This is a genomic window from Mycobacterium sp. SMC-4, from assembly GCF_050205565.1.
In the GTDB taxonomy this organism is placed as follows: Bacteria; Actinomycetota; Actinomycetes; order Mycobacteriales; family Mycobacteriaceae; genus Mycobacterium.
In genome coordinates this window covers 519,045-630,363 of the sequence record NZ_JBNMQU010000001.1, presented here as the reverse complement: position 1 = coordinate 630,363, position 111,319 = coordinate 519,045, and the positions used below count along the sequence as shown (strand labels likewise).

Genomic DNA, 111,319 nt, shown 5'->3' with positions numbered 1-111,319 from the left:
TGCTCGTCAGCCACGACCCGGCACTCATCGCGACCCTCGCCGACGACTCCGTCGCCTTGCCGCGACCATTAGGGTTGAGACCGTGACTCACTATGACGTCGTCGTTCTCGGAGCCGGCCCCGGCGGATATGTCGCAGCCATTCGCGCCGCCCAACTCGGGCTGAACACCGCCATCGTCGAACCCAAGTACTGGGGCGGCGTCTGCCTGAACGTCGGATGCATCCCGTCCAAGGCGCTGCTGCGCAACGCCGAACTCGCCCACATCTTCACCAAACAGGCCAAGACGTTCGGCATCACCGGTGAGGCCAGCTTCGATTACGGCGCCGCGTTCGACCGCAGCCGCAAGGTCGCCGACGGGCGCGTGGCCGGTGTGCACTTCCTGATGAAGAAGAACAAGATCACCGAGATCCACGGGTACGGAAAGTTCACCGGGCCCAACAGCATCGAGGTCGACCTGAACGAAGGCGAGACCGAAACCGTCGAGTTCGACAACGCGATCATCGCGACCGGCGCGAGCACCCGGCTGGTGCCCGGCACGTCACTGAGCGAGAACGTCGTCACCTACGAGAACCAGATCCTGTCGCGTGAGCTGCCCGGCTCGATCATCATCGCCGGCGCCGGTGCCATCGGCATGGAGTTCGCCTACATCATGAAGAACTACGGCGTCGACGTCACGATCGTCGAGTTCCTGCCGCGCGCCCTGCCCAACGAGGACGCCGAGGTCTCCAAGGAGATCGAGAAGCAGTACAAGAAGCTCGGCGTGAAGATCCTGACCGGCACCAAGGTCGAGAAAATCGACGACTCGGGCGGCGAGGTCACCGTCACGGTGTCGAAGGACGGCAAGACCGACGAACTCAAGGCCGACAAGGTGCTGCAGGCCATCGGCTTCGCACCCAACGTCGAAGGTTTCGGCCTGGACAAGGCCGGCGTCGAGCTGACCGAACGCAAGGGCATCGCCGTCGACGACTACATGCGCACCAACGTGGGCCACATCTACGCGATCGGCGACGTCACCGGCAAACTGCAGTTGGCGCACGTGGCCGAAGCCATGGGCGTGGTGGCAGCCGAGACGATCGCCGGCGCCGAGACCCTGGCCCTCGGTGACTACCGGATGATGCCGCGGGCCACGTTCTGCCAGCCGCAGGTCGCCAGCTTCGGTCTGACCGAGGAGCAGGCCAAGGAAGAGGGCTACGACGTCAAAGTCGCCAAGTTCCCGTTCACGGCCAACGGCAAGGCGCACGGCCTGGCCGAGCCCACCGGGTTCGTCAAGCTGATCGCCGACGCCAAATACGGCGAGCTGATCGGCGGGCACCTGATCGGGCCCGACGTGTCCGAGTTGCTGCCGGAGCTGACGCTGGCCCAGAAGTGGGACCTGACCGCAAACGAGCTGGCCCGCAACGTACACACCCACCCGACCCTGTCCGAGGCGCTGCAAGAGTGCTTCCACGGCCTGGTCGGCCACATGATCAACTTCTAGTTGAGAGCCGTCTGGGTCGCCGGTCTCGGCGGGTTGCTGGTCGGCCACATCCTGTGGCTGGCCGCGATCTCCGTGGCCATCGAGACATCGAACGTGTCCACCTGGGTGTTGGTGGTCGCGGCCCTCTCCGTGCTCGTCGGGGTGGCAGCCGGGTTTGCCGGGCGCGCCGCCTGGCAGCGGCACCGGCCCAACTCGCGGGTATGGACGGCGTTCTGGTGGTTGCTGCCAGTGTCGCCGGTGCTGTTGTCGCTGACGGTTCTGGGCGTGACTTATCTGTAGCTGTCCGCGGCCGGGCAACGTGGCGTCGGTGTTTGCTTGACGGTGTTGCCCACTGCTCCCAGAATGAGCCGGTGGGGGAGAGGGCTGTCGGACATCTACTGCTTCAGTGGTGGCGTCAGCGTGACGACTACCAATGGCGTATCGAATTCCTTCGCAGCCGCGGACTCCTGTCGGTCCTGCGCTATCTGATCGCCGGCATCGGCGCGACGATGGGTGCGCTGTCGGTGCTCAACATCTTCCTCACCCCGGGCTTCAAAGGCCCGCTGGCCCAGATCGGCTGGGCCGTGGTGGCCGCCGGCTCGCTGGCCTGGGCCGCCCGCTGGGCGTTCCTGCCGTGGCCCACCCCCAGAGCATCGGCCGTGATGGTGGTGTTCGTCGACATCCTGATGACGTTGTCGGCGCTGCTGTTCGGCGATCCCGTGCTGGCCATGTCAGGCATCCCGATACTGCTGTGCGCAGGCGGCTACGTGGTGTTCTTCCACGGTCCGAGACTGCATCTGGCCCATATCGTCTGGTGCACAGCGTCGGTCGTCGGCATCGCGGTGTGGCTGGCGTCGTCCACACCCGAGCACGGCCTGCAGGTCGCGCTCACCCGTGCCGTCATCGCGCTGCTGGTCACCGTCTGCATCCTGCCCGCGCTGCAGTTCGGCTTCTGGTTGCTGCAGGACAGTTCGATGCAGTCGCTGACCGATCCGTTGACCGAGCTGACCAACCGGCGCGGCCTGGCGCTGTCGGTGAAACGGCTCAACGCCGGCGCGCTCGCCCACACGGATCTGTGTGCGCTGGTGATCGACATCGACGGGTTCAAGGCGGTCAACGACACGCACGGGCACGCAATCGGTGACGACGTGCTGATCCGGACGGCACGGCGGATCCGCGCGGCTGTGCACGACGACGCCGTGGTGGTGCGGTGGGGCGGCGAGGAGTTCCTCGTGGTCGAGCGCATGTTGGCATCGCGCGCCGAGGCGCTCGCGGAGCGGATCTGTCGAGCCGTCTCGGCGGCGGCCGGCGATCCGCGCGTCACGGTGAGCATCGGATTGGCCTGTGCCCGTGCCGACGCCGATCTCGACGACGTCATCGCCGCCGCGGACTCCGCGATGTACGAGGCGAAGGCACGCGGCGGGGACTGCGTCGTCGTCGCGAGCGCGGTGCGTTAGCCCTGCTGCCGCTGCTTTCCGGTCCCGCTCGGACGCTGTAGGTACGGCGCCAGGAAAGCGAGCACGTCGTCGGCCTTCGCGAACCCGCCCAGGTGGCTCTCGTCGGGCATCAGCAGCAGATCGACATCGGGCAGATGTTCGGCCGCGGCCTGCGCGTCGGCCAGCGAGATGATCGAGTCGGCGTCACCGTGCCACCACCGGACCGGCACCCCGACTTCGGCCAGGCGGAAACCCCAGTCGCGGCCGAACAACCGCGCGTCGTCGAGCAGCGCCTGGAAGCCGCCGTGGGCCACCCGGACGATGTCGTCGATGAACATCGCCTCGATCTCGGGATTGGCGAACACCTTCTTGTCGCCGTCGGGCATCGCGGCCGCCAGGCCGGAGTAGGCCAGGTGGGCCAGCGGGATCACCGGGGTCAGCATCGCGGCGGTCACCGCGGCGAAGGGCCGGCGCAAGGCCGACGTCACCGCGGACATGCGACGGGCCAGCGCGATCGCGCCGCTGCACGTGGCGTCCGGCCCCACCGACGGGGTCACCCCGCCCAGGACGGCGGCGGCGACGACGCGGTCCCGCAGCGCGGGCATCGCCGCGCACGCCAGCGCGTACGGCCCGCCGCCGGACAATCCGACGACGGCGAGCTTGTCGGCGCCGAGCAGGTCGGCCACGTGCGCCATGTCGGTCGCCCAGTCACCGATCTGCGCGTACCGGTGTCGGTCGCTCAATCCGGCGCCGGCCCGCTCGACCAGCACGACACGCAACCCGAGCGCTTCGGCGGCGCGCCGCCCGACGATCGGCAGCTGGCGGCGCCCACCCGGTGTGCCGTGGAACCACAGCACGACCTGCCCGTTCGGGTCGCCGAACTCGGCGTAGCCGAGACGCCGGCCGTCGGGCAGGAAGAAGCAACCCTCGGCGCGCGGAGGTTCGGAACGGGGGACGCCCGGCGGGTGACGCCACGGATTCGCGGGAAGCATGCTCGGATCGTAGCCGTGACGTGGGTCACCCCGGACCGCTACGTCACGTCTGTGTCACCTCCACGCCACGCGGGCGTCCCGGGGCGGTCAGTCCGGGAAGTCCAGCGGAACGCCGAGTGTGGTGATGGTCGCCGCCAGACCGTCGTATTGCGCTGCCAGTAAACAGAATTCGATCAGCTGCGTAGTGCTGAGGTGCTTCGAGAGCGTTTGCCACGTCTCGGCGGACACGCCGCGGGTCACGACGAACTCGTCGGTCGCGGTGATCAGTGCCCGTTCCCGGTCGGACAGGCCGTCGGAGTCCGGTCCCGCGAAGATGCGGGCCTGTGTCTCGGCGTCCAGGCCGCGGCTGCGCGCCAACCGTCGATGCTGCTGCAGCTCGTACTCGCACCCGCGCAGATGGCCCACCCGCAGGATCACCGTCTCGGCGTCGCGGCGCGACAGCTTGCCGGCGTAGAGCAGGTAGCCCGACAGCGGCAGCCACGCCCAGAACAACAACCGGTGCCGACCCAGCACGTTGAACAGGCTGAACCGCGGCGCGCGGATGCCGCGGGCGCCGAGCTTGGCGGCCACCCAGTTGATCGGTCCGAGTTCTTTGAACCCGCCGGGTGTGATGCGCGCGGGCTGAGTCATGAGGGCCTCACCAGGTAGGGCGACACCGTCGAGCGGTGTTCGTCGATGTCGAGTGCGCGACCGAGCGCCGGAAACGCGCGCTGTGGGCAGTTGTCCCGTTCGCAGACGCGGCAGCCCGCGCCGATCGGAGTGGCCCGCACATTGGAGTCACTTCGCAGGTCCAGGCCTTCCGAATACACGAGCCGGTGCGCGTGCCGCAGTTCGCAGCCGACGCCGATCGCGAACGTCTTACCCGGCTGACCATAGCGCGCGGCGCGGCGCTCCACGGTGCGCGCCACCCACATGTAGCTGCGGCCGTCGGGCATCTCGGCGATCTGCACCAGGATCTTTCCGGGGTTGCCGAACGTTTCGTAGACGTTCCACAGCGGGCACGTCCCACCGCTCGAGGAGAAGTGAAAGCCGGTGGCGGACTGGCGTTTCGACATGTTCCCGGCCCGGTCGACCCGCACGAACGAGAACGGCACCCCGCGCATGGAAGGCCGCTGCAACGTCGACAGGCGGTGGCAGATGGTCTCGTAGCTGGCCGAGTAGTACGCCGAGAGACGTTCGATGTCGTAGCGGAATCTCTCGGCCACCTCGTGGAACTGCGCGTACGGCAGCACCGTCGCCGCCGCGAAGTAGTTGGCCAGACCCATCCGCGCCAACTTGCGGGATTCCTCGCTGGTGAACTTGCCGTCCTCGACGAGCTTGTCGATGAGGTCGCCGTACTCCAGTTGCGCCAGCTCGGCGGCCATCCGGAACACGCGCTGGCCCGGGGCCAGCTGCGCGTTGAGATGCAATGTCTTCGACTCGGTGTCGTAGCGGTGCAGCACGCTGTCGCCCAGGTCGTGGCGTCGGATCGACACCCCGTGCACGAAGCGCAGCCGGTCGGACAGGTCGCCGGCCAGCTCGCCGCGCTGGATGCGCATGCCCGAGGTCAATTCCTCGGCGGCCGTGTCCAACTCGTGCAGGTAGTTCTGGCGCTCGTAGAAGTAGTCGCGGACTTCCTCGTGCGGCATCGTGATCGAGCCTGAGCCCGAACCGCTTCCGCTGTTGAAGCGGCCCTCGGTGGCGGCGGCCAACTGGGTGGTGGTCAACTGGTAGCGGCGATGCAGGTTGACCATCGCACGCGCCAGCGTCGGATGCGCTGCGACCATCTCGGCCACCTCGGCGGGGTCGACGTCGATGCCGAGGTCCCGGTCGAGCAGCACCTCGCGCAACTCGGCGATCAGCCGGGTGTCGTCCTGCGACGCGAAGAACGTGGCGTCGACGCCGAATACCTCGGTGATGCGCAGCAACACCGCCACGGTCAGCGGGCGGACGTCGTGCTCGATCTGGTTGAGGTAGCTCGGTGAGATCTCGAGCATCTGGGCCAACGCCGCCTGACTGAACCCCCGCTCACTGCGCAATTGACGCAGGCGCGCACCGACGAACGTCTTGGCCACCAAGCCACAATAGCTGCGCTGCGAAGAACAAATTCGCAAAGTTGGGAAGCCTGGTTGTTGTGGCAGTATCGGATTTCGTGAGCTTGGCCAAAACACTGATGCCGGTGCCCGACCCGCACCCCGACGTCTTCGACGTGCAGTGGCCGCTGCGGGTCGCCGACGTGGACAGGGAAGGCCGGCTCAAGTTCGACGCCGCGACCCGGCACATCCAGGACATCGGCACTGATCAGCTGCGTGAGATGGGCTACGAGGAGACCCATCCGCTGTGGATCGTGCGCCGCACGATGATCGACATGATCGAGCCCATCATGTTCAAGGACATCCTGAGGCTGCGCCGCTGGTGTTCGGGCACGTCGAACCGGTGGTGCGAGATGCGGGTGCGCATAGATGGACGCAAGGGCGGCCTGGTCGAATCCGAGGCGTTCTGGATCAACATCAACCGCGAGACGCAGGGACCCGCGCGCATCTCCGACGACTTCATCGAAGGGCTGCGTCGCACCACCAGTGAGGGCCGGCTGCGCTGGAGGCCGTACCTGAAGGCGGGCGCCCGCGAGGACGCCGAGCACATCCGCGACTTCCCGGTCCGCGTCAGCGACATCGACATCTTCGACCACATGAACAACTCGGTGTACTGGAGCGTGGTGGAGGACTACCTGCAGTCCCGTCCCGACCTGATGGGGGCGCCGCTGCGCGTGACCATCGAGCACGACCTGCCGGTGGCCCTCGGCGACAAACTGGAGATCCTCCGGCACGTCCATCCGGCCGGTTCGACCGATCAGTTCGGCCCGGAACTGACCGACCGCAGTGTTACAACGCTCACATATGTCGTCGGTGAGGAGACGAAAGCGGTCGCGGCGATCTTCCCTCTCTGACACCCCGGGTTTAACAGTACGGGCGTACTGACCTGCAAAGATTCGCTACCAATCGGTAACTTCTGAACCGGTTCAGGTTCTTGCTGCTTCGCAAAATTTGCAAACCTGTGATTGTCGTTGGCGAAAGTTCACAAGCGAAAGTGGTGGACCTGCGGTTATGGCATGAGGCATCCTCGATTCAGCACCCCCAGCCTTCGGGCTGGAGCCTTAACAAAGCTGCGGCTTCGCACGCCGCCGCAATTTGCAACACGAAGGAGCAGCCCAATGTCGACCGTTGGCACGCCGAAGAGCCCGGAACAGATCCAGCACGATTGGGACCACAATCCCCGCTGGAAGGGCGTCACCCGCACCTACACCCCGGCCGACGTCGTCGCGCTGCAGGGCACCGTCGTCGAGGAGCACACCCTGGCTCGCCGCGGCGCCGAGGTGCTGTGGGATCAGCTCCACGACATGGACTTCGTCAACGCCCTGGGCGCCCTGACCGGCAACATGGCCGTGCAGCAGGTCCGTGCCGGGCTGAAGGCCATCTACCTGTCCGGTTGGCAGGTCGCCGGTGATGCGAACCTGTCCGGCCACACCTACCCGGACCAGAGCCTCTACCCGGCCAACTCGGTGCCCCAGGTGGTGCGCCGCATCAACAACGCGCTGCTGCGCGCCGACGAGATCGCCAAGGTCGAAGGCGACCGCTCGGTGGAGAACTGGCTGGCCCCGATCGTGGCCGACGGTGAGGCCGGCTTCGGTGGCGCGCTGAACGTCTACGAGCTGCAGAAGGCGATGATCGCCGCCGGTGTCGCCGGGTCGCACTGGGAGGACCAGCTGGCCTCGGAGAAGAAGTGCGGCCACCTCGGTGGCAAGGTGCTGATCCCGACCCAGCAGCACATCCGCACCCTGACCTCGGCCCGCCTCGCCGCCGACGTGGCCGACGTGCCGACCGTCGTCATCGCCCGCACCGACGCCGAGGCCGCCACGCTGATCACCTCCGACGTCGACGAGCGTGACCGTCCGTTCATCACCGGTGAGCGCACCGCCGAGGGCTTCTACCGGGTCAAGAACGGCCTGGAGCCGTGCATCGCCCGCGCCAAGGCCTACGCACCGTTCGCCGACCTGATCTGGATGGAGACCGGCACGCCGGACCTCGAGCTCGCCAAGAAGTTCGCCGAGGGCGTCAAGAGCGAGTTCCCGGACCAGATGCTGGCCTACAACTGCTCGCCGTCGTTCAACTGGAAGAAGCACCTCGACGACGCGACGATCGCGAAGTTCCAGAAGGAGCTCGGCGCGATGGGCTTCAAGTTCCAGTTCATCACGCTGGCCGGCTTCCACGCGCTCAACTACTCGATGTTCGACCTGGCCCACGGCTACGCCCGCAACCAGATGAGCGCCTACGTCGAGCTGCAGGAGCGCGAGTTCGCCGCCGAGGAGCGCGGCTACACCGCCACGCGCCACCAGCGCGAGGTCGGCGCCGGCTACTTCGACCGCATCGCCACCACCGTGGACCCGACCTCGTCGACGACTGCGCTGAGCGGTTCCACCGAAGAGGGCCAGTTCCACTGAGCTTGCGAAGAGGAACCATCGGCGTGAGCCACTAAACCCTGCCGAGCAGACGCAAACTCGCACGATCGGACTCCCGAGAGTGCGAGTTTGTGTCTGTTCGCGTCTTTAGGAGAAAGTGTCAGCGTGAGCATCGAACGGGTGGGTATCGAGCGGGTCGGCATTGTCGGCGCCGGACAGATGGGCAGCGGCATCGCAGAAGTCTGCGCCAAATCCGGCGCGAACGTCGTCGTCTACGAACCCAGCGAGGCGCTGGTCAACGCGGGTCGCGACCGCATCACCGCGTCGCTGGAGCGGGCCACCAGCAAGGGCAAACTCTCCGAGGCCGACCGCGACGCCGCGCTGGGCCGGCTGACGTTCACCACCACGATGTCCGATCTCGCCGACCGGCAACTCGTCATCGAGGCGATCATCGAGGACGAGGCCGTCAAGGCCAAGGTGTTCGCCGAGCTCGACGCCACCGTCACCGACCCGGACGCCGTGCTCGCCTCGAACACATCGAGCATCCCGATCATGAAAATCGCTGCGGCGACCAAGAACCCCAGCCGTGTGCTGGGACTTCACTTCTTCAACCCGGTACCCGTGCTGCCGCTGGTCGAGCTGATCAACACCCTGGTGACCTCCGATGAGGCGATCGCGCGCGTCGAGCAGTTCGCCGGCGAGGTGCTGGGCAAGAAGGTGGTGCGCTGCGGCGACCGCTCCGGTTTCATCGTCAACGCGCTGCTGGTGCCCTATCTGCTCGCGGCGATCCGGATGGCCGAGGCCGGCGTGGCCAGTGTCGAGGACATCGACACCGCGGTGGTCGCCGGGTTGTCGCATCCCATGGGCCCGCTGCGGCTCTCGGATCTCATCGGGCTGGACACCATGAAGCTGATCGCCGACTCGATGTACGACGAGTACCGCGACCCGAACTACGCGCCCCCGCCCCTGCTGCAGCGCATGGTGGAGGCCGGTCAGCTCGGCAAGAAGACCGGCAAGGGCTTCTACACCTACTGAACTGCCGGCGGCCCACGGGAACTCGGCCGCCCCCCGCGGCACCCGCAAATCCGGATGCCGTCGCACGGCGTGCACCGCCATCCCTTCGAAAGTGCGCCGCGTGCGCACGCGACTTCGCGAAACGCCCGGCTACAACGCCGTTGTCGCGGTGTGCGAGCAATAGTCTGAGCGGCGGGTCGCGTGGCACGAGGGGGACGTTGTGGCGAAGGCACGATGGCGTGGGCTGATCACCGTCGTCTGGATGGTGGCGGCGATGGTCACCGCGGTCGGGTTGGCCGGACCCGCAGGAGCGCAACCGCAGACGGTCCGGGTCGCGGTAGAACCCGTGGCCCCGTTCGTGCTCGAGCGCGACGGCGTGTGGACCGGTTTCACCGTGGAGGTCTGGGACGCCATCGCGGATCGGCAGGGCTGGACAACCGAGTGGATCGAGGTGCCGTCGCTGGCCGACGAGCTGGCCGCCCTCGCGGCCGGGCAGGCCGATGTGGCGGCCGGGGGGATCTCGGTGACCGCCGAGCGGCGAGAGGATTTCGACTTCTCCCAACCCATTCTGGACGCGGGCATGCAGATCCTCGTGCCGGTTCTGGACCCGGTGCCGTCCTCGCCGGGACTTCGGGAATTCCTTCAGCTGGTGTTCTCCGGGACCATGGTCGCGTGGCTGGGTGCGGCCCTTGTCATCACGATCCTGCCGGCGCATCTGCTCTGGCTGATCGAGCGCAGGCACGCGGAGCCGGCGGTCTCGCGGGCGTACTTTCCCGGCATCATCCAGGCATTCGGTTGGGGTCTCGGCGGACTCGCGGCCGCGGGGGACACCTCGCCCCGGCACTGGATCGCCCGGGCGATGAGCCTCGCGTGGGCATTTGTCGGCATCATCTTCGTGGCGTTCTACACCGCCAATCTGACCGCGGCACTGACCGTCGAGAAGCTCGACGCACAGATCAAAGGTCCCGGCGACCTGTACGGCAAATCGGTGTGCACCGTCGAGCAGACCACGTCGTCGACGTATCTGAACCGCCTCGGCGTGGAACCGGTGTTGCGGCCGGCGGTGGACGATTGTTACGACGGGTTACGCGAGGACCAGTTCGATGCGGTGGTCTTCGACGCCCCGGTTCTGCGGCACTACGTGGCGCACGCCGGAAACGGTGTCGCCGGCGTGACGGGTCCGGTGTTCCACGAGGAGGACTACGCGTTCGCGTTGCCGCTCGGCAGTCCGCTGCGCGGCCCGATCGACCAGGCGCTGCTGGAGATTCGCGAAGACGGTACTTACGACCTGATCAAGGAGAAGTGGTTCGGTGACGATCAGGACTCCGAGGTCGGCGATGCCAAGTGAGCCGAGAAGCTAGGCCGAGGCCAACCGCTTCTTCTCCGCCTCGACGTCGAAATTCGGAGCAGGCCAGGACAGGTTGAGCCGCTTGAGCTCCTCGATCAGCAGCTCGGTGATGGCCAACCGGCTGTACCACTTCCGGTTGCACGGCACGATGTGCCAGGGCGCGTAATCGGTGGACGTACGGTCCAGCATCACCTGGTAGGCGTCTTGGTAGGCAGGCCATTTCAACCGTTCGTCGATATCACCCGGGTTGTACTTCCAGTATTTGTCCGGGCGTTCCAGCCGCTCCGCCAGGCGGCGCTTCTGCTCGTCGAGCGAGACGAACATCGCCACCTTCACCAATGTTGTTCCGGCATCGACGAGTTCACGTTCGAAAGCATTGATCTCGTCGTACCGGGGCTCCCACACATCGGGCGGCACCAGGTTGTGCACCCGCACGATCAACACGTCTTCGTAGTGTGAGCGGTCGAAGACGCCGATCTGCCCGGCGGTCGGCAGCGCCTTGCGGATGCGCCACAGATAGTGGTGTGAAAGTTCTTCGGGCGTGGGCTTTCCGAAGCTGCGGTAGTGGATGCCCTGTGGATTCGCCGCGCCCATCACGTGTTTGACGATGCCGCCCTTGCCGGCGGTGTCCATGCCCTGCAGGACGAGCAGCACCGAGCGCATGTCGCCGGCACGGCTGTTGGCGTAGAGCTTCTCCTGCAGCTCGGCGAGCCGGATGTTGCGTTCGGCCTGCAGGGTCGGCGCGTCGGTCTTCTTGCCGACGAAGCCGGGCGTGGCGTCGGCGTCGATGTCGGCAACCTTGTCGCCGGGGCGGAACTTCAGCTCGGTGTGCGGCTGGTGAGTCCACAGGGACGGCAGGTCGGGAGCGTCGCTCATCCGTCCAGTGAAGCAGGCAGGATCGGCGACGGATGCGGGCTCTGCCGAAACCGCTCCAGCGATCCGTTGACTTCCACGATCCCGCACAGCGCGCTCCACGACAGCATCGTCAGGTAGTCGATCAGCTCGTCGGCGCTCATCCGGGGATGCGACATCCAGGAGTGCGTGGCCAGTTGCACGCCGCCGACGATGTGGTAGGCCCACGGCTCGACGCCGCCGGTGTCCATGCCCACCGCCACCATGCGTCGACGCAGCATCACGGCGAGCATCCGCGCGATGATCTGTTCGGAGTCGGCGACGGCCTTGCTCTTGCTGGCCGAGTTGTTGGCCATGACGAACCGGTACGGCTCGGGCTCGGCGGCGACGGTTTCGACGTACACGCGGATGATTTCGCGGGTGAGTTCGTAGCCGTCGAGGTTCGACGACAGTGCCCCGGCCATGTTGGGGATCAGGGTGGTCTGCGCGAACCGCATCATCACCGCGGTGGTGAGGTCGTTCTTGTCGACGAAGTAGCGGTACAACACTGTCTTCGAGACACCGATCTCGGCGGCGATCTCGTCCATGCTGACGTTGCTGCCGAGGTGGCGGATGGCCTCGAGGGTGCCGTCCACCAACTCGTTTCGACGCTCGACTTTGTGCCGGTGCCAGCGTCGCTTGCGCCCGTCCGTCTTGACCGCCACTGGCGGCGGTGATGTTTGTGCCACGTCGCGCTGATCCGTTCCGTTGTCCGTGTCGATAATACGGTGACGCGCGGTCTGCGGGCTTGCTGGGACGAGACACCCCGGTCGAGTAGCGGATGATGGTTACGTGGCACACCGACTCCCCGCCGCAGGCCCCGCCCGACCGAGCTTCGCCGAAGCGCTGACCGGTGCCGATTCGGCGGGCGACGCCGAGCGGCGCCGATCGCTGCGTCGGATGAAGCTGGTCGCGCTGAGCTTCCTGCTCGGCGCGACCGTCATCTTCCTGCTCTGTAGCTGGGCGCAGTCCCGCGGCGCGGATCCCTGGGTCGGCTATGTGCGGGCGGCCGCCGAGGCCGGAATGGTTGGGGCGTTGGCCGACTGGTTCGCCGTCACGGCGTTGTTCAAGCATCCGCTCGGCATCCCGATCCCGCACACGGCGATCATCAAACGCAAGAAAGACCAGCTCGGGGAGGGTCTGGGCACGTTCGTGCGGGAGAACTTCCTGTCGCCGGCCAATGTGGAGACCAAGCTGCGCGACGCCGAAGTCGCCGGTCGGGTGGGCAAGTGGCTGGCCGACCCGGCACACGCCGAACGCGTCGCGGCGGAGACGGCGACGGTACTGCGGGTGCTGGTGGAGATGCTGCGCGACGAGGACGTCCAGCAGGTGCTCGACCGCATGATCGTCAAACGGATCGCCGAACCGCAGTGGGGTCCACCGATCGGCCGGGTGCTGTCGACGTTGCTCGCGGAGGGCCGTCAGGAGGCGCTGCTGCAGCTGCTGGCCGACCGCGCGTTCCAGTGGTCGCTGGACGCCGACGAGATCATCGAGCGCGTGATCGAGCGGGATTCCCCGACGTGGTCGCCGCGCTGGGTCGACCACCTCGTCGGCGACCGCATCCACCGGGAACTGATGGACTTCACCGACAAGGTGCGCCGCAACCCCGACCACGAGTTGCGGCGCTCGGCGACGCGGTTCCTGTTCGACTTCGCCGACGATCTGCAGAACGATGCCGCGACCATCCAGAAGGCCGAGAACATCAAAGAGCAGATCATGGGCCGCGACGAGGTGACCCGGGCCGCGGAGACCGCGTGGACTGCGGCCAAGCGCATCATCCTCGAGTCGGTCGACGACCCGTCGTCGACGCTGCGGGCCCGCATCGCCGACACCGTGGTGCGCCTGGGGGAGTCGCTGTGCGACGACGCCGATCTGCGGGACAAGGTCGACAACTGGATCGTGCGCGCCGCGCAGCATCTGGTCGGTCAGTACGGGGTGGAGATCACCGCGATCATCACCGAGACCATCGAACGGTGGGATGCCGAGGAGGCCAGCCGGCGCATCGAGTTGCACGTCGGCCGCGACCTGCAGTTCATCCGGATCAATGGCACGGTGGTCGGCTCGCTGGCCGGCCTGATGATCTACACCATCGCCCAGTTAGCCTTCTGACCTGCGCTAACTAGTGCTTGCAAAAGTTAGCACCCGGGCGTACCGTGGCGGGTGTCGGTAACCGGCTACCCATCGCGGAAGGAGGCGACTCGTGGCGCAGGACGAAAAAATTGCCGCTGTCGTGTCCAACGCTGCGCAGGACATCGGGTCTTTCATCCGGAGCCAGCGCGAGGCTGCGCAGGTCTCTGTGCGGCAACTGGCCGAGAAGGCCGGCGTCAGCAATCCCTACCTCAGCCAGATCGAGCGCGGTCTGCGCAAGCCCTCGGCGGACGTGCTCAACCAGATCGCCAAAGCGCTGCGGGTCTCCGCGGAAGTGCTCTACATCCAGGCGGGGATTCTCGAGCCGGCCGAGACGAACGAGGTTCGGGACGCCATCGTGACCGACACGGCGATCAATGAGCGGCAGAAGCAGGTGTTGCTCGACATCTACGCCTCGTTCTGTGCGCAGAACGAGGCGGCCCTTGACGCAGCAGGGGCCTCGGACAGTGTCAGCGAACCAGACGAGGAGCCGACCACTGAAGACAAGAGCCCACTAGCACTGACCCAATCAATGGCGATTGACCCCACAAACGTGAATTGAAAGGAAAGACCATGGCTGACGACAAGAACCAGTTCGACATCGATGACCTGAAGGCTCCGCTGCTGGCCGCCGTGGGTGCCGCGGACCTGGCCCTGGAGCGCGTCAACGAGATCGTGGCCACGCTGCGTGAGCGCGCCGGTGAGGCCCGCTCCGACGCCGAGACCCGCGTCGAGGAGAGCCGCGCCCGCCTGAACCGCCTGCAGGAGCTGCCGGGCCAGTACGCCGACCTGCGCGGCCGGCTGAGCTCCGAGGAGCTGCGGAAGTTTGCCGAAACCTACGCCGACGCCGCCCAGACGACCTACACCAAGCTGATCGAGCGTGGCGAGGCCGCTCTGGAGCGCCTGCGCAGCCAGCCGGCGCTCGAAGGAGCCGCCAGCCGGGTCGAGGAGTACACCGATCAGGCCGTCGAGCTCACCCAGGAAGCGCTGGGCAATGTCGCCTCGCAGACCCGCGCGGTCGGTGAGCGCGCCGCCAAGCTGGTCGGGGTGGAGCTGCCCAAGCGTGCCGAGGAAGCCGCCGCGCCGGTGAAGAAGGCTGCTGAGAAGGCTCCCGCCGAGAAGGCTCCGGCCAAGAAGGCCCCCGCGAAGAAGGCTCCGGCCAAGGCCGCCAAGGTGCCGGCCAAGAAGGCCCCCGCCAAGAAGGCGCCGGCCAAGAAGGTCACCCAGAAGTAACTCGGTCACCCGGTAGGGGTGGTCGACCGGGGGGCGTAACCCGCATAGGCTGTCGAGCGTGCAGCTCCAAGGCCTCGTGGGTTACGTCCTCTCCGCGTTACAGATCGCCGTGTTGGTGATGGCGGTCTATTCGTTCGTCCACGCCGCGATGCAACGGCCTGACGCCTATCCGGCGGCCGACAAGCTGACCAAGCCCGTGTGGCTGGTGATCCTCGGTGTCGGTGTGCTGCTGGCTCTGGTTCTGGGCATCATGGGTGTCGCGATCGCCGCGGTGGCCGCCGGCGTCTATCTGGTCGACGTGCGCCCGAGACTGCTCGAGGTGCAAGGGAAGTCACGGTAGTGCGGCGTCGGATCACTGCCGTCGTCGTGGCGGCATGCGCGATGCCGTTGGTGACGGCGCCGATCGCCGCCGCCACTCCGGTCGGGTCACCGCCGCCCTACGTCGACCACGTCGAGTGGGCCAAGTGGGGCGACCTGTCGAGCCTGCGGGTCTATCCGACGCCGGCCGGCCGCGACACCTCCGGCCGGCCGGGCACCACCGCCGCCAGCGAGCAGGCGTGGACCGAGGTCCTGGCGTTGTCGCCGGACGCCGCGATTCCGGGCATGAAGGAACAGTTCCTGTGCCACTGGAAGTTCGCCGAGATCTTCGAGCCGGGCAAGACCAGCTGGAACCTGGAACCGTGGCGCCCCGAGGTGGCCCCGGATCAGATGGTGGCCACCGGCTGCAACCCGGGCGGCACCGAAGAACCCTTCTGATGGGGTCCTACACCCGCGCCGACGTCGCGGCGCGCGTCGATCACACGCTGCTCAAACCCGAAGCGACAGAAGCCGATATCGAAGCGCTGGTCGCCGAGGCGGCCGATCTGGACACCTACGCCGTCTGCGTGTCGCCGACCTTGGTCGCCACCGCCGCGCAGGCCCGCCAGGGCGGGCAGGTGGTGGCCGCGGTCGTCGGTTTCCCGTCAGGCAAACACGTTTCGGCGATCAAGGCGCACGAGGCGCAGCTGGCCGCAGCGGACGGCGCCACCGAGATCGACATGGTCATCGACGTGGGTGCGGCGCTGGCCGGCGCGTTCGACCGGGTGCGCGACGACATCGCCGCAGTCCGCGACGCTGTGCCGAAGGCGGTGCTGAAGGTCATCGTCGAATCAGCGGCGTTGATGAACCTCGGTGACGATCAGACGCTGCTTGACGCGTGCCACGCCGCCGAGGACGCCGGTGCCGATTTCGTGAAGACCTCCACGGGTTTTCACCCCGGCGGCGGCGCCTCGGTGCGTGCCGTGGAGCTGATGGCCGGCGCGGTGGGCACGCGGCTGGGGATCAAGGCCAGCGGCGGCATCCGCACCGCGGCCGCCGCCGCAGCGATGCTCGACGCCGGCGCCACCCGGCTCGGGTTGTCCGGTACCCGGGCGGTTTTGGACGGTTTCGACCGCTAGAGCGTCACAGTCCGCTGAAGCACGGATCTTCCTGCTGCTTCGGGATCGAGGCGTTGTGCGACGAGAACTGGCTGACCACACCGGAATCGGTGACCTCGACCGAGTCGGCCTTGATGTCCATCGGATAGTTCTGCGTCAACTCTGCGGTGAACGCGTCGAGGGCGGGCTGCACGATCTCGCGGGGCAGCGTGAACCCCAGCCCGGTGACCTGCTGCACCTGCAGGTTCAGTCCACCGTCGACGACCTGCGGACGCGTCGTGATGCTGCCCAGCGCCCCTTCGAGCTCGATGGTGCCGTCAGCGGGGTTGGTGGTGACGTTGTTGACGAAGCTGCCGACGAGCGGGACCGCGCCCTGGATCGTCTGCTTGATGCCTTCGGCGCTCCACGTGATGTGCGCGAGCATCGACCCGATCGAACCGCTGGAGTCGGCGCTGTCCTCCAGGCGGACGTCGTTGATGTCCAGCTCGACCTTCATGCCCTTCGCGTCGCGGATCTGGTTGCCGGCCGTCTGGATGCGGATGTTGGTGTAGTGCCCGGAGACGTGCTGCACCACGAACGGCGGCAGCACCCCGAACGATGCCTCGGCGTCGTCCTGCACCACGCACTCGACGACCCCGGCGACCACCGAGTTGGCCCGGTTGCGCGCGTAGAGCTCGGTGGCGAGCACACCCGCGAACACCAGCGCGACGACGATCACCACCACCAGCACGACCGACATCGGATCGGACAGCATCTTCTTCAGTTTCGCCGGCAGCGATGCTTCCGCGGGGTCGGCCGGTGCGCCCGGACCGGGGCCCTGCGGCGCGTTCGGGGGGAAGGGTGGCTGCGATGGGCCGGCTTGCTGAGGTGGACGAGCCCAGGGATCGGTCACGCCCGCGATTCTGCCCTACCCGCATGAGCGAACGCTGAGCGGTTCTGCAAGACCGCGACCGTCTCGCGGGCTTTGCGGGCGGCGTCGAGGTCCACGTCGGTGACCAGCAGCTGCGGGTCGGGTCCCGCGGCGACCAACACTTCACCCAGCGCCGAGGCCACCAGGCTGCCGCCGACGCCGGTCGGTCCGAGCTTGGCGATCTCATCCCCGGGATAGGCCTGCCCGACGGCGGCGACCACGCTGTTGGTGTCGATCGCGCGGGCCCGGGCCAGCAGCGTCCACTGCTCGAGTTTGCCGGGGCCGGTGCCCCACGATGCGTGCGCGGTGATCACCTCGGCGCCACGCTCGGCGAGCTCGACGTAGAGCTCGGGGAACCGGATGTCGTAGCACAGGGTCAGCCCGACGCTCACGCCGCCGACGGTGATGACGACCGGCTCGGTGCCGGGGGCGACGGTCTTGGACTCGGTGAAGCCGAACGCGTCGTACAGGTGGATCTTGTCGTAGCGGGCCTCGACGCCGGCTCCGGTGGCGATCAGCGTGTTGGTGACGCGGGTGCCGTCGTCGGCCGGGGTGAACATCCCGGCGACGACGACGATGCCCGCGCGGTCGGCGATCGCGCGGGCCTGGGAGGCCCACGGCCCGTCGAACGGCTCGGCGACCGGGGCCAGCGGCACCCCGAACCGGCACATGGTGGCCTCGGGGAACAGCACCAGGGACGCGCCGGCGTCGACGGCCTGCCGCGTGTAGTCCTCGACCAGCGCGAGGTTGGCGTCCGGGTCGGTGGTGCTGCGGATCTGAGCCAGGGCGATGCGCATGTCCCCCAGGGTAGTGAGTGCCGGTCAACCGATCGGCGCGACGGAAGACCACGGCACCGTGAGGACCCCGTCGCGGATGCTGCGCCGCGGCGTGGTCAATGGAACGCCCTGGGCGGCAAGGATTTCGGTCATGGCCCGCCAGCGGGCGCGCGGCCCGAAGACGCCGTGGCCGGCCGCGGCGGCCCAGGCATGGTCGGCGGCGCGCAGCAGCGCATGGATCGGCTGACCGTCGACGTTGTGGTGGATCAAGACCTTCGGCAGGCGTTCGGCCAGGTCGGAGGGACGCTCGATGGCGAAGGGGTCGCAGGCCAGCGTCAGGCTCAGCGCCCCGGTGGCATCCAGCAGCACCCAGCAGCAACGGCGGCCCAGTTCGTCGCAGGTGCCGTCGACGATCAGCCCGCCGGGGGACAGCCCACTCTGCAACCTCGCCCACGCGTCGGGCACCGCCTCGACCGGGTACTGGCGCAGCACGTTGAACGCGCGCACCAGCACCGGACGCCGCCCGGCCAGTTCGAACCCGCCGAGCGCGAATTCGACGCCGGGCACCGCCGCGGATTGGGCGGCGCGGACACGCTCGGGGTCGATCTCCAGCCCCAGGACACGGACGTCGTTGCGGACCTCGCGCAGGCGGGCGGCGAGCTCGAGCGTGGTGACCGGTTTGGCGCCGTAGCCCAGATCGACCACCAGCGGGTCGTCGGCGGACTGCAGCGCGGTGCGCACCTGGGCGGAGTGCACCAACCAGCGGTCACTGCGCCGCAGCCGGTTGTGACCGGTGGTGCCCCGGGTGATCGCCCCGAGCGGTCGCGCAGGTGGCATGGGTCGGATCTCAGCCGTTCTCGGCGATCCAGCCCGTGGTGAAGCGTTGCTCGGCGATCAGCAACTCGACCAGTTGGTTACCGATGAAGTTCTCGATCTTGCCGCCCACCAGCGGGACGCGGACCTCGACGGTCGCTTTCAGGTCCATCCGCGCCCGGCTCCCGGAGTCCGCGGACACCAGCAGCGCGTTCCCGCTCAGGCTCGCCGGGGCACCGGGGATCGCGCCGGTGACCACCGCGCTGGCCTGCCCGTCGACGAGCGGGCTCCAGGTTTCCTCGCGCACCAGCCTGAGGTCGCCGCGATGGAACTGGGTGACCACGGCCGGCAGTCGGTCGGCGCGCAGGATCTGCGTCGTCTTGACGCGGATGCCGCCGTCCGGCTCGACGGTCATCTCGTCGAGGCGGACGTCGTCGGCGCCGGAGTCCTCGAGACGCACGAGCCAGTACTGCTCGTTGCTGAAGGCGCGATGAACCTGTTCGACGGTGCCCCCGTATTCGGCGGCCAAGTCGAATGAACGCGGCATGGCAAACCACGCTACCGTTAGCGGCCGTGGTCAGTTCGACGCCAGGCGGCGTGGCGGTCGCCGAGGGAGTGCCCCTGGCGCCGCTGACGACGCTGCGCGTGGGGCCGGTCGCCGCCCGCCTGATCACGTGCACCACCACCGAACAGGTGATCGACGCGGTGACCGCCGCCGGACCCGATGCGCTCGTGCTCGCCGGGGGCTCCAACGTCGTGCTCAGCGACGACCTCGCCGATCTGACCGTCATCCACGTGGCCAACCGGACCGTCGTCGTCGACGGTGACCGGGTGCGCGCGCAGGCCGGCGCGGTGTGGGACGACGTCGTCGCCGCATCCCTGGAGCACGGACTGGGCGGACTGGAATGTCTTTCCGGAATTCCCGGTTCGGCGGGGGCGACACCGGTGCAGAACGTCGGGGCCTACGGCGCGGAGGTCGCCGACACCCTCAGTCGGGTCCGGCTGCTGGACCGCCGCACCGGTGCGGATCGCTGGGTGTCGCCGGATGAGCTTCAATTCGGTTACCGCACAAGCATTCTGAAGAATTCGTCGGCGATGGTGGTGCTCGAGGTCGAGTTCACCCTCGACACCTCCGGGCGCAGCGCGCCGCTGCGTTACGGCGAGCTGGCCGCGGCGCTGGGGGCGCAGCCCGGGGACCGTGCCGACCCCGCGGCCGTGCGCTCGGCGGTGCTGGCCCTGCGCACCGGCAAAGGCATGGTCCTCGACGACGCCGACCACGACACATGGAGCGTGGGGTCCTTCTTCACCAACCCGGTGGTCACCCCGGCCGCCTACGAGCGCGTCGCCGCGACGGCCGACCGGCCCGTCCCGCACTACCCCGCACCGGACGGCGTGAAGCTGGCCGCCGGGTGGCTCGTCGAGCACGCGGGCTTCGGCAAGGGCTATCCGGGTCCCGACGCTCCGGCCCGGCTGTCCACCAAACACGCGCTGGCACTGACCAACCGCGGCCACGCGAGCAGCGCCGACATTCTCGCCCTGGCCCGGACGGTCCGTGACGGAGTGAAGTCGGCATTCGGGATCGAACTCACACCCGAGCCGACGCTGATCGGGTGCCGGCTCTAGGTACTGTCGGTTCACGTGAGCTTTGCCGACACCGCGCTGACCAGACGGCGTGCGCTGCTCGCACTGGGCGTCGGCGCGATCGCCCCCGGTGTGCTGGCGGCCTGCGGATCCGAGGGCGGACCACTGGCCGGCGAGGACGAAGCGCCCAAACAGCCGACGGTCATCTACGACCCCGCGGTGGCGGCACGGGAGGTCAGTCCCACCGCCCGCATCGCGGTGCGCGTGCAGGACGGGACCTTCCAGACCGTCACCTTGACCAACCGCAACGGCAAGGTGGTGACCGGCGAACTCGACCCCGGCCGGACCACGTTCACGGTCACCGAGCCCCTCGGCTACGGCATGACCTACACCTGGGCCGGCAGTGCCGTCGGACCGGACGGTGCGACCGTGCCTCTCGCGGGGGCGTTCACCACCGTCGAGCCGGCCACCCAGGTCAACGGCCGTTTCCAGCTCGCGGACGGGCAGACCGTCGGCGTCGCCGCGCCGATCATCCTGCAGTTCAACGCGTCGATCCCGGAGTCGGCGCGCGCCACGGTGGAGAAGGCGCTGACCGTCACCACCGCGCCGCAGGTCGAGGGCAGCTGGGCCTGGCTGCCCGACGAGGCCGCCGGTTCCCGGGCGCACTGGCGCACCCGCGACTATTTCCCGGCCGGCGCCACCGTGCACGTCGACGCCAAGCTCTACGGCGTGCCGTTCGGCGACGGAGCCTACGGCGCGGCCGACTCCACGCTCGATTTCAGCATCGGGCGCCGACAGGTGGTCAGGGCCGAGGCGAGCAGCCACCGCATCCAGGTGCTCGACGGTGCCGGCGCGGTGATCATGGACTTCCCGTGCAGCTACGGCGAAGGCGACCTGGACCGCAACGTCACCCGCAGCGGCATCCACGTCGTCACCGAGAAGTACGAGGACTTCTACATGACCAACCCGGCCGCCGGCTACGCCAACGTGCGCGAGCGGTTCGCGGTGCGGATCTCCAACAACGGCGAGTTCATCCACGCGAACCCAGCCAGTTCGGGCGCGCAGGGCAACAGCAACGTGACCAACGGGTGCATCAACCTCTCGCTCACCGATGCCGAGCAGTACTTCCACACCGCCCTCTACGGCGACCCGGTGGAGGTCACCGGCACCCGCATCCCGCTCTCCTACGCCGACGGCGACATCTGGGACTGGGCCGTGTCGTGGGACGAGTGGGTGGCGATGTCGGCGCTCTCGGAGCAGGGCACCCCGGACGGCATTCCCAGCACGGCGCCGGTGACGCCGTCGCAGGCCCCGCAGCCGGCCGGCGCCCGCCCCGGCCGCTGACCCTGTCCCCGCCGAAATTGCATTCCACGCGCGTCAAACCGCGATTTGACGCGCGTGGAATGCAAGTTCGGCGGGGTAGCGGGGGGTTAGACGCGGTGGAAGCGTGAGCCGGAGGCTCCGCTGACCTGGTCGCGCGGACGGACCACGATCAGATCCAGGTCGACGTGCGCAGGCCGGCTGGCGACGAACCCGATCACCTCGGCGATGTCCTCGGCCACCAGCGGTGTGACGCCCTGGTACACGGCGTCGGCGCGCTCGCGGTCGCCTTCGAAGCGGTTCAGCGAGAAATCGGTCTTGACCATCCCCGGCGCGACCTCGGTCAGGCGGACCGGCTGCCCGAGCAACTCACTGCGCAGCGTGCGGTGCAGCACGCCCTGAGCGTGCTTGGCCGAGGTGTAGCCGCCGCCGTTGTCGTAGATCTCGACCGCCGCGATCGACGTCACGGTCACGATCAGGCCGTCGCCGGAGGCGATCAGTTTGGGCAGCAGCGCCCGGGTGACGTGCAGCGTGCCCAGCACGTTGGACTCCCACATCCAGCGCCAGTGGTCCACATCGGCATCGGCGACCGGCTGCAGGCCACGCGCCCCGCCGGCGTTGTTGACCAGCACGTCGACCCGGTCGAGGCGACCGGCCATCGCGGCCACCGCAGTCGCGTCGGTGACGTCGGCCACAATCGCGGTCCCGTCGATCTCGGCGGCCAGGGCCTGGATCGGCGCCTCCCGTCGCGCCACGCAGACCACGTGAAAACCTTGTGCAGCAAGGGTTCTCGCGGTCGCTTCGCCGATTCCGGCGCTGGCTCCGGTGACCACGGCAACGCGGCGGGTATCTGTAGGCGTCGTCATGGGTTCAACACTAGGCCGCAAAACTGCAGGCTTCGCATGTGGCTTCGCGCGTGTTAACTTGACCGCGTGTACCGGAATGGTCAGGCAGTCCTCGCTGCCGCGCGGCGTGCGTGTTGTTGTTGTCACGCATCACGCCGCGCCTGACTGGACTCGGACTCTCCCCGTCCCTGCGAGTCGCCAGGTGTGGCCCGGCCCCCACCTGAACCGACTTCCGTAAGGACCCTTCCGTGAGCGCTTCCGCCACCACCCTCGCCTCTCGCCCCCGCACCACCTCGGCCAAGCGCGTGACCTCGGCAGCGGTCGCGGCGCCGGGACGCTACCCGCAGGCCCTGCTGCACCACGTGGTGGCGCCGTCGCTGCGTCTCCCCGAGGCCGCCGCGGCCGCGGTGTTCGCCGCGGCCCGCCAGCGCGGCCCGATCGCGCGTGACGTGATCGCCCAGGTTTCGGGCCTGAGCATCGCCACGGTGAACCGGCAGGTCACCGCCCTGTTGGACGCCGGAATGCTGCGGGAACGCCCTGATCTGGCCGTATCGGGCGCCATCGGACGCCCGCGCGTGCCCGTCGAGGTCAACCACGAACCGTTCCTGACCGTCGGCGTGCACATCGGCGCCCGCACGACCGCCATCGTCGCCACCGACCTGTTCGGCCGCACGCTCGACGTGGTGGAGACCCCGACCCCGCGCGGGCCGCAGGCCGCCGCGTTGTCCGCGATCGCCGCCAGCGCGCGCCGCTACCTCAGCAGGTGGCACCGGCGGCGTCCGCTGTGGGTGGGCGTGGCCGCCGGCGGCGTCGTCGACAGCACCACCGGCTACCTCGACCACCAGCGGCTGGGCTGGTCGGACGCCCCGGTGGGGCCGGTACTCGCCGAAGCGCTCGGCCTGCCGGTGTCGGTGGCCTCGCACGTCGACGCAATGGCCGGCGCCGAACTGCTGCTCGGCGTGCGCCGGCAACCGACCCCGACCGCCACCAGCCTCTACGTCTACGCCCGCGAGACCGTTGGCTACGCCCTGTCCATCGGCGGACGCGTGCACTCACCGGCCAGCGGGCCCGGCACCATCGCCGCGCTGCCCGCGCACTCCGAATTGCTCGGCGGGACAGGACAACTGGAATCCACCGTCAGCGACGAAGCGGTTCTGGTCGCGGCCCGTAAGGCCCGCGTGGTCCCCGCCGACGGCCCCAACTCCACCGTCACCGCCGTGCTGCGCGCCGCGCGCGCCGGCAACGAGGCCGCCGTCGCGCTGGTCACCGAACGTGCCCGCGTGCTCGGCGAAGCGGTGGCGCTGCTGCGCGACATGCTCAACCCCGACGACCTCGTGGTCGGCGGTCAGGCCTTCACCGAATACCCCGAGGGCATGGCGATCGTCGCGCAGGCGTTCGCCGCCCGCTCGGTGCTGCCGCACCGCGACATCCGGATCACCGCGTTCGGCAACCGCGTCCAGGAAGCCGGCGCCGGCATCGTCTCCCTCGGCGGGCTCTACGCCGATCCGATCGGCGCGATGCGACGCGCACAGTCCCGCCGCCCCGAGGTGAGTGCATGAGCCGGGCCGCCGAGCCGGCGGTGTAGACATGACGATGTGCCTCTAGCGACCGACCAGGCCGGCCGACCGTCCGGACTGCCCGCGCCACGCCGCGTAGCAGTGCTGTCCGTGCACACGTCACCCCTGGCGCAACCGGGCACCGGCGACGCCGGCGGCATGAACGTCTACGTGCTGCAGACCGCGCTGGAACTGGCTCGCCGCGGCGTCGACGTGGAGATCTTCACCCGCGCGACGTCCTCGTCCGACCAGCCGGTGGTCAAGGTCGCTCCCGGGGTGCTGGTGCGCAACGTGGTCGCCGGCCCGTTCGAGGGTCTCGACAAGAACGACCTCCCCACCCAGTTGTGCGCGTTCACCGCCGGGGTGCTGCGCGCCGAGGCCACCCACGAGCCCGGCTACTACGACATCGTGCACTCCCACTACTGGCTGTCCGGGCAGGTCGGCTGGCTGGCCGCCGACCGCTGGGCGGTGCCGCTGGTGCACACCGCCCACACCCTGGCCGCGGTCAAGAACGCCTCGCTGGCCGCCGGGGACACCCCGGAACCACCGATGCGTTCCATCGGCGAGCAGCAGGTGGCCGACGAAGCCGACCGGCTGATCGTCAACACCGACCACGAAGCCCAGCAACTCGTCGCGTTGCATCACGCCGATCCGCAGCGCATCGACGTCGTGCACCCCGGCGTCGACCTGGACACGTTCACCCCCGGCGACCAGGACGCCGCGCGCGCCGCGCTGGGGCTCACGTCCGGCGAGCCGATCGTCGCGTTCGTCGGCCGCATCCAGCCGCTGAAAGCGCCCGACGTGCTGCTGCGGGCCGCCGCGAAACTGCCGGGCGTGCGGGTCGTGATCGCCGGTGGTCCCTCGGGATCCGGGCTGGAGACCCCCGACAGCCTGGTTCACCTCGCCGACGAGCTGGGTATCACCGAGCGCGTGACGTTCCTGCCCCCGCAGTCGCGCGACGACCTGGTGCGCGTCTACCGCGCCGCCGACGTGGTCGCCGTCCCGAGCTACTCGGAATCCTTCGGCCTGGTCGCCGTCGAAGCGCAGGCCTGCGGCACGCCGGTGGTGGCCGCCGCCGTCGGCGGCCTGCCCGTGGCGGTCCGCGACGGCGTCAGCGGGGCGCTGGTCGACGGCCACGACATCGACGACTGGGCCACCACCCTGGGCGCGGTGTTCGCCGAGAATCCGGCCACCATGGCGTCGGCCGCCGTCGCGCACGCCGCCACGTTCTCCTGGGCGCACACCGTCGACGCGCTGCTGGCCAGCTACGGACGCGCCATCGCCGACCACCGGGCCGGCGAACTCTCCGCGCTGCGGAAAGGGCCGCGGCTGTCGCTGCACCGCGGAGTGTCGGCATGAGCGCGCCCACCCCGGACTCCGTTGTCACGGTGATCGAGAAGACGCTCGACGAGTCCGAGCTCACCTACTTCCACCACGAAGGCGCCCACGGCGGCCTGCCCGGTGTGGTCGTCGAGCTGCCCGGCGAGCGTCGGCTCAAGACCAACACCATCCTCAGCGTCGGGGAGCACTCCGTGCGCGTCGAGGCCTTCGTGTGCCGCCGCCCCGACGAGAACTTCGAGGGCGTCTACCGCTTTCTGCTCAAACGCAACCGCAGGCTCTACGGCGTGGCCTACACGCTCGACAACATGGGCGACATCTACCTCGTCGGCCGGATGGCGCTGGCTTCGGTGACACCCGACGAACTCGACCGTGTGCTCGGCCAGGTCCTCGAAGCCGTCGACTCGGACTTCAACACTCTGCTCGAACTCGGGTTCCGCTCCTCGATCGAGAAAGAGTGGGAATGGCGGGTGTCGCGGGGGGAGTCGCTGAACAACCTGCGGGCGTTCGAGCACCTGATCGGCGATCAGGACGACTGATTCCGCGCGTGAGAAGATGCCGTACATGGCAGATACCGCGACGCTGATCCTGCTCCGCCACGGCGAGAGCGAGTGGAACGCACTGAACCTGTTCACCGGCTGGGTCGACGTCGACCTGACCGACAAGGGACGTGCCGAAGCCATCCGCGCCGGGGAGCTGCTCAAACAGCAGGACCGGTTGCCCGACGTCGTCTACACCTCGCTGCTGCGTCGCGCCATCACCACCGCCAACGTCGCCCTCGACAAGGCCGACCGGCACTGGATCCCGGTGCACCGCGACTGGCGTCTCAACGAACGGCACTACGGCGCGCTGCAGGGCCTGGACAAAGCCGAGACGAAAGCCAAGTACGGCGACGAGCAGTTCATGGCGTGGCGGCGCAGCTACGACACCCCGCCCCCGGCCATCGAAGCCGGTTCGACGTACAGCCAGGACGGCGACGCACGCTACGCCGACATCCCCGGCGGCCCGCCGGCGACCGAGTGCCTCAAGGATGTGGTGGAGCGGTTCGTGCCGTACTTCACCGAGACCATCGTCCCCGATCTGAAAGCCGGGAAGACGGTGCTGATCGCCGCGCACGGCAACTCGTTGCGCGCGCTGGTGAAGTACCTGGACGGCATGTCCGACGACGACGTCGTCGGGCTCAACATCCCCACCGGCATCCCGCTGCGCTACGACCTCGACGAGAACCTCAAGCCCACCGTCGCAGGCGGCCGGTACCTGGATCCCGACGCCGCGGCCGCCGGTGCGGCGGCGGTGGCCGCCCAGGGCGCCAAGTAGCCCGTCGCCCCGCGCCGGCGAACGGCGGGTGAACAGATGAGAACGCACCGCCGAATACTGCGCTTTGCCGCTGTGAGTTGTCCCGATTTGGCCGCACGCTGCTGGGATGACGTTCACCGGATACGTACGATCGTCGCGTGAGTGTCGTGTCGGCGCTGCTGCTCGCCGCGGTCGTGGCGCTGCTGATGCTGCCGGTCGGTGTGGCGGTCGGAGTCCGGGTGGCTCCGAGAGTTCGTGAGCGCCGGCAACGCGCGGCGAACCCCACGGGCCTGACCGTCTCCCAGATGCACGAGCGCATCGCAGCGAACTCACCCAACGGCGTCGTGGTGGTCGACACCTTCCGTGACGTCGTCTACTGCAACGAGCGCGCCGAAGAACTCGGCGTCGTGCGGGACCGGCTCCTCGACGATCGGGCCTGGGAGGGCGCACGCCGGACGCTGGCCACCGGTGAGGACGGCGAGATCGACCTGTCCGAGCCGAACCCGAACCGGTCGGGACGCTCCCGTCTCTCGGTGCGCGGGTACGTCCGGTTGCTGGCCGAGACCGACCGCCGGTTCGCGGTGATCTACGTCGACGACCAGTCCGAGCAGGCTCGGATGGAAGCCACCCGCCGAGATTTCGTGGCCAACGTCAGCCATGAGCTCAAGACGCCGGTCGGAGCCATGAGCGTGCTGGCCGAGGCGGTGCTGGCCTCCGCTGACGACCGCGATACCGTGCGCCACTTCGCCGAGAAGATCGTCGCCGAATCCAACCGGCTCGCCGACATGGTGGGCGAACTCATCGAGCTGTCCCGGCTGCAGGGCGCCGAACCCCTGCCCGACCTCGAGGTCGTCGACGTCGACACCGTGGTGTCCGAGGCGCTGTCGCGGCACAAGGTGGCCGCCGACAACGCCGACATCGCGATCACCACCGACGCGCCCACCGGGTTCCGCGTGCTGGGAGACCAGACGCTGCTGGTGACCGCGATCGCGAACCTGGTGTCCAATGCGATCGCCTACTCGCCCAACGGGTCGTCGGTGTCGATCAGCCGCCGCCGCCGCGGCGACGCCATCGAGATCGCGGTCACCGACCGCGGCATCGGCATCGCCGCGGCCGACCAGGAGCGGGTGTTCGAACGGTTCTTCCGGGTCGACAAGGCCCGCTCCCGCGCCACCGGCGGCACCGGTCTGGGGCTGGCGATCGTCAAACACGTCGCTGCCAACCACAACGGGACCATCCGGTTGTGGAGCCGGCCGGGAACCGGGTCGACGTTCACGCTGTCGATCCCGGCATATCTGCGGAGCGAAGACTCCGAACATGACGACGAACGAGAGGACTAATGCACCGATGACCAGCGTGTTGATCGTGGAGGACGAGGAGTCCTTGGCTGATCCCCTGGCGTTTCTGCTGCGCAAAGAGGGCTTCGAGGCCACGGTGGTCTCCGACGGTCCCTCCGCGCTGGCCGAGTTCGAGCGCTCCGGCGCCGACATCGTCCTGCTCGATTTGATGCTGCCCGGGATGAGCGGCACCGACGTGTGCCGGCAGTTGCGGTCCCGCTCGAGCGTGCCGGTGATCATGGTGACCGCCCGCGACAGTGAGATCGACAAGGTGGTCGGCCTGGAGCTGGGCGCCGACGATTACGTCACCAAGCCGTACTCCGCGCGGGAGCTGATCGCGCGGATCCGCGCGGTGTTGCGGCGCGGCGCCGAGAACGACGACCTGGGTCTCGGCGACGGGGTGCTGGAGGCCGGACCGGTCCGCATGGACGTCGAACGTCACGTGGTCAGTGTCAACGGCAGCCCGATCACGTTGCCGCTCAAGGAGTTCGACCTGCTCGAGTACCTGATGCGCAACAGTGGCCGGGTGCTGACCCGCGGCCAGCTCATCGACCGGGTCTGGGGCGCGGACTACGTCGGAGACACCAAGACCCTCGACGTGCACGTCAAGCGGTTGCGCAGCAAGATCGAGGAGGATCCGGCCAACCCGGTGCACCTGGTCACCGTGCGCGGGCTGGGCTACAAGCTCGAGGGCTGACCCGCCGCGCCGGTGATCCCGTCGAGAATCTCGAACACCTCGAAGCTGTTGACGCCGACCACAACCGAGGGGTCGGCGGCACCGATCGCCAGCGCTTCGGCGCGGTCGCGCACCCGCAGTACACCCAGTCCCCACATCCCCTCGGGGTCGGCCACCGGGCCGTAGACCACCACCTGGCCGTCGCTCAGCAGTTGCTGCCAGTAGGCCATGTGCTCGGTCATCGCCTGTTGCTCGGCATCGGTCATCGTCTGTGCGAAGTCCGCGCGCGGCGGCAGCAGCCGGAACAGGAAGAGCTTCGCACTCACTGCGCGGCGCGCGTGGCCGGATGCACCGCGATCAGGCCTAAACCGCTGCGCCGCTTGCAGATTGCGGCCAGTTCGGCGTAAGCCTTCTCGCCGAGCAACTCGGTCAACTCGGGGCCGTAGGACTCCCAGACGGGCCGCTCACCGACGTGGGCGGCCGGGTCGCCGGTGCAGTACCAGGTCAGGTCGAGTCCACCCTCACCCCACCCACGGCGGTCGTACTCGGTGATGGTGGACTTGAGGATCTCCGAGCCGTCGGGGCGGGTCACCCATTCCTGGGTGCGGCGGATCGGCAGCTGCCAGCACACCTCGGGTTTGAGGGTCAGCGGCTCGACGCCGATCTTGAGCGCCTTGGTGTGCAGTGCGCACCCGATGCCACCCGGCCAACCCGGACGGTTCAGAAAGATGCAGGCGCCCTTGTACTTTCGAGTCCGCAGGGTGGGTTCGTCGTCGTACTCGTCCCACTCCAGGTAGCCCTTCTTGCCCAGCCCCTTGTCGCGGAACTGCCAGTCCTCGGCGGTCAGCAACTTGACCGCGTCGTCGAGGTTGGCGCGATCGTCGTCGTCGGACAGAAACGCGCCGTGGGAACAACATCCGTCGTCGGGCCGGTTGTCCACGGTGCCCTTGCACGCCGGGGTGCCGAACACGCACGTCCACCGCGACAGCAGCCACGTCATGTCCGCCGCGATCAGGTGCGTGGGGTCTTCGGGGTCGTAGAACTCCACCCATTCCCGGGCGAAATCCAGTTCGACCTCACCGGGATACTGCGAACCGCTCACGGTTTCCCACGGTAGACCCATTAAGTTGAGAGAGTGCGATTAGGCGTGCTCGACGTGGGGAGCAACACCGTCCATTTGTTGGTGGTGGACGCACGTCGCGGTGGGCACCCGACGCCGATGAGCTCGACGAAGGCGTCGCTGCGGCTGGCCGAAGCGCTCGACGGTTCCGGCAAGATCAGCCGCCGCGGCGCGGACAAGTTGATCGGCACCATCGACGAATTCGCCAAGATCGCGGCCAGTTCGGGCTGCGCGGAGCTGATGGCGTTCGCGACCTCCGCTGTGCGGGATGCGACGAACTCCGAGGAGGTGCTCGCCCGGGTCCGTTCCGAGACCGGGGTGCGCCTGCAGGTGTTGCGCGGCGTCGACGAGTCCCGGCTGACGTTCCTGGCGGTGCGACGCTGGTATGGCTGGAGTGCCGGACGCATCATCAACATCGACATCGGCGGCGGCTCGCTGGAGTTGTCCAGCGGCGTCGACGAGGAACCCGACGTGGCGCTGTCCCTGCCGTTCGGTGCGGGCCGGCTGACGCGCGAGTGGCTGCCCGACGATCCGCCCGGCCGCCGCCGGGTGGCCATGCTGCGGGACTGGCTGGCCAACGAGTTGACCGAACCTGCCGCCAGGATCGCCGCGGCGGGCTGTCCCGATCTGGCGGTGGCGTCGTCGAAGACGTTCCGCTCGCTGGCCCGGCTGACCGGTGCGGCGCCGTCGGGGGCCGGTCCGCGGGTCAAGCGGACGCTGACGGCGACGGGTCTTCGTCAACTCATAGCTTTCATCTCTAGGATGACCGCGTCTGACCGTGCGGAACTGGAAGGGGTGAGCGCTGACCGGGCGCCGCAGATCGTTGCGGGCGCACTGGTCGCGGAGGCGAGCATGAAAGCCCTTGGTATCGAAACGGTGGACATCTGTCCCTGGGCGTTGCGGGAAGGGTTGATCCTGCGGAAACTCGACAGTGAGGCCGACGGGAGCGCATTGGTCGGCGGCGCCGACGCTCCTCCGGTCGGCGGACCTGCCGGTCTTGTGGTGGTCGGCGGCGCCGACAGTTCAGGCGTGGTCGGCGGTGCCGATAGTCCGGGCATGGTCGGCGGTGCCGACAGTTCAGGCACGCCCGCGATGGCGGTGCGCGATGCTGGACGATGAAGCGGCGAGGCGCAAAGGCAGCAGACGATGACCCGATCTGACGACTCCGGCAGTACGCGACCGATCTCGGTCGCCGAACTGCTGGCCCGAAACGGCACGATCGGTGCGCCTCCGGTCGGCGGCCGGCGACGCCGTCGACGCGGCAACGCCGACGCGGTGACCGTCGCCGAACTGACCGGTGAGATCCCGGTCATCCGTGACACCGACACGGCGCCCCCGGTCGAAGAGCCGGTCGCCGAGGAAGCTGCGGTCGAGGAGACCGCCGACGAGGACGCCTCTGCCGAGGCCGAGCCCGAACTCCGAGCCGAAGACCTCGACGAAGACCAAGACGAAGACCAAGACGAGGCTCACGCCGAAGAAGAGGCCCTCGCCGAAGAGATAGACGAAGACGACGAGTACGCCGACGCGGTCGCCGCCGATACAGCGCAGGTCGAGCAGCGCGAGACACCCCCGGAGGACGAACCCGCCCCCGCCGCCGAAGACGACCCGGCGGCCGCCGACGCCGAACACATGAGTCCAGACCCGGTCGAGGTGGACGAGGACGAGGACGACTCCGCCCTGCTTCTGGAAGACGCGCCCGACCCGGAGGACCTCGACGCCGAAGCCGCGCTCGAGGTGGACGACGACACCGACGACACCGACAGCGACGAGCTGCCGTCCTATCTGCGCTCGACCTCCGAACCGCCTCTCGACGGCCCGACTCTGGCCGACGATGTCACGCGCACCGAGGACGACGCCGATCTCGTCGACGAAGAGGTCGACGAGCCGCGACAGATGTCGTCGTTGGTGCACGGGCTGTGGATCGTCGGGCAGAGCATCTTCGCGGTCGTCTTCGGCGCCGGCCTGTTCATCGCGTTCGATCAGCTGTGGAAGTGGAACAACATCGTGGCACTGGTCCTGTCGGTGCTGGTCATCCTCGGCCTGGTGGTCGCAGTCCGCGTGGTGCGCAAGACCGAGGACATCGGCAGCACACTGATCGCCGTCGCGGTCGGCGCCCTGGTGACGCTGGGCCCGTTGGCGTTGCTGCAGTCGGGCTAGGCAGCCGACGAACATCGTGCGCCCTGCCATCAAGGTCGGTCTGTCGACCGCGTCGGTCTATCCGCTGAGAACTGAAGCCGCCTTCGAATACGCCGCCAAGCTCGGCTACGACGGTGTCGAGTTGATGGTGTGGGCCGAGTCGGTCAGCCAGGACATCGACGCCGTCGAGGAGCTGTCGCGGCGTTACGACGTACCGGTGCTGTCGGTGCACGCGCCGTGCCTGCTGATCTCACAGCGCGTCTGGGGCGCCAACCCGATCGCCAAACTCGAACGCAGCGTGCGCGCCGCCGAACAGCTCGGTGCCCAAACCGTCGTCGTGCACCCGCCGTTCCGCTGGCAGCGCCGCTACGCCGACGGGTTCAGCGACCAGGTGGCCGAGCTCGAGGACTCCAGCGAGGTCATGGTCGCCGTGGAGAACATGTTCCCGTTCCGCGCCGACCGGTTCTTCGGCGCCGGGCCGACCTCGATCGAACGGATGCGCAAACGTGGCGGCCGCCCCGGCCCCGGCATCTCGGCGTTCGCTCCGTCCTACGACCCGCTCGACGGCGGACATGCGCACTACACGCTGGACCTGTCACACACCGCCACCGCGGGCACCGACGCCATCGACATGGCCCAGCGCATGGGGGACGGGCTGGTGCACCTGCATCTGTGCGACGGGAGCGGCGCCTCCACCGACGAACACCTCGTGCCCGGCCACGGCACGCAGCCCACGGCGGAGATCTGCGAGATGCTGGCTGCCAGTGACTTCGCCGGTCATGTCATCCTCGAGGTGACCACCTCGGGCGCGCGCACCGCCGCCGAACGCGAGGCCCTTCTGACCGAGTCGCTGCAGTACGCCCGTGCGCACCTGCTGCGCTGACCGGCACGGCTGAGGATCAATCTATGACGAGCTCGACCCTGTTCACCGACGCGATGACCCTGACATCTGCCGGTGACGGCGTCTATCACGGTGTCCTGAACGAGAACTGGACGATCGGGCCGAAGGTGCACGGTGGTGCGATGCTGGCGCTGTGCGCCAACGCCGCGCGCCACGAGATGCCCGACGTCGAGCCGATCGCCGTGTCGGGCAGCTTCCTGTGGGCGCCCCACCCGGGTGCCATGGAGGTGGTCACCACCGTGCGCAAGCGCGGCCGCCGCGTCAGCCTCGTCGACGTCGAACTGCGGCAGGGGGAACGCGTCGCCGTGCGGGCTGCGATCACCATGGGCGCGCCCGAACACGATGTGCCGCCGCTGTTGTCGGTGAACCCGGTGCTGCCGCTGATGATGCCCGAGCCGCCACCGGGGCTGGAGCCGATCGGCCCGGGGCATCCGATGGCCGACATCGTGCATCTGTGCCGCGGCTGCGACATCCGGCCGTCATTGACCACGTTCGAGCCCCGCACCGACGGCGGTCCGCCGATGATCGAGTACTGGGTGCGTCCCAAGGGGGTGGAGCCGGATCTGCTGTTCGCGCTGCTGTGCGGTGACGTGTCGGCCCCGGTCACCTACGGGGTCAACAGGTTCGGCTGGGCGCCCACGGTGCAGTTGACCGCGTATGTGCGTGCCATGCCGGCGCCCGGGTGGCTGCGGGTGATGTGCACGACGACGCAGATCGGTCAGGACTGGTTCGACGAGGACCACATCGTGGTCGACTGCCAGGGTCACATCGTGGTGCAGACGCGGCAGCTGGCGATGGTGCCCGCACCCCAGCCCTGACCCGTCATCGTGCAATGCTGTGCCCCATGGCCAGAATCGCGATCATCGGCGGAGGCAATATCGGCGAGGCCCTGCTGGCAGGGCTGCTGCGGGCCGGCCGGCAGGTCAAGGACCTGGTGGTGGCGGAGAAGAGCCCGGATCGGGCCGCCTACCTCTCGGAGAGGTACTCGGTGTTGGTCACCACCGTCACGGAGGCCGTCGACACCGCCACCTACGTCATCGTGGCGGTCAAGCCCAGCGACGTGACCCACGTCATCGGCGACATCGCCGACACCGCGGCCCGCGCGGAAAGTGACGCGGCCGAACAGGTTTTCGTCAGTGTGGCCGCCGGCGTCAGCACCGACTACTACGAGAACAAGCTGCCGGCCGGGTCGCCGGTGGTGCGGGTGATGCCCAACGCCCCGATGCTCGTCGGCGGAGGCGTCAGCGCGGTGGCGCCGGGCCGGTTCGCCACCGCCGAGCACCTCAAGGAGGTCTCGTCGCTGTTCGACGCGGTGGGTGGCGTGCTGACCGTCGCGGAATCCCAGATGGACGCCGTCACCGCGGTGTCGGGTTCGGGGCCCGCCTACTTCTTCCTTCTGGTCGAAGCGCTCGTCGACGCCGCGGTCGACGCCGGGCTGGCGCGCGCGGTGGCCACCGATCTGGTGGTGCAGACGATGGCCGGTTCGGCGGCGATGCTGCTGGAGCGGTTGGATCGCGCCACCCCGGCCGGCGGCGGCGTGATGGCGGCCGCGATGGACACGTCGGCGGCCGAACTGCGCGCCACCGTGACCTCTCCGGGCGGTACCACCGCCGCTGGTCTGCGGGAACTCGAGCGCGGGGGTCTGCGGGCCGCGGTCGCCAACGCCGTGGCAGCCGCCAAAACCCGCTCTGAGCAGCTCGGAATTACATCCGAGTAGTTCGCCAATTTCGGACGGAAAACCCCACACCCGTCGCAGCAACCCCACCCGCCACGCTATTCTCCCAGTGGTAAGCACGGGTCGGTGCCAGCGGTGGGGAAGCCGCTGGAACTGCCCGTGCCTGATGGATTGGGTTGCGATGACGTCTACGAACGGGCCGTCGGCGCGGGATTCGGCCGGCGGAGGTAAGGCGGCACGGGATGCCGGCCAGGGCGACGGTCAGGCGCCGCGGGCGCAGTTTCTCACCGTGGCCGAAGTGGCCAGCCTGATGCGGGTCAGCAAGATGACGGTGTACCGCCTGGTGCACAACGGCGAGCTGCCTGCCGTGCGGGTGGGCCGCTCGTTCCGCGTGCACGCCAAGGCCGTTCACGACATGTTGGAGAGCTCGTACTTCGACGCCGGGTAGGCACCGGACAGCGGCGGCCGGGGTTTCCTGACGTAGCCGTTTTTCGTTTGACTCGGCCGCCCAGGTAAAGTGACCGGTCGGGACTGGCACCGTTGATCGACGGTGCCCGAATGTCAAACAACTTTAGGTAGCGGAGTTCATGGGTTCTGTCATCAAGAAGCGGCGCAAGCGCATGTCGAAGAAGAAGCACCGCAAGCTGCTGCGTCGCACCCGGGTCCAGCGCAGAAAACTGGGCAAGTAAGGCGACCGCCCGGTCGCTAGGCTGTCCGGATGGATTCTGACTCCAGATCCGACAGCGGCGCCGGGTCTTCTGGCACCCGCGACGAACCCGAGTATCCGAAGGTCGTGCTCGTCACGGGTGCCTGTCGCTTTCTCGGTGGGTACCTGACCGCGCGACTGGCCCAGAACCCGCGCATCGACCACGTGATCGCGGTCGACGCGATGGCTCCGAGCAAGGATCTGCTGCGCCGCATGGGGCGGGCGGAATTCGTCCGCGCCGACATCCGCAATCCGTTCATCGCCAAGGTCATCCGTACCGGGGACGTCGACACCGTGGTCCACGCTGCGGCCGCGTCCTACGTTCCCCGCGCCGGGGGTCGGGCGATGCTCAAGGAGCTCAACGTGATGGGCGCGATCCAGCTGTTCGCGGCCTGCCAGAAGGCGCCGTCGGTGCGTCGCGTCATCCTGAAGTCCACGTCGGAGGTCTACGGATCGAGTTCACGCGACCCGGTGCTGTTCACCGAGAGCAGCAGCCGTCGCCGACCGCCCGGAGAAGGCTTCGCCCGCGACAGCATCGACATCGAGGGCTACGCACGGGGGCTCGGACGACGCCGCCCTGACATCGCGGTGACGATCCTGCGCCTGGCGAACATGATCGGTCCGGCCATGGACACCGCGCTGTCGCGGTATCTCGCCGGACCGGTGGTGCCGACGGTGATCGGGCACGATCCGCGGCTGCAGCTTCTGCACGAGCAGGACGCGCTCGGCGCGCTGGAGCACGCCACGACGGCCGGCAAGGCGGGCACGTTCAACATCGGTGCGGCGGGGATCATCATGATGAGCCAGGCGATCCGTCGTGCGGGGCGGATTCCGCTGCCGCTGCCCCGGCCGGCGCTCATGGTCGTCGATTCGCTGTGGCGGGCCACCCGCAACACCGAACTCGATCGTGAGCAGCTGGACTACCTCAGCTACGGGCGGGTCATGGACACCACCCGAATGCGCGCTGAACTGGGCTACACGCCCAAGTGGACGACAGCTGAAGCCTTCGACGACTATGTGCGGGGACGCGCTTTGAAGCCCATCGTGGATCCGGGCTGGGTACGCTCGATCGAGGATCGTGCGGTCACTGCGGCGCAGCGCTGGGGACGATAGACTCGGACTTCGTAAAATTCAGCCGGGGGAGGCTGGGGGAGAGGGACACCAAGTTGGCGGGCGAGCCGAAAGCGAAAGTCATTCCGCTGCACTCGAATTCGAGTCGCGGCGCGGCTCAGCGACGCAGCGCGGCGCAGCGCGCGGAGAGTTCCCGCCGCCACCCGTCGTTCCTGGCCGATCCCGACGGAGGTGCCGCCGCCGAAGAATTCGACGCCGTCATCCGCGACTTCGACCAGCACCGCGCCGACGCCGGTGATTCGACCCCCACCGAACTCGCCAAGAACATCTCTGCGGTCGCCGATTTCATCCGGAAAAGGATGACCGGCGATTACATCGTCGACGAGTTCGGGTTCGATCCGCACCTCAACGAAGCAATCATTCTGCCTTTGCTGAGAGTGTTCTTCCGGTCGTGGTTCCGGGTCGAGGTCAGTGGCATCGAGAACCTCCCGACGTCCGGGGCGGGACTCGTGGTGGCCAACCATGCGGGCGTCCTGCCGTTCGACGGGCTGATGGTCCAGGTCGCCGTACACGACAACCACCCCGCGCAGCGCAACCTGCGCATGCTGGCCGCCGACATGGTGTTCGACATGCCGATGATCGGCCAGGCCGCCCGCAAGGCCGGCCACACCATGGCGTGCACCGACGACGCGCACCGCCTACTGGCCTCCGGCGAGCTGACCGCGGTGTTCCCCGAGGGCTACAAGGGCCTCGGCAAGCGCTTCAAAGACCGCTACAAGCTGCAGCGATTCGGCCGCGGCGGGTTCGTGTCGGCGGCGCTGCGCACCCAGACGCCGATCGTGCCGTGCTCGATCGTCGGCTCGGAGGAGATCTATCCGATGCTCGCCGACGTCAAGCTGCTGGCCCGGCTGCTCGGCCTGCCGTACTTCCCGGTGACGCCGCTGTTCCCGCTCGCGGGGCCGCTCGGCGTGGTGCCGCTGCCGTCCAAGTGGTACATCGAGTTCGGCGAGCCGATCTCCACCGCCGACTACGACGAGGCTGCGGCCGACGACCCGATGGTCACGTTCGACCTGACCGACCAGGTGCGCGAAACCATCCAGCAGACCCTCTACCAACTGCTGACGAACCGGCGTAACACCTTCTTCGGCTGAGCCGGATCACTCCCCCGCGGAGTTTTGCCCAGCAACGAACTTCGACAGCGCTGCGTCCCGCTTCGAGGCGATCTGGGCAGTCAGCTCGTCGGCCTCGCCGTCATGGGCGGCCTCTCCCATGACGGTCACGATGCTGGTGACCACCGGTTGCCCGTTGTCGTCGGTCACCTCGCCGCGGATCTCGGTCAGCACGGCCCCGTGCGACTCGGTGACCGAATCGAGGTAGGAGTCGAACCACAGCTTGTCCCCGGCGACGATCGGCCGGTGGAAGATCAGCTTCTGATCGCGGTGCAGCACCCGCTCCATGTTGATCGGCAGTTCGAACTGGTTGAAGATCTCCTCCTGCACGCGCCGCCCGGCGACCGCCATGAACGTCAGCGACGCGATCAGCCCGTCGTGGCCGCACTCGTTGGCGGCCTCTTCGTCGTAGTGCGCCGGGTGCTCGTCCTTGACCGCCTTCGCGAACTCGCGGATCTTCTCGCGGCCGACCTCGAAGTAATCGGGGTACCGGTAGTGGGTTCCGATGATCTCTTCTGCGATGGCCATGCCGAATCTTTCCGTTTCTGGGCGCTGGAGGCGTGAGCCTATCAGCGGGAAAACCGCGCCGGGGTCACCCGCGGTCCCGTCGCGACACCGCCGCGGCCAGTGCGCCGCCGGCCGCGCCGAGTGCCAGCGCGGACGGCACCCCGATGCGGGCGGCCTTGCGGGCGGTGCGGAAGTCGCGGATCTCCCAGCCCCGCTGCCGAGCGAGGTCCCGCAGGTGGGCGTCGGGATTGATCGCCACCGCCGTGCCCACCAGCGACAGCATCGGGACGTCGTTGATGCTGTCGGAGTAGGCGGTGCAGCGGCGCAGGTTCAGCCCTTCGCGGATGGCCAGCGACCGCACCGCGTGCGCCTTGCCGACCCCGTGCAGGATGTCGCCGACCAGGCGGCCGGTGAACACCCCGTCGATCGACTCGGCGACGGTGCCCAGCGCGCCGGTCAGGCCCAGCCGCCGCGCGATCGTGTCGGCCAGTTCGTACGGGGTGGCCGTCACGAGCCACACCTGCTGACCGGCGTCCAGATGCATCTGCGCCAGTGCGCGGGTGCCCGGCCAGATCTTCGCGGCGATGATCTCGTCGTAGATCTCCTCACCCAACGCGACCAGCTCCGCGGTGGACCGGCCCTCGATGAAGGACAGTGCCTTGCGCCTACCTGCGGCGACGTCGTCACTGTTCTCGCGGCCGGTGAGCTGGAACTTGGCCTGCGCCACCGCGAACCGCGCGAGGTCCTTGTAGGTGAAGAACTCCCGGGCGGCGAGCCCGCGCGCGAAGTGCACCAGTGAGGAGCCGTGCACGAAGGTGTTGTCGACGTCGAAGAACGCCGCGGCAGTCAGATCCGGCGGTGGCGGCGGGGGACCGGGCCCCTCGTCGGGCAGGTCGGTCAGTCCGAGGGCCGCGGCCTCCGCGCTGGCCTGACCGGCGAGTTCCTGCGCCCGCTGGGTGGACCCGCCACCCTCCCATTCCGCGCTGTCGGACACGGCTACAACACTAAATCAACCCGGCGCGATACTGGCGGAGTGGATCGGCAGGTGCAGTTGCTCACCCGGCAGGGCTGTCCGATGTGTGCCGGGGCGGCCGACCAGCTGGCGCGGATGGCCGACGAGCTGGGATTCGACCTGATCGTGACCGACGTCGACGAAGCGGCCGCGGCCGGGGAACCGGCGCTGCGCGCCGAGTTCGGTGACCGGCTGCCGGTGGTGCTGCTCGACGGCGCCGAGCACAGTTACTGGGAGGTCGACGAGCCGCGATTGCGCGCCGACCTGGGACGGGGACGGTAAGCCCTTAGCTGAACGAATTTGGTGGCCCGCCCGTCAGCGACTACCTTGGAACGCGTGGTGAGCGCGGTGATCAAGCCATGAGCGTGCTGCTTTTCGGGGTGTCGCACCGCAGCGCGCCGGTCTCAGTGCTCGAACAACTGAGCACCGACGAAGACGACCAGGCCAAAATCATCGAGGAGATCCTGCGCTCGTCGCTGGTCACCGAGGCGATGGTGCTGTCCACCTGCAACCGCATCGAGGTCTACGCCGTCGTGGAAGCGTTCCACGGCGGCCTTTCCGTGATCGGGCAGGTACTCGCCGAACACTCGGGCATGTCGTTGCAGGATCTGACCAAGTACGCCTACGTGCGCTACGCCGAGGCCGCCGTCGAGCACCTGTTCTCCGTGGCCAGCGGCCTGGATTCGGCCGTCATCGGCGAACAGCAGGTGCTGGGCCAGGTCCGCCGCGCCTATTCCACCGCCGAAGCCAACCGCACCGTCGGACGCACCCTGCACGAACTGTCCCAGCGGGCGCTGTCGGTCGGTAAGCGCGTGCACTCCGAGACCGGCATCGACGCCGCCGGCGCGTCGGTGGTGTCGGTGTCGCTGGACATCGCCGAACGCAAGCTCGGTTCGTTGGCCGGCCGCCGCGCCGTCGTCGTCGGCGCCGGCTCGATGGGCGCGCTGGCAGCCAAGCAGCTGGTGCGCGCCGGGGTCGAGCGGATCCACGTCGTCAACCGCACACTGCCGCGCGCCAAACGCCTGGCCGAGAACCTCAACGCCCAGGGGGTCGCGGCCGAGGCGTTCCCGTTCGACCACCTGCCCCCGCTGCTCACCGACGCCGACGTCGTCGTCAGCTGCACCGGCGCCGTGCGCCCGGTGGTGTCGCTGGCCGACGTGCACCGCGGTCTGGCGCACAGCGCCGACCGCAAGCAACTGGTCATCTGCGACCTGGGCATGCCCCGCGACGTCGACCCGGCCGTGGCCGGGCTGCCCGACGTGCAGGTCATCGACATGGAGCGCATCCAGCGCGAGCCCACGGCGCGCGCCGCCGCCTCTGACGCCGAGGCCGCCCGCACGATCGTCGCCGCCGAGGTGGCCCACTACCTGGCCGGACAGCGGATGGCCGAGGTGACCCCGACGGTCACCGCGCTGCGTCAGCGCGCCGCCGACGTGGTCGAAGCCGAGCTGCTGCGCCTGGACAACCGGTTGCCGGGCCTGGACGCCGGCCACCGCGACGAGGTCGCCAAGACCGTGCGTCGCGTCGTCGACAAACTCCTGCACGCGCCGACCGTGCGCGTCAAACAACTCGCCAGCGCGCCGGGAGGCGACAGTTACGCCGAAGCGCTGCGGGAACTGTTCGAGCTCGACCAGCAGGCAGTCGACGCCGTGGCCGCTGGTGAGCTGCCGCTCGACGGCCTGGACATCAATGCCGTGAATGGCAGCGAAATATCGGTGGTGACAAGAGATTTCGACACGTCCGAGTGACTCCACACCCTCCTCCGACCGCCCGGTGATTCGTCTCGGCACGCGCGGTAGCCTGCTGGCCACCACGCAGGCCGGGACCGTGCGCGACGCGCTGATCGCGGCCGGTCACCCGACCGAGTTGGTGATCGTGGCCACCGAAGGCGACCAGCGGCCCGACGAGCCGATCGCCGACATCGGCGTCGGGGTGTTCACCGCGGCGCTGCGCGAGGCCATCGCCGACGGCCGCGTCGACGCGGCGGTGCACTCCTTCAAGGACCTGCCCACCGCCGTGGATCCGAGGTTCACCATCGCGGCCACCCCGCGGCGTGAAGACCCACGAGATGCGCTGGTCGCGCGCGACGGGATGGTGCTGGGCGAGTTGCCGGTCGGCTCGGTTGTCGGCACCTCGTCCCCGCGGAGGGTGGCACAGCTTAAAGCACTGGGTCTCGGTTTGGAAATCCGCCCCCTAAGAGGCAACCTAGATACCAGGTTGAGCAGGGTGAGCCGCGGTGAACTCGACGCCATCGTGGTGGCTCGAGCGGGTCTGTCCCGTATCGGTCGCCTCGAGGTGGTAACCGAGGCGTTGGAGCCGGTGCAGATGTTGCCGGCGCCGGCGCAGGGCGCGTTGGCCGTCGAGTGCCGTGCCGGTGACACCGACCTGGTGAAGGTGTTGGCGGAGTTGAACGACGCCGACACCCGGGCCGCGGTCACCGCCGAGCGGACCCTGCTGGCCGAACTGGAGGCGGGATGTTCCGCACCGGTGGGCGCGATCGCTGAGGTGGTCGAGTCGATCGATGAGGAGGGTCGCGTCTTCGAAGAGCTGTCGCTGCGCGGCTGCGTGGCGACGCTGGACGGATCCGACGTGATCCGTGCGTCCGGTATCGGGACACCCGATCGGGCCCGAGAGCTGGGGCTCTCGGTGGCCGAGGAGTTGTTCGATCTGGGTGCGCGCGATCTGTTGGACGAAGGCGGGAGAGACACATGAGCTTGCGAGGACGCAAGGGCAAGCCCGGCCGCATCACGTTCGTCGGCTCCGGGCCCGGGGATCCGGGTCTGTTGACCACGCGGGCCCGCGCTGTGCTGGCCAACGCCGCGCTGGTGTTCACCGACCCTGACGTGCCCGAGTCGGTTCTGGCGCTGGTCGGCACCGAGTTGCCGCCGCCGTCGGGTCCGCTGCCCGAGGCCGTGATCGACGCAGCCAAGAACGACGGCGCCGAGAAGAACGCCGAGGCGCCGGCCAATGCCGCAGAGGCGGTGATCCCCGGCGGTCCAGATGTGCGCCCCGCGCTCGGCGACCCCACCGAGGTCGCCAAGACGCTGGCCACCGAGGCCCGCACCGGCGTCGACGTCGTTCGCCTGGTCGCGGGTGACCCGTTGTCGGTGGACTCGGTGATCACCGAGGTCAACGCGCTGGCCCGCACCCAGTTGACGTTCGAGATCGTGCCGGGCCTGCCGGACACCACCGCCGTGCCGACCTACGCGGGTCTGCCGCTGGGCTCGTCGCACACCGTCGCCGACGTCCGCGACCCGGAGGTCGACTGGGCGGCGCTGGCCGCCGCCCCCGGCCCGCTGATCCTGCACGCCACCGCGTCGCATCTGCCCGATGCCGCGCGCACGCTGATCGAATACGGTCTGGCCGACTCGACGCCCGCGGTGGTGACCGGCAACGGCACCACCTGCCAGCAGCGCTCGGTGGAGACCACGTTGGCGGGACTGCTCGACAAGGCGGTGCTGGACAAGCCGGCGCTGGCCGAGCCCGCCGGCCCGCTGACCGGAACCCTGGTGGTGACGATCGGGCGCACGGTCGCGCACCGCGCCAAGCTCAACTGGTGGGAGAGTCGCGCCCTGTACGGCTGGACCGTGCTGGTGCCGCGCACCAAGGACCAGGCCGGTGAGATGAGCGACCGTCTGGTCACCCACGGTGCGCTGCCCATTGAGGTGCCGACCATCGCGGTCGAGCCGCCGCGCAGTCCCGCCCAAATGGAAAGGGCCGTCAAGGGTTTGGTCGACGGCCGGTTCCAGTGGGTGGTGTTCACCTCCACCAACGCGGTTCGTGCGGTGTGGGAGAAGTTCAACGAGTTCGGCCTCGACGCCCGCGCGTTCTCCGGTGTGAAGATCGCCTGCGTCGGGCAGGCCACCGCCGACCGCGTGCGTGCGTTCGGGATCAACCCCGAGCTGGTGCCCAGCGGAGAGCAGAGCTCGCTGGGGCTGCTCGATGATTTCCCGCCGTACGACGACGTTTTCGATCCGGTGAACCGCGTGCTGTTGCCGCGCGCCGACATCGCCACCGAGACGCTGGCCGAGGGGCTGCGCGAACGAGGCTGGGAGATCGAGGATGTCACCGCTTACCGGACGGTGCGTGCCGCGCCTCCGCCGGCGCACACCCGCGAGATGATCAAGACCGGTGGCTTCGACGCGGTCTGCTTCACCTCGAGTTCCACGGTGCGCAATCTCGTCGGCATCGCCGGAAAGCCCCACGCGCGCACCATCGTTGCGTGCATCGGTCCCAAGACCGCTGAAACCGCAGCGGAATTCGGCCTGCGTGTGGACGTGCAACCCGAGGTGGCCGCGGTCGGGCCGCTGGTGGAGGCACTCGCCGAGCACGCCGCCCGGCTGCGGGCCGAAGGCGCCCTGCCGCCGCCGCGGAAAAAGAGCCGTCGCCGCTAGCAGGGGTCGTCGATGAGCTTCCCGAGCCACCGCCCCAGGCGGCTGCGGTCCACGGCGGCCATGCGCCGTCTGGTCAGCGAAACGACGTTGGAGCCAAGGCATCTGGTGTTGCCGATGTTCGTCGCCGACGGCATCGACGAACCCCGGGCCATCGGATCGATGCCGGGGGTCGTACAGCACACGCGTGACTCCCTGCGCCGGGCCGCCGACGAGGCCGTCCGCCTCGGGGTGGGTGGACTGATGCTGTTCGGGGTGCCGCGGGAAGCCGACAAGGACCATGACGGGTCGGTCGGTGTCGATCCCGACGGGATCCTCAACGTGGCACTGCGTGACCTCGCCGCCGACCTGGGTGAGGCCACCGTGCTGATGGCCGACACCTGCCTCGACGAGTTCACCGACCACGGACACTGCGGAGTGCTCGACGACCGGGGCCGGGTCGACAATGACGCGACCAACCGCCGCTACGTCGAACTGGCTGTGGCACAGGCGAAGTCGGGCGCCCACGTGGTGGGGCCTTCCGGCATGATGGACGGTCAGGTCGCCGCGATCCGAGACGGTCTGGACGAGGCCGGCTGCACCGACACCGCGATCCTGGCCTACGCGGCGAAGTTCGCGTCCGGCTTCTACGGGCCGTTCCGCGAGGCGGTGGCGTCGAGCCTGCAAGGCGATCGTCGTACCTACCAACAGGATCCGGGGAACGCCCGCGAAGCCCTGCGCGAGATCGAGCTGGACCTCGCCGAAGGCGCCGACTTCGTCATGGTCAAACCGGCGATGGCCTACCTCGATGTGGTGCGCGCCGCGGCCGAAATCTCTGCGGTGCCGGTGGCGGCGTACCAGGTCTCGGGCGAGTACTCGATGATCAGCGCCGCGGCCGAGCGCGGCTGGATCGACCGGCAGACGATGGTGCTCGAGTCGTTGACGTCGATCCGTCGTGCGGGTGCGGACATCGTGCTGACCTACTGGGCCGCCGAAGTGGCCCAATGGCTGTCGTGACCGATCCTGCGCAGCCGGTGTCCGCTCAGGAGCCGGGCGTCCGTCCGCCGGATGTCGACACCGGGTTCTGGTTGTGGGTGGCTGCGCTGCCCCTGATGGTGGCCGGCTATCTGGTCGACCTGTTCACCGCGGGGAGCGGGCAGAGCGGCTTGTTCCTTGCGATCAACTGCGTCTTCGTCGGCGCACTCGCGGCCGTCGTCGCGACGTTTCTGTACCTGCTGCGGCAGGGCTACCGGTGGGCGCGGACGTGTCTGACCGGCGGGGCCATCGCCGCGGTCGTCTACTCGGTGAGCAACCTGTTCGGCATCGAGCGGGCGTCGGCCGTGACGGCGCTGGGTTACGCCGCGCCGGTGATCGTCGGCTCGGTGCTGACCGTCGGGGGCATGTATCTGCTGCACCGCAAGGAAGCGCACGAATTCTTCACCCGGTGATTGGCTACGCTGACCGACCATGACCGCGTCACCGCCGGCCGACCGTCCTCGCCTCGTCGACGCGGCATTCTGGTGCTTCATCGCAGGGGCGGTCGTGCTGATCGTCGGCGGGCTGATGGCGTCGACCGCCGGCTACGACGCCGCACGCGCTGCGATCCCGGACACCGTGGACGACGACGCGGTGCGTACGTTCCTCGCGGTCTATCGGGCCAGCGGTATCGGTGCGGTGCTGGTCGGCGGCGCTGTGGCTTTCCTGGCCGGTCGCGCCCGCCGAGGTGACGCCCGGTTTCGCCACGCTCTGCTCGGGCTGGTGTTCGCGACCGGGGTGGTAGTGCTGGTGCTGGCGATTGGTATCAAGTCTGTGCACCTTGTGATCTTGCTGGCACTTCTCCCGTTGCTCGTGGGAGCCGCGCTGTTCACCCGACCGGCGGCGGCCGGTTGGTATGACCGGGAAAGGCAGCAATGACCGATACCGCTGACAGAGCTGATGTGCTGTTCTCCGAGAACGGCGCAAGCTGGCTGTGGGTTCTGGCCGGTCCGGGCGCCGGTGTGGCGATGGCGCTGATCCAGATGTCGGCCGGTTACGGCATCCAGTGGGTCGTGCCGGGCCTGTTCTTCGTGCTGGTGACGTTCTTCCTGAGTATCCAGGTCAAAGCGGCCCGCATCCACACCTCGGTGGAGTTGACGGCCGACCGGTTGCGGCAGGGCACCGAGGTCACGCGGATCGACGATATCGTGCGCGTCTATCCCGCGGCCACGGGCTCTGAGACACCGAAATGGCAGTACGCGCGGGCGCTCGGCGAACTCACCGGTGTGCCGCGTGGACGCACCGGTATCGGCTTGCGGCTGACCAACGACCGCACCGCTCAGGCCTGGGCCCGCAAGCACGAGCAGCTGCGCGCGGCCCTGACCAACCTGATCGAAGAGCGCATCCCGCCGGAGTCCACGTCGTGAGAGGGCGCGCCGTCGTGGAACTGGTGCTGGCCGTGCTGGCTGCGGTGGGTGCCGTCATCAGCTGGGTGTCGGCGTCGTCGCAGGTCGCGGTCGCGCCGATCCTGGAAGGGGAGCCGGCGACGGTGTCGCAGGTGTACTCCGCTCCGCTGCTGACGCTGTCGTTGCTGCTGGCGGCGATCGCAGGGGTGCTGGCCGTGCTGGGCGGCGCCGGCCTGTTCCACTCCCGTACGCGCCGCGCCCCCCGCCGCTGACCCCGTCCACGCGCACCCTCGCCGAAATTGCATTCCACGCGCGTCAAACCGCAATTTGACACGCGTGGAATGCAATTTCGGGGCTCTGGGATGTAAGCCTCGCCACATGGTGTTGGAACAAAGTGCAGATTTTGTAACACTGTTGCTCATGACGGAGTTGGCGGAAAACACCGAACACCTCGATGACGCGCTGCCGCTGGGTCCGCAGTCGCTGGTCTGGCGCTACTTCGGCGACAACCGGATGTACCTGATCGGTCCGCGGCCGGCGGTCCTGCAGAACATGCTCGCCGAGCTGGGCCAGGGTGTGTATGACCATTCGACGTTCTTCGCCGACACTGCTGAGCGGCTCAAGCGGACCATCCCGCCGATCTTCAACACCGTCTACGGCACCGAGGAAAAGAACGCCGGCCTGCAGGTCCGCGACTTCCACCACTCGGTGAAGGGCGACATGCCGGACGGTGGGCGCTACCACGCGCTCGACCCGGACACCTACTTCTGGGCGCACGCCACGTTCGTCGAGCAGATCTACTACTTCGCCGACACGTTCGTGAAGCGGCTTTCCGACGCCGAACGCGAGCAGATCTGGCAGGAATCGAAGACGTGGTACCGCCGCTACGGCGTGAGCGACCGTCCGATGCCGGCCACCTACGCGGAGTTCGAGAAGTACTGGGATCGGATGATGAACGAGGTCGTCGTTCCCCACCAGACCGCCAAGTACGGCGTCGGCTATGTGACCAAGGGCTTCCCGAAGCCCAAGGCGGTGCACCCGCTGGTGTGGCGGCTCGTCGCGCCGGTGTTCAACCCGCTCGCCGCGTTCCTGACCACCGGCGGGCTGCCGCCGCGGGCGCGCACGCTGCTTCAGCTGCCCTGGACCGACAAGCAGGAACGTCGCTACCAACGCTTCGCCGCATTCTGGCGATCGCGCCCGGTGAACTGGGTGTGGGACCATCTTCCGATGACCGTGCGCTACAACGGTTACGCCGTTCGGGCCTATGGACGGGGCTGACCGGGCCGCAACCGAGATCCTCGACGCGGCGATTGTCGAGTTCGAGCGGCACGGCTACCGCCGGGTCGCCCTCGAAGACGTCGCCCGCCGCGCCGGGGTCAGCCGGACCACCATCTACCGGCGGTTCGCCAACAAGGACGAGCTCGTCCTGGCCGTCATCGAGCGGGAGAACGTCCGGCTGTTCGCCGACATTGCCACCGAACTCACCCAGGCCGCGCCGCAGTCGAACGTGTACGTCGAGGCATTCACCTTGTCGATCCTGAAGTTCCGGCGGCACCGCGTGCTCAACCAGATGTTCGCCGACGAGCCGGGACTGGTGCTCGAACTGGCCGGCCGCCACCACCGCGCGGCGATCGACCGGATGGCCGACGCGTTGCGGGTCATCTTCCCGCCGGGATTCGCCGATCGCATCGGCGCCGAGGCGGTCGACGAACTCGCCGACTGCATCCTCCGGTACGCCGCGATGGTGCTGTTGTTGCCCAGCGCGCAGCCGTTGGAGACGGCCGACGACATCCGGGCATTCGCACGCCAGCACTTCCTGCCCAGCCTGCCGGTGGCGCTGCGCACAGTGCCCGCCTGAAGTTTCGTGGATCACAGTTTCGGGCAGCCCGAAACGCATGAATGACAACACGCCCCAAAGCCAGCAAACAGAAGAGACGCCCGACGTCCAGCTCGACCACGTCACCGAAACGCCCGACCCGGATGACGAATCACGGCGCACCGAGAAACCCGAGGTGACCGACGAACATCGGGAAAAGGCCAAGGAAATGGCCAAGGCATACTCCGACGACCTGCAGACCACCTCGCTGCCCGGCAGCAGCGGAACGGTGACCGGCACGTCGGTCACCGATTGGGTCGACGACAAGGACAAGGGCAAGATCGAGACCAGCGCCCAGGAGGGCAACGTCGAGTACCGCAACACCGAGGAGTTCCGCAAGAAGCTCGAGGAGTGACGCGTCTGCAGCTTGCGCCCACGGCCGGGAGGCCGTGACACCGCCGGCACAGATTGATCCCACCCCACGCCGGCATTCCGATGCCGACTCGATGAACACACGCCGCGGTATGGCAGGAGCCCTGGGGCCACTGACGAGTCCGCCGTACCGCGATGACGCCCCGCCGGGTGACGAGTGACGCCCCGCCGGGTGAGAGTGACGTCCCGCCGGGTGACGAGTGACGCCCCGCCGGGTGAGAGTGATGCACCGCCGTCGCCCTACCCTACAGCCCTTGGGCACCGACCTGCTGTCTGCCTGATGATGCGTGCGTCCAGGCCTGCCGGCCTCAGGAGTCACAGATATCCGCTTTTTGCAGCGAAAGTGCGAGTAGGTCGCTGCTAAACGTGGATAGGTGGGACAGAAGTAACTCCAGCGACCACGCCGAGTCGTCTCTTCCTCCAGGGAAGCGCTCAACATTCTCCTGATTTCGCCCTCGGCGGCTACGTCCGGACGGGTGCGCCGAAGCGCCACCACCCGGGTGGGTCGACCGACGGCCGACTGGTCTCCGAACCACCCTTTCGGGTAGTTTGCTGATGCCGGTCAGAACAGCCGGAGAACCCGTTTCTTGCGGCCTGCCGAAAGGTGGCATCTACCGATCTCTCCGGACCACCCAGGCGGAGATCAGAGCGGTTCGCGTACAGCTACGCCGAAGTTTGCCTGTTTCGCTACAAAGGTTAGCTCAATTACTTTTTCCAGCGGCTGCGTTCGGCTACGTCGGGGAGAGCCATTTCGCAGTGCGGCTGCCTCGCAACAACGCCTGCGGGTACCATCTTGGAATAACTAACGCCTAGGTAAAAATCGCCTACAACAGGGAAATTATGCAGAGATCACCAATTGTGGCGAATTCGCCGCCGTCGCAATCGGCGTGAAAGCTGTCGTGGGCGCGGCTATGGCAGTCAGATTGCAGCAATGGCGTTTGGGTTTGCCTAAACGAAATAAATGAGTTGCGTGTTTGATGCTGAAGTAGGCTGGTGATCCTCGAGGTGCGTCGGTATCGACGGGATCAATCAGTGTTCGAAAATGGGGGAAACTCATGCGGATTAAAGGGGAGAAGGCGCGGAAGGCGGGGATTGCTTGCGGTGCTGTCGTGGGGTCAGCACTGTTGGCATTGTCGACCGCCACAACTGGTGGGGCCGCCAGTTCCGCTCTCGTCATCGGTGGCATCTCGACGCCATCGCTGCACGATGTGGTGATGTCGCGTCTGCTCGGCGGCGCGCTGCAGGATAGGGAACGGGTGAGCGTGCAGTGGCCGGCGGAGGCCGGCCCGTACACGGGGCGGGACGATCTCCCCCTCGGCCAGTCGATCAACATCGGTGTCGAGAACCTCAGCGCGGAGATCGACGCCGCCCTGGATCGTCTCGAGCGAGACGAGAACGGCAACGTCCTCAACGGCGAGACCGTGACCGTCGTCGGATTGTCTGCCGGTTCGTTGGTCGTGACCGAGGTCCTGCGCGAGATGGCGGACGACCCCGACGCCCCGGACGCCAGCGAGATCAACTTCATCGTGGTGGCCGATTCGAGCCGCCAGGAACTGATCCGCGATGCCCGGTACAACCCGCGCTACGACTACACCTACCAGCCGGCGCCGCAGACCGAGTACGACACCATCGAAGTCACCGGCGAGTACGACGGCCTCGCCGACTTCCCGGACCGTCCGTGGAACCTGCTCGCGGTCGCGAACGCGTTCGTCGGCTCGGTCTTCGTGCACGTGCCGGTGATGTTCGCCGACCTGGACGACGTGCCTCCGGAGTACATCACGACAACGGTCAACAGTCAGGGTGGCACCGTCACGCGGTACCTGGTCCCGGCCGAACGGCTGCCGCTCGTTCAGCTGCTTCCGTTCCTCGAACCCATGGAGCCGCAGCTCAAGGAGATCATCGACCGCGGCTACAGCCGCAACGACCTCCTCGGTACGAGCTCGCCTCTGAGTGAGGCAGTCACCGCGGCGTCGGCCACTTCTGCACTGTCCGCGCGCACGGCGCTGTCTGCGCAGACCGCCACCGACGAAAGCGACACCGCCGAAACCAGTCTGCGCAGGGCCTCGGCACGCGCCGCGGCGCTGGCAGACGAATCGCCGCGGACCGACACCAGCGCCACGTCGGAGAAGACGGCCACCACCGCCGAGGCGACGACGGTGCGTGCCGAGACGAGGTCGGCGAAGGCCACGTCGGCGAAGGCCGAGGCTGAGCCGAGCGAGGCCGCATCGGCGAAGGCGGAGGCCAAGTCGGCCAAGACCGAAGCCGCATCGGCGAAGTCGGATGACAGCAAGGCCGACGCCAAGTCTGCGGTCAAGGCAGAGGCGAAGCCCGCCAAGGACAGCAAGGCTTCCTCGGAATCGAAGGCGGATTCCAAGTCGGCATCGAAGTCCTCGGCGTCGAAGTCCTCGGGCTCCGACTCGTCGGACTCGAAGAAGAGCACCAGCAAGAAGCGGGATTCCAAGGCCGGATCCCGGTAACTCCGCCAGACCCGAAGCCCCGGCGCCCCGCCGGGGCTTCGTGGTGTGCGGCGGCTGCCTACGATCGGAAGCCATGACGACGACCGAGGCCCGCGACGTCGCGTCGCTGCCGTTGGCCCCGCGCAACCCGCTGCCGCTGTGGCAGCTGGCAAAGCTGATCCGCCGACTCGACACCGGACAGGAAGTCATCCGCGACGCCGGCGGACCGATCACCCGCATCCAGCTCGGACCGAAGAAGCTGATCCCGCCCATCGTCGCCGTCATGTCACCGGCGGCGATGCGCGACGTGCTGGGGCGCAGCGACGCGGCGTCGGAGCGCTGCATCATCCACGAAGAGGTGCAGCACGCGGCCGGGGACAGCCTGTTCGTGCTGCCCAACGAGCAGTGGCGACCACGCAAACGCGCACTGCAACCGGTGTTCACCAAGCAGAGCGTCCGCAGTTTCGGCGGTCACATGTCAAGTGCCGCCCAGGCTTTCGTCGACCGCTGGCCTGCCGGCGGTGAGGTGGACCTCGACATCGAGTGCCGTCGCGTCGCGATGCAGTCGCTGGGACGGTCGGTGCTCGGGGTCGACCTCAACGAACGCTCCGAGACCATCGCCCGGTGCATGCACGTCGCCTCGTCCTACACCGCGGACCGCGCCCTGCGGCCGGTGCGGGCTCCGCGCTGGATGCCCACGCCGGCGCGCCGGCGCACCCGGACCGCGGTGGCCGCCATGCGCGAGATCACCGACGAGATGGTGCGTGCCTGTCGCGCCGACCCGACCCGCGACGCCCCGCTGGTGCAGGCGTTGATCGCCGCGACCGACCCGGAGACCGGTCAGCCGCTGAGCGACGCCGACATCTCGAACGACCTGCTGATCTTCATGCTCGCCGGCCACGACACCACCGCGACGGCACTGACCTATTCGCTCTGGGTGCTCGGACACCACCCGGAAGCACAGGACCGCGTCGCTGCCGAGGTCGCGTCGATCGGTGAGCGCGAACTGACGCCCGACGACGTGCCCAGCCTCGGTTACACACAACAGGTGCTGCACGAGGCGCTGCGGCTGTGTCCGCCCGCGGCGGGCGTCGCGCGGCTGGCGACGCGCGACATCGCCGTCGACGGCTACCGGGTTGAGGCGGGCAGCCTCATCGCGATCGGACTGTATGGGCTGCACCATGATCCGCAACTGTGGCCGAACCCGAAGGTGTTCGACCCGGAGCGGTTCAGCCCGGAGAACGTTCAGAAGCGTGACCGCTGGCAGTTCCTACCGTTCCTCGGCGGCGGCCGGCCGTGCATCGGGGAGCATTTCGCCCGGCTGGAGACGACGCTGGCCCTGGCGACCATCGTGCGGTCGACGGTGATCGAGTCGGTCGACGACGTCTTCGACTGCGAGGTGCCGTTCACCACCGTGGCGAAGGGTCCGATCCGGGCCAGGTTGCGTCCGCGCCGCTGACGATCGGGAAGTCACTCCTGGCGCCTCACCGGTGGTCGCGGCGAAGCGATCTCGGACGTCGTCCGCCGGCCGGCCGGGCCAAGGCGAGACCCCGGTCTACGAGGCCGTGTAGTAGTGCGCCGGTATGGTCCAGGGTGTGAGCACCACAAGATCACGTGCGCGCTGGTTGCGTGGCGCGCTGGTCGGTGTGTGCTCGGCGGTGGCGACGTGCGGTGCCCACGCCGCGGGCGGCGGACACGTGCCGTCCGGGTCGGCGCTGATCGCGGTGGGTTTGGTGTGCGCGATCGTGGGTTCCGCGCTGGCGGGGATGGCCCTGGAAGGGCGACGTCTGCGGCTCGTCACCGTCATCTGTGCACTCGTAGCCGCCCAGTTCCTCGGACATCTCACCCTGGTCATCGCGGCCGCTCACCATCACGGTGGCCTGGGGATGTCCTGGTCGATGGCGGCGGCCCACCTGGCCGGAGCGGTGCTCCTCGGCGCCGCGATCACCGCGGTCGAATATCTCTACCTCGTGTGCATCTCGGTGTTGTGCTGGCTGCGTCTGTTCGCCGCCACCCGACGGCAGCCTGCCGGCCCGCGTCGGCCCGTCGAACCACGGCAGTCCTTCGTGCAGTCGGCGTTGTGCGCCACCGGTCTGGGAATGCGCGCACCTCCACACGCCCTCGCGACGCCGGCCGCGTAACGGCCTGAAACTGCTTCTGTCACACCGCGCACCATGCGCGGTGCTCGTGCGCTGAACCCACGGTGTCTGCACGACGCCCTGCACGGGTTGCGCTTCTCCGCCCTGCACATCTCGGCGAAAGAACACGTCACTGTGACCATTGCTCTGCTCATCCCTGTACCTGCCTCTCGGAGACGCCGATGAGCGCTCCTCCGATTTCACAGCGCCCGACACGACGAGGCGACGCCGCAGTTCTGCGGCGGATCTGGCGAATGCACTTCTGGGTGGCATTGTTCGCCACCCCCGCCTTGATCGTCCTCGCGTGCTCAGGCCTGGTCATCCTCTACAGCCAGCCGCTCGACAACTGGCTCAACCGCGACCTGTTCGTGGTGACCCCTGGTAGCGACACCGTGTCGCTCGACGCTCAGATCGAAACTGCGCAGCTGCATGCCGGCCCCGACCACACCCTCGACGCGGTGACACCCCCGCCCGGCCCGGGACGGTCGACGCGCGTCGACTTCCTTCCGCCTGCCGCGCCGGCACACCCGGCGGGGGAAGGCAACGTCACGCAAGTGTTCGTCGACCCCTACACCGGCGAGTATCTGGGCCAGCGCAGTGAACTGTCCGGTCTGGTCGGCTGGGCCAACCAGCTGCACCGGTTGTTCGGCAACGACGCACCGCAATTGCAGCTGCCATCTTTGGGACATCTGATCAACCCGACGGCCTATCCCGACGCGACCATCCCGGTCGGCATCGGCAATCTCTGGATGGAGCTGACCGCCATCTGGATTCTGGTCCTGCTGGCCAGCGGGGTCTATCTGTGGTGGCCCCGGGCGATCGAAGCGACCAAACCGCTGCTGCGGGTGCGCTGGCGGCGCGGCGGCCGGATTCGGTGGCGCGACCTCCACGCGCTGACCGGTGTCGTGCTCGCGGTGATCCTCATCGGCTACGTCCTGTCGGGGATGACGTGGTCGCGGTACTGGGGCGAGAACTGGCGTGCGTTCTCGTCCACGGTGACGCCGTCTGCCCACATCGACGCGCCGTCGACGCCGGCCCAGATGGGCGAACACGATCGGCTCGGCCGACGCATCGCGTGGGCCGCCGTCGACGATCCGGTCTACGCCTCGCAGCCGGATACCGTTGTCCCGCAGCGACTGTCGTTCGACGACATCAACCGGCTCGCCAAGGGCGAGCACATGGTGCCCGGTTACGCGATCATCCCGCCGACGGACACCGACGACGGAAGTGGACCGGTGTACGGCAGCTACACCGTCGTCAACGCCTGGCCGCAGAAACTCTCCGAACAGCGCACGCTGTATCTCAACCAGTTCACCGGCCGGACGATCACCAACGCCACGGCGGCCCAGGACGGGGCGCTGTCGAGGCTGACGAGCTTCGGCATCGCGATGCACATGGGCAACCAGTACGGCGTTCTCACCCGCATCACCGCGACGCTCGCCTGTCTGGGCGTACTGGTCAGCGTGGTGAGCGGGCTGGCGATGTGGTGGAAACGGCGGCCTGCCGGCGGTACCGGCCTACCAAAGCCGACCGGTGCCGCGACGCGGTCACACACGCCGAAGCGTGCCGTCCTGGCAGTGGCCCTGGCCGCCGTGACGCTGGGCGTGATCTTCCCGGTGTTCGGCGTCTCGCTGCTGCTCGTCCTTGCCGCCGAGGTGGCCGTGGCACGCCGGCAGCGCAACCGGACGACCGCCGATCACCGAGAAGTACCGGCGGGGGCGCTGGCCGAAGCATCCGACTCAGGAAGGGATTGATCTGATGGACAAGGTATTTCGATTCTCGACGGCCGGGGTGCTGGCGGTTGCCGTGCTGACCGCATCGGCCTGCGCATCAGAGCAACCGGCCTCCGGTCCGATGGCTGGGAACGTCACAGTCGAAAACCAGTGGGCCAATGCGGCGGAAACGGGCATGGCAGCGGTTTTCGGCAGTCTCGCCAACACGGGAGGCAGTGACGTACAGATCGTCGGTGGCAACTCGCCGCAGGCCGGGCACGTCGAGATCCACGAAGTCGTGGTGAACGAACTGGGTGGTAAAACGATGCGCGAGAAGGACGGCGGATTGACCGTGCCTGCGGGTGGGACGCGCGAGTTGATTCCGGGCGGGGACCATCTGATGTTGATGGACCTGACGCAACCGCTGCTTCCTGGTGCCGACATCACGGTGACGCTCGAATTCCAGGACGGGTCGACGCTGCCGGTGACCGCCCAGGTCCGCGACTTCGCCGGTGGCAGTGAGGAGTACACCCCGAACACGGATGGCGACGGTGGGGCGCACCATCATGGGTGAGTCACCGCTTCCCGCGGTGAACCGCCGGCGATTCGTCGCCGGCGGTGCCGCCGCCCTGGCCGGCGCGAGCCTGGCCGGCTGCACGACCGCCTCGGCGGTCAGCAGCGGGGGATTCCGCGAGTTCGGTGATGCCGTCGAACCGTTCCACGGACGGCACCAGGCCGGAGTGTTCACCGCTCCCCAGGCGCATGCCCTGTTCGTTTCGCTCGACCTGGCGCCGACCGGAAACCGAAGCGCACGTGAGACTCTCGGCGCAGTTCTGCGGTTGTGGACTTCGGACGCGCGGCGCCTGACCCAGGGTGAACCGGCGCTGGCCGACACCGAACCCGAACTCGCCGAACGTCCGTCCCGGCTCACCGTCACCGTCGGCCTCGGTCCCGCGGTGTTCGACCGCATCGGGCTGGCGCACCGACGGCCGGACGCGGTGGCAGAGATGCCGGCGTTCGCCACCGACGACCTCGATCCCCGGTGGTGCGGCGGCGACCTGCTCTTGCAGTTGTGCGCCGACGATCCCGTCGCGATCGCCCACGCCGCCAGGATGATGCTCAAGAATGTCCGCACCATGACCCGACAGCGCTGGCGGCAGAGCGGTTTCCGCCATGCTCACGGGGCGGCTGCCCCCGGCGCCAGCATGCGTAACCTGATGGGCCAGGTCGACGGCACGGTGAACCTGCGCACCGAAGCGGAATTCGACCGGCATGTCTGGCATGACGGGGCAGACCAACGTTGGTTCACCGGTGGGACGGTGCTGGTGTTCCGGCGCATCCGGGCGATCATGGACACCTGGGACGAACTCGACCGAGCAGCAAAAGAACTCGTCGTCGGTCGGCGTCTCGACAACGGCGCGCCGCTGACCGGGGAAACCGAGACCGACGAACCCGACTTCGAGTCGAATGTGGGCGGTATCCCCGTCATCGCGCCCAACTCCCATATCGCTCTGGCGCGTCACCGGACCGACGGCGAGCGCTTCCTGCGCCGGCCCTACAACTACGACGATCCGCCGCCGCCGGGACAGACCACCGACAGCGGGCTGCTCTTCGCGACCTATCAGAAGGACCCCGCCACACAGTTCGTCCCGGTGCAGCAACGTCTCGCAGAAGCCGACGGACTCAACCCCTGGATCACGACGATCGGCTCGGCGACCTTCGCCGTGCTGCCCGGCGTGCAGCCGGGGCACACGTTGGGGGAGTCGCTACTGGACGAGTGACGGGTCTCTGTCCGACAACATCTTTCGCGCCTGCTCGCGCATCTCGACCTTGCGGACCTTGCCGGTCACGGTCATCGGGAATTCGTCGACGATGTGTACGTACCGGGGGATCTTGTAGTGCGCGAGCCGGCCGCTGCAGAACTGGCGCAGATCCTCGTCGGTGAGCCTGGCCGCCCCGGCCCGCAGACGGATCCACGCCATCAGCTCCTCGCCGTAGCGCGCATCCGGAACGCCGATGACCTGAGCGTCGAGGACGTCGGGATGGGTGTAGAGGAACTCCTCGATCTCCCTGGGATAGATGTTCTCCCCGCCACGGATCACCATGTCCTTGATCCGGCCGGTGACGGCGATGTAGCCGTCGTCGTCCATCGCGCCGATGTCACCGGTGTGCATCCATCCTTCGGCGTCGATCGCCTCGGCGGTCACGTCGGGTTGGTTCCAGTACCCGGCCATCACCGAATATCCGCGGGTGCACAGTTCCCCGTTGGTGCCGCGGGCAACGACGTCGCCGGTGTCGGGGTCGACGATCTTGACCTCGAGGTGCGGACCCACCTTTCCGACGGTGGTGGTGCGGTGTAGCTCGGAATCGTCGGCGCGGGTCTGGGTGGACACCGGTGAGGTCTCGGTCATGCCGTAACAGATGGAGACTCCGGCCATGTGCATGCGGTCGATCACCTGCCGCATCACTTCGGCCGGGCACGGGGAGCCGGCCATGATCCCGGTGCGCAGGCTGGTCAGGTCGAAGTCGTCGAAGTCCGCGAGCTCGAGTTCGGCGATGAACATCGTCGGCACCCCGTACAGCGACGTGCACCGTTCGGCGGCCACGGCCGTCAACGCTGCGCGCGGTTCGAACCCGGGGCTCGGGATCACCATGGCCGCGCCGTGGCTGGTGGCGGCCAGATTGCCCATCACCATGCCGAAGCAGTGATAGAAGGGCACCGGGATGCAGATGCGGTCGTCGCTGGTGTAGTCGAGAAGGTGGCCGACGAAGTAACCGTTGTTGAGGATGTTGCGGTGGGTCAGGGTGGCGCCCTTGGGGAATCCCGTGGTGCCGGACGTGTACTGGATGTTGATCGGGTCGGTGTTGGACAGGGTGGCGGCCAGCGCGTCGAGCGCGGCCTCGTCGGCGCGGGTTGCGGCCAACGCGTCCCATTGCGCTCCGCCCACGACCACCACGTCCTCGAGGTGCGGGCAGCGGGGACGCACGTCGCGGAGCATGGCGATGTAGTCGGAGGTCTTGAAGGATTCGGCGGTGACCACCAGGCGCACTCCGGACTGGTTGAGCACGTACTCCAACTCGTGTGCGCGGTAGGCCGGGTTGATGGGCACCAGGATGGCGCCGATCTCGGCGGTGGCGTACTGCGCCAGCGTCCACTCCGGGGTGTTCGGCGACCAGTTTCCGACCCGGTCGCCCGCGCTGATGCCGGCGGCGAGCAGGCCGGACGCCAGCCGGCGTACCGCGGCGCGGAACTCGGTGTAGGTCCATCGCCGGCCCGACGGGACGTCGACCAACGCGTCGTTGTCGCCGTGCGCGGCCGCGGTGGCGGCGAGGTTGGCTCCCATCGTGGTCTCCAGCAGCGGCGGTGATGTGGGGCCCCGCTCATAGGACAGCGTCATGTGATCCAGGTTACTTTTCGTCGTCGCCCCGGCCAGGCGACGTCACGCAGACCACTACACCCTGTAGTTGACGTGGTCCGCGCGGCTGGGACACTGGTCGGCATGAGCACAACCGAGGCGTCCGCCAAGCTGTTCGCCGACGCGTCCGCCCTCATCCCGGGTGGAGTGAACTCCCCGGTGCGCGCGTTCTCCTCGGTCGGCGGCACCCCGCGGTTCATCACGTCGGCCAAGGGCTGCGAGCTCACCGACGCCGACGGCAACCGCTATGTCGATCTGGTGTGCTCGTGGGGGCCGATGATCCTGGGGCACGCGCACCCGGCCGTGGTCGAGGCTGTGCAGCGGGTGGCCGCCGACGGGCTGTCCTTCGGGGCGCCGACCCCGAGCGAATCCGAGCTGGCCCGCGAGATCATCGACCGGGTGGCCCCGGTCGAGCGGATCCGCCTGGTCAACAGCGGTACCGAGGCCACGATGAGCGCGATCCGGCTGGCCCGCGGCTACACCGGCCGGCCCAAGATCGTGAAGTTCTCCGGCTGCTACCACGGACACAGCGACGCGCTGCTGGCCGACGCCGGATCCGGCGTCGCGACGCTGGGACTGCCCTCGTCGCCCGGGGTGACCGGCGCCGCCGCTGCCGACACCATCGTGCTGCCCTACAACGACGAAGCCGCCGTCACCGACGTGTTCGACCAGTTCGGCGCGGACATCGCGTGCGTCATCACCGAAGCCAGCCCCGGCAACATGGGCACGGTGCCGCCGCTGCCCGGCTTCAACGCGGCGCTGCGCCGCATCACCGCCGCGCACGGCGCGCTGCTGATCGTCGACGAGGTGATGACCGGGTTCCGCGTCAGCCGCGCCGGCTGGTACGGACTGGATCCGGTGGACGCCGACCTGTTCACGTTCGGCAAGGTGATGAGCGGCGGCCTGCCCGCCGCCGCATTCGGCGGGTCCGCCGAGGTGATGGGCCGGCTCGCGCCGCTGGGACCGGTGTATCAGGCCGGGACCCTGTCGGGTAATCCGGTGGCGATGGCCGCCGGGCTGGCAACGCTGCGCGCCGCCGACGACGCCGCCTACGCGACGCTGGACGCCAACGCCGACCGGTTGGTCGCCCTGATCGACAATGCGTTGACCGAAGCCGGTGTGCCGCATCAGATTCCGCGCGCAGGGAACATGTTCAGCGTGTTCTTCGGCGATGCACCGGTGACCGATTTCGCGTCGGCGCGCGCCACCGAGACGTGGCGGTTCCCCGCGTTCTTCCACGCCCTGCTGGATGCAGGTGTCTATCCGCCGCCGAGTGCCTACGAAACCTGGTTCGTATCAACGGCGCTCGACGACGGCGCCTTCGACCGCATCGCCGCCGCCCTGCCCGGCGCCGCACGCGCCGCCGCGGAGGTTCAGAAACCCGCATGAGCGACAAGACCAGGACCGTCGTGCACGTGATGCGCCACGGCGAGGTGCACAACCCCGACAAGATCCTCTACGGCCGCCTGCCCGACTACCACCTGTCCGACCGCGGACAGGCCCAGGCCAAGGCGGTCGCCGAGTGGCTGGCCAACCGCGACATCACCTACGTCGTGGCCTCGCCGCTGGAGCGTGCGCAAGAGACCGCGGCGCCGATCGCCGAACGGCACGGCCTGCCGATCGCCACCGACGGCGAGCTCATCGAGTCTCTGAATGTGTTTCAGGGTCAGCGCGTTTCGCCGGGCGATGGCGCACTGCGCGACCCGCGGAACTGGTGGCACCTGCGCAACCCGCGCAGCCCGTCCTGGGGTGAGCCCTACGTCGACATCGCCGCGCGGATGAAGCGGGCCCTGCACCGCGCCCGCGCCGCCGCGGCCGGGCACGAGGCCCTCTGCGTCAGCCACCAACTTCCCGTCGAGACGTTGCGCCGAGCCATGACCGACCGTCCGCTGCATCACTTCCCGACCCGCCGGATGTGCAACCTCGCCTCGGTGACGTCGTTCTATTTCGACCATGACGACTGTGTCGGCTGGGGGTACGCGGAGTTGGCCGGGCAGTGAGTCCGTTGGTGGCCCTCTGGCGCACGCTGGTCACGGCGTGCGTGGCCACCCTCGTGCTCGCCGGATGTTCCACCGGCAGCGATGCCGTCGCGCAAGGCGGCACCTTCGAGTTCGTCGCCCCGGGCGGTAAGACCGACATCTTCTACGACCCGCCGCAGGACCGCGGTGAGCCCGGTGCGTTGTCCGGGCCGGACCTGATGAACACCGACAAGACGCTCTCGCTCGACGACTTCACCGACCGCGTCGTCGTCATCAACGTGTGGGGACAGTGGTGCGGGCCGTGCCGCACCGAGATCAGCGAACTGCAGAAGGTGTACGAAGCCACCCGCGAGCACGGCGTCGCGTTCCTGGGGATCGACGTGCGCGACAACAACATCGACGCGCCTCGTGACTTCATCATCGACCGCGGCGTCACCTTCCCGTCGATCTACGACCCGTCGATGCGCACGCTGATCGCGTTCGGTGGCCGTTACCCGACCACCGTGATCCCGTCGACGGTGGTGCTGGACCGGTCGCATCGCGTCGCCGCGGTGTTCCTGCGCGAACTCCTGGCCCAGGATCTGCAGCCCGTGGTGGAACGGTTGGCCGCAGAGCAGTGAATCTCGATCAGCTCGACAACCTGACCGCCACCGGACCGCTGCTGGCGGCGATGGCGGTCAGTGTGCTCGCCGGTCTGGTGTCGTTCGCGTCGCCGTGCGTGGTGCCGCTGGTGCCCGGCTATCTGTCGTACCTGGCCGCGGTCGTCGGCGTGCAGGACAGGCCCGGGGCCGACAATCCAGGTGCCGTCGGCGGGGCCGACAATCCCGCTGCCGTCGCGGTGCGCCGTCCCCGGCTGCGGGTGGCGGGCGCCGCGGCACTGTTCGTCGCCGGCTTCACCGTGGTGTTCGTGATGGGCACCGTCGCGGTGCTGGGCATGACCACCACGCTGATCACCAACCAGCTGCTGCTGCAACGAATCGGCGGCGTCGTCACGATCTTCATGGGGTTGGTGTTCGTCGGGCTGGTGCCGATGCTGCAACGCGACACCCGCTTCACCCCGCGGCAGCTCTCCACTGTCGCCGGCGCTCCGCTGCTGGGCGCGGTGTTCGCACTCGGCTGGACGCCGTGTCTGGGTCCGACGTTGACCGGCGTGATCGCGGTGGCCTCGGCCACCGAAGGCGCCAACGTGGCGCGGGGGATCGTGCTGGTGCTGGCCTACTGCCTGGGGCTGGGGATCCCGTTCGTGCTGTTGGCGTTCGGCTCGTCGCGGGCCGTCACCGGGCTGGGCTGGCTGCGTCGCCATACCCGGGCCATCCAGATCTTCGGCGGCATCCTGTTGATCGTCGTCGGCACTGCGCTGGTCACCGGGCTGTGGAACGACTTCGTGTCCTGGATCCGCGACGCGTTCGTCAGCGACGTCAGGCTCCCGATCTGATGGTCACCTCTTCTCCGCGAGAAGACACAAACTCGCGCAAAACTCAGCCACCGCGTGCGACTTCGCGTCTGCTCGCGGTGATACGCAACACCTGGCGGACGCTGACGTCGATGGGCACCGCGCTGGTGCTGCTGTTCCTGCTGGCGCTCGCGGCCATCCCCGGCGCTCTGCTGCCGCAGCGCAGCCTCAACGAGGCCAAGGTCGCCGAATACCTCGCCGAGAACCCCACGCTGGGCCGCTGGCTGGACCGGTTGCAGGCGTTCGACGTGTTCTCCAGCTTCTGGTTCACCGCGATCTACGTGCTGCTGTTCGTCTCGCTGGTGGGCTGCCTGACCCCACGGCTGATCGAGCATGTCCGCAGCCTGCGCGCCGTCCCGGTGGCCGCACCGCGCAACCTCGCGCGCCTGCCCAAGCACCACGAAGCACAGGTGTCCGGTACCGACGTCGACGCCGTCGCCGCCGCGGTCGATACCCGGCTGCGCGGCTGGCGACGCACCACGCGCCGCACCGGCGACACTTCCGGAGCCGCTCCGGCGGCGACATCGAGTACCGAGATCTCCGCGGAGAAGGGCTACCTGCGCGAGTTCGGCAACATCGTGTTCCACTTCTCGCTGCTGGGCCTGCTCGTGGCCATCGCCGCGGGCAAGATGTTCAGCTACGAAGGCAACGTCATCGTCGTCGCCGACGGCGGGCCGGGTTTCTGCTCGGCCTCCCCGGCGGCGTTCGACTCGTTCCGTGCCGGCAACACCGTCGACGGCACCTCGCTGTATCCGATGTGCGTGCGGGTCAACGACTTCGAGGCCACCTACCTGGAGAACGGTCAGGCCGTCGGCTTCCAGGCCAACATCGACTACCAGGCCGGCGACGACCTCGACACCGGCACCTGGCGGCCGTATCTGCTGAAGGTCAACGAGCCGCTGCGCGTCGCCGGTGACCGCGTCTACCTGCAGGGCCACGGCTACGCGCCCACGTTCACGGTGACCTTCCCCGACGGCCAGAGCCGCACCCAGACCCTGCAGTGGCGGCCCGAGGACCAGATCACGTTCCTGTCGTCGGGCGCGATGCGGTTCGACCCGCCCGGCGGCACCTACGCCGACGAGCGGCAACGGCGCCGCAACCAGGTCGCCATCCAGGGCCTGTTCGCACCCACCGCCCAACTCGACGGGACCCTGCTGTCGTCGAGCTTCCCCGAGCTCAACGACCCGGCCGTCGCGATCGACATCTACAAGGGCGACACCGGGCTCGACACCGGCAGGCCGCAGTCCCTGTTCACCCTCGACGAGCGGATGATCGGCCAGGGCCGACTGACGAAGATGGCTCGCGTGAACCTCAAGGCCGGCGAGGACACCCGGCTCGACGACGGCACGGTCGTCCGCTTCGACGGCGCGGTGCCGTTCGTGAACCTGCAGGTCTCTCACGATCCGGCGCAGATCTGGGTGCTGGTCTTCTCGATGACGATGATGGGCGGCCTGCTGGTGTCGCTGATCGTCCGACGCCGTCGCGTCTGGGTTCGGTTGTCGTCGGCCTCGCCGGGTACCGTGAACGTCGAGCTGGGCGGGCTGGCCCGCACCGACAACTCGGGCTGGGGTGACGAGTTCGAGCGGCTGACCGAGCGGCTGCTGGCCGACGTCGGCGCGCCGGGCAGCGTCGCCCCGCAAGAAGAGAAGAAGGCAGATCGCGCATGAGCACCACCGTCGACATCGGGCTGGCCCGTTACTCCGACTGGGCGTTCACCTCGTCGGTGCTGGTCCTGCTGGTGGCGCTGTTGCTGCTCGCGGTCGAGCTCGCCTACAGCCGCAGCCGTAAAGCCGACAGCCGCGAACTCGTCAACGCCGGTGTGGCGGCCGACAGCGCCCGCCCCGGCCTCGTCGTCGACGCACCGCGCCGCCCCTTCGACGAGCGCATCGGCTCCTCCGGCGTCGCCCTGGCCTACGTCGGCATCGTGCTGCTGTTGGCGTGCATCGTGCTGCGCGGCCTGTCCACCTCACGGGTGCCGTGGGGCAACATGTACGAGTTCATCAACCTCACCTGCTGGTGTGGTCTGGTGGCCGCCGCGGTGGTGCTGCGCAGGCCGCAGTACCGGTCGCTGTGGGTGTTCGTCCTGGTGCCGGTGCTGATCCTGTTGACGGTCTCGGGCAAGTGGCTGTATTCGCACGCCGCTCCGGTGATGCCGGCGCTGCAGTCCTACTGGCTGCCCATCCACGTGTCGGTGGTCAGCCTCGGCTCCGGGGTCTTTCTGGTGGCCGGCGTGGCCAGCATCCTGTTCCTGCTGAAGATGTCGCGGTTCGGCCAACCGGACCGCACCGGTGCGGTGAGCCGGCTGGTGGCCAAGCTTCCCGACGCGCAGCTGCTCGACCGGATCGCCTACCGCACGACGATCTTCGCCTTCCCGGTGTTCGGGTTCGGCGTCATCTTCGGCGCGATCTGGGCCGAGGAAGCGTGGGGCCGGTACTGGGGCTGGGATCCCAAGGAGACGGTGTCGTTCATCGCGTGGGTGCTCTACGCCGCCTACCTGCACGCCCGCTCGACCGCCGGCTGGCGCGACCGCAAGGCGGCCTGGATCAACGTCGCCGGATTCGTCGCGATGGTGTTCAACCTGTTCTTCATCAACCTGGTGACCGTAGGCCTGCACTCGTATGCCGGCGTCGGCTGAGTGACTGCATTGGGGGATCGACCGTTGACCGACGTGGTGACCAGTTTCCGCGCGCAGCAACGCTTCCGAGACCCGATGGCCGTGGTCCCCGCGGAGTGGACGGCACCGACTCCTCCCGAAGGACTGCTCCCGGCCCCGCCGGCGGTTGTGCCCCCACCGCCGGCGCCGGATGTCCCCGCGCCGCAGGACCTCACCACCGCCGCCCTGCTGGGCCAGACCCGTCGCGGCCCGTCGGAGGGCTGGCGCAAGTGGTTGTTCAAGGGCTCTGCGGGGCTGATCAACCTCGGGGAGAGCCCGAAGGTACTGCGCCGGGAGGCCCTGGTCGCCGACGTGTCCCGTCCGCTGCGCGGCTGCTACCGCATCGCGATGTTGTCGCAGAAGGGCGGGGTGGGCAAGACGACGATCACCGCGACGCTGGGTGCGACGTTCGCCTCCATCCGGGGCGACCGCGTGATCGCCGTCGACGCCAACCCCGACCGCGGCACGCTGAGCCAGAAGGTGCCCGTCGAGACGCCGGCCACCATCCGGCACCTGCTGCGCGACGCCGAGGGCATCACCGCCTACAGCGACGTGCGGCAGTACACCTCGCAGGGGGACAGCCGCCTGGAGGTGCTGGCCTCGGAGAGCGATCCGTCGGTGTCGGAGGCGTTCAGCGCCCAGGACTACAGCCGCGCGGTGGAACTCCTCGAGCGGTACTACAGCGTGGTGTTGACCGACTGCGGCACCGGCATGGTGCATTCGGTGATGTCAGGGGTGCTCGAACGCGCCGATGTCCTGCTGGTGATCAGTTCCGGTTCGGTGGACGGGGCGCGCAGCGCATCGGCGACGCTGGACTGGCTCGACGCCCACGGCCACGAGGATCTGGTGCGCAATTCGATCGCCGTGATCAACGGGGTCCGGCCGCGCAGCGGTCAGGGGGGCGGCAAGGTCGACATCAAGAAGGTGGTCGATCACTTCTCGCGGCGGTGCCGGTCGGTGTGCGTGGTGCCCTTCGATCCGCATCTGGAGGAGGGCGCCGAGATCAGTCTCGACCGACTACGTCGTGAGACCCGATCGGCGCTGCTGGAACTCGCGGCGGTGGTCGCCGCCGGCTTCCCCGCCCCGGCTCACGACCGCGGCTGATCGTCGCGCGGGGTGATCCGCCGCAGGAATTCCGGATCATCGTCAGGACCGATCACCCGGCGTCGCGGCCGATTGGCCGCCGCTTGGGTAACCCGCCAGCCGACATAGACGACTGCGGCCAAGACGAGCATCAGGAGCAAGTACGCCACCAAAAACCTCCTTGGTGTCAATATACGCCCCGTCGGTAGGCTCACCTCGTGTCCGAGGACCCACGCCCGACCTCCCGCTTACTGCTCGATGTGGTGGCCTACACCGCCGCCCGACTCCTCCTCGTGGTGGTGCTGACAGCCCTGATCGTCGGGGCCGGGCAGTTGCTCGGAGTGCGCGAGTTTCCCGTGGTAGTGGCCATGCTGTTCGCGATCGTGATTGCGTTACCGCTGGGCATCTGGCTGTTCACCCCGCTGCGTAGGCGTGCCACCGCCAGCATCGCGGTCTGGGAACAGCGGCGCCGCCGCGACCAGGAACAGATCCGGGCCCGGCTACGGGGCGAGAACCCGCCGCAATCCTCGGGAAGTGACTCTCCGCATCCGCCGGATTCCACGTCCTGATTCCGAATCCCCTTGTGGGGTAGGACGTTGAATGATATGCACCCCCGGCTATGTAAATCATCGGTGTTTGCTCGGCAAATAAAGTTTGCATAACGCGGCGCTCGAGTGGGTAATCCCCGTCACATGAGCGATGGGCAGGTGATGGACCGACCGAGAGTCCTCGGCGGTCACCGAAATGTCAGTAACCACCGGCCGGGCACTGTGCACAAGGCGCTGTATCGGCGGTGGCTGCACGATCTGTGGAGTGGCCGCTGCCTGGCCACCGATCTGGTCTCCGACGACTTCGTCGGGCACTGGCCCAACCGGGACGTCCGCGGCCCCGTCGAACTGCAGTCGGTCGTCGACGAGGCCCGCGAGGCGTTCAAGGAACTTCAGTTCGTGCTCGACGTCGGCCCGATCCAGGACGGCGACGTGGTCGCCGCGCGCTGGATCGGCACCGGGTCCGCGGAGGCGGGGCCGGTGCGATACACCGGCACCGACATGATCCGCGTCGCCGACGGGAAGATCGTCGAGTACTGGAACGGGACGGCGCGCGGCTAAGCGCCCGCGGCGTCCTGCAACAACTGCCGTAGCGCCTCGAGCGGATCGTTGTGATCCGGCTCCAACTGACGTTGGCGGGGTGCGTCGGGATCGTCGGGTACCGCGACAGGGGGAGCCGCAGCAGCGGCGGGTGGGGGCGTCGGCGCCGGTGGTGCGAGGGGTGCCACCGAGCCGAGAGCGTCGATCTTCGCAGCGATCCGAGCTGCGGCATCGGCTCTGACCGCCCGCCGCTGCGGGTCGGCGTCGTCGTTACCGGCGAAGCACCCCGACGGGGCTTCCGCGATCACCGTCAACGCGCTCTCGTAGCGCGCGCGGGCCGCATCGAGCCGGGCTTCCCACGCATCGATGTCGCCGTGGCGTTCCCGCACCAGCGCCAGGTTGATCCGCACCGGGCACGACTCCTCGGCGCGGGTTCTCGCCAGCGACGCGGAGAACTGCTGGTCCGCGACGTCGAGGCGCTCGTCGAGGACCGCGTGACTGCCGGCGGCGAACGCGGTGGTGGCCGGCTCGACGACGTCGAACATCTGCAGGATCGCGACATCGGTTCCCATCGCGTCGGCCCGGCCGGCGTCGAAGTTGCGTTGCGCGGATCCGCCCGCCACCACCACGGAGATCAGCTTGACCGCCACCACCACGGCGATGAGGGTGGGCAGCGCCGAACCGATCAACAGCCGTCGCCGCAGTCGCAGCCGCGCCGGGCTCACGACAGCACCTGCCGTCGGGTCGCCAGCGCGCGGCGCAGGTCGCGCACCGACAGGTGGATCTCCCCGAGCAGCAGCACCGCGGCCACCATGGTCAGCAGCCAGTAGAACTCGGTGCGTGGCTCCTCCGTCGACCCCGTCGATTCCGTGCTCGCCGTGGCGGCCGCACCGCTCTGCGTCTGCGGCACCTCGGTGCCGGGTGTACGGGTGAAGTAGGGCACCCCGAGTTGATCGGCGACGGCGCCCAACTGTTGTCGGCCCGTTGCCGGGCCGTAGCCGAACACCGCGCCGCCGTCCACGCCGTCGGACTCGAACGTGCCCTGCGGGCTGGCGGACGGTTCGGCGCCCGAACCGAAGTAGTACACGAGGTTGTCGGCTCCCGGGTACTGCTGACCCGCGGCTATCAGCTGGTAGCGCAGCACGTTCGCCGCCGCGGCGGGGTTGATCGGCTCGTCGCTCGGCGGGTACGGGTTCATCGCCGCCACCACCGGGGCCAGGCTCCAGCTGTCGCCGGACAGCGGCCATTCCACGGCCGGCCGCGAAGAGAACGAGATCACCGCGAAGCGGGCGTCGGGGTGCTGTTCCATCAACGCGGCCATGTCCGCACGCATACCCGAGATCCGCGGCGCCCCACCGAAATCGGCGATCCCGGAGTCCGCGGACCGATCCACGACGAAGAACACATTCGTGCCCCCGTTCGACGCCGCGGCGCCCTCGGTGTCTTCCACCTCGCCGGTTCCCGGGCGGAATGCGGCGAGCAGCACCAGGCTCAGCGCCACCGTCATCGCCGCCCACCGCGCCAGCGACTCGCGGCCCCCGGTGACCGCCAACCGCAGCGACACCAGTCGCAGCACGACGAGTACCGCGGCGAGCACCGCGAGCGCGGGGGCCGGAGCGACGGGATCGAAGGTCATCGCCGCACCGCCAGCAACGCCACACCGAACAGCGCGGCCACCGCCACCGCGACCAGCAGCACCGGTCCGGGCGCATCCTGCCGCTCCGCACCGTCATCGGCTTCCCGCAGATCGGTCAGGATGCCGTCGAGCTGACCGGTCAGCTGCTCCGGATCGAGTCGGACGAACTGACCGCCGGTTGCTGCGGCCACCGAGCTCAGCGCTTCGGTGGGCCGGCCCGGGGTTGCGACGGCGTCGACACGAACGCCGGCCTGCCGGGCCAGCTCGGTGACCTCGGCGTCGTTGTACAGCGACGGGCGGTTGTCGCCGGGGGAGCGCAGTTCCCCGGGCCCCAGGTAGATCACCGACCGCGGGACCTCGCCGCGGTTTTCGAAGCCCGGGAATCCGGTCAGGCACAACGCCAGAACGTCGGCGACGGTCGGTGCGTAGTCGCCGTACTCCACCGCCGGCGCGAACGACGCGGCCCGCGATCGCAGGCCCACCGCGCCCGCGGGTGCCAGTGTCCCGGCGTCGGCCTCGGCCTGCAGTTGAGCGGCCTGCGCGTATTCGCCGAGGCGGCCCGCGGCGAACTGGTAGTCCCGGGTCAACGGGATCACCCGGCGGTTCACCGACGTCAGCCCGATGCGCTCGGCGCCGTACGCGCCCACCTGGCGCGCGAAGTAGCCGAGGAACGTCCCGGTCGACGGATCGGTGACCGGCTGCCCGACGCACAGCATGATGTCCGCACGCTGCTCGGCGCCCGCCGCGTCGACGACCGACTCGGTGGGCCGCGCACTCGCCCACACGGCGGCGCCGAACAGCGGGATGGCCAACGCCAGCACCATCACCGTGGCCTGCACTTGCCGGCGGACGACGGCCCGGTACTCCGGCAGCCGCGTCAACCGCGTCGTGTTGGCCAGCGGGAACCGTTGCTGTGCAGCACGTTTCGTCGGAATTGCGACGCCGAGGACGATCGCCGCGATCAGCAGCGCCGCGCCGAGGGCTGCCACCGGCCACCATGTCAGCGCCACGAGCGGATCAACTCTTCGGTCTCTCGGGCCAGCCGCCCGACGTCCGCGGTGGCCGACCGGTCGAAGCGCGCCGCACCCAGTGCGTCGAGAAGCGGTGCGGCCTCGCGCAATTCGGTGTCCGCGATCGCGCGGACATGCATGAATTGTGCGCGTTGACCGGTGGCCTGGTGCAGGAAGCTTCGCAACGTGCGGCTCAACGAGGCGCCCGCCTGCTCGTCGGTCAGGTCGCCGGCGTCATACCGGCGGCGGATCGCAGCGACGGTCCGCGCGAACCGGTACCGCAGCACCCGGGCGTGCAGGTCACGGATCACCGGGACGCGGCGTAGGCGTTCCGACGGCATGGTGGCGACGAAAACCGTGACGTACCAGGCAGCCACGAGGACCAGTAGGAGCACGCCGAGGACCAGCCACCACACCGAATAACCGGGCGGTCCGCTGACGAAGCGCAGCAGATCATCCGGCACGGGAGCTCATCCTCGTCAGTCCTGCGACACGGAGTCGGATGTCGCTGTTCGACGCGATCGTCGTGTGCGGGATCGCATGGCGCGTCATCATCTCGGCCACGCGCGCGGCCCGTTGCTGTTCGGCGCGCCGGTAGGCGGCGGCCACCCGTACGTCGGCCGCTGCCGAGCCCAGCACGGGGCGGCCGGTCGCCACGTCGAAGCCGCCGTCGGCGCCGACGTCGACTGCCGGCAGGTCGGCGATCATGGCCCACATCATGTCGTGGCGGGCGGCCAGTCGCGTCAGCGCCGCGTCGAGCTCGGGCGTGGGTTCCGGCTCGTCGGACACCACCACGATCAGCATGGTGTGACGGTAATGCTCTGCCACATAGGTCAATTGGCAGACGATGTCGCTGTGGCCGCGCTGCTCGGCGATGTGTGCGTGATAGCGCTGCAGCAGGTTCTCGACGTGGTTCTCGCCACGACGCAGTCGCACGTTGATGCTGCCCCGGGCGTCACCGTAGACCATGCCGATCTCGTCGGAGCGGCCCAGGGTGATCAGCCCGATCGCCCCCAGAACGTGAGTCGCGATGTCGCACTTGCGTTCTCCGCTCGGGGCGAGCGCGGTCATGTTGACCCCGGCGTCGGCGACCAACAGCACCTTGTGGTGCGTCTCGGAGACGAACCGTTTGATCAGCACGTTGCCCGAGCGGGCCGTGGCCTTCCAGTCGATGTCGCGGACGTCGTCGCCGGGAACGTAGGGGCGCAACTCGTCGAACTCGAGGGTGCGGGTGTGCAGCAGCGCGTGGCGGCCGCCGTCGAGCATGCCGCGCGTGTCGGAGCCGAAGACCGTCCGGGCCCGGTTGAGGTGCTTGCCCACCGTCGCCGCCTCAGGGCACCCGCACTGCCCGCAGCGCCGCGTCGATGACCACATCGGCGGTGACGCCGGCGCCGGTCGCCTCGAACCCGAGGATCAGGCGGTGCTGGAGCACCCGGTGCGCGACGTCGGCGACGTCGCTGGGCAGGACGTGGTTGCGGCCGGCCAGGAGGGCCAACGCGCGGGCCGCGGTGCACAGCGCGATCGTCGCGCGCGGGCTGGCCCCGTAGTCGACCAGCCGCGCGACCTGCGCCGGCAGGTAGTTGCCGGGGTCGCGGGTGACGCCGACCAGACGCCCGGCATACAGCATCAGCTCCGGACTCATGTACACCTCACGCGCCACCTGCTGGACCCGGCGGATCTGCTCGAGCGTGGCCACCGGTCGGGTGCGGTGGTCCTTGTCGTAGAGCCCGGCATCGCGGCGCAGCATCACCTCGACCTCCTGCTCGGGTGACGGGTAGCGCACGATCTCCTTGATCAGGAAGCGGTCGGTCTGGGCCTCCGACAGCGCGTAGGTGCCTTCCTGGTCGACGGGGTTCTGGGTGGCGATGACCAGGAATGGCTCGGGAATCGGGTAGACGGTGCCGGCGATGGTGGTCTGTCGTTCCTCCATCGCCTCGAGCATGGCGCTCTGGGTTTTCGCGCTGGAGCGGTTGATCTCGTCGAGCAGCACGATGTTGGCGTGCACCGGGCCGAGCTGGGTGACGAACCGGCCCGTCGAGGCGTCGTAGATCTGGGTGCCGACGATGTCGCTGGGCAGCAGGTCCGGGGTGCACTGGATGCGGCGGAACTGCCCGTCGATGGATTCGGCGATCACTCGCGCGGCGGTGGTCTTGGCCAACCCGGGCACACTTTCGAGCAGCACGTGTCCGCCGGTCAGCAGGCCGATCAGCAGCGATTCACGCAAGTGTTCCTGGCCGACGACCTTCGCCGAGAAGGCCTCCGACAGTGCCGCCACCACCTGTTGGGCCTCGCGGACGTCGTTGCCGGGGTCGCGGGACATCGGGGCAGCGTTCATCCCGCGCTATGTACCACGCGAATCCGGCGCGCAAACCGACGCCCACCCCCGCGCGATTTCGGCGTGCTCAGCGTCGCTCAGCGACGACAACCACGCCGAAATCGCTACGAAACGACCAACGCCAGCGTCACCGCGACGGCCCACACCAGCATCGTCAGCCCGGTGTCGCGCAGTACCGGGATCAGGTCCCTGCCGCCGGCGCCGCCGCGCACCGGCTTGGCGGCCCGCACCGCGAGCGGCAGCGCGATCAACCCGACGGCGCACCACGGCGTCGCAGCCACGAGCAGCAGCGTCAGCGCGAACGCAACCGCCAGCAACACCTGGAACAACATCCGCGTCTTCGCGTCGCCGAGCCGGACGGCCAGCGTGATCTTGCCGCTCTCGGCGTCGGTGGGGATGTCGCGCAGGTTGTTGGCCACCAGCACCGCCGAGGAGAGGCAGCCGGTGGCGACGGCGAGCGTGACACCCACCCAGTCGATGCGCAGGGCCTGCGTGTACTGCGTGCCCAGCACCGCGACCAGACCGAAGAACACGAACACCGCGATCTCGCCGAACCCGCGGTACCCGTACGGTTTCGACCCGCCGGTGTAGAGCCACGCCCCGGCGATGCACGCCGCGCCGACCGCGATCAGCCACGGCGCCGACACCCACGCCAGCACCAGCCCGGCCACCGCGCCGATCGCCAGGCTCACCACCGCCGCGGTCAGCACCGCGCGCGGCGTCGCCAGCCTGGAGCCGACCAGCCGCAACGGGCCGGCCCGGACGTCGTCGGTGCCGCGGATGCCATCGGAGTAGTCGTTGGCGTAGTTGACCCCGACCACCATGCCGAGCGCGACCAGCAGCGCCAGTAACGCCCGCCACCACGATGCGCCGTCGAGTGCGGCGGCGGCGCCGGTGCCGGCGATGACGGGGGCGACGGCGTTGGGCAGCGTGCGTGGACGCGCCCCTTCGACCCACTGCGCGAATGTGGCCACGACGGCCAGTCTTGCAGGTCGCGACCGTGGCAGACTGAGCGCATGGACGAGCGACTGAGCAAGGCCGAGATCGGTAAGGACGCGCTCCAGGAGATCGTCGCGTCCGGCGCATCGGCCATCGGTGAGGTCAGCACGATCATCACCACCGCGGTCAAGGACGTCGCGAACGCGGTGGGAGGGTTCGCCACCGACGTGTTCGAGATCCGCGACACCGCGCGCCGCGCCGCCCGGCAGCACGACGACGCGTAACCCGGTGATCGGAGTCATCGGCGGCAGCGGCTTCTACTCGTTTTTCGGGGACGACGCCCGCACGCTCAGTGTGGACACCCCTTACGGCCCGCCGAGCGCGCCGCTCACCGTGGGTACGGTCGGCGCGCACGAGGTCGCGTTCCTGCCGCGCCACGGCGTCAACCACGAGTTCTCCCCGCACACCGTGCCGTATCGCGCGAATATGTGGGCGCTGCGCGCGCTCGGGGTGCGACGTGTCTTCGGTCCGTGCGCGGTGGGCAGCCTCGACCCGACGCTGGGGCCCGGGGCCATCGTGGTGCCGGACCAACTCGTCGACCGCACCTCCGGGCGCGCGGACACCTACTTCGACTCCGGCGGCATCCATGTCGACTTCGCCGACCCGTACTGCCCGTCGTTGCGGGCCGCGGTCACCGGTCTGCCCGACGTCGTCGACGGCGGCGCCATGGTGGTGATCCAGGGGCCGCGGTTCTCCACGCGCGCGGAGAGCCAGTGGTTCGCGGGTCAGGGTTTCCGGTTGGTGAACATGACCGGATATCCCGAGGCGGTGCTCGCCCGCGAGCTCGAGATATGTTATGCCGCAATTGCTTTGGTGACGGATCTGGATGCCGGGATCGAGTCGGGGCAGGGAGTGCGCGCGGTCGACGTCTTCGCCGAGTTCCAGCGCAACCTGGTGCCGTTCAAGAAGCTCGTGCACGACGCCATAGAGGCCGCGGTGGCCGTCGATTCCGAACGCACCTGCACGCACTGTCTGCCGCACGAGGGCATGACGCTGCCGTTCGAATTGCCATGAGGGTGCTGCTGACCGGTGCGGCCGGCTTCATCGGCTCCCGGGTGTGGGCCCGCCTGACCGCGGCTGGTCATGACGTCGTGGCCGTGGACGCGATGCTGCCTGCCGCGCACGGCGCGCAGGCCGATGTGCCCGGGGGTGTGCTCCGCGTCGACGTGCGCGACGGCGGGGCCGTCGCCGACGTCCTCGCCGGTGTCGACGTGGTCTGTCATCAGGCGGCCGTGGTCGGCGCCGGGGTGGACGCCGCCGACGCGCCGGCCTACGCCGGGCACAACGATTTCGGGACCGCCGTGCTGCTGGCGCAGATGTTCGCCGTCGGGTGCCGGCGGCTGGTGCTGGCCTCGTCGATGGTGGTGTACGGCCAGGGTCGTTTCGTCTGCGCGGAGCACGGCGAGGTGGACCCGCTGCCGCGCCGGCGCGAGGACCTCGACGCCGGGGTGTTCGATCACCGCTGCCCGGTCGGCGGCGAGCCGGTGGACTGGGCTCTGGTCGGTGAGGACGCCGCACTGCGGCCCCGCAGCCTGTACGCGGCGAGCAAGGTCGCGCAGGAGCACTACGCGTTGGCGTGGAGTGAAGCGGGCGCAGGCGTCGTCACGGCGCTGCGCTACCACAACGTGTACGGGCCGGGGATGCCGCGCGACACCCCGTACTCGGGCGTCGCCGCGATCTTCCGCTCCGCACTCGAGAAGGGCGCGGCACCGAAGGTTTTCGAAGACGGCCGACAGATGCGGGACTTCGTCCACGTCGACGACGTCGCAGCCGCCAATGTCGCAGCCGTGGAGTCGGTTTCGACCGGGTTCGATGCGTTCAACGTGTGCTCGGGGCGGCCGGTGTCGATCCTCGACGTCGCCGACGTTCTGTGCCGGGCGCACGGCGGCGTGCGTCCTGAGATCGTCGGCGGCCACCGCGACGGCGATGTCCGGCACATCGTCGCCGATCCGCGAAAAGCCAAGGATAAGTTGGGTTTTCATGCCGCAGTCGACCCGGTCGACGGTCTGGCCGAGTTCGCCTCGGCGCCGCTGCGAGGCTAGGAGCACGCCCTGCGCCGCACCCTGCTCGTCGCCGTCGCTATCGTCACATTGGTGGCGACGGGTCTGCTCGGGGTGTTGTTCTCGCAGCAGCGCCGGTTGATCTACTTCCCGTCCACCGGGCCGGTGCCGTCGGCTGCCTCCGTGCTTCCCGGCGCCCGCGACGTCGTCGTCCACACCAGTGACGGACTCGCGTTGGGCGCCTGGTTCCTTCCCGGCGCGCCGGGGCCGGCGGTCCTGGTGCTCAGCGGAAACGGCGGCGACCGCACGATGCGGGCCCCATTGGCCGCAGCGTTGCACGCCATGGGGATGTCGGTGCTGCTGCTGGACTACCGCGGGTACGGCGGCAATGCCGGGCGCCCCACCGAGGAGGGGCTGGCCGCAGACGCGCGGGCCGCGCAGGACTGGCTGACCCGGCAACCCCAGGTCGACCCCGCGCGTATCGCCTACTTCGGTGAGTCGCTGGGCGGCGCGGTCGCCGTCGGTCTGGCAGTCGAGACCCCGCCCGCGGCATTGGTGTTGCGTTCGCCTTTCACGTCGCTCGCCGACGTCGCCGCCGTGCACTATCCGTGGCTGCCGGTACGTCGGCTGCTGCTCGACCGCTACCCGTCCCTCGACCGGATCGGCGCGTTGGACGCCCCACTGTTGGTCATCGCGGGCGACAGGGACGACATCGTGCCGGCGGCGCTGTCCCGCAGGCTCTTCGACAGCGCGCCCGAACCCAAGGAGTGGGTGTCGATTCCCGGTGCGGGACACAACGATCGGGCGCTTCTCGACGGGACACAGATGCTGACCGCCGTCGAGCGGTTCCTCCGGAGGACTCCGGTGCTGGGGTGAAGTCAGGGGTCCCAGCCCCTCTTTGACACCCGTCAAGCCATACTGTGCTCATGACGTCCACAGCGCTGTGTGAGCAGTACGGCATCGACTTCCCGCTCTTCGCGTTCAGCCACTGCCGTGACGTGGTGGCCGCGGTGACCAACGCCGGCGGTTTCGGCGTGCTCGGCGCGACCGCCTACAGTCCCGAGCAGCTCGACCAGGAGCTGGCGTGGATCGACGATGCGGTCGGCGGCAAACCGTACGGCGTGGATCTGATCGTGCCCGCCAAGTTCGAGGGCAAGGGCGAGAAGCTCTCCAGCACCGACCTGGCCGGACGGATCCCGCAGGCCTACAAGGACATCGTCGACGACCTGTTGCGCGCCCACGACATCGAGCCCGAGCCGGAGCGCCGCCTGGGCAAGCCGATGCTGTCCGGCAACACCGGCCAGGAGCTGCTCGATGTGGCGCTGTCGCACCCGATCAGCCTGATCGCCAACGCGCTCGGCGTGCCGCCGGACTACATGATCGAAGCGGGCAAGGAGCGAGGGATTCCGGTCGCGGCGCTGGTCGGCGCCAAAGAGCATGCGGTCAAGCAGATCGCGGCCGGCGTCGACCTGATCGTCGCGCAGGGCACCGAGGCCGGCGGGCACTGCGGCGAGGTCAGCACGCTGGTCGTGGTGCCCGAGGTCGTCGAGGCCGTGGCCCAGGCCGGCAGCTCGGTTCCGGTACTCGCCGCCGGCGGCATCGTGACGGGTCGGCAGATGGCCGGCATGGTGGCCATCGGCGCGGCCGGAGCGTGGACCGGCTCGGTGTGGCTCACCACCGAGGAGGCCGAGACCGCGCCGCACACCGTCGCGAAGATGCTGGCCGCCACGTCACGGGACACGGTGCGTTCGGCCGGCCGCACAGGTAAGCCGTCGCGCCAGTTGCGTTCGGACTGGACGGACGCGTGGCTGCCCGCCAAAGACGGTCAGCAGCCGCTGCCCTTGCCGTTGCAGTCGATGCTGTGCGAGCCGGTGATCCGGCGTATCGACGTGCTGGCCGCGCAGGGCCACGAGGGCGCCCAGGCGCTGGCCACCTACTTCGTCGGTCAGGGCGTCGGCCTGATGAACAAGGTCAAGCCCGCGCGCGAAGTGGTCCGCGAGTTCATCGAGGACTACCTGGCCGCCACCGAACGGCTGAGCAACTCCCTGCCCGGCTGACACGCCGCGCACGGGGGCTCACGCCAAAGGGAGCCGCACCTCGAAACGCGCTCCGGTGGCCAGGTTGCGCGCCGACAGCGTGCCACGGTGCGCCTGCACCAGACCCGCCGCGATCGCCAGGCCCAGCCCGGACCCGCTCGGCAGCGACGAATCCGCGCGCGGCACACGGTTGTTCGAGCCGCGATAGGCCACGTCGAACACCCGCGGCAGGTCGGCCTCGTCGATGCCGACCCCGGTGTCGTCGACACGGGCCCACGCGCCGGTGTCGTCGGCGCCCAGCGCCAGCTCGACACAGCCGCCGGGCGGAGTGTGCGCGATCGCATTGGCCACCAGGTTCGACAGCACACGCACCAGCGCCCGGTCGCTGCCCAGGACGCGCACCGGCTGCTCTGGCACATCGGCGCGCAGTTGCACACCGGCCCGCTCGGCGGCGATGCGGTGTACGGCCAACACCTCATCGACCACCTCGTCGAGGGCGACCTTCTCGAACGAGGGCGTCAGCGCTCCGGCGTTGATCTTCGACATCTCGAACAGGTCGTCGACCATCTCGCTCAGCCGCACGGATTCGTGCTCGATGTGCTCAGCGTGCGCCCGCACCTCGTCGGCGGGGACCACACCGTCGGCCATCGCTTCGGCCACCGCCCGGATCCCGGCCAGCGGGGTGCGCAGGTCATGGCTGACGAAGGCCACCAGCTGCCGGCGTGACTGTTCGGCGGCCTGCTCGGAGTCGCGGATCTCGGCTTCCCACACGGTGCGCCGCGCCTGGTAGCGGCCCAGCATCACCGCCGCGGGGATCGTCACGATCGACACGACGACCAGCACGACGGCCGTCCGCTCGAAGGTTTCGGTGACCATGAACCCGCTGGCGCCGAGCACCCCGGTGAACGTTGCGAGCACCGGGATCAGCACCAGCGCCACCATGCTGAGCGCCAGCGACCAGGAGCGCGCCAGTCGGATCACCGCCGCCCCGGCGATGACCACCGGCACCGAGCAGGCCAGGGCCCAGCCGACGATCTCTGCGAACTCAGCTGGCGGCATCCGTGTGTCCGGAGGCCGACGCATCCGACGCCCACATGTAGCCGCGGCCCCACACGGTCTGCACGCGGTGGCGGTCGCCGAGCTTGGACCGCAACCGCTTGACGTGCACCGTCACCGTCGACAGGTCTCCGAAGTCCCAGTGCCACACCTGCTTGAGCAGATCGTCGCGGGTGAACACGATGTCGGGGTGGGTCAGGAAGAACACCAGCAGGTCGAACTCCCGGTTGGTCAGGCTCAACGGCGCGCCCGCGACGGTCGCGGTGCGCGACCGCGTCGACACCGCCAGGTCGCCGAACTGGATCTGCCCGGGCGGCGGTCCTGCAGTCGCCGGCGTGCGGCGCAGCACCGAACGCACCCGCAGCGCGAGCTCGCGCGGACTGAACGGTTTGGTCAGGTAATCGTCCGCGCCCGCTTCCAGACCGGCGATGCGGTCGTCTTCCTCACCCAACGCGGTCAGCAGGATCACCGGTATGGACAGGTCGCCGCCGCGGCGGAGCCCGCGGCACAGCGACAGTCCGCTGGGGCCGGGCATCATCACGTCGAGGACGGCGACATCGATGCGCTGCGAACGCAACAGCCGCAGCGCCTCGTTGCCGTCATGGGCGGTCAGAACCTCGAGACCGTCGCGCTCCAGATACCGTCGCACCACGTTGCGGACGACGTCGTCGTCGTCCGCGATCAGCACCCGGGTCACCACTCCGAGGTTAGCGCGGACCCGCGACCACCTGCGTGGATGTCATCCTTTTGTCAGCGTTGGGTCTCGCGTCGCCGTTCTGGCTGTTCTAGCGTCGAAAGCTATGCCCGATCGTGCGGTCACGGTGGTGCTGCCATGCCTCGATGAGGCGGATTCGCTGCCGGGTGTGCTCGCGGCCATTCCTCGTGGGTACAGAGCGCTCGTGGTCGACAACAACAGCACCGACGGCACTGCTGCGGTCGCCCGTGCCCACGGCGCCATGGTGGTGGCCGAGCCGCGGCCTGGCTATGGGTCTGCCGTGCACGCCGGTGTGGTTGCGGCGACGACGCCGGTGGTGGCGGTCATCGATGCCGACGGTTCGCTGGACCCGGCGGAGCTTCCTGCCCTGGTCGCCGAGCTCGATCGGGGCGCCGACATGGTTGTCGGCCGTCGGCGTCCGGTGCGCGGCCTGCGGTGGCCGTGGCATGCGCGGTTGGGTACCGCCGCGGTGTGCTGGCGGCTGCGGACCCGCCACGGTCTGCCGGTGCACGACATCGCGCCGATGCGAGTGACTCACCGGCAATCGTTGCTGGACCTCGGAGTGACCGACCGCCGCTCGGGTTATCCGCTGGAGTTGTTGGTCAGGGCGGCCGCCGGGCACTGGCACGTGGTCGAACGTGACGTCCGGTACGGGCCGCGTACCGGCGGCCGGTCGAAGGTCTCGGGATCGCTGCGGGGCAGTGTGACCGCGGCCCTGGATTTCTGGCGGGTGATCTCGTGACGGTACTGCCGGTGACGACGTTGGTCGTGGCCAAGGCGCCGGTGCCCGGGCTGGCCAAGACGCGGCTGGCCGCGACGGTGGGTGACGACGTCGCGGCCGACGTGGCCGCGGCAGCGCTGCTCGACACCCTCGACGCGGTGGCGGCCGCCTCGGTGTCGGCCCGGGTGGTGGCGATGACCGGCGATCTGCGCCTCGCGTGCCGGTCCGACGAGATCGGGCAGCGGTTGTCCTCGTTCACCGTCGTGCCGCAGCGGGGAACGGATTTCGCCGCCCGTCTCGTCTGCGCCCACGCCGATGCCGCCACGGTGGCGGGCGAGCATCCGATCGTGCAGATCGGGATGGACACCCCGCAGGTGACCGGGGAGTTGATCTCTGACTGCGCGGTCGCCCTCTGGGATACCGAGGCGCTGCTGGGCATGGCCGCCGACGGGGGTTGGTGGGTGTTGGGCGTGCGGTCGGGTGCGATGGCCGAGTGTCTGCGGCCGGTGCCGATGTCGCGGCCCGATACCGGTGCGTTGACGCTGAAGGCTCTGCGCGACAAAGGATATGAGGTCTGCCTGGTCGAGGAACTCGCCGATGTCGACACCGCCGCGGACGTCGAGCGGGTGCGGCGATGTTGTCACCCGGGCAGTAGGTTCGCGGCGGCGACTCGGGCGGCAGGTCTGTAACGCGCATGATGGGAGACCTGTACGACCGCGCCCTCGACGGTGAACGCTGCTGGATCCGTCGCGACGACGGCGAGGTCAGGAATCTCCCGGTGCGCAGGTGGCTCGGTGGCCAACACGCCGACGAACAGTTCGACCGCGCGATCGTGGATCTCTGCGACGGTCCGACAATCGATCTCGGGTGCGGGCCGGGACGCCTGGTGGTCGACCTGATACACCGCGGCATTCCGGCGCTCGGTGTGGACCAGTCGGCGACGGCCGCGCAGCTGGCCAGGCGAATCGGTGCACCGGTGTTGTGCCGCGACCTGTTCGACGCGTTGCCCGGAACCGGGCACTGGCGCAACGCACTGCTGGCCGACGGCAACATCGGGCTCGGGGGCGATCCGCGCCGGCTGCTGCGGCGGGTGCGGGAACTGCTCTCGCGCGGCGGCCGGTGCATCGCCGAGCTCGATCCGGCGATCAGCGGTGTGCGCACCGGGACGGTGCGGTTGGAGTCGTCGAACGCGATCGGGCCGTGGTTTCGGTGGGCCTCGGTGGGCGTCGACTCCGGGGCGGAGCTCGCCAACGGCGTCGGGCTGGTGTTGACGGGTCTGCACCCGGTGGGGAGCCGGGTGCTGGCCACTCTGGCGATCCGGTGACCCGCCGGTCGCGCGAGCGGACCGACGACGTCCGCGGCAGCCTTACCAGTTGGTGAAGATGACGTGGTTGAGCACCAGTGCGCCCAGCGCGTTGACGGCCAACCACCAGCGCTGCGAACGCGGTGGCAGCAGCGCTGGTGCGGCAGTCAGCCACACGGTGAACGGCAACCAGATCCGTTCCACTTCCGCTTTGCTCAGCATGCTCATGTCGGCGGCCAGCACGGCCGCCAGGGCGCCGAGTACCAGCAGATGCAGCCCGGCGCGGCGGCGGAGGGCGCCGATGTCGAACACCCGCGCGACGCCGGCGACGCTGCCCAAGCCGATCGCGAGCACTGTCGCGGCGAGGTTGCCCCACACCCAGTAGGAGAACGGCCTGTCGTTGGCGATGCCCTGCCAGTACCGTTCCTGCACCAGGTGGTAGCCGTCGAACCACCAGAACCCGGCCGCGGCGAACACCGCGACCACCGCGACGGCGCCCAGCACGGCCGGCACCAGCGCCCGCAGCGCGGCACGCCAGTTCGCGGCACACAGCAGCACCGCCACCGCCGGCAGCGCCATCAACCCCAGCCCGTAGCTGAGGAAGATGGACCAGCCCAGCAGCAGTCCGGCCGCTGCGGCGGTCACGACCGGCAGCCGGGCTCTTCCGGCGACGGCGACGGCGAGCAGCGCGATGCCCCAGGCCGCCACGCCCGCGAAGTAGCCGTCGGCCGACACCGCGATCCAGATGGCGGTCGGCGCCACAGCGACGAAGGGCGCCGCCAGTCGGGCGGTGTCCTCGCCGGCCAGCGCCCGTACCGCGATGATGATCGCCACCGCCGCGCTCGAGCCGACCAGCAGGCACAGCATTCCCGCCCAGATGCCGCCGCCGAGGCCGATCCGGTCGAGCCAGACGAATGTCAGCAGTGCACCGGGCGGGTGGCCGGAGACGTGAGTGATCCACGAGTCGGGCTGGTAGTCGAGGATCCGGTCGGAGAACGTGCGGACCGCCTCGCCGACGTCGTCGATGGTCGGCACTTGGCGCAGGTACTCGTGGCGGGCGGTGAGCCGGCCGGCGAAGCCGCGTTGCCAGCCGTCGATCATCGCCAGCGAGAAGGCCCATGCCGCCGACGTCGCCCACGTCACGAGGAGAAGCAGCCGCCACGACAGCTTGCGGGCCAACTGCTGGCCCCACAACACCGCGGCCAGGGCGATCAGGATCGCCGGGCCGGTGCCCCAGCCGACGTGGTTCTCCCACCACCCGAAGATGGGCGCCGCGCCGGCGAACGCTTCGAAGCGTTCTTCGTCGGCGTTGATCAGCGGGGTGACGCCCAGGTCCAGACGTGGGACGACGAACGCGGCGGCCACCAGGATGGCGCCGACGCCCACGGCCACCGCTTCTCTACGACCGATGAGCATCGCTCCACCCTAGGAGTCCGCCCACATCCGGCGGGTCAGTACAGCATGGTGCGCATGTTCGATTCGCTGAAGTAGGCGGTCAGCTGTTCGAGGTCGGCCGCTTCGTACATCGTCTTCACCAGCTGCGCGGCGCTGGGCACGGCCGTGGGGTCCCAGGTTTCGGGTTGCCAGGCGTCGGAGCGCAGAAATGCCTTGGAGCAGTGGAAGAAAACTTCTTCGACGTCGATCTCGAGGGCCAGGATCGGGCGTTTGCCGGCGACCACCATGGACTCGAAGTAGTCGGCATCGGCCATCACGCGGGCGCTGCCGTTGATGCGCAGCGTGTCGCCGCGGCCGGGGATGACGAACAGGGTGCCCACGCGGGGGTGCTCCAGCACGTTGAGATAGCCGTCGACACGGCGGTTTCCGGGACGCTCCGGAATCGCGATCGTCATGTCGTCGATGACGTGGACGAATCCGGCGGGGTCGCCTTTCGGGGATACGTCGACGCGGCCTGCGGCGTCGGTGGTCGCGACGAACCCCAGCGGCGTGTGTGCCAGCCACTGCCGATGTGCCGGTGACAGCCGGTCTTTGACCTTGTCGATGACAACCTGGGTCGGTTGTCCGACGATGGCCCGCAGTTCCTCGGCGCTGGTCACCTGACGGCTCATGCGTTCCATCATGCCGAAGGCGCGGTGCGCCTATCAGGCCGCAGGCGCGGTGCGCCTATCAGGCAGAAGGCGCGGTGCGCCTATCAGGCAGAAGGCGCGGATCCCCCGAACCGGCTGGTGAGCGCGCGCCGGTCCACTTTGCCGATGCCGCGGCGGGGCAGCTCGTCGACGACGTGCAGTTCACGCGGTGCTGCCGTCGTCGGCAGCTGGGTGGCCACGTGCGCACGGATCCCGTCGAGCGTCACCGCGGCGCCGGGTTCGAGCACCGCCGCCACGACGACCCGTTGACCCAGCCGTTCGTCGGCGACACCGAACACGGCGCAGTCGGCCACCGCGGGATGCGTCTGTATCGCCGCCTCGACCAGCTCGGGCAGCACCGTCAGCCCGCCGGTGCTGATACCCTCATCCGCTCGTCCCAGGATGCGCAAGGTCTGCGAATCATCCAGCACACCAAAGTCGTTGGTGCGGAACCAGCCTTTCTCGGCGAATGGGTCGGGCGTGACGGGGTTGCGGTAACCCAGGGCCACGGTCGGGCCGCCGAGCGAAACCACGCCGGTGTCAGCCACTTTCACGCCGACCCCGGCGAGCGGGACGCCGTCGTAGACGCACCCGCCGGAGGTTTCGCTCATTCCGTAGGTCCGTACCACGGGAACGTCTGCAGCAGCGGCTTTTTCGGACAGGCCCGCGGGCATCGGCCCGCCGCCGATCAGTACGGCGTCCAGCGTGGCCAGTGCCGCGGTGGCCGCGGGATCGCGCAGCGCCTTGTCCAGTTGTGCGGTCACCATCGACGCGTAGCGCCGCGCGCTGCCCATCGCGTCCACGGCGGCGGCCAGCTCGGCCGGGTCGAATGCGGGCGGAACCGCCACCGGGTCGGTACCGGCGAGCACGCTGCGCACGAGCACCTGGAATCCGGCGACGTGATAGGCGGGTAGCGCCAGCAGCCAGCGTCCCGGGCCGCCGAGCCGGTCGTGGGTCGCCTCGGCGCTGGCCATCAGCGCCGACGACGGCAGCAGCGCGCCCTTCGGCATTCCCGTCGTCCCCGACGTCGACAGCACCACCGCGACGTCGTCGTCGATCGGTTCACCGGCGCGCAAAGCCGTTGTCAGCAGCGCGATCTGGGCGCGGTCGGCCGAGGGCACCGGAAGCACGCAGGCGCGCCCGGCCAGGACGTCGGCGACGACGGGCAGCGCGGACAGCGCACCCGGGCCGGGGGCGATTTCGAGGGGAAGCAGCGTGGCTATGACGTGTCCTCGGTGTCGTGGGGTTCGTCGAGCGGCCAGCCCTGAACCGCCAGGCGCTCGCGGACCCGTTCGATGTCTTCGGCCGTCGGCTGGTCGGCGGTGACGGACCTGATCACGGAGCCGATATCGGTGGCGTCGACATCTGTGCCCCGTGCGCGGCGCGACAGGTCCGCGACGACGATCCCGATCTCGTCATCGGTCAACCGGCGGCGCAGCAGCGCCAGCAGCGGCACCCGGTCGGGGCCGGGGACGCCCTCGGGGTAACCGGCGACGATCCACGCCGCGACGCGGGCGAGAAAGTTCGGCAACGAGGTCACTCCCCACGAGGCAGTCGGGCTCTGTCGATGGTAGCTGCGGAGTCCGCGCACCAGGCGAGTGGAACCAGCCGGACCAACGACTCTCCGACGCAAGATGAACAACAGATGAACACTGTCCCCAGGGCGGGAAAAGTGGCAGGTCAGGACGCCGATTTTCCCGGGTGTCGATTAGTGATTGCGCCGCTGCGAGCAGCAGAATGGCGGCATGAGCGCAGAGTTCGTCATTCTGGTGCTGTTGGTGGCGACAGCACTGGCGTTCGACTTCACCAACGGGTTCCACGACACGGGGAACGCGATGGCGACGTCGATCGCAACCCGAGCGCTCAAGCCCAAAACCGCGGTGCTGCTGGCCGGGGTGCTCAACCTCGTCGGCGCGTTTCTGTCGGTCGAGGTCGCCATCACGGTCACCACCTCGGTGCTGCGCATCCAGGACGGCGCCAGCGGGGCGCTGTTGCCGTCGATCGACACGTCCACCGGGCTGACGATCATCTTCGCCGGGCTCATCGGCGGCATCCTGTGGAATCTGGTGACGTGGCTGTTCGGCATCCCGTCGAGCTCTTCGCACGCATTGTTCGGCGGACTGATCGGCGCCGGGATCGCCGCGATCGGCCTGAGCGGCGTCAACTGGTCCGGCGTGACGGCCAAGGTGCTGCTGCCCGCCATCGCCGCGCCGGTCATCGCGTGTCTGGTCGCGGGTTGCGGCACCTGGCTGGTGTACCGCATCACCCGCAACGTGGCCAAGAAGCAGCGGGAGCAGGGCTTCCGGTGGGGCCAGATCGCCACCGCATCGCTGGTTGCCTTGTCGCACGGCACCAATGACGCGCAGAAGACCATGGGCGTCATCGCGCTCGCGCTGATCACCACCGGCCACCTCAGCGGCGACGTCAAGGAGAACGGGCTGCCCTTCTGGGTGATCTTCAGCTGCGCGGTGGCCATCGGCCTGGGCACCTATCTCGGCGGGTGGCGGGTCATCCGCACGCTCGGCAAGGGTCTGGTCGAGATCGAGTCGCCGCAGGGCCTGGCCGCCGAAGCGTCGTCGGCGGCGATCATCCTCAGCTCCAGCGCCGCGGGCATGGCGCTGTCGACCACCCATGTGGCCACCGGCTCGATCCTGGGCAGCGGTGTCGGCAAGACCGGCGCCGAGGTGCGGTGGGCGGTGGCCGGCCGGATGGCGGTGGCCTGGTTGGTGACGCTGCCTGCTGCGGCGCTGGTCGGGGCGCTGGCGTTCTGGCTCTCGCACGGTGTCGAGACGCTGACCGGTTCCGCGCTGGCCGGTGATGGCCTGATCTTCGCGGTGCTGGTCGCCGCGTCGTACGCAATGTGGTGGCGCGCCCAGAAGCAGAAGGTCGACCACTCCAACGTCAACGCCGACTGGGACGGCGAGACCAACTCGGTGATCCCCGCCGACCTGCGTGACATCCCGAAGCCGACCGTCGAACCGGTCGCGGTCTGAGGAGCGTGAAGGACCAGTGATGACGTACCTCGAGAGCATCCTGAAGGTGCTCGCCGTCGGCCTCGTGCTCGGCGCGGGCCTGCCGGCGCTGTTCGCCGCCGGGCTGGTGGCGTATTCGCGCGGCCGGGGCAGCGACGGATCCGACGGATCCGCTGTGGTGGCCGGTCGTCCCGGCATGCGCTACCTCGGGATCGCGCTGTTCGTGTTCGTCGGCTGGGCGATCATCACCGCGGTGCTGTGGATCACCCGCGCGACGATCATCCATCACACCGGCATCGACCTGTTCCCGTTCCTTCCGGCCAAGTGAGGGATGCGCCATGGTTTCCAGTGTTTTCGACAGCGTTCTGACCTGGCTGCATGACGGCTACCCGCAGGGGGTGCCGCGGCAGGACTACTTCCCGCTGCTGGCGTTGCTGTCGCGCACGCTGACCGAGGAGGAGGTCGTCAAGGTCGCGCAGACGGTGCTGAAGGGCAGCGACTCCGACACCGTGACGCCTCAGGAGATCCGCGCGGCCATCCACGTGGTGACCGACAAGGAACCCAACCCCGAGGAAATCCACCAGGTCGCGGCGCGGCTCGCGTCGGTCGGGTGGCCGCTGGCCGCACCGGCCCGCTAGCGCCGATCACCCACGGGTGTCGCGCCGCAACGGGTGATCGTCGGGCACCTGCACGAAGATCAGATCCACCCCGTCGGGGTCGGTGACGTGCATCTCCAGCAGCCCCCACGGCTCACGCTTCGCTTCCCGCGCGATCTCGATTCCCCGCGAACGCAACTCGGCCTGCGTGGCCTCGAGGTCGCGCACCTGCAGCCACAGCGCGCCGGGAAACGGCGGTGCGGCAGCATCGGGCGCGCCGTGCCCGGCGATCTCGATCAGCGACGCCCCGGCGTAGAACACCGTGCCGCCGGCGTACTCGCGGGCGATCGCCAGACCGAGACCGTCGCGGTAGAAGGCCAGCGAACGCTGATGGTCCTTCGGTCGGAACAGCACCCGGCTGGCCAGGATCTCCATGGCCATTGTGTCTACCACCTCCGTTGAGCAGGGGCTCAGCCGATTCGGCGATCCGCATCGGCCCAGTAGGATTCGCGCAGTGCGCGTTTGAGGATCTTGCCGCTCGGCGTACGCGGCAGCGCGTCGACGAAGTCGACGCTCTTGGGCAGTTTGAACCCGCCGAGCCGGGTGCGCGCGAACGCGATCAGCTCGGCTTCGCCGAGCTCCACTCCACCCGCGGGGACGACGACGGCCTTGACGGCCTCGCCCCACTTCGGGTCGGGGACGCCGATCACGGCGGCGTCGGCCACACCCGGATGAGCCATCAGCGCGTTCTCGACTTCGGCCGGGTACACGTTCTCGCCGCCCGAGACGATCATGTCCTTGACCCGGTCGTAGAGGTAGAGGTAGCCGTCGGCGTCGAGGTAGCCGGCGTCTCCGGTACGCAGCCAGCCGTCGGCGGTCAGGGTGGCGGCGGTGGCATCGGGGTTGTTCCAGTAGCCCAGCATGTTCTGCGCGGAGCGGGTCCACACCTCGCCGACGGTGCCGACCGGGGCGTCGGCGCCGTCCGCGTCGACGGTGCGCAGCTCGACCCACGGATACGGTTTGCCGCACGACCGCAGCAACTGCGGGGTGTGCTCGTGGCCGTCGAGTTGGGTGATCGACCCGGTGGTCTCGGTCATGCCGTACACCTGCGCGATGATCCCGCCGAAGCGGTCCATCCCGCGCAGCAGCACGTCGTCGCTGATGGGTGACGCGCCGTAGACGATCAGCCGCAGCGCCGAGAAATCGGTGCTCTCCACGCCCGCCGTGTCGAGTAGCGACGCGATGACGGCCGGCACCAGCAGCATGTTGGTGACGCGGTGGCGCGCAACGGCGTCGAGGATCGCCGCGGCGTCCACGTCGCGCAGCACCACCGTCGTCGCGCCCTCCCACAGTCCGGCGAACACCCACCCGGAGCCGGCCATGTGGAACAGCGGCATCACCGCGAGGCTCACCGCGTCGGCGGACAGCCGCCACGGGCCCGCGGCCACACCGCCGGTCTTGCAGACGTAGTTGGCGTTGCTGAGCATCACGCCTTTGGGCAGCCCGGTGGTGCCGGAGGTGTACATCAGGAAAACGAGGTCGTCCGCGGCGGTGCGCACTCCGGGATCGACGGGGCGATGGGTCGAGATCCACTCGGTGAAGTCGGGCCAGCGGTCATGGGCGCCGACAGCGATGACGGTCGCGCCGATGTCGTCCTCGATGGCCTCGATGTGGCCGAAGAACTCCGAACCGACGACGACGATCGCCGCGCCGCTGTCGAGCAGGATGTGGCGCATCTCCGGGGCGGCGAGCCGCCAGTTCACCGGCACCCCGACCGCACCGAGCTTCGCGAGACCGAAAGCGACGTCGAAGAATTCGGCGCCGTTCTTCTCGACGAACGCGACCCGGTCGCCGGGCCCGACACCGGCCGCGGCGAAGGCCTGCGCGGCCCGGTTGGAGCGGGCGTCGAGGTCACCGAAGGTGATCACGTGGTCGTCGACGATCAGCGCCGGGGCATCCGGGCGCAGCCGCGCGTGCGCGCGGACGATGTCGGCGACGGTCGCGATCATCGGTCTCGTGGCTGCATCCGCTGGCGCTTCATGATCGAGTCGACCGCGCCCGGGGCGATGCTGTTGATCGCGTGCGCGGTGACGGCGATGCGCGGCGCGATGTTGACCGGGCGGTGGCGTGCGGCGGTGACGATCCAGCCGGCCGCCTCCTCGGCGGACAGTCCGGGTAGGCCGTCGTAGGCACGCGTCGGCGCGATCATCGGGGTCTTGACCAGCGGGTAGTACAGCGTCGTGGCGTGGACGCCGCGGTCGGCCCACTCGGTTTCGATGATCCGGCTGATCGACGAGAGCGCCGCCTTGGATGCGTTGTACACGCCGAACAGCGGCGGCGATTCGGTCTTCACGCCCCACGTCGACACGTTGATGATGTGGCCGTCGCCGCGCTGCAGCATCCCGGGCGCCAGCCCGCGGATCAGTCGCAGCGGCCCGTAGTAGTTGAGGTTCATGGTGCGTTCGACGTCGTGCCAGCGTTCCAGCGATTCGGTCAGCGGGCGGCGGATCGAGCGGCCGGCGTTGTTGACCAGGATGTCGACGCCACCGAACTCCTCGTCGACGGCGGTGATCAGGCGGTCGATGGCGTCGAGGTCGGACAGGTCGCACGCGTGCGCGCGGGCGGTGCCGCCGGCGGTGCTGATGCGCTCGACGAGCGCGTCGAGCAGTTCCTGACGCCGCGCCACGGCGATCACGGTGGCCCCGCGGCGTGCCAGCTGCTCGGCTGCGGCCTCGCCGATCCCCGACGACGCGCCGGTCAGCAGGATGCGCTTGCCGGCCAACTCGACGGGGTCGCGGCTGGACCGGTCCAGCAGCGCCGGCAGGACCGGCGGACGCATGCTGGTCAGGAGCACCTGGTCGGCCAGCCGCCGCAGCGGGTTCCTACTGCTCATCTCGTCCTCTCGTGATTTCGGCGTGGTTGTCGTCGCTGGGCGCACACAATCACGCCGAAATCGCCTCAGAAGTAGCGGGGGAACGGCGACCAGTCGGGGTCTCGCTTCTCCAGGAAGGCGTCGCGGCCCTCGACGGCCTCGTCGGTCATGTAGGCCAGGCGGGTGGCCTCGCCGGCGAACAGTTGCTGGCCCACCAGGCCGTCGTCGAGCAGGTTGAACGCGTACTTGAGCATCCGGATGGCTTGTGGCGACTTGCCGTTGATCTCCGAGGCCCATTGCAGCGCAACGTTTTCCAGCTCGGCGTGGTCCACGACTTCGTTGACCGCGCCCATCGCGTGCATCTGCTCGGCGGTGTAGGCACGGCCGAGGAAGAAGATCTCGCGGGCGAATTTCTGCCCGGTCTGGCGGGCCAGATAGGCACTGCCGTATCCGCCGTCGAACGATCCGACGTCGGCGTCGGTCTGCTTGAAGCGCGCGTGCTCGCGGCTGGCCAGGGTCAGGTCGCACACCACATGCAGGGAGTGACCGCCGCCGGCGGCCCATCCGTTGACCACGCAGATCACCGGCTTGGGCATGAACCTGATCAGCCGCTGCACCTCGAGGATGTGCAGCCGCCCGGCCCGGGCGGGGTCCACGGTCTCGGCGGTCTCCCCGGAGGCGTACTGGTAGCCCGACCGGCCGCGGATGCGCTGGTCGCCGCCCGAGCAGAAGGCCCAGCCGCCGTCTTTGGGGGAGGGGCCGTTGCCGGTCAGCAGGATGACGCCGACGTCGGAGGACATGCGGGCGTGGTCGAGCACGCGGTAGAGCTCGTCGACCGTGTGCGGGCGGAACGCGTTGCGCACCTCCGGGCGGTCGAACGCGACGCGCACAGTCGGCTTGCGTGCCCCGTCGGCGACGTGGCGGTGGTAGGTGATGTCGGTCAGGTCCTCGAAGCCGGCGACCGGCTCCCACAGGCTGGCGTCGAACGGGTTGCTCACCCCTCAGACGCTATCGAACCGCATCCCCGAGCAGTCCTTCCGGACTCATTTTGCCGAGCGCGCGGGTCTGTCGGCCGACACGCCGTGTTTGGTGGGACGAACGAGCGCGCTCGTCGCCGGCGAGCGCGCGTTGACTGCCGAGGAGCCCGGCCGTGTCCGAGCAATCCGAGGGGTTGAGCAACCCCGATCGTCGGGTCACCGCCCGTCGACTCGAAACAATCGCCGCTCTCGGTAGGTGGTCAGCTTGCCGCGCACACGAGTGGCCCACGGAGTGAAGTTCTGCGGCGCCACGTCCTTGGCCTCGGAATCCGCCAGGCTCACAACGTCATAGAGAGCCAGGAACTTCGTGGGAACCTCGAGACACTGAAATCGCCTGCAATTGAGGTAGCCGTCGACGGTCTTGATGAACTCGATGTGTTCGGTGTTGTACCAGTCATTGAACTCGTCGTGGTCGCGGCCATTCACCTCGAAAAAGGCACCGTGGAGGAATGGCGTCGGCTCTGGGATGTACGACGCATCAGGGAAAGCGAGGATCTGCCGGTACACCAGACCTTGTGGGCCGTCGAAGGACGAGGCCGGCACCGGGCACGGGTCGTGGGCACGCGCCAGGGCGTCGGCGTCACGCCACGGCGCGCTGTACGCGACGGTGAAGTCGGCCAGGTCGTAGACCACCATCGCCGGCGCACTGCCGATGACGCTCTTGCACCGGCGGACGGCGATCACGCCGGGCACGTCGCTGCGGAGCTTTCGGTAGCTCGCGTCGTACCACTGTCCCCACGCGTCGTAGTCCTGATCGGCGATCGACACCAATTCGATGTACACCCCGGCGACCGGCATCACTGCCCGTTCCCGAACAGTGTCGCTGCCGTTCCGCGCAGGATGAACTCGCGCTCATCGTCAGTGATCACGGACTGTTCAGCCAGCCATGCGACCGGATCGTCGATGGACATCGGGGCGGGCCAGTCCGTACCCAGCAGCACGCGGTCAGCGCCGACGACGTCCAGCAGGAATCGCAGTGTCCGGGCTTGGTAGGTGACGCTGTCGTAGTAGAAGCGCCGCGCGTAGGTACTGGGCGGGGCGACGGTGCGTCCACGTGACGACGGCCAGATGTGCCATCCGTGATCGAGTCGATCCAACGCCAACGGGGTGTAACCCCCCGCGTGGCCCAGGCAGACCTTCAGATTCGGGTAATCGTCCATCACACCGCCGTAGACGAAGGTGGCGTAGGTGATGGCCCGGTCGACCAGGTTCCCGATGGAGTTGGGCAGGAAGTACGACCGGGTGCGGTAGGCGACCGACGTGCGCATGTTCTGGTGGATGAACAGGAACGCGCCGAGCTCCTCGGCGGCTTCCCAGAGTGGGGAAAACACCGGATTGTCATACGTCAGCCCATTGACGTGGTCTTCGATCATGAACCCGTCGAGGTCGAGTTCGTTCATGCCCCGGGCAAGTTCGGCGACCGCGAGACCGACGTCCTGCATCGGTAGCGTGCCCAGCCCACCGAATCGGGTGGGCCGGTCACGTTTGAGTTCGGCGATCTCATCGTTGACCTCGACGGCCAGCGCCGCGGTCGTCTTGGCGTCCTGACGGTATTGGTAGAAGGCGTCGGTCGGGGAGACCAGCTGGATGTCCACACCCATCTTGTCCATCTCTTCGATGCGGCGGGCGGTGCTCCAGTGATTGCGCGGATTGTCGAGTTCGCCGTCGGCGGAGGTCATTCCGTGCCAGCATTGGTTGCGGCCGATCGCGTCGCGAAAGCACTGCACGGTCAGGTGCGCATGTACGTCCACCACGGGCGGGGTAAGGGTGTCGGTCACATTTCCTCGAATCGGTTGAGAATGGTGGCTTGCAGGCCGGCGACCGTGGGGTCGGTGGCTCGCCGGGGCCGGGGCAAATCGATGGTGATGTCGGCTTCGACCGTGCCGCCGGGGGCGAGCACGATGATGCGGTCGGACAACTGGACCGCCTCCATCACGTCGTGGGTCACGAACAGCACCGTGGTGGGACGGGCTTGTAGCAGTTCCTGCAACTGCTCCCGCAATTCGCGTGCGGTGATGGCGTCGAGGTGGCTGAAGGGCTCGTCCATCAGCAGCAGATCGGGTTCTACAGAGAACGCCCGCGCGATGCCGGCACGCTGCTGCATTCCGCCGGAAAGCTGGTTGGGATAGAGGTTTTCGACGTGATCGAGCTTGACCATCTTCAGGTGCCGACGAGCCGACTCACGGCGCTCGTGACCACGGTCGTCGTGCACGTAGAGCAAGTTGTCCATGATGGTGCGCCAGGGCAACAGTCGCGGGTCCTGGAATACGTAGCCCAATCGGGCCGGTCGGCCGTCCTGAGTGATGGATAGTTCCCCTGACGACGGCACGTCCACGCCCGAGATGATGTTCAGTAGCGTGCTCTTCCCGCAGCCCGACGGCCCGACGATGGAGACGAACGTGCTGCCCGATACCTCGAAGTCGATGTCCTGCAGCGCTTGGACTGGGGCTTGGCCGCGGCTACGCGGCGGGAATTGTTTGGTGATCTGCTTTGCGACGAGGGTCGCCATGCCGCTCCTTCATTAGCGTTGGTGGGTGGTCAGACAGCGACGACGGTCCGGTCGCTGGTTTCCTGTGCGTCCTGTGGCCGCCACTGGAAGGCGCGGCGGGAGAGACGTTCCAGCACCACCCGGTCGACGATGAGGATCAGGGCGATGAACAACACCGCCCAGGCGATGAATCCGTCGAAATTGTTTGCGTCGTACCAGTACCGGGCGCGGTGCCCCACGCCGATACGTGAGCTGAACCATTCCGAGATCAGCACCGCATTCCACGCGATAACCGTCGAGAGACGGATACCCGCCACGATGTTCGGTGTGACGGCCGGGATGACGAGGTCGCGCAAACTGCGTGTGCGCGAGACACCGAATGACGATGTCATCTGCCGTAATGGTGCCGAGATGCCGGCCGCCCCATTGGCCACGTTGACCGCGATGAACGGCAACGCCGACAGGAACACGGCCAGTACCGGGCCTCGCCAGCCGAAACCGAACCACAGGGCGCCGAGGAGTGCCCAAACGAACGCGGGCAGTGCCAGGGCGACCGTGACGAGGTCGCCGAACAAGGACCGGAACACCGGAATCGATCCGATCAGGATGCCGAGGGTAATGCCGACGACGATCGCTGCGCCTTGTCCTGCGGCCAATCGGCCCAAGGTCGGTATGAGGTTGTCCAGCAGTGCGCCCGAGCGCGCCTCGACGCTCATGAACGTCACGGTGTCGGCCATGGACGGGACGCGGGGATAACGCCACGCAATCACTTGCCAGGCGATGATCCCCAGCGTCCACGCCGCCAGTCGTCCGGTGCGCTCGGGCGTCAACACCGACTTGACGGGTCGCATGTTCATCGGTCCACCCCCGCACTGCGCCAACGGAACAGGCGCCGCTCGAGGATCACCAACACCCGTTCGATCGCCAGCATGAAGATGACGAAGAAGAGCAGCCAGGCGATCACTTCGGAGACCGAGAACAACTGATAGGCACGCCTGATCATGAAGCCGATGCCGTTGGAACCGCCGAACACTTCGGTCAGTGCCACCACTTTCCAGGCAACCGCGAACGATGTGCGTATCCCGGTGAACAGAAACGGTGTCACGGCAGGAAGCACGATATGACGAAGAATCGTGGCCTCGCTGCGGTTGAACGCCCGACTCATCCGGAGAAGGTCCTTGTCGATGTTCTCCACACCTGCGGCCACGTTGATCGCGACGTTGGGCATGGTCGACAGCGCCACCACCGCCATCGCGCCTTCGATACCGATCCCGAAGATCACCAGGGACAGAACGGCGTAGGTGATTGCGGGCACATTGGCGATCAGGACGATCGGCTCGTGGAAGAACGCCTTACAGAACCTGCTGCGGCCCATCAGGATTCCCACGGGCAGACCTATCGCCGCGGCGATCGAGAAGCCCAGCAGGGTCTTCGACATGCTCCACAGGAAGTTCTCGGCTACGGCGCCGGCCGCCAGTTGGTGCCACATCGCCACCGCCACGTCCAGCGGTGACGGGAGCACGTACGGCACGAAGAATGTCGACGCCCACCCCCAGATCCCGACCAAACACAGCCAGCTGACGACCACCAAGCTGGTCCGGCCTGTCCGGGTGCGTGCGAATGCCCGGACGGACGGCCACAGGTCGGTGGGATACGGAGACCGGATGCCCGCCGGCGCGGTGTCAGTGCCCGACGACAGCGAAATCGATGTTGTCACCGACGCCCTCTTTGGCTTGCCCAGTTGTCTCCATTGCGCCGAAGACACCACTCTCGGCGTCGATCCAGGACTGGTCCAGATAGACCGAGTCCACAAACCAGTCGAAGTTGGTGTCGAGGTAGTTCTTGATGAACTGTTCATCGGCCGGTGAAGTCGCCGCGAAGTGCTGTGGGTATGCGGCGATGATCTCGTCGCGATGCTGTACCCATTCCTGCAGTCCGCGCTCCCACAGCTTCAGGAAGAAGGAGACCTCTTCGGGATGACTGTCGTACCAGGCGCGCTGGGTGACGAAGAGATTGCTCATCAGTCCCTGGTGGCCCGGTGCGAATGCCTCGGCGTAGAGGTCGGCTGTCGACTTGCCGTCATAGAGCGGCTTGACCGCTCCGCTGCTGAGTTCAGCGATCCCGTACTGCGGGTCGATGATGGCCGCGTCGAGGTCCCCGCGCGCCAACAGTTGAGGCAGGTTCTGCGAATCGGCAACGATGAGCTCGTAGTCACCACCGTCGGGCCGAAAATCCTTGCCATGCAGGTCTTTGACGATCGAAGACCAGATCAGTGTGCTGCCGACGGTACTGAATACGCCGATCTTGGCACCTGGCGGTAGGTCAGCCACCGTCGTGGCCTCGGAGTCGGCGCCGACGACCATGATGTCCTTGGCGCGGTTGTACTTTCCGAACGTCACGGTATCGACGCCGGTGGCTGCTTCGAGCTCCGGCAGTTCGTAGGTACCCAGCGACACGATGTCGGCGTGCCCGCCGGCGAACAGGGCGAACTCATCCCAGCTGGAGGAGTCGATGATCGTGATGCCCGACTCTTTCTCCATTTCCTCGCGGATGCCCTGGTCGCTGAGCCAGTCCCACACCGGGTCGGGAGAGAAGGTGAAGCGGATGACGCCCGGTTGGCCGGTGGCCGCTGCGGGTGCGTTGTCGTCGGCATTGCCGCAGGAGGTGAGCGCCAAAGCGGTCACCGATGCGATGCCGAGTGCTACTGCGGTGCGAAGGCGGTGGCGAAATATTCTGGTATTCACGGTGTTCCGATCTGGGTCAGGGCGCCGCTGCGGCGTACTTCGTATACCGACTCGTCCATCAGGTCCGGCGGCCGTTCCCCGGCGATCATCGCGACGATGTTGCGGGCACACAGTTGGGCCATCTGTCGGCGCGAATCCCATGTGGCGCTTCCGATGTGTGGGGTGAGGATGACGTTCGGCATCGTGAGCAACTCCGGGGAAGGTGCCGGTTCGCCCACTGGCGGTTCGCACCAGTACACGTCGAGGCCGGCTCCGGCAATCTTGCCGTCTTGCAGTGCTTTCACCAGGGCGGGCTCGTCGACGATGCGACCGCGGGCCGTGTTGATGAAGAACGCCGATGGCTTCATCAGATCGAACTGACGCTCACCGATCATCAGATGGGTCTCTTCGGTGTACTTCGCCATGACGACCAGGAAGTCGGCCTCGCGGAAGACGTCATCCATGTCGTCTCGCCATGCCACGCCGAGTTCAGCCTCGTTGACCGGGTCGAGGCGCGTGCGCTTGTTGTAGATGACGTCCATCTCGAACGCGCGGCAGCGCAGGGCGATGTGCTGACCGATCTCACCGAGGCCGATGATGCCGACCGTCTTGCCGGTGATGGAATGACACATCAGAGACATCGACTGTTCCTGACGGAATCTGCCGGCGCGGGTGAACGCATCGGCCTCGACGATCCGCCACGCCAGGCCGAGAAGGATCGCCATGGTCAGGTCGCAGGTGGTGCGGCCGATGACGTGCGGAATGTTGGTCACCGGGATACCGCGCCGGGTGGCGGCCGGAATGTCGATGACGTTGAGCAGCATCGACATGGCCGCGATGCCTTTGAGGTCGGGGTTCGCGTCGAGGATGTCGTCGTCGATCGTGGTGTCTCCGAGGGTGAACAGATAATCGCTGCGACGTAGTCCGGCTTTGAGCTCATCACGGCTGATCATCCGGTCCGACTCGAAGACCTCGACCTCTCCGACCTCGCGCAACATCGCGAGACCTTCTTCCGGGATTGGTTGAACAACGAAGATGCGGGGCTTGGTCAATCCAGTGGCTCCTCTGATAGTTCGACTGATGAGAATCGAACATATAGAAAATGCCGCAGGGTGGGTTTCGGCGAAGTAAATTCGGCAACCAGGGCTGATTACGTTGCGTTACAGCGTGATTACGCCTGACGGGACCATCCGTCGACTATTGACGCGGCGGATTATGCAACATATAGGATCGTTTATCGGCGCGTTCGCGCAGTGTTGAGCGCGAACTCAGACGTCTGACGGAGTGGATTCCTGTAGCGCCGACAAGGAGAGGGCAACATGAGTTACCTGGATGGCCAGTGCGGCGTCGACATCGCGATCGCGGTAGGCGGCCAGCAGCTTGAGGTGGTCCGCGTTGGCCTGCCGCCGAATCGTCGGATCGAACCGCTGAGCCTGGGCGGTGCACAACGCCGCCGCGTCCTCGAGCCGATGGAAGATCGCCGTGAGGTAGGGCGAGCGCATCGCATCGTGCAGCAGGTGATGAAACCTGCGGTTCAGCTCGACCCAGGCTCCCAGGTCACTTTCACCGGTCATCATCTCGGCCAGCTGCGCCGCCCGCTCGAGTTCCTCCTCGGTCACGTTGCCGACTCCGAGCGAGACCGCCATCGCTTCGAGCTTCTCTCGAATCTCGAGGATCTCTTCCATGTCCCGTCGGCTCGTACCGCGGACGATGCCGCCCCGATGGCTGTCGAGGATGATCAACCCCTCGGTGGCCAGATCACGCATCGCTTCGCGGACAGGGGTGACGCTGACCCCGAGCTGTGCAGCGATATCGGACTGGATCAGATGGTGACCCGCGGGAAGTTCACCGCGAAAGACCGCACGACGCAGCGCCTCTCGCACGAACTCGTGTGCGGTCTGGCGCTTCGCGCCGCGACGCAGGTCCATCGGTGTCCCCCCTGTGTGGCTCGATGACCATCAGGCAGATTCGAAAGTCGGTTTCACAACATACACCGAGTGGCAAGTGGCTTCAGGGGGCCGATGACGGTCCAGTTGCCCAGCCCGCACTGCTGCGAGGGTGGCCGCTCTTCGCCGTCATCGTCATCGTCGGCCTGATCCATGGCTTCAACTGGCCGGTGATGGCGCACGGGGTGACGCTGGTGCCGCCGGTATGGCTCGGGGTGTTGCGGTTGGCAACAGGCGCGGCCGTGGTAGCTGCCGTGATGGCGGTTCGCGGACGCCTCCGTCTGCCGCTGCGCAGGGACGTCCCCGTGGTGTTGTCCGTCGGTGTGATGCAGTTGGCGGTCGTCTACAGCTTGATGTTCGTGGCCCTCTCGCTTGCGCCGGCCGGCCGCTCGGCGGTGTTGTTGCACACGTCGGCGTTGTGGGCGGTCCCGATTGCGGCCGTGGTTCTACGCGAACGATATTCGGCGGTGACGCTGGTGGGATTGGCGCTGGGTACAACCGGTGTCGTGATGTTGCTGGCCCCCTGGGAAGACGGCTTCTTCGACAGCACCAAGCCGTTGGGATACGGGTTGTTGCTCGCCGGCGCTTTGCTCAATGCTGTTGCCACCGTTCATATCCGGGCGCACCGATGGGCGTCGTCGCCGCTGCAGCTGCTTCCGTGGCAGCTTGGTATCGGCAGCGTCATAGCGGCTTGCTGCGCGTGGGTGACTGTGGGCCCGCCGGAGATCGCTCCGGGACTGGTGACCGTCCTGGTCGTGTTGTATCAGGGAGTTTTCGCGTCAGCCGTGGGGGTGTGGGGCATCTTGGTCATAAGCCGCAGCCTCACCGCAGTCTCGAGCAATCTCTCGTTGATGATCGTGCCGGTGCTGGGTCTGCTGTCCTCAGCCGTGTTGCTGTCGGAGGCACTACCGGTCTACGTGCTCGTCGGCCTGGTTCTGGTGTTACTCGGTGCGGCATTTGGTATCGCGGCAACCCGGACTGCCCCCACCGCCGACGGCTGACGGCGTCCGCCCATCTAAACGCCCAGGACCTCGGCCGTGTCCGAGCAGTCCCACAGGTTGAGGAAATTCGTCATCATCAACAGGCGGCTGCGGATCTGCTCGTCACCGGCAATGCGTGGGTCGAATCGGTCGCGGACGTCCTCGGGCAGCACCTTGAGCAGAAATCCCGGTACGTCCAGCAGCCACGTCGTCCCCATGATCGCGACGTAGGTCACGACGTGCCGGCGCAACCGGTCGACATCGAGCGCAGGCCCTCCGGTGGCGGCGTACTCGGCGATGAGATGCTGCAGCAATTCATCGAAATGCAAGTTCCACAGCGATGTTTCGGCGCTGCACAGCGAACCCCACACCGCCATCGCCAGGTTCATTTCGCCGACGCAACCCCAGTCGAGCAGCCCGCAGCGCAGTTCACCAGCTTCTCGCCAGAACCACGCGTTGTCCACGTTGGCATTCCAGTGGCACAGCGCGATGTCGTCGGAGGTGCTTCCCAGGGCGTCCCACAGCGTGTCGACGCGGCCGGGTATCAGCGGCGCTTCTGCGCGAAGCCGTGAGAGAAACTGCGGAGCCACGATATTCGCCGGGAGCAGGCGGGGGTGGCGGGCGGCCAGTTCGGCGAGCTGGTCGAGGCGACGGTGCACCTGATTGTCGGTCAGGGGTGCGCGTTCGCCGACCGACAACGCGCGCATGTCGACAGCGAAATCGAGATCAGTGCCGAGGCGACCGCTCTTGTGCGTCCCGGCCAGGCGGCCCAGGGCGGTGAACAGCGCCTGATAATGCGCGAGAGGATCGGGCATCGCGTAGTCGGCGCATTTGTCGTAATGCGGCTCGATTCCGTTGATGCCGAACGGTATTCGGCTGGTGATCAGGATCCCGGTGCCCGACGCGGCGTGATAGTCGGCGAAGGCGCAGCGCGGCACCGCGATCGGGAATCCCGCAGCCCGCGTCAGCAGCGCGAACCGCACCTCCAACGCCATCTGGCTGCGACCGAGGTCGCGGGCCGGATCGTCGAAGTCGCGGGAGAACTTGACGAACAACTCGCGCGGGAGATCGGCGGGCTGCCGGTAGGAGACGGTCAGCAGCGCCTTGCGGCCGGTGCTGCCGCCCCGGAACTCGCGCACCTCGTCGACGGTGACGACGGCGTTGTCGGCCGGCAGTGTGCCGGCGCGGTGCAGTGCCTCGGTGAGGAACCCCGGTCCGCCGGCATCCAACGAACCCGCGTCGCCGGGAAAGTCCAGACCGAGGTGATCACCGGGAAACCAGCGACCGGCGAGCGTGCGCAAAATGTCCACCTTTCCTCGGTGTGTCGGGGACAGACACGCTCGCTCGCCAAAACAAGTCTCAGCCTACGGAGCGGGAGGCGCCTGCCCAGAATTGTGCCCGCACGGCCTTCTTGTCCGGCTTGCCCAACGCGGTCACCGGGACCGAGTCCGCCACGATGACCTGCTTGGGCGACTGCACCGAACCCTTGCGTTCCTTGACGGAGGTCTGGATCTCGGCGGTCATCCGTGCCACTGCCTCGTCGGAGCGGTCGGCGTCGGGTCGCAGCACCACCACCGCGGTGACCGCTTCACCCCACTTCTCGTCCGGCGTGCCGATCACGCACACCTGCGCGACGGCCGGGTGCTCGGCCACGACGTCTTCCACCTCGCGGGGGAACACGTTGAATCCGCCGGTGACGATCATGTCCTTGGTGCGGTCGACGATGAAATAGAAGCCGTCCTCGTCTTCGCGCGCCAGGTCGCCGGTGTGCATCCAGCCGTCGCGGAAAGTCTCGGCGGTCGCCTCCGGCAGGTTCCAGTAGCCACCCGACAGCAGCGGGCCGGACACACAGATCTCGCCGACCTCACCCTGCGGCACCGGCTTGCCGTCGGAATCGAGCAGCGCGACCCGCGCGAACAGCGTCGGCCGGCCACACGACGTCAGCCGCTTGTCGTCGTGGTCCTTCTTGGACAGGTAGGTGATCACCATCGGCGCCTCGGACTGCCCGTAGTACTGCGCGAAGATGGGGCCGAACCGGCGGATCGCCTCCGCCAGCCGCACCGGGTTCATCGCCGAAGCCCCGTAGTAGACGGTCTCCAGAGACGACAGGTCCCGGGTGTGCGAGTCCGGGTGATCCATCAGGGCGTAGATCATCGACGGCACCAGCATGGTCGCGGTGATCTTCTGCTCCTCGATCACCCGCAGCACCTCGGCCGGGTCGAACTTGGTCAGCACGATCAGCTCGCCGCCCTTGACGATCACCGGGGTGAAGAACGCCGCACCCGCATGCGACAGCGGGGTGCACATCAGAAAGCGCGGGTTCTCGGGCCACTCCCATTCGGCCAGCTGCACCGTGGTCATCGTGGTGATCGACTGCGTGGTGCCGATGACGCCCTTCGGTTTGCCGGTGGTGCCCCCGGTGTAGGTCAGCCCGCCGATGTGGTCCGGCGGCAGATCGGCAGCCACCAGCGGCTTCGCCGGATACTTGGCTGCCTCGGCCGTGAGGTCCACCGCGGTGGCGCCGCTGTCGGCCAGTTCCGGCGGAACCGGTCCGATGGTCAGTACCTGCTCGAGTGAGGGCACTTTCTGCAGCAGACCCAGCGCGCGCTCGACGAACATCGGTTGCGGATCGATGATCAGCGACGTCACCCCGGCATCAGAGAGCACATAGGCGTGGTCGTCGAGCGAGCCGAGAGGGTGTAGTGCCGTGCGACGGTAGCCCTGCGTCTGGCCGGCGCCGATGATCATCAGCACCTCGGGCCGGTTGAGCGACAGCAGGCCGACGGCTGCGCCGGTGCCGGCGCCGAGCGCCTCGAACGCCTGAATGTACTGGCTGATGCGGTCGGCGAGTTCGCCGCCGGTCAGCGTGGTGTCGCCGAGGAAGAGGACCGGCTTGTCCTTGTGGCGCTTGAGCGCGCCGACGGTGAGATGGCCGGAGTGGAGGAAGTGGCGGAGCATCGGGTCCGACGAGCGCTCGCGCGAGGAGGCATCGACTGCGGTCATGAACTACAGACTAGAACGTGTTCCAATTCCAATAGAAGGGTCCGGCCGAATCGATCGCGGCGTGCCCCGGTGACACGCTCACAGGACGCCGCATCCGACCTCTCCGCAGGCCCACGAACTGATCAGCAGGACGGGCCACAGCACCACCGCCGCGGCGACCGCGACCAGATCGGCGAAAACGGTGAACTGCGCGCTGAACAACGACTCGAGGCGATCCAGTACGGGGACGTTGAGCCCGATGTAGACGGCGCCGATCGCGGTGTAGACCAGCGCGAGCACCAGGGCGCGGTCGAGCAGAGACGCGGTGTCGCCGCGGAAGAAGCCGAGGGACCGACGGAGAAAGCCGCGATCGTCGGGGTCGGTGTGATCGTCTGCCACGGCGCTACGTGATGCACTCTCGAGGTGGGTTCGCCCATGGCCGTGGGTGATTCCCGCCGAGGCCTGACCGGTGCCGCTTCTCGGTCATGAAGACGCGAGATGAACGCGACGGACAGCTCGAGCGACCATGAAGCCATGCTGACACACCGGTCGAGTTCCACGGGACGGTTACCGGCGGGTGAGTGACTCGAATCCTCGGCCAAGCCCGGATCTTCTTCGATGACCGCGCTTACCGCGCCATCCGCACGGCGATCCGCACGGCCTGGCCGGCGGTGCCGGCCGTATTGAAGTGGTATCCCGAGGCCCGGACTGGCGGGCTGCGTGAACTGGGTTGGGTGCCACGCACATTCACCCCGGGAAGGCCGGCGACCGCCGCACCGTCCTAGGGGCGGGCGCGCGGCGACGTTACGGACAGCGGTCAATATGTTAATGGCCGTTCGTCAAATCCCGGTTTTTTTCCACAGGGATGCCCGGCGGAGTTAGGGTGTGCCGTATGGCACCGGCCGCGGCCGTCCGCGACGATCGCAGGCGTCCCAAAGATCGTAAGCAGCAGATCGCTCGCGCGTCCGCGGAAGCGTTCAGCGAATTGGGTTATCACGCGGTCAGCATGGAGGACATCGCGTCCCGCGTGGGCGTCACGGCGGCGTCGCTTTATCGCCACTACTCCGGCAAGTACGACCTCTTCCGCGCCGCGGTCCTCGGTCTCAGTGACCAGCTGCTCGCGGCCACCGCGTTCGCCGACGAGGACACCGAGTCCGCACCGGAGGACCTGTGGGAGCAAATCGTTGCCGCGCTCATCGACACCACGGTCAAAACGCGCGCCAGCGGCGGGCTCTACCGCTGGGAGGCGCGCTACCTGCAGGCGCCCGATCAGGCCGTACTCAACGAGCAGATCAAGCAGGTCAACCGTCGACTGCAACGCCCGCTGTCGGCGTTGCGGCCCGACCTCGACAGCCGCCAGCGGTGGACGCTGACCGCGTCGGTGCTCAGCGTCATCGCGAGCATCACCGACCACCGCGCCAAGCTGTCGGCCAACGAGATGCGTAGATTGCTGGCCGACTTGGCCCGGCAGGTGCGTGACGTCGACCTACCACCCATGCCCGCCGTCGACGAGCGCGGACGGCGACGAGGTGACCGCGGTGCGGCGGCCGGCGAGTACGAGCTGATCCTTGCCACATCTCTACGGCTGTTCAATGAGCACGGATACCGCGAGACCGGGATGGACGACATCGCGTCGGCCGTGGAGCTGCCCGCGTCGACCATCTACCGCTTCTTCAGCGGCAAGGCCGCGATCCTGACGTCGATCTACCGCCGCGCCGCCGACCGCGTCTCCGGGGATACCAGCACCATCCTGTCCTCGGCGCCCGACGCGCGGACGGCGGTGCAACAGCTGATCGACGCCTACGTGTGGCGGTCGTTCGCTGAGCCGGAACTGGCCTATGTCTACTACGCCGAGCGAATCAACGTGCCCGCCGAGGACCGGGCCGCGCTGCAGAACATTCAGCGCGCCACCGTCGAGGCCTGGGCGCGCCAGGTGGCCACCGCCCGCCCGGGCATTCCGGTCGACGACGCCCGATTCGCTGTGCATGCGGCCTTCAGTGTGGTGGTCGACATCGGCCGGCTGGTGGGCTACCGCGACAGTGACTCGGCGCGGCTGATCATCGGGCGCTTGCTGCGGGCGCTGCTGCTCTGCGAACCCGCCCAAGAATCTTCGCGGGCGTCAATCGCGGCTCTGGCCGCCCCATCCGCCTAATAAGTTAATGAAAGATTTCCGAAACCTTGACGCAATCGTCGCAGCAGCCATACGGTGACGTCCATCGACGACTTAGTTACCTAAGTCGCCGCATGCGGGCGGGGTATCGGAATCGGGAGGCGTGCAACGTGAGCCGGTCATGCCCCTCGACGGGTCGTACAGGAGGTAGCGTCTGCCCGGGCTGCGCCCCAAACGCGGTTTTGTACGGCGGATCTCAATCATGACGATCGACGAACAGCCCGTCCGCCAGAGCGATTCGGTCCGAGCCGTGCAGGATTGGGCCGGCGGCTATGTACGGCGCCATCCGCTGGCCTCGCTGGCCACGGTGGGGGACCAGTTCGTGCTGGGCGTGCGCACCCTGCAGTACCTGTTCATCGACATCTTCACCGGTCGCTTCAAATGGCATGAATTCGTGCGGCAAGGCGCGTTCATGGCGGGCACCGCCGTGCTCCCAACGGTTTTGGTCGCGCTGCCCATCGGGGTGACGCTGTCGATCCAGTTCGCACTGCTGGCCGGACAGGTCGGTGCCACATCCTTGGCCGGGGCGGCCAGCGGTCTGGCCGTCATCCGCCAGGCGGCGTCATTGACCGCGGCCATCCTGATGGCCGCGGCAGTCGGGTCGGCGATCACCGCCGACCTCGGATCACGCAAGATGCGCGAGGAAACCGACGCCATGGAAGTGATGGGCGTTTCGGTGATTCGGCGCCTGGTGGTGCCCCGCTTCGCGGCGGCGATCATGATAGGCGTCGCCCTCACCGGCGTGGTGTGTTTCGTCGGATTCCTCGCCAGTTACCTCTTCAACGTGTACTTCCAGAACGGCGCCCCCGGAAGCTTCGTCGCGACCTTCGCATCGTTCACCACGACCGGAGACATGATCGTCGCGCTGGTCAAAGCAGTGATCTTCGGCGCAATCGTCGCGGTGGTGTCCTGTCAGAAAGGCTTGTCCACCAAAGGCGGTCCCACCGGGGTCGCGAACTCGGTGAACGCCGCCGTGGTCGAGTCCATCCTCATCCTCATGGTGGTCAACGTCGCGATCAGCCAGCTCTACATCATGCTGTTCCCCCGAGTCGGGCTCTGACATGGCAGCGACGTTCGTTCCGCCGCTGGTGGCGCCGTTCGTCCGGGCGTACCGGAAGACGACGCCCCCGATCGCCCGGCTCGGGCACATGTTGGTGTTCTTCGTCCGTGCCATCGTGGCCATCCCGCTGGCGTTGCGGCACTACCGCGCCGAGTTCGTCCGGCTGCTGTCGGATATCGCCTGGGGCAACGGCTCACTCGTGGTGGGCGGTGGAACCGCCGGAGTCGCAATCGTTCTCGGTGTCACCGTGGGCGCCCTGGTGGGTATCGAGGGTTACAACTTCCTGGACCTGCTCGGGCTGGGGCCGGCGACGGGAATCATCTCGTCGCTGGTGAACACCCGCGAACTCGCCCCGATCGCACTGTCATTGGCGTTCGCCACCCAGGCCGGCTGCCGGTTCACCGCGCAGTTGGGGTCGATGCGGATCGCCGAGGAGATCGACGCGCTGGAGTCTCTGGCGATCCGTCCCATCCCGTATCTGGTCACCACCCGGCTGATGGCGTCGGTGGTCGCAGTCGTCCCGCTCTATGTCGTGTGCCTGGCGGTCAGCTACCTGACCACGCAGATCGTCGTCCAGGTGATCAGCGGCGGCGCGACCGGGTCGTATCTGCACTACTTCACGTTGATGCTCTCCGGGCAGGACATCATCTACTCGCTGCTGAAAGCGATCATCTTCGTGTGGATCGCCACGACGATCCAGTGCTACTACGGGTTCTACGCCACCGGCGGACCCGAGGGCGTGGGCGTCGCCGCCGGACATGCGATGCGGGCCAGCATCACCGTGGTCATCATCGTCAACATGCTGCTCACCATGGCGTTGTGGAACATCGACGCCGGCGCGAGGTTCGGAGGGTAGGTGGCGAACTCCTTTGACCTGGACGGGCGCGGGCCCACCGATCGTCAGCTGCTCGGTGGGGGGATCGCGGTTGTCGTTGTGCTGGCGTTGATCTCGACGGTCTTGCTGGTCAAGTCGACGGGACGGCTCGATCCGTTCATCCGTGTCGTCGCCAACCTCACCAACGTCGGCGACGGCCTGCCGCAACGTTCGGACGTCAAGTACCACGGTGTGCTGGTCGGTGCCGTCGACAGCGTCACCCCGGCCGCGCACGGCAACCCGAACTTCGTGCACATCAATCTCGATCCGACTTACGCCGGTTCGATACCGGCCACGGTCACCGCACGGGTGGTGCCCAGCAACGTGTTCGCGGTGTCGTCGGTGCAGCTGGTGGACCGCACCGACGTTGAACCGGCCCAGGCAATTCGAGAGGGCGCGCAGATCCCGGAGGACACCGAGCTCCCGACGGTTCTCTTCCAGACCACCATCAGCAAGCTGCGTGACATCCTGGCCGCCACCGGACGCGGCCGTGAGGACAAGACGGTCGGCATCCTGGCCGCTGTCAACGAGGCCACCGAGGGCAAGCGCACCGAACTGTTGACCAGCGGTGCGCAGCTGAACCGTCTCGTCGACGAGATCGACGCGATCGTGGCCACCGATCCGGGACCGACCACTGTGTCGGCGCTCATCGACGCGACCCGCGGACTGCGTTCCACCGCACCGGAATTGATCGACGCGTTGCACATGGCGGTCCAGCCGATGCAGACGCTGGTGCAGCAGCGCCAGCAGCTCGACTCGTTGGTCAGCAGCGGGCTGCACACCACCGGCACCGCGCACACCGCGCTGAACAACCACACCGACCGGATGGTCACCATCACCTCGGAGCTGACGCCGGTCATGGGGAACCTGGCCGACACGTCGCACCACTGGCTGCCTGCGTTCGTGAAACTCAACGGCCTGTCCGACAAGTTCTTCAACGAGGTGTGGCGGTCCGAACGCGACATCGGCAACATGCGGATGAATCTGTCGCTGACACCGAGCTACACCTACACTCGAGCCGATTGCCCACGCTACGGCGAGCTGAAGGGGCCCAGCTGCTACACCGCACCGCTGGTGGTGACGCGCCCCGAACTGCCCGACGTGCTGCTGCCGCAGAATTACCAGCCGCCGAAGGATCTGGCGCCGCCGCCGGGCACGGTGCTGGGGGAGAACGGCAACCTGGTCGCAGTCGGCCCACCGCTGGTCAACCCGAATCCCAGCCTGGCCGACCCGAATCCGCCGCTGCCGTCATGGATGTCGCCGGCGCCGCCCGTTCCCGGAACGGCGAACGACGCCCTGGTCCCGATTCCGCCGCCACCGGTCAATCAGTCCCCGTTGGCGCCGGTGGCGCCCAAACCGGGCGATCCGCCGCCGCGCCCACCTGCCGCGCCGCCTGCCGGCCCGCCGCCCGCCGGACCGGCGCCACTGCCCGCAGAAGCTGCGTCTGCGGTATCGCCGGCTCAGCCGGGGGCTTTCGGCGGGAATGTCGGTCCCGTCGGTAGCGCGCAGGAGCGGGTGACGCTGAGCGCCATCACCGGCCAACCTGTCACCACGGCGACCCAGCTGCTGCTCGGCCCGGTGGCCCGCGGAACCACGGTGTCGCCGGCGCCACCCCACGCGGGAGAGGAGCCCCGATGAAGTCTCGAGGCGCGCTGATCGGGCTGTCGCTGTTCATGGTGGTGGCCGTGACATTGACCTGGCTCGTGTACGTCACGCTGCGCCGGGACGTGTCCGGCTCGACGGTGCCCTACGCCGCGATGTTCACCGACGTGTTCGGGCTCCGGGAGGGCGATGACGTGCGGATGGCCGGCGTACGGGTCGGGCGTGTGGAAGGCATTGAGCTCGACGGTAAGCACGCCAAGGTGTCCTTCGTCGTGCAGAGCGATCAGCAGCTGCTGGGCACCACGGTCGCGTCGGTGACCTACCAGAACATCGTCGGGCAGCGGTATCTCGGGCTGTCCCTGGGCAACCTCGGCGAGCCGGATCCGCTGCCGGCAGGCAGCGTGATCCCGGTCGAGCAGACCGATCCGTCGTTCGACGTCGGCAGGCTGCTCAACGGCTACGAGCCGCTGTTCAGTGTGTTGGACCCCGAGCACGCCGACAACCTCACCAAGGGCGTCATCCAATCGCTGCAGGGCGATGAAGGGTCCATCACGGCGCTGGTCGATCAGACCGCCGAGCTGACCGACGCATTCGCCGGTCAGGACGAGGAGCTCGGCGCGGTGATCACCGACCTGAACCTGGTGGTGGCCAACCTCGCCAAGCACAACGACGACCTCGACCACATCGTCGGCGAGGCCCGCACGGTGGTCTCGACCTTCGACGCGCGGCGGCCACAGCTGGTCGATTCCATGGGCTCGATGGCCAAGGTGGTTCGTCAGCTGTCGACGATCTCCGACGAGGTGTATCCGCCGCTGAACGAAATGGTCCAGCGTCAACCGGGATTCGCCAAGCACATGGTCGGCATCGAACCCCAGCTGGCTTTCGTCGGCGCCAATCTGCCGTTGATGCTGAAGGGATTCGCGCGTATCACCGGCGAAGGCACCTACGCCAACGCCTATGCATGCAACCTGGACGGCACGGCGTTCTTCCCCGGACTCAACGACGTGACGCCGATCGTCGTCGATGCCGCCACCCCCGGCAACAAAGCCCGTTACACCCCCAAATGCAGGAACATGGCCAATGGCTGATCGCACACGCAAGATCCGGCGGCGTCCGCTGGAGAATTACAGCAAGACCTGGCTCGGCATCGTCGCGGTCGCGGTGGTGGCGGTGCTCGTCGGCGCGCTACTTCTGGTCAGGGTGGCCGATTTCGGCTACCGGCACTACACCGCGCGCTTCCTTCAGGCCGCAGCGCTGCAGCCGGGCAACCCGATCGCCGTCGCCGGCATCCCGGTCGGCGAGGTGACGAGCATGGAGCTCAAGGGCGATTACGTCGAGGCCGGCCTGAAGGTGCGGGACGACTTGGTGTTCGGCGAGGACTCGCGCGCGTCGATCAAGATCACCACGATCCTGGGATCCCGGTATCTCGCCCTGTTCCCGGACGGTCCGGGCTCGTTGCCGGACAACACGTTCGAGCTCACGCACACCGAAGTGCCCTACGACCTGCAGGAAGCGCTGGCCGACGTCACGACCACCTACGAGCAGGTCAGCACCGATCAGTTCGCGGAGACGCTGTCGATCCTCGGCAAGCAACTGCACACGCTGCCTCCGGTGGTGCCGCTGGCCTTGGAGAACACCCACACGCTGTCGACGATCATCGCCGAGCGCCGCGACCAACTCGGCGAGTTGTTGAAGACGACCGAATTGGTCAGCTCCACGCTGCGCCGTCAGCAGTCGACCATCGGGAATCTGGTCAACCAGGGCAACTCGCTGCTCGGCGAGTTCGTCGCTCGGCGGGCCACTTTCCACGCGATGATGGATGCGCTCACCAACCTCGTACAACAGTTGAGCGGCATCGTGATCGACGATCGTCCCGAGTTGGAGGAACTGCTCGGCAATCTGCGTGAGCTGGCGACGCTGCTCGGTAAGAACGACGGGATGCTGCGCAGCATCCTGCAGAGCGGCTCCGTCGCGTTGCGCAACCTGACCAACATCACCGGCACCGGCAACGCGATCGATTTCAACGCTTCCAGCGGTCTGCTGGTCGACTCCTGGATGTGCGCCATCAGTGGCCGCGCCAAGCAGTTCGGCATGATCGAGTACTACCAGGACTGCAAATGAGCAGCGCACGCTCCAGGAGCACCAGATCCACGATCATCGCGGTCCTCGCTGTCGGTCTGGTGGTGGCGGTGGCCGCCGCCGTGGTGGTGATCCAGTTCGCCAAGGAACAACTCGACACGATCACCGTGACCGCGCAATTCGACAGTGCGGCAGGTCTGTACGTGGACAACGTGGTGGCCGTGCTGGGGATGCCGGTGGGCAAGGTCACCGAGATCACCCCGAAGGGCGGGTACGTCGAAGTCGAGTTCACCGTCGACAAGGACGTGCAGGTCCCCGCCGATGTGCAGGCGGCCACCATCTCCAACTCGATCCTGACCGATCGCCAGATCGAGTTGACCCCGCCGTACCGGGGTGGCCCCACCTTGCAGAACCACGACACCATCGGCCTGAACCGCACCAGGACTCCGGTCGAATTCGCCCGCGTGCTCGATGTTCTCGACAAGCTCTCCGTGTCGTTGCGCGGTGACGGGAAGGGCAACGGGCCGGTCGCCGACGTGATCGACTCCAGCGCCGCGATCGTCGACGGCAGGGGTCAGCAGATGAAGGACGCGCTGGGCGAGCTGTCGAACGCGTTGCGGCTCAGCGCCGATCGCGGCACCGTGACCAAAGACCAGTTGACCACCATCGTGCGCAACGTCAGCTCGTTGTCGGACGCCGCGGCGCGCAATGACGAACTGATGCGGGAGTTCGGGTCGTCGGTGCGCGCGATGAGCCAGATCCTCGCCGACGAGGAGCTCGGCAGCGGCACCACCGGCAAGAAGATCAACGAGGTGCTCACCCATACCGGCGAGGTGCTGGAAGCCCATCGGGGCACGATCAAGGACCTCGTCGCCAACGGTGACATCGTGCTCGACGCCGCGGTCGACCACGAGCGCGATCTCATGGAGTTCCTCGACGTCGCGCCGCTGACCCTGGACAACCTGTACAACGTCGCGGATCAGAAGAACGGCGCCCTGCGGGTCAAGGTGGTCACCGACAAGATCCTGTTCGACAACCAGCTGATCAAGGAGGTCTGCAACATGATGGGCCTGCGTCAGCTCGGTTGCAGCACAGGGACTTTGCAGGACTTCGGTCCGGACTTCGGGTTGACCTACATGTTGGACGGTCTCGCGGCGATGGGGCAGAAGTGATGGGTACTCTCCGACATCGCCGACGGGTCGTCCCGGCCCTGGTGGCGACCGCCTGTCTGACCGTCTCCGGTTGCGCCACCGACGGATTGGCGAGCCTGCCGCTGCCGGCGCCGGGCGTGGGCACCGGAGGTTACGAGCTGACCGCGGTGTTCTCCAACGCGCTGAACCTGCCGGCGAACGCGAAAGTGAAACTGGCCGGCGCCGACGTCGGCCAGATGGAGTCGATGGTCGCCCGCAACTACACGGCGGTCACCACGCTGCGGATCATGGACGGGGTGCAGTTGCCTGTCGGCAGCACTGCCGAACTTCGCTCCGCGACACCTCTGGGCGACGTGTTCGTGGCGATCAAACCGCCTCTCGACGTGGAACCGGGAACGCCGTTGCTGAAAGAAGGCGACACCATCGGTCTGGACTCGACGACGGCGGCCGCGACGGTGGAGTCGGTGCTGGGTTCGGCGGCGATCCTGGTCAACGGGGGAGCGGTACGCAACTTCACCAACATCATCAACGGGCTGGGCAAGGCCACGGGTGACCAGGGCGAGGCGTTCGGCACCCTGATCCGCAAGACCAACGACACCCTCGGCACGCTCAACGCGCGCTCGGAACAGATCTCGACGGCGATGACCGAAACGTCGCGGTTGGCCTCGGAGATCGCGGCGAAGAACCAGATGCTCGGTGAGGTGATGGCCGAAGCGCGGCCGGCCACCGACACCCTGGCCGCCCATACCACCGAGATCGCCGATCTGGTCGTGCGTTTCGGCGACGTCTCCGATCAGCTGCGCAAGTTCCCGTCGATCGCGGGTACCGACACCAGCGGACGCAGCGTCATCGCCGATGCCAACACCGTGGCCAAGGCCTGGAACGACGTCGCGTTGGCGCCGGACGCCACGCTGTACAAGCTCAACCGGCTGATGCCTCCGTTCATCAAGACGATGACCAGCAATGCGATCGCGCTCGACGCCAGCGCGGACCGGTTGGTCCTGGGCTCCATCCCCGACATCGGGTTCGACGGAGACTCTGGGCTGCACGGCCCCAAACGTCACGACTGGCATCAGTTGGTCGGCACGTTGAAGTACACACTGTTCCGGCTGCAGGAACGCGTCGTCGGGAAGGGCCCCGGGGTGCCGCAGATCCCTGTCATCCCCAGTCCCACCGAACCCGGCGAGATCATCCAGGCCCCGCACGCGGCACCACCGGTTCCGCACGGTGCGCCGGCGGCACCCACCGTGCCGCCGGCGTCTGCCGCCCCGGCGCCCCCGGCTCCGGCCGCCGAGCCCCCGGTGCTCCCGGCGGAGGCACCCCGATGATCACCGCCGCCGCCGACCGCGTCGTCGGTCTCGTCAGGTTCGGATACCGCCGGCGCGCCTGGCTGTCCGCGCTCGGACTGGTGATGACGCTGGTGGTCGCGACCGCGTACCTGTTGCTCGGTGCGCTGCAGGTGAATCCGTTCGCGTCGAGCTACCGTCTCACCGTCGCGCTGCCCGCGTCGGGCGGTCTGTTGCCCGAGCAGGACGTGACGCTGCGCGGCGTGCAGATCGGCCAGGTCGAACGGCTCGACATCACACCCGAGGGTGTGCACGCGGTCGTGAACGTCAAGTCGTCGGTGCAGATCCCGGAATCGTCCGCGGTGCGGGTGTCGGGGTTGTCGCCGGCCGGTGAGCAGTACATCGACTTCGTCCCGGAGTCGGACACCGGTCCGTTCCTGGCCGACGGCGCGGTCGTCGGCCAAGGCACCGCCACGGTTCCGGTCAGCCTCGCCGACCTCTTGGCCAATGCCGACGGGGCGCTGGCCCAGGCCGACA

At 68.2% G+C, this 111,319-nt stretch carries 124 protein-coding genes (2 of these 124 only partly in view); 80 read left to right on the top strand and 44 right to left on the bottom strand.

Going from position 1 to position 111,319, the window contains the following annotated elements; genetic code table 11:
* From ACQI46_RS03085 to ACQI46_RS03070, 4 genes are all read left to right on the top strand, one after another.
* A protein-coding gene (locus ACQI46_RS03085) for an ABC transporter ATP-binding protein (protein ID WP_427092454.1) crosses the window boundary here: on the top strand, window positions 1-86 show its 3' portion. The gene continues 544 nt to the left of window position 1, outside the view; 86 of the gene's 630 nt are visible here — the last part of the coding sequence; its start codon lies off the left edge, out of view; it ends in the stop codon at window positions 84-86.
* A complete protein-coding gene (gene lpdA / locus ACQI46_RS03080) occupies window positions 83-1,477 on the top strand; it encodes a dihydrolipoyl dehydrogenase (RefSeq protein WP_427092453.1) in 1,395 nt (464 codons plus the stop codon). The genes ACQI46_RS03085 and lpdA overlap by 4 nt, the downstream gene beginning before the upstream one ends.
* Complete coding sequence (locus ACQI46_RS03075; protein ID WP_427092452.1) at window positions 1,478-1,756, top strand: hypothetical protein; 279 nt, start codon at window positions 1,478-1,480, stop codon at window positions 1,754-1,756.
* A 71-nt stretch (window positions 1,757-1,827) separates the two neighbouring features.
* Window positions 1,828-2,913 (top strand): diguanylate cyclase domain-containing protein, encoded by a 1,086-nt coding sequence (locus ACQI46_RS03070; RefSeq protein WP_427092451.1) that lies wholly within the window; start codon window positions 1,828-1,830, stop codon window positions 2,911-2,913.
* Here ACQI46_RS03070 and ACQI46_RS03065 read toward each other — a convergent pair.
* From ACQI46_RS03065 to ramB, 3 genes are all read right to left on the bottom strand, one after another.
* Window positions 2,910-3,884 carry an alpha/beta fold hydrolase gene (locus tag ACQI46_RS03065; RefSeq protein ID WP_427092450.1) on the bottom strand — a complete coding sequence of 325 codons (975 nt, stop codon included), beginning with the start codon at window positions 3,882-3,884 and terminating at the stop codon, window positions 2,910-2,912. The genes ACQI46_RS03070 and ACQI46_RS03065 overlap by 4 nt on opposite strands.
* 87 nt (window positions 3,885-3,971) lie before the next feature.
* Window positions 3,972-4,514 (bottom strand): carboxymuconolactone decarboxylase family protein, encoded by a 543-nt coding sequence (locus ACQI46_RS03060; protein WP_427092449.1) that lies wholly within the window; start codon window positions 4,512-4,514, stop codon window positions 3,972-3,974.
* Window positions 4,511-5,938, bottom strand: coding sequence for an acetate metabolism transcriptional regulator RamB (gene ramB / locus ACQI46_RS03055; RefSeq protein WP_427092448.1), 1,428 nt, complete (start codon window positions 5,936-5,938; stop codon window positions 4,511-4,513). Before ramB ends, ACQI46_RS03060 begins: the two co-directional genes overlap by 4 nt.
* A 77-nt stretch (window positions 5,939-6,015) precedes the next feature.
* Between ramB and ACQI46_RS03050 the strand changes: the two genes are divergently transcribed.
* From ACQI46_RS03050 to ACQI46_RS03035, 4 genes are all read left to right on the top strand, one after another.
* Window positions 6,016-6,810, top strand: coding sequence for an acyl-ACP thioesterase domain-containing protein (locus tag ACQI46_RS03050; RefSeq protein ID WP_427092447.1), 795 nt, complete (start codon window positions 6,016-6,018; stop codon window positions 6,808-6,810).
* Window positions 6,811-7,074: 264 nt separating this feature from the next.
* Entirely contained in the window at window positions 7,075-8,361 is a 1,287-nt protein-coding gene (aceA, locus tag ACQI46_RS03045) for an isocitrate lyase (protein ID WP_427092446.1), read from the top strand.
* Window positions 8,362-8,499: 138 nt separating this feature from the next.
* A complete protein-coding gene (locus ACQI46_RS03040; protein ID WP_427092790.1) occupies window positions 8,500-9,354 on the top strand; it encodes a 3-hydroxybutyryl-CoA dehydrogenase in 855 nt (284 codons plus the stop codon).
* 199 nt (window positions 9,355-9,553) lie between these two features.
* Entirely contained in the window at window positions 9,554-10,681 is a 1,128-nt protein-coding gene (locus ACQI46_RS03035; protein ID WP_427092445.1) for a transporter substrate-binding domain-containing protein, read from the top strand.
* Window positions 10,682-10,690: 9 nt separating this feature from the next.
* Here ACQI46_RS03035 and ACQI46_RS03030 read toward each other — a convergent pair whose 3' ends face one another.
* Both ACQI46_RS03030 and ACQI46_RS03025 read right to left on the bottom strand, forming a co-directional pair.
* Window positions 10,691-11,557 carry a polyphosphate kinase 2 family protein gene (locus tag ACQI46_RS03030; protein WP_427092444.1) on the bottom strand — a complete coding sequence of 289 codons (867 nt, stop codon included), beginning with the start codon at window positions 11,555-11,557 and terminating at the stop codon, window positions 10,691-10,693.
* Window positions 11,554-12,261, bottom strand: coding sequence for a TetR/AcrR family transcriptional regulator (locus ACQI46_RS03025; RefSeq protein ID WP_427092443.1), 708 nt, complete (start codon window positions 12,259-12,261; stop codon window positions 11,554-11,556). The genes ACQI46_RS03030 and ACQI46_RS03025 overlap by 4 nt, the downstream gene beginning before the upstream one ends.
* A 103-nt stretch (window positions 12,262-12,364) precedes the next feature.
* Here ACQI46_RS03025 and ACQI46_RS03020 point away from each other — a divergent pair, with 103 nt between their 5' ends.
* The 6 genes from ACQI46_RS03020 to deoC all read left to right on the top strand — a co-directional run bounded on the left by ACQI46_RS03020 (window position 12,365) and on the right by deoC (window position 16,368).
* Entirely contained in the window at window positions 12,365-13,681 is a 1,317-nt protein-coding gene (locus ACQI46_RS03020; RefSeq protein WP_427092442.1) for a DUF445 domain-containing protein, read from the top strand.
* 91 nt (window positions 13,682-13,772) lie between these two features.
* Window positions 13,773-14,261: a helix-turn-helix domain-containing protein gene (locus ACQI46_RS03015; RefSeq protein WP_427092441.1), complete on the top strand. Its 489-nt coding sequence runs from the start codon at window positions 13,773-13,775 to the stop codon at window positions 14,259-14,261.
* Between the two features lie 11 nt (window positions 14,262-14,272).
* Window positions 14,273-14,932, top strand: coding sequence for a heparin-binding hemagglutinin (locus tag ACQI46_RS03010; RefSeq protein WP_427092440.1), 660 nt, complete (start codon window positions 14,273-14,275; stop codon window positions 14,930-14,932).
* 58 nt (window positions 14,933-14,990) lie between these two features.
* Window positions 14,991-15,272 carry a DUF2516 family protein gene (locus ACQI46_RS03005; protein ID WP_427092439.1) on the top strand — a complete coding sequence of 94 codons (282 nt, stop codon included), beginning with the start codon at window positions 14,991-14,993 and terminating at the stop codon, window positions 15,270-15,272.
* A gap of 41 nt (window positions 15,273-15,313) precedes the next feature.
* A complete protein-coding gene (locus tag ACQI46_RS03000) occupies window positions 15,314-15,688 on the top strand; it encodes a DUF2599 domain-containing protein (protein ID WP_427092789.1) in 375 nt (124 codons plus the stop codon).
* The gene (gene deoC, locus ACQI46_RS02995; RefSeq protein WP_427092788.1) at window positions 15,685-16,368 is read left to right on the top strand and encodes a deoxyribose-phosphate aldolase; all 684 of its coding nucleotides are present in this window, start codon (window positions 15,685-15,687) and stop codon (window positions 16,366-16,368) included. The genes ACQI46_RS03000 and deoC overlap by 4 nt, the downstream gene beginning before the upstream one ends.
* Window positions 16,369-16,372: 4 nt before the next feature.
* Here deoC and ACQI46_RS02990 read toward each other — a convergent pair whose 3' ends face one another.
* Genes ACQI46_RS02990 through ACQI46_RS02975 form a run of 4 tightly spaced genes read right to left on the bottom strand, consistent with a single transcriptional unit; the run spans window position 16,373 to window position 19,393 of the window.
* A complete protein-coding gene (locus ACQI46_RS02990) occupies window positions 16,373-17,239 on the bottom strand; it encodes an LmeA family phospholipid-binding protein (protein ID WP_427092438.1) in 867 nt (288 codons plus the stop codon).
* Window positions 17,236-18,054, bottom strand: a complete 819-nt coding sequence (locus ACQI46_RS02985; RefSeq protein ID WP_427092437.1) for a carbon-nitrogen hydrolase family protein — start codon at window positions 18,052-18,054, stop codon at window positions 17,236-17,238. Before ACQI46_RS02985 ends, ACQI46_RS02990 begins: the two co-directional genes overlap by 4 nt.
* 24 nt (window positions 18,055-18,078) lie before the next feature.
* Entirely contained in the window at window positions 18,079-18,870 is a 792-nt protein-coding gene (locus ACQI46_RS02980; RefSeq protein WP_427092436.1) for a class I SAM-dependent methyltransferase, read from the bottom strand.
* A 10-nt stretch (window positions 18,871-18,880) separates the two neighbouring features.
* Window positions 18,881-19,393 carry a DUF2505 domain-containing protein gene (locus ACQI46_RS02975; RefSeq protein WP_427092435.1) on the bottom strand — a complete coding sequence of 171 codons (513 nt, stop codon included), beginning with the start codon at window positions 19,391-19,393 and terminating at the stop codon, window positions 18,881-18,883.
* 26 nt (window positions 19,394-19,419) lie between these two features.
* Here ACQI46_RS02975 and ACQI46_RS02970 point away from each other — a divergent pair, with 26 nt between their 5' ends.
* Together ACQI46_RS02970 and ACQI46_RS02965 are read left to right on the top strand one after the other, a co-directional pair.
* Window positions 19,420-20,469, top strand: a complete 1,050-nt coding sequence (locus ACQI46_RS02970) for a UDP-N-acetylmuramate dehydrogenase (protein ID WP_427092434.1) — start codon at window positions 19,420-19,422, stop codon at window positions 20,467-20,469.
* A 15-nt stretch (window positions 20,470-20,484) separates the two neighbouring features.
* Window positions 20,485-21,771 carry a L,D-transpeptidase gene (locus ACQI46_RS02965; protein WP_427092433.1) on the top strand — a complete coding sequence of 429 codons (1,287 nt, stop codon included), beginning with the start codon at window positions 20,485-20,487 and terminating at the stop codon, window positions 21,769-21,771.
* Between the two features lie 86 nt (window positions 21,772-21,857).
* Here the strand turns inward: ACQI46_RS02965 and ACQI46_RS02960 are convergent, their stop codons facing one another.
* Window positions 21,858-22,613, bottom strand: coding sequence for an SDR family oxidoreductase (locus tag ACQI46_RS02960; RefSeq protein WP_427092432.1), 756 nt, complete (start codon window positions 22,611-22,613; stop codon window positions 21,858-21,860).
* Between the two features lie 227 nt (window positions 22,614-22,840).
* Here ACQI46_RS02960 and ACQI46_RS02955 point away from each other — a divergent pair, with 227 nt between their 5' ends.
* The 6 genes from ACQI46_RS02955 (at window position 22,841) to regX (ending at window position 28,816) form a co-directional block, all read left to right on the top strand.
* Window positions 22,841-24,151, top strand: coding sequence for an ROK family protein (locus tag ACQI46_RS02955; RefSeq protein WP_427092431.1), 1,311 nt, complete (start codon window positions 22,841-22,843; stop codon window positions 24,149-24,151).
* A 36-nt stretch (window positions 24,152-24,187) separates the two neighbouring features.
* On the top strand, window positions 24,188-25,507 hold the full coding sequence (gene mshA, locus ACQI46_RS02950) for a D-inositol-3-phosphate glycosyltransferase (RefSeq protein WP_427092430.1): 1,320 nt from the start codon (window positions 24,188-24,190) through the stop codon (window positions 25,505-25,507).
* The gene (locus tag ACQI46_RS02945; protein ID WP_427092429.1) at window positions 25,504-26,025 is read left to right on the top strand and encodes a YbjN domain-containing protein; all 522 of its coding nucleotides are present in this window, start codon (window positions 25,504-25,506) and stop codon (window positions 26,023-26,025) included. The genes mshA and ACQI46_RS02945 overlap by 4 nt, the downstream gene beginning before the upstream one ends.
* A gap of 25 nt (window positions 26,026-26,050) precedes the next feature.
* The gene (locus ACQI46_RS02940; protein WP_427092428.1) at window positions 26,051-26,803 is read left to right on the top strand and encodes a phosphoglyceromutase; all 753 of its coding nucleotides are present in this window, start codon (window positions 26,051-26,053) and stop codon (window positions 26,801-26,803) included.
* A gap of 137 nt (window positions 26,804-26,940) precedes the next feature.
* Window positions 26,941-28,122 carry an ATP-binding protein gene (locus ACQI46_RS02935; protein WP_427092427.1) on the top strand — a complete coding sequence of 394 codons (1,182 nt, stop codon included), beginning with the start codon at window positions 26,941-26,943 and terminating at the stop codon, window positions 28,120-28,122.
* Window positions 28,123-28,129: 7 nt separating this feature from the next.
* Window positions 28,130-28,816: a two-component sensory transduction protein RegX gene (regX, locus tag ACQI46_RS02930; RefSeq protein ID WP_427092426.1), complete on the top strand. Its 687-nt coding sequence runs from the start codon at window positions 28,130-28,132 to the stop codon at window positions 28,814-28,816.
* On the opposite strand, the gene ACQI46_RS02925 is transcribed toward regX, so the two are convergent.
* Complete coding sequence (locus ACQI46_RS02925; protein WP_427092787.1) at window positions 28,798-29,061, bottom strand: YciI family protein; 264 nt, start codon at window positions 29,059-29,061, stop codon at window positions 28,798-28,800. The genes regX and ACQI46_RS02925 overlap by 19 nt on opposite strands.
* 56 nt (window positions 29,062-29,117) lie before the next feature.
* A complete protein-coding gene (locus ACQI46_RS02920) occupies window positions 29,118-29,918 on the bottom strand; it encodes a hypothetical protein (protein WP_427092425.1) in 801 nt (266 codons plus the stop codon).
* Between the two features lie 12 nt (window positions 29,919-29,930).
* Here ACQI46_RS02920 and ACQI46_RS02915 point away from each other — a divergent pair, with 12 nt between their 5' ends.
* The 9 genes from ACQI46_RS02915 to ACQI46_RS02875 all read left to right on the top strand — a co-directional run bounded on the left by ACQI46_RS02915 (window position 29,931) and on the right by ACQI46_RS02875 (window position 37,555).
* On the top strand, window positions 29,931-31,034 hold the full coding sequence (locus ACQI46_RS02915; RefSeq protein ID WP_427092424.1) for a hypothetical protein: 1,104 nt from the start codon (window positions 29,931-29,933) through the stop codon (window positions 31,032-31,034).
* A 27-nt stretch (window positions 31,035-31,061) separates the two neighbouring features.
* On the top strand, window positions 31,062-32,072 hold the full coding sequence (locus ACQI46_RS02910; protein ID WP_427092423.1) for a hypothetical protein: 1,011 nt from the start codon (window positions 31,062-31,064) through the stop codon (window positions 32,070-32,072).
* Window positions 32,073-32,088: 16 nt separating this feature from the next.
* Window positions 32,089-32,934: a sugar phosphate isomerase/epimerase family protein gene (locus ACQI46_RS02905; RefSeq protein ID WP_427092422.1), complete on the top strand. Its 846-nt coding sequence runs from the start codon at window positions 32,089-32,091 to the stop codon at window positions 32,932-32,934.
* A gap of 23 nt (window positions 32,935-32,957) precedes the next feature.
* Window positions 32,958-33,770, top strand: a complete 813-nt coding sequence (locus ACQI46_RS02900; RefSeq protein ID WP_427092421.1) for a thioesterase family protein — start codon at window positions 32,958-32,960, stop codon at window positions 33,768-33,770.
* Window positions 33,771-33,796: 26 nt separating this feature from the next.
* The gene (gene proC, locus ACQI46_RS02895; protein WP_427092420.1) at window positions 33,797-34,669 is read left to right on the top strand and encodes a pyrroline-5-carboxylate reductase; all 873 of its coding nucleotides are present in this window, start codon (window positions 33,797-33,799) and stop codon (window positions 34,667-34,669) included.
* A gap of 139 nt (window positions 34,670-34,808) precedes the next feature.
* A complete protein-coding gene (locus tag ACQI46_RS02890) occupies window positions 34,809-35,075 on the top strand; it encodes a helix-turn-helix domain-containing protein (RefSeq protein ID WP_427092419.1) in 267 nt (88 codons plus the stop codon).
* A gap of 139 nt (window positions 35,076-35,214) precedes the next feature.
* Window positions 35,215-35,316, top strand: a complete 102-nt coding sequence (locus ACQI46_RS02885) for a 30S ribosomal protein bS22 (RefSeq protein ID WP_003402602.1) — start codon at window positions 35,215-35,217, stop codon at window positions 35,314-35,316.
* Between the two features lie 29 nt (window positions 35,317-35,345).
* Window positions 35,346-36,446 carry an SDR family oxidoreductase gene (locus tag ACQI46_RS02880; RefSeq protein WP_427092418.1) on the top strand — a complete coding sequence of 367 codons (1,101 nt, stop codon included), beginning with the start codon at window positions 35,346-35,348 and terminating at the stop codon, window positions 36,444-36,446.
* Between the two features lie 53 nt (window positions 36,447-36,499).
* Window positions 36,500-37,555, top strand: a complete 1,056-nt coding sequence (locus tag ACQI46_RS02875) for a lysophospholipid acyltransferase family protein (protein WP_427092417.1) — start codon at window positions 36,500-36,502, stop codon at window positions 37,553-37,555.
* A gap of 6 nt (window positions 37,556-37,561) precedes the next feature.
* Here ACQI46_RS02875 and ACQI46_RS02870 read toward each other — a convergent pair whose 3' ends face one another.
* Both ACQI46_RS02870 and ACQI46_RS02865 read right to left on the bottom strand, forming a co-directional pair.
* Entirely contained in the window at window positions 37,562-38,101 is a 540-nt protein-coding gene (locus tag ACQI46_RS02870; protein ID WP_427092416.1) for an FAS1-like dehydratase domain-containing protein, read from the bottom strand.
* A 64-nt stretch (window positions 38,102-38,165) separates the two neighbouring features.
* The gene (locus ACQI46_RS02865) at window positions 38,166-39,074 is read right to left on the bottom strand and encodes an HAD family hydrolase (protein WP_427092415.1); all 909 of its coding nucleotides are present in this window, start codon (window positions 39,072-39,074) and stop codon (window positions 38,166-38,168) included.
* A gap of 39 nt (window positions 39,075-39,113) precedes the next feature.
* Here ACQI46_RS02865 and ACQI46_RS02860 point away from each other — a divergent pair, with 39 nt between their 5' ends.
* The 18 genes from ACQI46_RS02860 to ACQI46_RS02775 all read left to right on the top strand — a co-directional run bounded on the left by ACQI46_RS02860 (window position 39,114) and on the right by ACQI46_RS02775 (window position 56,178).
* On the top strand, window positions 39,114-39,374 hold the full coding sequence (locus tag ACQI46_RS02860) for a glutaredoxin family protein (protein ID WP_427092414.1): 261 nt from the start codon (window positions 39,114-39,116) through the stop codon (window positions 39,372-39,374).
* Between the two features lie 77 nt (window positions 39,375-39,451).
* Window positions 39,452-40,840: a glutamyl-tRNA reductase gene (locus ACQI46_RS02855; protein ID WP_427092413.1), complete on the top strand. Its 1,389-nt coding sequence runs from the start codon at window positions 39,452-39,454 to the stop codon at window positions 40,838-40,840.
* A gap of 25 nt (window positions 40,841-40,865) precedes the next feature.
* Entirely contained in the window at window positions 40,866-41,804 is a 939-nt protein-coding gene (gene hemC / locus ACQI46_RS02850; protein WP_427092412.1) for a hydroxymethylbilane synthase, read from the top strand.
* Window positions 41,801-43,486 (top strand): uroporphyrinogen-III synthase, encoded by a 1,686-nt coding sequence (locus ACQI46_RS02845; RefSeq protein ID WP_427092411.1) that lies wholly within the window; start codon window positions 41,801-41,803, stop codon window positions 43,484-43,486. Before hemC ends, ACQI46_RS02845 begins: the two co-directional genes overlap by 4 nt.
* A gap of 12 nt (window positions 43,487-43,498) precedes the next feature.
* Complete coding sequence (hemB, locus tag ACQI46_RS02840) at window positions 43,499-44,479, top strand: porphobilinogen synthase (protein WP_427092410.1); 981 nt, start codon at window positions 43,499-43,501, stop codon at window positions 44,477-44,479.
* Window positions 44,467-44,910: a hypothetical protein gene (locus ACQI46_RS02835; protein ID WP_427092409.1), complete on the top strand. Its 444-nt coding sequence runs from the start codon at window positions 44,467-44,469 to the stop codon at window positions 44,908-44,910. The genes hemB and ACQI46_RS02835 overlap by 13 nt, the downstream gene beginning before the upstream one ends.
* A 19-nt stretch (window positions 44,911-44,929) precedes the next feature.
* Complete coding sequence (locus ACQI46_RS02830) at window positions 44,930-45,376, top strand: hypothetical protein (RefSeq protein ID WP_427092408.1); 447 nt, start codon at window positions 44,930-44,932, stop codon at window positions 45,374-45,376.
* Window positions 45,373-45,864, top strand: a complete 492-nt coding sequence (locus tag ACQI46_RS02825) for a DUF3093 domain-containing protein (protein WP_427092407.1) — start codon at window positions 45,373-45,375, stop codon at window positions 45,862-45,864. Before ACQI46_RS02830 ends, ACQI46_RS02825 begins: the two co-directional genes overlap by 4 nt.
* Complete coding sequence (locus tag ACQI46_RS02820; RefSeq protein WP_427092406.1) at window positions 45,861-46,115, top strand: hypothetical protein; 255 nt, start codon at window positions 45,861-45,863, stop codon at window positions 46,113-46,115. Before ACQI46_RS02825 ends, ACQI46_RS02820 begins: the two co-directional genes overlap by 4 nt.
* 148 nt (window positions 46,116-46,263) lie before the next feature.
* Window positions 46,264-47,121 (top strand): oxygenase MpaB family protein, encoded by an 858-nt coding sequence (locus ACQI46_RS02815; protein WP_427092405.1) that lies wholly within the window; start codon window positions 46,264-46,266, stop codon window positions 47,119-47,121.
* Window positions 47,108-47,701 carry a TetR/AcrR family transcriptional regulator gene (locus tag ACQI46_RS02810; protein WP_427092404.1) on the top strand — a complete coding sequence of 198 codons (594 nt, stop codon included), beginning with the start codon at window positions 47,108-47,110 and terminating at the stop codon, window positions 47,699-47,701. Before ACQI46_RS02815 ends, ACQI46_RS02810 begins: the two co-directional genes overlap by 14 nt.
* A gap of 37 nt (window positions 47,702-47,738) precedes the next feature.
* Complete coding sequence (locus ACQI46_RS02805) at window positions 47,739-48,074, top strand: hypothetical protein (protein WP_427092403.1); 336 nt, start codon at window positions 47,739-47,741, stop codon at window positions 48,072-48,074.
* Between the two features lie 1,126 nt (window positions 48,075-49,200).
* Window positions 49,201-50,568 (top strand): PE-PPE domain-containing protein, encoded by a 1,368-nt coding sequence (locus ACQI46_RS02800; RefSeq protein WP_427092402.1) that lies wholly within the window; start codon window positions 49,201-49,203, stop codon window positions 50,566-50,568.
* Between the two features lie 73 nt (window positions 50,569-50,641).
* Window positions 50,642-52,006 (top strand): cytochrome P450, encoded by a 1,365-nt coding sequence (locus ACQI46_RS02795; RefSeq protein WP_427092401.1) that lies wholly within the window; start codon window positions 50,642-50,644, stop codon window positions 52,004-52,006.
* 136 nt (window positions 52,007-52,142) lie between these two features.
* Entirely contained in the window at window positions 52,143-52,688 is a 546-nt protein-coding gene (locus ACQI46_RS02790) for a hypothetical protein (protein WP_427092400.1), read from the top strand.
* Window positions 52,689-52,939: 251 nt separating this feature from the next.
* A complete protein-coding gene (locus ACQI46_RS02785; RefSeq protein ID WP_427092399.1) occupies window positions 52,940-54,439 on the top strand; it encodes a PepSY-associated TM helix domain-containing protein in 1,500 nt (499 codons plus the stop codon).
* 4 nt (window positions 54,440-54,443) lie between these two features.
* Window positions 54,444-54,971 (top strand): copper chaperone PCu(A)C, encoded by a 528-nt coding sequence (locus ACQI46_RS02780; RefSeq protein WP_427092398.1) that lies wholly within the window; start codon window positions 54,444-54,446, stop codon window positions 54,969-54,971.
* Window positions 54,964-56,178, top strand: a complete 1,215-nt coding sequence (locus tag ACQI46_RS02775; protein ID WP_427092397.1) for a Dyp-type peroxidase — start codon at window positions 54,964-54,966, stop codon at window positions 56,176-56,178. The genes ACQI46_RS02780 and ACQI46_RS02775 overlap by 8 nt, the downstream gene beginning before the upstream one ends.
* Here ACQI46_RS02775 and ACQI46_RS02770 read toward each other — a convergent pair.
* A complete protein-coding gene (locus ACQI46_RS02770; protein ID WP_427092396.1) occupies window positions 56,164-57,795 on the bottom strand; it encodes an AMP-binding protein in 1,632 nt (543 codons plus the stop codon). The genes ACQI46_RS02775 and ACQI46_RS02770 overlap by 15 nt on opposite strands.
* A 102-nt stretch (window positions 57,796-57,897) precedes the next feature.
* On the opposite strand from ACQI46_RS02770, the gene hemL reads away from it, so the two are divergent.
* The 7 genes from hemL to ACQI46_RS02735 all read left to right on the top strand — a co-directional run bounded on the left by hemL (window position 57,898) and on the right by ACQI46_RS02735 (window position 65,002).
* Entirely contained in the window at window positions 57,898-59,202 is a 1,305-nt protein-coding gene (hemL, locus tag ACQI46_RS02765) for a glutamate-1-semialdehyde 2,1-aminomutase (RefSeq protein WP_427092395.1), read from the top strand.
* Window positions 59,199-59,813, top strand: a complete 615-nt coding sequence (locus tag ACQI46_RS02760; protein ID WP_427092394.1) for a histidine phosphatase family protein — start codon at window positions 59,199-59,201, stop codon at window positions 59,811-59,813. The genes hemL and ACQI46_RS02760 overlap by 4 nt, the downstream gene beginning before the upstream one ends.
* Window positions 59,810-60,412: a TlpA disulfide reductase family protein gene (locus tag ACQI46_RS02755; RefSeq protein WP_427092393.1), complete on the top strand. Its 603-nt coding sequence runs from the start codon at window positions 59,810-59,812 to the stop codon at window positions 60,410-60,412. The genes ACQI46_RS02760 and ACQI46_RS02755 overlap by 4 nt, the downstream gene beginning before the upstream one ends.
* Before the next feature lie 50 nt (window positions 60,413-60,462).
* Window positions 60,463-61,227 (top strand): cytochrome c biogenesis CcdA family protein, encoded by a 765-nt coding sequence (locus tag ACQI46_RS02750; RefSeq protein WP_427092786.1) that lies wholly within the window; start codon window positions 60,463-60,465, stop codon window positions 61,225-61,227.
* A 110-nt stretch (window positions 61,228-61,337) separates the two neighbouring features.
* A complete protein-coding gene (locus ACQI46_RS02745) occupies window positions 61,338-62,912 on the top strand; it encodes a cytochrome c biogenesis protein ResB (protein ID WP_427092785.1) in 1,575 nt (524 codons plus the stop codon).
* Window positions 62,909-63,880, top strand: a complete 972-nt coding sequence (gene ccsB, locus ACQI46_RS02740; RefSeq protein WP_427092392.1) for a c-type cytochrome biogenesis protein CcsB — start codon at window positions 62,909-62,911, stop codon at window positions 63,878-63,880. The genes ACQI46_RS02745 and ccsB overlap by 4 nt, the downstream gene beginning before the upstream one ends.
* Before the next feature lie 75 nt (window positions 63,881-63,955).
* Window positions 63,956-65,002 carry a MinD/ParA family ATP-binding protein gene (locus ACQI46_RS02735; RefSeq protein WP_427092784.1) on the top strand — a complete coding sequence of 349 codons (1,047 nt, stop codon included), beginning with the start codon at window positions 63,956-63,958 and terminating at the stop codon, window positions 65,000-65,002.
* Here the strand turns inward: ACQI46_RS02735 and ACQI46_RS02730 are convergent.
* Window positions 64,987-65,151 carry a hypothetical protein gene (locus ACQI46_RS02730; protein WP_427092391.1) on the bottom strand — a complete coding sequence of 55 codons (165 nt, stop codon included), beginning with the start codon at window positions 65,149-65,151 and terminating at the stop codon, window positions 64,987-64,989. The two genes, ACQI46_RS02735 and ACQI46_RS02730, sit on opposite strands and share 16 nt — an antisense overlap.
* Window positions 65,152-65,199: 48 nt before the next feature.
* Here ACQI46_RS02730 and ACQI46_RS02725 point away from each other — a divergent pair, with 48 nt between their 5' ends.
* Both ACQI46_RS02725 and ACQI46_RS02720 read left to right on the top strand, forming a co-directional pair.
* Window positions 65,200-65,550 (top strand): DUF4229 domain-containing protein, encoded by a 351-nt coding sequence (locus ACQI46_RS02725; protein WP_427092390.1) that lies wholly within the window; start codon window positions 65,200-65,202, stop codon window positions 65,548-65,550.
* A gap of 123 nt (window positions 65,551-65,673) precedes the next feature.
* Window positions 65,674-66,090: an ester cyclase gene (locus ACQI46_RS02720; protein WP_427092389.1), complete on the top strand. Its 417-nt coding sequence runs from the start codon at window positions 65,674-65,676 to the stop codon at window positions 66,088-66,090.
* Here the strand turns inward: ACQI46_RS02720 and ACQI46_RS02715 are convergent.
* The 7 genes from ACQI46_RS02715 to ACQI46_RS02685 form a co-directional block, all read right to left on the bottom strand.
* Window positions 66,087-66,794 carry a hypothetical protein gene (locus ACQI46_RS02715; RefSeq protein WP_427092388.1) on the bottom strand — a complete coding sequence of 236 codons (708 nt, stop codon included), beginning with the start codon at window positions 66,792-66,794 and terminating at the stop codon, window positions 66,087-66,089. The two genes, ACQI46_RS02720 and ACQI46_RS02715, sit on opposite strands and share 4 nt — an antisense overlap.
* Window positions 66,791-67,705 (bottom strand): vWA domain-containing protein, encoded by a 915-nt coding sequence (locus ACQI46_RS02710; protein ID WP_427092387.1) that lies wholly within the window; start codon window positions 67,703-67,705, stop codon window positions 66,791-66,793. Before ACQI46_RS02710 ends, ACQI46_RS02715 begins: the two co-directional genes overlap by 4 nt.
* Window positions 67,702-68,715 (bottom strand): hypothetical protein, encoded by a 1,014-nt coding sequence (locus tag ACQI46_RS02705; protein ID WP_427092386.1) that lies wholly within the window; start codon window positions 68,713-68,715, stop codon window positions 67,702-67,704. The genes ACQI46_RS02710 and ACQI46_RS02705 overlap by 4 nt, the downstream gene beginning before the upstream one ends.
* Window positions 68,706-69,179: a hypothetical protein gene (locus ACQI46_RS02700; protein WP_427092385.1), complete on the bottom strand. Its 474-nt coding sequence runs from the start codon at window positions 69,177-69,179 to the stop codon at window positions 68,706-68,708. The genes ACQI46_RS02705 and ACQI46_RS02700 overlap by 10 nt, the downstream gene beginning before the upstream one ends.
* Entirely contained in the window at window positions 69,169-70,035 is an 867-nt protein-coding gene (locus ACQI46_RS02695) for a DUF58 domain-containing protein (RefSeq protein WP_427092384.1), read from the bottom strand. Before ACQI46_RS02695 ends, ACQI46_RS02700 begins: the two co-directional genes overlap by 11 nt.
* Before the next feature lie 10 nt (window positions 70,036-70,045).
* Window positions 70,046-71,050 (bottom strand): AAA family ATPase, encoded by a 1,005-nt coding sequence (locus ACQI46_RS02690; protein ID WP_427092383.1) that lies wholly within the window; start codon window positions 71,048-71,050, stop codon window positions 70,046-70,048.
* A 104-nt stretch (window positions 71,051-71,154) separates the two neighbouring features.
* Window positions 71,155-72,024: a 1,4-dihydroxy-2-naphthoate polyprenyltransferase gene (locus ACQI46_RS02685; protein WP_427092382.1), complete on the bottom strand. Its 870-nt coding sequence runs from the start codon at window positions 72,022-72,024 to the stop codon at window positions 71,155-71,157.
* 42 nt (window positions 72,025-72,066) lie between these two features.
* On the opposite strand from ACQI46_RS02685, the gene ACQI46_RS02680 reads away from it, so the two are divergent.
* The 5 genes from ACQI46_RS02680 to ACQI46_RS02660 are packed head-to-tail and all read left to right on the top strand — an operon-like array spanning window position 72,067 to window position 76,106.
* On the top strand, window positions 72,067-72,273 hold the full coding sequence (locus ACQI46_RS02680; protein WP_427092381.1) for a hypothetical protein: 207 nt from the start codon (window positions 72,067-72,069) through the stop codon (window positions 72,271-72,273).
* A 4-nt stretch (window positions 72,274-72,277) separates the two neighbouring features.
* On the top strand, window positions 72,278-73,063 hold the full coding sequence (locus ACQI46_RS02675) for an S-methyl-5'-thioadenosine phosphorylase (protein WP_427092380.1): 786 nt from the start codon (window positions 72,278-72,280) through the stop codon (window positions 73,061-73,063).
* A complete protein-coding gene (locus tag ACQI46_RS02670; protein WP_427092379.1) occupies window positions 73,060-74,091 on the top strand; it encodes an NAD-dependent epimerase/dehydratase family protein in 1,032 nt (343 codons plus the stop codon). Before ACQI46_RS02675 ends, ACQI46_RS02670 begins: the two co-directional genes overlap by 4 nt.
* A 9-nt stretch (window positions 74,092-74,100) precedes the next feature.
* Window positions 74,101-74,925, top strand: coding sequence for an alpha/beta hydrolase (locus ACQI46_RS02665; protein WP_427092783.1), 825 nt, complete (start codon window positions 74,101-74,103; stop codon window positions 74,923-74,925).
* A 50-nt stretch (window positions 74,926-74,975) separates the two neighbouring features.
* The gene (locus ACQI46_RS02660; protein ID WP_427092378.1) at window positions 74,976-76,106 is read left to right on the top strand and encodes an NAD(P)H-dependent flavin oxidoreductase; all 1,131 of its coding nucleotides are present in this window, start codon (window positions 74,976-74,978) and stop codon (window positions 76,104-76,106) included.
* Between the two features lie 18 nt (window positions 76,107-76,124).
* Here ACQI46_RS02660 and ACQI46_RS02655 read toward each other — a convergent pair whose 3' ends face one another.
* Both ACQI46_RS02655 and ACQI46_RS02650 read right to left on the bottom strand, forming a co-directional pair.
* Window positions 76,125-77,144, bottom strand: a complete 1,020-nt coding sequence (locus ACQI46_RS02655; RefSeq protein WP_427092377.1) for a sensor histidine kinase — start codon at window positions 77,142-77,144, stop codon at window positions 76,125-76,127.
* Complete coding sequence (locus ACQI46_RS02650) at window positions 77,131-77,838, bottom strand: response regulator transcription factor (RefSeq protein ID WP_427092376.1); 708 nt, start codon at window positions 77,836-77,838, stop codon at window positions 77,131-77,133. The genes ACQI46_RS02655 and ACQI46_RS02650 overlap by 14 nt, the downstream gene beginning before the upstream one ends.
* A gap of 103 nt (window positions 77,839-77,941) precedes the next feature.
* On the opposite strand from ACQI46_RS02650, the gene ACQI46_RS02645 reads away from it, so the two are divergent.
* Genes ACQI46_RS02645 through ACQI46_RS02635 form a run of 3 tightly spaced genes read left to right on the top strand, consistent with a single transcriptional unit; the run spans window position 77,942 to window position 79,901 of the window.
* A complete protein-coding gene (locus ACQI46_RS02645) occupies window positions 77,942-78,598 on the top strand; it encodes a glycosyltransferase family 2 protein (protein WP_427092375.1) in 657 nt (218 codons plus the stop codon).
* The gene (locus ACQI46_RS02640; protein WP_427092374.1) at window positions 78,595-79,266 is read left to right on the top strand and encodes a TIGR04282 family arsenosugar biosynthesis glycosyltransferase; all 672 of its coding nucleotides are present in this window, start codon (window positions 78,595-78,597) and stop codon (window positions 79,264-79,266) included. The genes ACQI46_RS02645 and ACQI46_RS02640 overlap by 4 nt, the downstream gene beginning before the upstream one ends.
* A 5-nt stretch (window positions 79,267-79,271) precedes the next feature.
* Complete coding sequence (locus ACQI46_RS02635) at window positions 79,272-79,901, top strand: SAM-dependent methyltransferase (protein ID WP_427092373.1); 630 nt, start codon at window positions 79,272-79,274, stop codon at window positions 79,899-79,901.
* 42 nt (window positions 79,902-79,943) lie between these two features.
* On the opposite strand, the gene ACQI46_RS02630 is transcribed toward ACQI46_RS02635, so the two are convergent.
* The 4 genes from ACQI46_RS02630 to ACQI46_RS02615 all read right to left on the bottom strand — a co-directional run bounded on the left by ACQI46_RS02630 (window position 79,944) and on the right by ACQI46_RS02615 (window position 83,495).
* A complete protein-coding gene (locus tag ACQI46_RS02630; RefSeq protein WP_427092372.1) occupies window positions 79,944-81,296 on the bottom strand; it encodes a hypothetical protein in 1,353 nt (450 codons plus the stop codon).
* Between the two features lie 35 nt (window positions 81,297-81,331).
* On the bottom strand, window positions 81,332-81,946 hold the full coding sequence (locus ACQI46_RS02625) for a pyridoxamine 5'-phosphate oxidase family protein (RefSeq protein ID WP_427092371.1): 615 nt from the start codon (window positions 81,944-81,946) through the stop codon (window positions 81,332-81,334).
* A gap of 83 nt (window positions 81,947-82,029) precedes the next feature.
* Window positions 82,030-83,187 (bottom strand): o-succinylbenzoate--CoA ligase, encoded by a 1,158-nt coding sequence (menE, locus tag ACQI46_RS02620; protein ID WP_427092782.1) that lies wholly within the window; start codon window positions 83,185-83,187, stop codon window positions 82,030-82,032.
* Entirely contained in the window at window positions 83,184-83,495 is a 312-nt protein-coding gene (locus ACQI46_RS02615) for a DUF3349 domain-containing protein (protein ID WP_427092370.1), read from the bottom strand. Before ACQI46_RS02615 ends, menE begins: the two co-directional genes overlap by 4 nt.
* A 214-nt stretch (window positions 83,496-83,709) precedes the next feature.
* Between ACQI46_RS02615 and ACQI46_RS02610 the strand changes: the two genes are divergently transcribed.
* Genes ACQI46_RS02610 through ACQI46_RS02600 form a run of 3 tightly spaced genes read left to right on the top strand, consistent with a single transcriptional unit; the run spans window position 83,710 to window position 85,574 of the window.
* Window positions 83,710-84,957, top strand: coding sequence for an inorganic phosphate transporter (locus ACQI46_RS02610; protein ID WP_427092369.1), 1,248 nt, complete (start codon window positions 83,710-83,712; stop codon window positions 84,955-84,957).
* 19 nt (window positions 84,958-84,976) lie between these two features.
* Window positions 84,977-85,264 (top strand): hypothetical protein, encoded by a 288-nt coding sequence (locus tag ACQI46_RS02605; RefSeq protein WP_427092368.1) that lies wholly within the window; start codon window positions 84,977-84,979, stop codon window positions 85,262-85,264.
* Between the two features lie 10 nt (window positions 85,265-85,274).
* A complete protein-coding gene (locus tag ACQI46_RS02600; protein ID WP_427092367.1) occupies window positions 85,275-85,574 on the top strand; it encodes a DUF3349 domain-containing protein in 300 nt (99 codons plus the stop codon).
* Between the two features lie 6 nt (window positions 85,575-85,580).
* Here ACQI46_RS02600 and ACQI46_RS02595 read toward each other — a convergent pair whose 3' ends face one another.
* The 12 genes from ACQI46_RS02595 to ACQI46_RS02540 all read right to left on the bottom strand — a co-directional run bounded on the left by ACQI46_RS02595 (window position 85,581) and on the right by ACQI46_RS02540 (window position 96,580).
* On the bottom strand, window positions 85,581-85,967 hold the full coding sequence (locus tag ACQI46_RS02595; RefSeq protein WP_427092781.1) for a VOC family protein: 387 nt from the start codon (window positions 85,965-85,967) through the stop codon (window positions 85,581-85,583).
* Window positions 85,968-86,002: 35 nt separating this feature from the next.
* The gene (locus tag ACQI46_RS02590; RefSeq protein ID WP_427092366.1) at window positions 86,003-87,541 is read right to left on the bottom strand and encodes a long-chain-fatty-acid--CoA ligase; all 1,539 of its coding nucleotides are present in this window, start codon (window positions 87,539-87,541) and stop codon (window positions 86,003-86,005) included.
* Entirely contained in the window at window positions 87,538-88,425 is an 888-nt protein-coding gene (locus tag ACQI46_RS02585) for an SDR family oxidoreductase (RefSeq protein WP_427092365.1), read from the bottom strand. The genes ACQI46_RS02590 and ACQI46_RS02585 overlap by 4 nt, the downstream gene beginning before the upstream one ends.
* A gap of 65 nt (window positions 88,426-88,490) precedes the next feature.
* Window positions 88,491-89,402: a 1,4-dihydroxy-2-naphthoyl-CoA synthase gene (locus tag ACQI46_RS02580; RefSeq protein WP_427092364.1), complete on the bottom strand. Its 912-nt coding sequence runs from the start codon at window positions 89,400-89,402 to the stop codon at window positions 88,491-88,493.
* Window positions 89,403-89,597: 195 nt separating this feature from the next.
* Window positions 89,598-90,239, bottom strand: coding sequence for a hypothetical protein (locus ACQI46_RS02575; RefSeq protein ID WP_427092363.1), 642 nt, complete (start codon window positions 90,237-90,239; stop codon window positions 89,598-89,600).
* Window positions 90,239-91,219: an amidohydrolase family protein gene (locus tag ACQI46_RS02570; RefSeq protein ID WP_427092362.1), complete on the bottom strand. Its 981-nt coding sequence runs from the start codon at window positions 91,217-91,219 to the stop codon at window positions 90,239-90,241. Before ACQI46_RS02570 ends, ACQI46_RS02575 begins: the two co-directional genes overlap by 1 nt.
* Window positions 91,216-91,950 carry an ABC transporter ATP-binding protein gene (locus ACQI46_RS02565; protein ID WP_427092361.1) on the bottom strand — a complete coding sequence of 245 codons (735 nt, stop codon included), beginning with the start codon at window positions 91,948-91,950 and terminating at the stop codon, window positions 91,216-91,218. The genes ACQI46_RS02570 and ACQI46_RS02565 overlap by 4 nt, the downstream gene beginning before the upstream one ends.
* Window positions 91,951-91,979: 29 nt before the next feature.
* Window positions 91,980-92,786 carry an ABC transporter permease gene (locus ACQI46_RS02560; protein WP_427092360.1) on the bottom strand — a complete coding sequence of 269 codons (807 nt, stop codon included), beginning with the start codon at window positions 92,784-92,786 and terminating at the stop codon, window positions 91,980-91,982.
* The gene (locus tag ACQI46_RS02555; RefSeq protein WP_427092359.1) at window positions 92,783-93,646 is read right to left on the bottom strand and encodes an ABC transporter permease; all 864 of its coding nucleotides are present in this window, start codon (window positions 93,644-93,646) and stop codon (window positions 92,783-92,785) included. The genes ACQI46_RS02560 and ACQI46_RS02555 overlap by 4 nt, the downstream gene beginning before the upstream one ends.
* A complete protein-coding gene (locus ACQI46_RS02550; protein ID WP_427092358.1) occupies window positions 93,612-94,613 on the bottom strand; it encodes an ABC transporter substrate-binding protein in 1,002 nt (333 codons plus the stop codon). Before ACQI46_RS02550 ends, ACQI46_RS02555 begins: the two co-directional genes overlap by 35 nt.
* Window positions 94,614-94,669: 56 nt before the next feature.
* Complete coding sequence (locus ACQI46_RS02545) at window positions 94,670-95,704, bottom strand: 2-hydroxyacid dehydrogenase (protein WP_427092357.1); 1,035 nt, start codon at window positions 95,702-95,704, stop codon at window positions 94,670-94,672.
* A 216-nt stretch (window positions 95,705-95,920) separates the two neighbouring features.
* Window positions 95,921-96,580, bottom strand: a complete 660-nt coding sequence (locus ACQI46_RS02540) for a GntR family transcriptional regulator (RefSeq protein ID WP_427092356.1) — start codon at window positions 96,578-96,580, stop codon at window positions 95,921-95,923.
* A 23-nt stretch (window positions 96,581-96,603) separates the two neighbouring features.
* Between ACQI46_RS02540 and ACQI46_RS02535 the strand changes: the two genes are divergently transcribed.
* Complete coding sequence (locus ACQI46_RS02535) at window positions 96,604-97,599, top strand: DMT family transporter (RefSeq protein ID WP_427092355.1); 996 nt, start codon at window positions 96,604-96,606, stop codon at window positions 97,597-97,599.
* Between the two features lie 14 nt (window positions 97,600-97,613).
* Here ACQI46_RS02535 and ACQI46_RS02530 read toward each other — a convergent pair whose 3' ends face one another.
* The 3 genes from ACQI46_RS02530 to ACQI46_RS02520 form a co-directional block, all read right to left on the bottom strand.
* Entirely contained in the window at window positions 97,614-98,879 is a 1,266-nt protein-coding gene (locus ACQI46_RS02530; RefSeq protein ID WP_427092354.1) for a hypothetical protein, read from the bottom strand.
* A 58-nt stretch (window positions 98,880-98,937) separates the two neighbouring features.
* A complete protein-coding gene (fadD8, locus tag ACQI46_RS02525) occupies window positions 98,938-100,581 on the bottom strand; it encodes a fatty-acid--CoA ligase FadD8 (protein ID WP_427092353.1) in 1,644 nt (547 codons plus the stop codon).
* A gap of 78 nt (window positions 100,582-100,659) precedes the next feature.
* Window positions 100,660-100,959, bottom strand: coding sequence for a hypothetical protein (locus ACQI46_RS02520; protein WP_427092352.1), 300 nt, complete (start codon window positions 100,957-100,959; stop codon window positions 100,660-100,662).
* A 182-nt stretch (window positions 100,960-101,141) separates the two neighbouring features.
* Between ACQI46_RS02520 and ACQI46_RS02515 the strand changes: the two genes are divergently transcribed.
* The 10 genes from ACQI46_RS02515 to ACQI46_RS02470 form a co-directional block, all read left to right on the top strand.
* Window positions 101,142-101,345, top strand: coding sequence for a hypothetical protein (locus ACQI46_RS02515; RefSeq protein WP_427092351.1), 204 nt, complete (start codon window positions 101,142-101,144; stop codon window positions 101,343-101,345).
* 107 nt (window positions 101,346-101,452) lie between these two features.
* Window positions 101,453-102,712: a TetR/AcrR family transcriptional regulator gene (locus ACQI46_RS02510; RefSeq protein WP_427092350.1), complete on the top strand. Its 1,260-nt coding sequence runs from the start codon at window positions 101,453-101,455 to the stop codon at window positions 102,710-102,712.
* 220 nt (window positions 102,713-102,932) lie between these two features.
* The gene (locus ACQI46_RS02505) at window positions 102,933-103,790 is read left to right on the top strand and encodes an MlaE family ABC transporter permease (protein WP_427092349.1); all 858 of its coding nucleotides are present in this window, start codon (window positions 102,933-102,935) and stop codon (window positions 103,788-103,790) included.
* A 1-nt stretch (window position 103,791) separates the two neighbouring features.
* Window positions 103,792-104,646 carry an MlaE family ABC transporter permease gene (locus tag ACQI46_RS02500; protein ID WP_427092348.1) on the top strand — a complete coding sequence of 285 codons (855 nt, stop codon included), beginning with the start codon at window positions 103,792-103,794 and terminating at the stop codon, window positions 104,644-104,646.
* Complete coding sequence (locus ACQI46_RS02495) at window positions 104,647-106,302, top strand: MCE family protein (protein WP_427092347.1); 1,656 nt, start codon at window positions 104,647-104,649, stop codon at window positions 106,300-106,302. It abuts the gene before it with no gap.
* Window positions 106,299-107,354, top strand: a complete 1,056-nt coding sequence (locus ACQI46_RS02490) for an MCE family protein (RefSeq protein WP_427092346.1) — start codon at window positions 106,299-106,301, stop codon at window positions 107,352-107,354. The genes ACQI46_RS02495 and ACQI46_RS02490 overlap by 4 nt, the downstream gene beginning before the upstream one ends.
* Window positions 107,347-108,387 carry an MlaD family protein gene (locus ACQI46_RS02485; protein WP_427092345.1) on the top strand — a complete coding sequence of 347 codons (1,041 nt, stop codon included), beginning with the start codon at window positions 107,347-107,349 and terminating at the stop codon, window positions 108,385-108,387. The genes ACQI46_RS02490 and ACQI46_RS02485 overlap by 8 nt, the downstream gene beginning before the upstream one ends.
* Window positions 108,384-109,517 carry an MCE family protein gene (locus tag ACQI46_RS02480; RefSeq protein ID WP_427092344.1) on the top strand — a complete coding sequence of 378 codons (1,134 nt, stop codon included), beginning with the start codon at window positions 108,384-108,386 and terminating at the stop codon, window positions 109,515-109,517. Before ACQI46_RS02485 ends, ACQI46_RS02480 begins: the two co-directional genes overlap by 4 nt.
* On the top strand, window positions 109,517-110,824 hold the full coding sequence (locus tag ACQI46_RS02475; protein ID WP_427092343.1) for an MlaD family protein: 1,308 nt from the start codon (window positions 109,517-109,519) through the stop codon (window positions 110,822-110,824). Before ACQI46_RS02480 ends, ACQI46_RS02475 begins: the two co-directional genes overlap by 1 nt.
* Window positions 110,821-111,319, top strand: the 5' portion of a protein-coding gene (locus ACQI46_RS02470) for an MlaD family protein (protein WP_427092342.1). It continues 752 nt past the right edge of the window; the window shows 499 of its 1,251 coding nt (coding positions 1-499); it begins with the start codon at window positions 110,821-110,823; its stop codon lies beyond the right edge, outside the window. The genes ACQI46_RS02475 and ACQI46_RS02470 overlap by 4 nt, the downstream gene beginning before the upstream one ends.

What these genes read in the sequence shown, in the direction of transcription:
- ACQI46_RS02575 (WP_427092363.1), bottom strand. Translation starts at nt 90,239, where the DNA reads ATGCCGGTCGCCGGGGTGTACATCGAATTGGTGTCGATCGCCGATCAG.
- ACQI46_RS02540 (WP_427092356.1), bottom strand. Translation starts at nt 96,580, where the DNA reads ATGGACCTGCGTCGCGGCGCGAAGCGCCAGACCGCACACGAGTTCGTG.
- ACQI46_RS02680 (WP_427092381.1), top strand. Translation starts at nt 72,067, where the DNA reads ATGGACGAGCGACTGAGCAAGGCCGAGATCGGTAAGGACGCGCTCCAG.
- hemB (WP_427092410.1), top strand. Translation starts at nt 43,499, where the DNA reads ATGAGCTTCCCGAGCCACCGCCCCAGGCGGCTGCGGTCCACGGCGGCC.
- ACQI46_RS02870 (WP_427092416.1), bottom strand. Translation starts at nt 38,101, where the DNA reads ATGGCCATCGCAGAAGAGATCATCGGAACCCACTACCGGTACCCCGAT.
- hemL (WP_427092395.1), top strand. Translation starts at nt 57,898, where the DNA reads ATGAGCACAACCGAGGCGTCCGCCAAGCTGTTCGCCGACGCGTCCGCC.
- ACQI46_RS02880 (WP_427092418.1), top strand. Translation starts at nt 35,346, where the DNA reads ATGGATTCTGACTCCAGATCCGACAGCGGCGCCGGGTCTTCTGGCACC.
- ACQI46_RS02475 (WP_427092343.1), top strand. Translation starts at nt 109,517, where the DNA reads ATGGGTACTCTCCGACATCGCCGACGGGTCGTCCCGGCCCTGGTGGCG.
- ccsB (WP_427092392.1), top strand. Translation starts at nt 62,909, where the DNA reads ATGAGCACCACCGTCGACATCGGGCTGGCCCGTTACTCCGACTGGGCG.
- ACQI46_RS02500 (WP_427092348.1), top strand. Translation starts at nt 103,792, where the DNA reads ATGGCAGCGACGTTCGTTCCGCCGCTGGTGGCGCCGTTCGTCCGGGCG.
- ACQI46_RS02980 (WP_427092436.1), bottom strand. Translation starts at nt 18,870, where the DNA reads ATGCCACCTGCGCGACCGCTCGGGGCGATCACCCGGGGCACCACCGGT.
- ACQI46_RS02910 (WP_427092423.1), top strand. Translation starts at nt 31,062, where the DNA reads ATGACCCGATCTGACGACTCCGGCAGTACGCGACCGATCTCGGTCGCC.
- ACQI46_RS02605 (WP_427092368.1), top strand. Translation starts at nt 84,977, where the DNA reads ATGACGTACCTCGAGAGCATCCTGAAGGTGCTCGCCGTCGGCCTCGTG.
- ACQI46_RS02830 (WP_427092408.1), top strand. Translation starts at nt 44,930, where the DNA reads ATGACCGCGTCACCGCCGGCCGACCGTCCTCGCCTCGTCGACGCGGCA.
- ACQI46_RS02890 (WP_427092419.1), top strand. Translation starts at nt 34,809, where the DNA reads ATGACGTCTACGAACGGGCCGTCGGCGCGGGATTCGGCCGGCGGAGGT.
- ACQI46_RS02835 (WP_427092409.1), top strand. Translation starts at nt 44,467, where the DNA reads ATGGCTGTCGTGACCGATCCTGCGCAGCCGGTGTCCGCTCAGGAGCCG.
- ACQI46_RS02925 (WP_427092787.1), bottom strand. Translation starts at nt 29,061, where the DNA reads ATGACCGATGCCGAGCAACAGGCGATGACCGAGCACATGGCCTACTGG.
- ACQI46_RS02485 (WP_427092345.1), top strand. Translation starts at nt 107,347, where the DNA reads ATGGCTGATCGCACACGCAAGATCCGGCGGCGTCCGCTGGAGAATTAC.
- ACQI46_RS02815 (WP_427092405.1), top strand. Translation starts at nt 46,264, where the DNA reads ATGACGGAGTTGGCGGAAAACACCGAACACCTCGATGACGCGCTGCCG.
- ACQI46_RS02750 (WP_427092786.1), top strand. Translation starts at nt 60,463, where the DNA reads ATGGCGGTCAGTGTGCTCGCCGGTCTGGTGTCGTTCGCGTCGCCGTGC.
- ACQI46_RS02490 (WP_427092346.1), top strand. Translation starts at nt 106,299, where the DNA reads ATGAAGTCTCGAGGCGCGCTGATCGGGCTGTCGCTGTTCATGGTGGTG.
- ACQI46_RS02635 (WP_427092373.1), top strand. Translation starts at nt 79,272, where the DNA reads ATGATGGGAGACCTGTACGACCGCGCCCTCGACGGTGAACGCTGCTGG.
- ACQI46_RS02535 (WP_427092355.1), top strand. Translation starts at nt 96,604, where the DNA reads ATGACCATCAGGCAGATTCGAAAGTCGGTTTCACAACATACACCGAGT.
- ACQI46_RS02780 (WP_427092398.1), top strand. Translation starts at nt 54,444, where the DNA reads ATGGACAAGGTATTTCGATTCTCGACGGCCGGGGTGCTGGCGGTTGCC.
- regX (WP_427092426.1), top strand. Translation starts at nt 28,130, where the DNA reads ATGACCAGCGTGTTGATCGTGGAGGACGAGGAGTCCTTGGCTGATCCC.
- ACQI46_RS02505 (WP_427092349.1), top strand. Translation starts at nt 102,933, where the DNA reads ATGACGATCGACGAACAGCCCGTCCGCCAGAGCGATTCGGTCCGAGCC.
- ACQI46_RS02645 (WP_427092375.1), top strand. Translation starts at nt 77,942, where the DNA reads ATGCCCGATCGTGCGGTCACGGTGGTGCTGCCATGCCTCGATGAGGCG.
- ACQI46_RS02510 (WP_427092350.1), top strand. Translation starts at nt 101,453, where the DNA reads ATGGCACCGGCCGCGGCCGTCCGCGACGATCGCAGGCGTCCCAAAGAT.
- ACQI46_RS02885 (WP_003402602.1), top strand. Translation starts at nt 35,215, where the DNA reads ATGGGTTCTGTCATCAAGAAGCGGCGCAAGCGCATGTCGAAGAAGAAG.
- ACQI46_RS02690 (WP_427092383.1), bottom strand. Translation starts at nt 71,050, where the DNA reads ATGAACGCTGCCCCGATGTCCCGCGACCCCGGCAACGACGTCCGCGAG.
- ACQI46_RS02975 (WP_427092435.1), bottom strand. Translation starts at nt 19,393, where the DNA reads ATGCCGCGTTCATTCGACTTGGCCGCCGAATACGGGGGCACCGTCGAA.
- ACQI46_RS02670 (WP_427092379.1), top strand. Translation starts at nt 73,060, where the DNA reads ATGAGGGTGCTGCTGACCGGTGCGGCCGGCTTCATCGGCTCCCGGGTG.
- ACQI46_RS03010 (WP_427092440.1), top strand. Translation starts at nt 14,273, where the DNA reads ATGGCTGACGACAAGAACCAGTTCGACATCGATGACCTGAAGGCTCCG.
- ACQI46_RS02720 (WP_427092389.1), top strand. Translation starts at nt 65,674, where the DNA reads ATGAGCGATGGGCAGGTGATGGACCGACCGAGAGTCCTCGGCGGTCAC.
- ACQI46_RS02770 (WP_427092396.1), bottom strand. Translation starts at nt 57,795, where the DNA reads ATGACGCTGTCCTATGAGCGGGGCCCCACATCACCGCCGCTGCTGGAG.
- fadD8 (WP_427092353.1), bottom strand. Translation starts at nt 100,581, where the DNA reads ATGACCGCAGTCGATGCCTCCTCGCGCGAGCGCTCGTCGGACCCGATG.
- ACQI46_RS02585 (WP_427092365.1), bottom strand. Translation starts at nt 88,425, where the DNA reads ATGAGCAGTAGGAACCCGCTGCGGCGGCTGGCCGACCAGGTGCTCCTG.
- ACQI46_RS02630 (WP_427092372.1), bottom strand. Translation starts at nt 81,296, where the DNA reads ATGCTCATCGGTCGTAGAGAAGCGGTGGCCGTGGGCGTCGGCGCCATC.
- aceA (WP_427092446.1), top strand. Translation starts at nt 7,075, where the DNA reads ATGTCGACCGTTGGCACGCCGAAGAGCCCGGAACAGATCCAGCACGAT.
- ACQI46_RS02480 (WP_427092344.1), top strand. Translation starts at nt 108,384, where the DNA reads ATGAGCAGCGCACGCTCCAGGAGCACCAGATCCACGATCATCGCGGTC.
- ACQI46_RS03060 (WP_427092449.1), bottom strand. Translation starts at nt 4,514, where the DNA reads ATGACTCAGCCCGCGCGCATCACACCCGGCGGGTTCAAAGAACTCGGA.
- ACQI46_RS02845 (WP_427092411.1), top strand. Translation starts at nt 41,801, where the DNA reads ATGAGCTTGCGAGGACGCAAGGGCAAGCCCGGCCGCATCACGTTCGTC.
- ACQI46_RS02745 (WP_427092785.1), top strand. Translation starts at nt 61,338, where the DNA reads ATGGGCACCGCGCTGGTGCTGCTGTTCCTGCTGGCGCTCGCGGCCATC.
- ACQI46_RS02805 (WP_427092403.1), top strand. Translation starts at nt 47,739, where the DNA reads ATGAATGACAACACGCCCCAAAGCCAGCAAACAGAAGAGACGCCCGAC.
- ACQI46_RS02590 (WP_427092366.1), bottom strand. Translation starts at nt 87,541, where the DNA reads ATGATCGCGACCGTCGCCGACATCGTCCGCGCGCACGCGCGGCTGCGC.
- ACQI46_RS02945 (WP_427092429.1), top strand. Translation starts at nt 25,504, where the DNA reads ATGAGCGCGCCCACCCCGGACTCCGTTGTCACGGTGATCGAGAAGACG.
- ACQI46_RS02940 (WP_427092428.1), top strand. Translation starts at nt 26,051, where the DNA reads ATGGCAGATACCGCGACGCTGATCCTGCTCCGCCACGGCGAGAGCGAG.
- ACQI46_RS02760 (WP_427092394.1), top strand. Translation starts at nt 59,199, where the DNA reads ATGAGCGACAAGACCAGGACCGTCGTGCACGTGATGCGCCACGGCGAG.
- proC (WP_427092420.1), top strand. Translation starts at nt 33,797, where the DNA reads ATGGCCAGAATCGCGATCATCGGCGGAGGCAATATCGGCGAGGCCCTG.
- ACQI46_RS02735 (WP_427092784.1), top strand. Translation starts at nt 63,956, where the DNA reads ATGGCCGTGGTCCCCGCGGAGTGGACGGCACCGACTCCTCCCGAAGGA.
- ACQI46_RS02560 (WP_427092360.1), bottom strand. Translation starts at nt 92,786, where the DNA reads ATGAACATGCGACCCGTCAAGTCGGTGTTGACGCCCGAGCGCACCGGA.
- ACQI46_RS02920 (WP_427092425.1), bottom strand. Translation starts at nt 29,918, where the DNA reads ATGGGTCTACCGTGGGAAACCGTGAGCGGTTCGCAGTATCCCGGTGAG.
- ACQI46_RS02610 (WP_427092369.1), top strand. Translation starts at nt 83,710, where the DNA reads ATGAGCGCAGAGTTCGTCATTCTGGTGCTGTTGGTGGCGACAGCACTG.
- ACQI46_RS02785 (WP_427092399.1), top strand. Translation starts at nt 52,940, where the DNA reads ATGCACTTCTGGGTGGCATTGTTCGCCACCCCCGCCTTGATCGTCCTC.
- ACQI46_RS02600 (WP_427092367.1), top strand. Translation starts at nt 85,275, where the DNA reads ATGGTTTCCAGTGTTTTCGACAGCGTTCTGACCTGGCTGCATGACGGC.
- ACQI46_RS02655 (WP_427092377.1), bottom strand. Translation starts at nt 77,144, where the DNA reads ATGCCGCCAGCTGAGTTCGCAGAGATCGTCGGCTGGGCCCTGGCCTGC.
- ACQI46_RS03065 (WP_427092450.1), bottom strand. Translation starts at nt 3,884, where the DNA reads ATGCTTCCCGCGAATCCGTGGCGTCACCCGCCGGGCGTCCCCCGTTCC.
- ACQI46_RS02985 (WP_427092437.1), bottom strand. Translation starts at nt 18,054, where the DNA reads ATGCGCATCGCCCTGGCTCAGATCCGCAGCACCACCGACCCGGACGCC.
- ACQI46_RS02810 (WP_427092404.1), top strand. Translation starts at nt 47,108, where the DNA reads ATGGACGGGGCTGACCGGGCCGCAACCGAGATCCTCGACGCGGCGATT.
- ACQI46_RS02825 (WP_427092407.1), top strand. Translation starts at nt 45,373, where the DNA reads ATGACCGATACCGCTGACAGAGCTGATGTGCTGTTCTCCGAGAACGGC.
- ACQI46_RS02660 (WP_427092378.1), top strand. Translation starts at nt 74,976, where the DNA reads ATGACGTCCACAGCGCTGTGTGAGCAGTACGGCATCGACTTCCCGCTC.
- ACQI46_RS02795 (WP_427092401.1), top strand. Translation starts at nt 50,642, where the DNA reads ATGACGACGACCGAGGCCCGCGACGTCGCGTCGCTGCCGTTGGCCCCG.
- ACQI46_RS03030 (WP_427092444.1), bottom strand. Translation starts at nt 11,557, where the DNA reads ATGAGCGACGCTCCCGACCTGCCGTCCCTGTGGACTCACCAGCCGCAC.
- ACQI46_RS02855 (WP_427092413.1), top strand. Translation starts at nt 39,452, where the DNA reads ATGAGCGTGCTGCTTTTCGGGGTGTCGCACCGCAGCGCGCCGGTCTCA.
- ACQI46_RS02710 (WP_427092387.1), bottom strand. Translation starts at nt 67,705, where the DNA reads ATGACCTTCGATCCCGTCGCTCCGGCCCCCGCGCTCGCGGTGCTCGCC.
- ACQI46_RS02775 (WP_427092397.1), top strand. Translation starts at nt 54,964, where the DNA reads ATGGGTGAGTCACCGCTTCCCGCGGTGAACCGCCGGCGATTCGTCGCC.
- ACQI46_RS02595 (WP_427092781.1), bottom strand. Translation starts at nt 85,967, where the DNA reads ATGGAGATCCTGGCCAGCCGGGTGCTGTTCCGACCGAAGGACCATCAG.
- ACQI46_RS02960 (WP_427092432.1), bottom strand. Translation starts at nt 22,613, where the DNA reads ATGACGACGCCTACAGATACCCGCCGCGTTGCCGTGGTCACCGGAGCC.
- ACQI46_RS03000 (WP_427092789.1), top strand. Translation starts at nt 15,314, where the DNA reads ATGCCGTTGGTGACGGCGCCGATCGCCGCCGCCACTCCGGTCGGGTCA.
- ACQI46_RS02625 (WP_427092371.1), bottom strand. Translation starts at nt 81,946, where the DNA reads ATGAGCCGTCAGGTGACCAGCGCCGAGGAACTGCGGGCCATCGTCGGA.
- ACQI46_RS02565 (WP_427092361.1), bottom strand. Translation starts at nt 91,950, where the DNA reads ATGGCGACCCTCGTCGCAAAGCAGATCACCAAACAATTCCCGCCGCGT.
- ACQI46_RS02900 (WP_427092421.1), top strand. Translation starts at nt 32,958, where the DNA reads ATGACGAGCTCGACCCTGTTCACCGACGCGATGACCCTGACATCTGCC.